The organism is Pseudomonas sp. H2_A10 (genome assembly GCF_054680085.1).
Map to the genome: position 1 here is coordinate 3548223 of NZ_CP162821.1, position 115343 is coordinate 3663565.

The following is a 115343-nucleotide window of genomic DNA, read 5'->3' on the forward strand; positions in this document are numbered from 1 at the left end:
GACAGCGGCGATGGTGCCGGTAGGTTGAGGCGCAGGGTGCCAGCCACCTGCTTGAGCTGCGGCAGCCATGAGTGCGGCGAGAGCGAAAACCAGTGGTTTCAGAGCCATTTGAGGTTTCATGGTGTTTCTCCTTGCTTCTAATTAGTGAGTTAAGTGTTGGTACGGTCCAGCCAGTGCTACCAAGCGATTACTTGATAGTGATACCCAGGGTGTTAGCCACTCGGTTCCCCACCCCGGCACTCTGGTTCACCTGAATCACTCCTCGGCTGCCTGTGAAGGCCTGGTCGCTGGTAACGACAAGGCGGCTGCCAGTGGTGGGGGTGAGCCCTGAGTCGGTCAACTGCGTCGTGTTCTGTTGCAACAGGACGCTGTCATCGATGCTTTGCGGGCCAGGGTTGATGCTGATCCGCACGGCGTTGATGGATTGGTTATTGGCCCCGGCCGACTGGTTGATGCCCAGTACACCGTTGCCGCTGGTAAAGGCGTGGCCCTGGATCGCCGCCTTGGCGTTCAGGGACGGGTCGACGCTGCCGTCCATACGCTGGATGTTCACGTTGGTGGCCTGGCCACCAACGGCAATGGCGCGACTGTTGGACGTTTGGTTCTGGTTGCCGGCGGCCTGGTTGATCGACAGAACACCGCCGTACTGTGTGCCGCTGTTGTTGATCACGGCGCTGTCGTCGGCGAATGCGGGGGCGCCGGCCAGCAAGGCGAGGATGAGCAGGGAGCGATTCATTACTTGCCCCCCATCATGCTGCCGATGTTATTCAGGGGCGCCATGCCGCGTTGGATCGAGTCGCTGATCTGCCCGCCCATATTGCTGCCGCTGCCATGACCGGCGGCTGAGCCGGCCCCCAGGGTCGACAGGCTGCTTTGGGTGGCATGCGGGCCGGTCAGGCTGCCGCTGGTCTGTATGGCGCGCACGATGCTCGAGCCGCTGCTGACACCGCCGATATCGCGGTCACTGAGTTCGCCGGTGGCGGCCATGATTTCTTGGCTGGGATTGGCGTTGGCGGTGGTGGGGTAGGGGTCCTTGCCAAAGGCGGCGCGGCCGTACATATGCGCCTGCACGTTGCGGCCGGTCACGATCACGCCGTCACCGGCAACGCTCGGCGCACTGATGCCGACGCTGAGTACACAGCTGATCAGCAGTACGTTCATCGAACCTTGAGTGAGTGTGGTCACGGCGGCATTCCTTATTGTTCGCGCTGACCCTAAACAGCGCTGTAAGGGACAGAGCAGAAGCCGTGCCGTTTTTTATTTATTGTTGTTATTCAAAGGCTTGTGATTTTTTGCGTAGCGCGTGATGTTGCGGCTGTTTCATGGCTGATACAGCTTGTCGTTCAGGCGCGCTTATACCGTCACACCCCAAACGATTCACCCGTCTGTATCAGCGCTGTAACACTGCACATGACAAAACGATGAATCCGCTCACGGCGTGCGGTTCAGGGCGGGGAGGTGTTTCAAAAATGGACACAACAGGCACGCGTAAACCCCGGCCTGCGGGCAAGGCTCAGCCTTTTGGGGTTTTACGCGGGATGGAGTTGAGTACGGGGTTGCCGTCCTGGTTCTGGGTCAGGTACACCGGCAGAACCTTGGGCAGGGAGGGGATGAGGTTGTTGACCTCATGGGTGTTGTAGATGCCGCCAATCCGAATGGCCCCGGTGGTGGCGTCCGCCAGCATCACCGGTTTGCTCAGGTAGCGGTTGATCAATGGCAACGCATCGGCCAGGGCCAGGTTGTCGAGGATCAGCTTGCCCTGGCGCCAGGCCAGCGCGCTGTCATTGGGGTTGATCGTTTTTACCCGTGGCGTGGCGTCGCCCAATTGATAGCTGGCCTGCATGCCGGGGGTCAGGGGCACACTGCCGTGTACGGGGTCGCTGGCAATTTGCACCGAGCCTTCTAGCAACGTCACCCGCACTTGGTCGCCATATTTCCAGACGTTGAATTGCGTGCCGGTGACCCGTACCTGGCCTTCGCCGGCACGCACGATAAACGGATGCGCGCTGTCATGACTGACGTTGAAAAAGGCTTCGCCTTTTTTCAGCGTGACGCGGCGTTGGTCCTTGTAATTGCTATAGACCAGCTGCGTGCCCAGGTTGAGTTCCACCTGGCTGCCATCACCCAACGTCACCTGGCGCAAACCGGTGGTCGCTTCGAAGCGTTGATAGGAACTCGGGAGCCAGCCCGCTTCCCAGCCGGTAAAGGCGGCCAACGGCAACGCAGCGAGGCAGATCGCCGCCGCTACGGCGTAAGTGCGCAGCCGGCTGCGGGGTTTGAACGGCACCACCACCGCCACAGGTGCAGTGCGTGGCAGGTGGTCGGCGACGTCCCAGATTTCCAGCATGGCCGCGTATTCAAAGGCGTGCAGCGGATGCGAGTCGTGCCATTGCTCAAAAGCCAAACGTTCATCGCGGGTGCAGTCACTCGCATGCAAGCGCATGCACCAATGCGCGGCGGCGTCGGTGATGGCGTCATATTCGGCTTCTAAAAGGGGCTTTTCGCTCATTGACTCATCCTGATTTCGCACATTCTAACCCCCACAGGACTACGACGAGAACAGCCGTCATGGCGATTGCACATCAATTGGAAGCTATTCTCGTTTGGACGCGCCTTGAAGTTTCAGCACATTCGCGCCATGGCATGCGAAAAATCTGCGGAAACCCCCGGTTGCCCTGAGCCACCAGCGCGCGGCTCAGGCTCACGGGTCCAGCGCGCGACCCGCTTGGCTAATCATGTAGGCCACCGAATCGGCATTGGCCAGGAGGGTGTCGATGCGCTTGTCGCTGTTGCTCATGAAGAGCGCGCGGGCATCCTCCAGGGTCTTGGCACCGGTGGTCGTCAGCACTGTTTTTTTCTGCGTTGAGGTTGAACTGTCGGAGCCGAAATCCTCCCATTCCTGAGTGAACGAGTCCCACGTTCTGAACAGCATGCTCGCCGGGGTAGAGAGCGACAACGCGCTTTTTCAAGCAGTTTTGATAGATGTCTATCGGGGGGGGGCGAAAAAACGGTCCAGCAGGTAGATTTTATGCTCTGCATCCTTGAGCAGGATGAACGCAATGGTGTCCTGTTGGGTTTCGCGAGCGGTGCCGCTGACAAAACGCATTGAGTCAGGCCCGACAGCGTGTGGTTGATCAACTCATCCAGCACTTCGTCCACCCGCCGCTCGACTGGTTGTACCTGCTCGGGCGTCAGTGCGATAACGCCGAAGAGTTCGCTGAAAAAGCGCCCCAGGCGACTGTCTGGCCCGCGCAGTGTCGCAAAGTTTTCAAGATTGCGTTTGGCGGTCACCGCATAGTACGTCGCGACATTGAGTGCTTCATTGATACATTGGGCTTTCCAACTCGACATCGCGGTAATTGCGCGCATGCCCACCGCCTCTACATTGATGGCGTCTCTTTCATCAAGCCACGTAGACACCTGACCCATATAGCGACTCAAGATTTTGCCGTAGCGCGGGTGATGCGTGTCGAGGTCCAGCGTCCATTGGCCCTGCGCATTGCGCAGCAGATAGGGGCCGTGCTGCTTACCTTTGCTCAGGCGCCAGTGCTCACCGGTTTTTTTTACCGCGTACACCTTGCCCGCCAAGGGCACAACGTTCTGGGCGCCGCTCTTGTCCCGGTAAATATGACTCAGCGTGCTGTGCTCCAGGTCGTTCAGGGCAACCTCGTGGTTTCGAAGATGTGCAGTTGCGTGCGTTCAGGCGCCGTCAGGTCCAGCTCAGCCAGCGTGATAGTGGCCGGCTGGCGCGGCTTGAGCCATTGCTCCAATGAAACCGGCATTTTGTCGGGCCGGGCTTGTGGAAAGGGTTGTTGCAGTTCGCGGCGCAGTGAAGCCAACTCGGCCCCGCGGTTTGGAGTCGAGCCAGCGGCGCTCGTCCCCAATCGAAGCAACACCGCGCGCAAGGCGGTAGATAACTGAAGCGGGCGTTGACAGGTGGCAGGTGAAGCATTGTTTAATCAGCGGTCTGGATGCTTGTTGTCTCTTCCAATTACAAAATCGGAGCTACAGATGTCTGCCCAGTCTTCCCTCATTGACCACGCAACGGCGCTTATTGGTTTCGACGAACTGGTGGGACTGCTGCACGCGGTGTTTGTAAAGCACGGAACATCCCCGGAGGCGGCGGCGATCCTGGCGCACAATTGCGCCAGCGCCGAGCGCGACGGCGCCCATAGCCACGGCATCTTCCGCATTCCTGGTTACCTCAGCACGCTGGCCAGCGGCTGGGTTGACGGCAACGCCACGCCGGTTGTCACGGATGTGGCATCGGGCTTCGTGCGGGTAGATGCATGCAACGGTTTTGCTCAACCGGCATTGGCGGCGGCGCGGGCACTGCTGATTGAAAAGGCACGCAGCGCCGGCATTGCGCTGCTGGCCATTCATAACTCCCATCACTTTGCCGCCCTGTGGCCCGACGTCGAACCCTTCGCCGAAGAAGGGCTGGTGGCGCTGAGCGTGGTCAATAGCATGACCTGCGTAGTGCCCCACGGCGCCGACCGCCCCTTGTTCGGCACCAACCCCATCGCCTTCGCCGCACCGCGCGCCGATGGCGCACCGATCGTATTTGACCTGGCCACCAGCGCCATTGCCCATGGCGACGTGCAGATCGCCGCGCGCAAGGGCGAGCGGTTGCCGCCGGGGATGGGCGTCGACAGCCTCGGCCAACCCACCACCGACCCGAAAGCCGTGTTGGAGGGCGGTGCGTTGCTGCCGTTCGGCGGCCACAAGGGTTCGGCGTTGTCGATGATGGTGGAGTTGCTGGCGGCGGCCCTGACCGGGGGCAACTTTTCCTTCGAGTTCAACTGGGCCGACCATCCGGGAGCGCGTACGCCCTGGACCGGGCAGTTGCTGATCGTGATCGACCCGAGCAAAACCGCCGGGCAAAGCTTCGCCGAGCGCAGCCAGGAGCTGGTGCGGCAGATGCATGCGGCGGGTTTACGGCGCTTGCCGGGGGATCGACGTCATCGCACGCGGGCGAAGTCGTTGGATGAGGGGATCACGGTGGAGGCGCAAGCGCTGGCGCAGTTACGCGACTGGGCGCTCTGAGCCCCCACCGCTGTCGATCAGTTGCGGCGGCCCAGCAACAAGCCGACCACCAGGCCGAAGCCTGCGGAAATCGCCACCGTCTGCCACGGATGACCGCCGATATAGGTTTCGGTGGCATCCACCACCGGCTTGCTGCGCTCGCGCACATTGGACACCGAGTCCAGGGCTTGCTTGAGTTTGATCGCCACCTGCTCGCGCAGGGTTTCGCCTTCTTCACCGACCAGGGAAGCACTGCTCTTGAGCAATTTGTCTGATTCTTCGATCAACGCCGTGAGTTCGCTGAAGGCTTGATCCTTGATTTGTTCTTCGACGGCTTGGGCAGCGGTTTTGCGGGCCATTGTGTGACTCCTTGCGGGTGAATGTGGCAGTGAACAATGGAGTATCGGGCGTGCGCAAAAGTTGCAGTTTTTTTGCGCAAACGTGGCCTTGAGCCAAATCCGAATCTGGAAATTTCGACCTACAGTGTAAGATGTCGCCTATTTGTGCAGCAGGTAATTCAACCATGAGCTTCAATCTCGCCAACAAGACCCTCGCCGAACGCGCCGAGCTGGAAGATGAAAAGTCGCGCCTCTACGACCTGTGGCAAACCAACCTGGGCAAGGCCAAGGGCGAAGCTGCCCGGTTGTTCGGTGAGCGCGCCAAGCGCAAGGGCAAGTGGGCCGAATGGGTTCGCGCTGAACTCGACGGCATGTCGCCGCCGGAGTTTTCCAACATGGTGCGCAGCGAAGTCAACAAACTGATGGCGGCGGCGAAGTAAAGCTCGCCACAATCGCCTCGCGCACTTTGAGCAACATCGGGTCCAACTGGGCCTGGGTGCGCCAACCCAGCTCGACCGGGTAACGCGGCAGCGCCAGCGGGCAAGCCAATACACGCAGGCCGGTCATGTGCGCGATGGCCAGCGCCGCGTGCCCGGGAATGGTCGCCACTGCCTGGCTGCCCGTGAGCAAAAAAGGCAGGGCGGCAAAATGGCTGGTCGAGGCGCACACCTGCCGGCTCAGCCCTTGGGCCGCCAAACCTTCGTCGGTAATCCCGATAAAACCGCCGGATGACACCAGTACATGCTCGCGGGCGACGAATTCTTGCAGGCTGATGCCGTGCTGATCCGGGGCCAGGCTGGCGGGGTCTACCAGGCAGCGGTAATCGCCTTCGGCCAGCACCTGTCGACTCAAGCGGCTCTGTGCAAAGCCCCCGGCGGTAATCGCCAGGTCCAGCGTGCGGTCGAGCAGGGCGCCCGCCACGATCTGGCTGTGGGTCTGGCGGAAAATCACCCGCAGTTTCGGCAAGCGCTGTGCGATTTCGAGCATCAGCCGGCGGCCATAGGCAATTTCAAAATCATCGGACAGCCCCACCACCACGGAGCGCCCCTGATAATCCGGGTGATCGGGGTTGACCATGGCCAGGCTCTGGCGGCAGCGCTCCAGCGCTTCACTGATCACCGGCTTCAACTGATTGGCCCGCAACGTCGGCGCCAGGCCTCGGCCGGTGCGCACGAACAACGGGTCGCCATACACCTGGCGCAAACGTCGCAAGCCCGCGCTGATGGCCGATTGGGTGACGCCCAGGCGCACTGCCGCGCGGCTGGCGCTGGACTCGTCATGCAGGGCTTCGAAGGTTTTCAGCAGGTTCAGGTCGACCTGGGCGATATTCATTGGGTTCATATCATTCAGTACTGAGGTGGGCTTTATTCATGATCCGGGCTGGCGCGAGAATGGGCAACCCCCTTACTCGGAGTGATCGTGATGCCTGTTTCTACTGTGGCGGCGTTGCAAATTGGCGCATTGCCGGGCGGCAAGGCTGAGACCTTGGCGCAAATCCTCGGCTATGAGGACGACATCAAGCGCAGTGGCGCGCAATTGGTGGTCATGCCTGAAGCGTTGCTCGGCGGCTATCCCAAAGGTGAAGCGTTCGGCACGCAGCTGGGCTACCGCCTGCCGGAAGGCCGTGAAGCCTTTGCCCGTTACTTCGCCAATGCCATCGACGTGCCGGGCACCGAGACCGAGGCGTTGGCCGGCCTGTCGGCGCGCACCGGGGCCAGCCTGGTGCTCGGTGTGATCGAGCGCAGTGGCAGCACCTTGTACTGCACTGTGTTGTATTTCGAGCCGGCGGGCGGCCTGGTCGCCAAACACCGCAAACTGATGCCTACCGGCACCGAGCGGCTGATCTGGGGCAAGGGCGACGGTTCCACCTTGCCGGTGATCGACGCGGCGGTGGGGCGTATCGGCGGCGCCGTGTGCTGGGAAAACATGATGCCGCTGCTGCGCACCGCCCTGTATGCCAAAGGCGTCGAGGTGTGGTGCGCACCTACCGTGGACGAGCGCGAAATGTGGCAAGTGAGCATGCGCCATGTGGCCCACGAGGGGCGCTGTTTTGTGGTGAGTGCCTGCCAGGTACAGGCCTCGCCCGAGGCGTTGGGTTTGGCGATTGCCAATTGGCCTTCAGACCGCCCATTGATCGCTGGCGGCAGCGTGATTGTCGGGCCCATGGGCGACATCCTCGCCGGGCCGCTGCTGGGGGAAGCGGGGTTGCTGACCGCGCGGATCAATACCGATGACCTGGTACGGGCCAGGTATGACTACGACGTGGTGGGCCACTATGCCCGGCCGGATGTGTTTGAGTTGGTGGTGGACGAGCGCGAGAAGCCCGGTGTGCGCTTCATCACTGACTGACCGCACGCGCTCTAAAGGCGCAGCATTCGCCGTAGTGTGAACAAGGTGCTCACCAGGTTGCAGTGTTCGGCAGGTCCAACGTGCCACGGTCGACAAAGCGCATCGTGCCGAACAGGCCGCCCGCCAGTTTGCCCCGCAGCACATAGGGCAGGTTGTTCAAGCTCTGGGTCTGGCTCAGGCCCAGGGTTTGGCGCAACACCGAAAACGCCGAAACGCTGACCGGTACCACCAGCACGGTCTCGGAAAAGCGCGGGATGCTTCCGGCCTGGTCGCTCACGCCCGCCGCCAACGGCCGGCCGTTGACCTCCAGGTCCAGAGCCACGCCGTTGTAGTCGATCGCCGTTTCATTCGGGTTCTGTATCCGCAGTTTCACCGCGAAGCGCACTTCCAGGTCCTGGCTTTGCAGCGGCTCGATGCCGACCACGTTGATGTTGACCGGGTCACGGTTGGGGAACAGCGCGCAGCTGCTCAAGGTCAGCAGCAACAGCGATAGAACCATGAGCGTGCGCATACACAAGGTGCTCCTATTTCGTGACGTCCGGGTCTTGCATGACTTTGAGGGTAGAGGACTCCGGATCAAATTCATCTTCCTCCAGCTCTATGAACGCCTCCGGCAGGAAAATGTTCAGCAAGATTGCACAGAACGCGCCCACGGTGATCGGCGACTCGAAGATGTTGTGCAGCGCCTTGGGCAATTCACGCAGCACTTCGGGCACGGCGGCAACGCCCAGGCCCATGCCAAGGGAAATCGCCACAATCAGCACATTGCGCCGGTGCAGCCCGGCTTCGGCGAGGATCTTGATGCCGGCCACGGCCACCGTGCCGAACATGATCAGCGTCGCGCCGCCCAGCACCGGCTTGGGCATCAGTTGCAGCACCGCGCCGATCATCGGGAACAGGCCCAGCAACACCAGGAGCCCGGCGATAAAGTACGCCACATAGCGGCTGGCCACGCCGGTCAACTGGATCACGCCGTTGTTCTGGGCGAAGGTCACCATCGGCAGGCTGTTGAACGTGGCGGCCATCGCCGAGTTGAGGCCGTCGGCCAGCAGCCCGGATTTGATGCGCTTGATGTACAACGGGCCCTTGACCGGCTGTTGGGAAATCATCGAGTTGGCGGTCAGATCACCGGCCGCTTCCAGGGTGAAATCAGGAAGATCACCGCCACCGGCACAAACGCCACCCAGTCGAACGAAAAACCGTACTTGAACGGCACCGGCACGCTGATCAGCGGTACCTGCGGCAATGCCGCCAGTTCCACGCGCCCCAACAGCCAGGCCACCACAAAGCCCAGGGTCAGGCCGATTACGATCGAACCCAGGCGCAGGAACGGGTTGTTGAAGCGGTTGAGCACCACGATGGTCAGCAGCACCAGGCCCGCCAGGCCCATGTTGCCGGCTGCGCCGAGGTCGCTGGCGCCAAAGCCGCCGGCCATGTCGGTGACCGCTACCTTGATCAGCGACAAACCCATCAGGGTAATGATGGTGCCGGTCACCACCGGGGTGATCAGTTTGCGCAGCTTGCCAATGAACTGGCTGAGCACCACTTCGATAAACGCCGCGAAAAAGCAGATGCCGAATATCGTCGAGAGGATCTCATCGGTACCGCCGCCCCGGGCCTTGACCATGAAGCCGGCGCTGAGGATCACGCTGATAAACGAAAAACTGGTGCCCTGCAGGCACAGCAATCCCGAGCCGATCGGGCCGAACTTGCGCGCCTGCACAAAGGTGCCGAGCCCCGACACGAACAGCGCCATGCTCACCAGGTACGGCACTTCGCTTTGCAGGCCAAGTACGCCGCCGACAATCAGGGTAGGCGTGATGATCCCGACGAAACTGGCCAGCACATGCTGCAACGCGGCAAAGATCGCCGCGCTGAAGTGCGGGCGGTCTTCAAGGCCGTAGATCAGCTCGGATTTATAGCGGGGGCGCGGGGCTTGAGCGTCAGACAAGGTGAGGGCTCGGGTCAGAAAAGGGAGGCGCAGGATGCCAGAAACCGCCTATCGTCAGAAGTGTAAAAAAATATTTATGAATGCCCTGCATAAAACCCCTGAGCCAGCCGATAGCTCTTACAGGCCCACCGATCAGCAATCACAGTGGTGACCAAGGTCTGAGCGGTGCGTTGACACCGATTGATCGTTTCGCGGCAGGGATGCACGCAAACATTACTTTTGAGAATTCTCTTATGTCACTTCGCCATCTGAATATTGCTCCGCGCGCTTCTCTCGGTTTCGCATTTATTGCGTTGTTAGTGGTGGTGCTGGGGGTGTTTGCGGTCAACCGCATGACGTTGATTCGCGAGGCGTCGATGGCGATGAGCGCCAACCAACTGCCCAGCGTGACGAACCTGGGCACGATGATGGAGAACGTGCTGCGCATGCGCATCCTGTCGTTTCGCGTACTGGTCAACCGCGAACCGGCCGGGTTGCAGGAGGCTGAAACCCGCATAGGCGTGCTGACTGACAAGGTGAAGACCGCCCAGGCCGCGTACTCCGCGCTGCCTGCCGGGCCGGAAGAAGCGGCGCTGTTCAAGGTCTTTGGCGTCACGCTGGAGAACTATTTGAAGGCTCAGAGTGAGATGCTCGCCCTGTCCAGGCAAGGCAAGGTCGATGAGATGCGTGCGCTGATCAACAGCCGCATCAAGGAAGGCACCGACCAGATGGGCGAGCAATTGAACAAGCTGATCGCCATCAACGCTGCCGGCGCCAAGGCAGCCGACGCCGATGCCGGCCATGGGTACGACGTCGCGATCACCGGCGTAATCATCGTATCGGTGGCTGCCGCGTTGCTCACCGTGTTGCTGGCCTGGTTGCTGACCCGCAGCATCGTCACGCCGTTGCGCAAAGCGGTGGCAGTGGCTGAAACTATCGCCGCCGGCAACCTCAGCAACGTCATTGAAGATGATGGCAAGGATGAGCCCGCGCGCTTGATCGGTGCCTTGGCCGCGATGCAGGCCAACCTGCGCCAGACCATCCGGCACATCGCCGGTTCGGCCACGCAACTGGCCTCTGCCGCCGAAGAGCTGAGCGCGGTCACCGAAGAAGCCTCCAAAGGCTTGCAGCAGCAGAACAATGAAATCGACCAGGCCGCCACGGCGGTCAACGAGATGACCGCGGCGGTGGAAGAAGTGGCGCGCAATGCGGTGTCCACCTCCGAGGCGTCGGGCCAATCGAACCTGGCGGCGCGCGAAGGCCGTGATCGGGTGGTGGAAACGGTCGGCGCGATCCAGACCATGACCCAGGATGTGCAAAATACCGCCGCGATGATCGAGGGCCTGGCCACGCAAGGTCGTGACATCGGCAAGGTGCTGGATGTGATCCGCGCGATTGCCGAGCAGACCAACCTGCTGGCCCTTAACGCCGCCATCGAAGCGGCCCGCGCCGGTGAGGCCGGACGCGGTTTCGCGGTGGTGGCGGACGAAGTACGCGCCCTGGCCCACCGTACCGCGCAGTCGACCCAGGAGATCGAAAAAATGGTCGCCGGCATTCAGAACGGCACCGGTGAAGCCGTGCAATCGATGCAGCAGAGCAACCAGCGCACCCAGAACACCCTGGAAATGGCCCGCGCCGCTGGCGTGGCGCTGGAGCAGATCACCCAGTCGATCAGCCTGATCAACGAACGCAACCTGGTGATCGCCAGCGCTTCGGAAGAACAGGCCCAGGTGTCTCGCGAAGTGGACCGCAACCTGGTCAACATCCGCGACCTGGCCACGCAGTCGGCGGCGGGCGCCAACCAGACCAGCGCGGCCAGCCATGAGCTGTCGCGCCTCGCGGTGGACTTGAATGCGATGGTGGCCAGGTTTGTGATCTGACCCTTTGCAATGCAGCCAAAGGTGGGAGGGGCAAACCCCTCCCACATTGTGGTGGTTCAGGTATTACGGTTTCCAGGCTGCGAGGTTCACCAGGTTTTTCGGTTTTTCGCCGGCTAACGCCGCCAGCAGATTATCCACCGCGCACCGGGCCATCGCCTCTCGGGTCTCATGGGTCGCCGAACCGATATGCGGCGTCGCCACCACGTTGTTCAAACGCAGCAACGGCGAGCCGTGATCCAGCGGTTCCTTCTCGAACACATCCAGCCCCGCTGCGCGAATTACGCGGTGTTGCAACGCCTCGACCAGCGCGGCTTCATCCACCACTTTGCCGCGCGAGATATTGATAAAGATCGTCTCCGGGCCCATCCGCGCGAATTCCTCGGCGCCAATCAGCTTCTCGGTTTCAGCGGTGAGCGGCAGGGTCAGGCAGACAAAATCGGCTTCTTCAAGCAATGCCTGCAAGCTGCGGTACTGCGCGCCAAAGCGTTGTTCTACCTGTGGCTTGGGCGAATGGCTGTGGTAGATCACCGGCATGCCGAAGCCAAAGTGCCCGCGCTGGGCCAGGGCTTCGCCGATGCGGCCCATGCCGATGATGCCCAGGGTCTTGCCATGCACATCGCTGCCGAAGTGCGCCGGGCCGATGTTCTTGTTCCATTGGCCGGCGCGCACCATGTCGGCCAGCTCGACCACGCGTCGAGCGGTGGCCAGGATCAGCGCAAAACCGGTGTCGGCGGTGGTTTCGGTGAGCACGTCCGGGGTATTGCTCAGCAGGATGCCGCGCCCGGTCAGGTAGTCGATGTCGTAGTTGTCGACGCCCACGGACACGCTGGCCACCGCTTCCAACTGCGGCGCCAGGTCAAGTAATTGCGCATCCAGGCGCAGGCTGGCGCCCAACAAACCATGGGCGCCGGGCAGGGCGTCGCGCAGTTTGGCCAGGCCGCCGGCATCGAGTGCCTCGATCAGCGTGACCTCGGCGTGTTCGTGCAGGCGGGCCATCAGCGGCGCGGAGAGCGTTTTGTACAACACCACAGACTTTTTCATGAGGTCTTTACCTTCAACTCCAGAGTGGGGGCCGGCGAGCGGTCGCTGGCGCCGGGCTTGAGGAACATCGTCAGCACCACCGACAGCATCAACGCGCCGCTCATCAGCAGGTACGAAGCGCCGGGTGAGCCGGTGCTGCTGTTGAGGTAACCCACCAGGTACGAGCCGCCGAACGAGCCGAGCGCGCCCATGCTGTTGATCAGCGCCATGGCGCCACCGGCGACGTTGGCCGGCAGGATTTCCGGCACGATGGCGAAGAACGGCCCATAAGGCGCGTACATGCACGCCCCGGCAATCACCAGCAGGGTGTAGGACCACCAGAAATGTTCTGCACCGAGCACGTAGGACGCGTAGAACGCAATCGAGGCGATCAGCAGCGGCGGCCACACAAAGCGTTTGCGCTTTTGCAGCTTGTCCGAACCCCAGCTCACCACCAGCATGCCGATCACGGCCGCCAGGTAAGGCAGCGCCGAGAGCCAGCCGGCTTCGACCATGTCCATCTTCAAGCCGACCTTGAGAATCGACGGCAGCCACAATACAAAGCCGTACACGCCGATGCTCCAGCAGAAAAATTGCAAGGCCAGGATGATCACCTTGGGCGAGCGGAACGCTTCGCCATAGTTCTTGACTGCCTTGATGCCTACCTGTTCGGCGGCGAGGGCGGTTTCCAGTGACTGTTTCTCGGCGTCGCTCAGCCATTTGGCGTCTTTTGGCCGCTCATCGGCCAGGCGCCACCAGATAAACGCCCACAACACCGCCGGCAAACCTTCGATGATAAACATCCAGCGCCAGCTGTAATGCTGCACCAGGTAGCCCGACACCACCGACATCCACAGCATGGTCACCGGGTTGCCGAGGATCAGGAAGGTGTTGGCGCGCGAACGTTCGGCACGGGTGAACCAGTGGCACAGGTACACCAGCATCGCCGGCATCACCGCCGCCTCGACCACCCCGAGCATGAAGCGAATGGCGATCAGCATGTAGGCGTTGGACACCACGCCGGTCAGGGTGGCCAGGCTGCCCCAGAGGATCAGGCTGACGAAAATCAGCTTTTTGACGCTGCGCTTTTGCGCGTAGATCGCCCCCGGCACCTGGAAGAAAAAGTAGCCGAGAAAGAACAGCGCGCCGAGCAACGAGGACATGCCCGGCGTGATCATCAGGTCTTCGGCCATCCCGGAGGCGGCGGCAAACCCGTAGTTGGCACGGTCCAGGTACGCCAGGCTGTAAGTGATAAACACGATGGGCATGATGTACCACCAGCGGCGGGTGGCGAGTTTCACGGTTTCCATAAGAGTGCTCCTGAGCTTGTTGTAGTTGTGGCAACAGGGAATCGGTTATGCGACGGATCGGGTGGTCAGTTCGGCGCGGGTCGGCAGGCCTTCCATATCGCCACGGCTTTGCACGGCGCGGCTGCCGATCCAATTGCCGCGCCGCACCGCCTCGGGGAAGCTTGAGTTTTCCAGCAGGGCGCTGATCATGCCCACGGCAAACCCATCGCCGGCGCCGACGGTGTCCACCACCTTGTCTACGCGCACGGCGGCGACGAAGCCCTGGTCGAGGTGAGTGCGGTAGTAGGCGCCGTCGGCGCCGAGCTTGATGGCCACGGCTTCGGCGCCCTGGTCAAGGTAGAACGCGGCGATGTCGGCCGGGTCGTCAAAACCCGTGAGCAAACGGCCTTCGCCCAGGCCCGGCAATACCCAGTCGGCCAGGCCGGCGAGGGCGTTGATTTCGCGGATCATCTGCTGCTCGTTGGCCCACAGCGAAGGGCGCAGGTTGGGGTCGAACGAGACGCTGCGCCCGGCCTTGCGCATCTGCGTCATCAGCTCGCGGGACAGCTCCTGGGTGGCGGCGGACAAGGCTGGCGGAATGCCGGTGGCGTGCAGGTGGCGCGCTTGCAGCAGTGCAGGGCTGATGGCCGCGACAGACAAATGGCTGGCGGCGGAGCCTTTGCGAAAGTACTCCACTTGCGGGTCGGCGCCGGCTTCTTCGCGGGACTTGAGCTGAAAACCCGTGGGGTGCAGCGGGTCGACGGCCACGTGGCGGCAATCCAGCCCTTCTTGCGTGAGCGTATCGACCACAAAGCGCCCCAGGGAATCATTGCCCACCCGGCTCAGCCAGGCGACCTTGAAACCCAGGCGCGACAAACCAATCGCAACGTTGCTGTCGGCGCCGGCAATGCGTTTATCAAACTGCGCCACGTGGGCCAGGTCGCCGGTCTGCTCGGCCACGAACATCGCCATGGTTTCGCCAAACGAAAGGATATCGATCTCAGACATGGGCATTCTCCCCATGGGGTTGGCCAAGGCGGGCGAGGGTGGCGACCTGTCGCGCGGTGACGTCGACCAGGTCGTCGCCTTGCAGTGGGAATTCCACCGCGCGGGTAATTCCTTGGGCCATGTGCTTGAGCAGTTGTTCCCACAGATGCAGGTCGGTGGCGCCGGGCGGCAGCGCCACCAGCTTGCCGTCCGGGCGGCGCGCCACGGCCTTGCAATGCAGGTAGTCGACATGCCGGCCCAACAGGCGCGCAGCGGTGATGGCGGACTGGTCCTGCCACTGCCAGTTGCCGATATCGAAGGTCATTTTTACCGGCAGGCCCAGGCGTTCGACTTCGCTGAAGAAACGCTGCATCGGTTCGATGCGCCCGCCGTGCAGGGTCTGGTCGTTTTCCACCAGCAACTGCACCGGGTGGCGGTTGAGCAACGCGTGCAGGCTGCCCAGGTCGTTGGTGTCGGTGAAGTAACCCAGGGAGACTTTCAGCCAGCGCGCGCCGAAGGCCCCGGCGCGATCCAGGGTGGCGGCGAGCTCGGCGTTCGGCTGGGCACGGCCGGCCACCCACAGCTCCAGCGGTGATGAGAACACGGCTTCCAGGCCCTGATCGGCCGCAGCCTGGGCCAGCTCAGTGGGTTGCTCGACGGTCAATAGCTCCTCACGCCATTCGATGCGCTGGGCACCGGCGCTGGCGAGCAACGGGACAAAACTCAACTGGCCTTGCTGGCGAACCAACTCGGCGCCGTAGCTGGAAAGGCTGATGGAGACGGGGTATTTGTGCATTGTTGTTTACCTCTGAAACCGGTTTCATTTTTGTGCAAAAAATTTAAATGGGCTGAGTCGAGCCGCGAATCATCAGCTCCGGTAAAAAATCCAGGGTGCGTGTCGGCGCAGTGTCGCCGCGCAAGCGCTTGAGCAGGCAGGCGAAGGCGCTGGCGCCAATCGCCTCGGTGGGCTGGGCGAGGGCGGTGATGCCGGTGCCCACCAGCGGGTACCAATCCAGGTCATCCAGGGCGATCAGGCCGACGTCGGCAAACAGCTCAACGCCCAAGGCTTTGAGCGCGCGGGTGCAGGCCAGGGCGGCGACGCCGTTGGCGCAGAACAACGCCTTGGCGCCGGGTTTTGCGAGAAAAGCCTGCAGATGAATAGGCAGCGCGTCATCCAGTTCCAACACCGCGCCGCTCAAGCCTTGGCGCGCGGCGATTTCAGCCTTGAAGCTGGCCAGGCGCTCCAGGCGTGAGCTGGTGCCATCGGTGGCTTCGCTCACCAGTAACACCTCGCGATAACCTTGTTGCTCAAGATGTTCCACCGCCATGCGCACCGCCGCCGGGTTGTCCAGCCCCACCAGGTCGCTGTGCAGCGGCTCGACCTTGCGGTCCACCAGCACCAGCGGCATTTCCCGTTGCAGTTCCAGCAATTGGTCGAGGTGGTGGCCGAGCGTGTTCACGATCAGCCCTTCGATGTTGTACGACCGCAGCGCGGCGAGGTGCTGGGACTCCTGCGCGTCATCGCGGTCGGTGTTGCACACCACCAGGCTGTAGCCGTGTTGGCGGCAGGCGGTTTCGACGCCGTGCATCACGGCAATGGAATAGGGGTTGCGGATGTCGGCCACGAGCATGCCGATCAGGCGGGTGCGCCCGCGTTTCAAACCACGGGCCATCTGGTTGGGGCGGTAGCCAAGTTCGCTGATGGCCTGTTCGATGCGCAGGGCGATGGCGTCAGAGAGCAATGCACGGTCATCCCCGATGAAGCGCGACACGCTGGCCTTGGATACGCCGGCGCGCTCGGCCACATCAAGCATCGTCACACGGCTGCGCTGGGCGGCAGAAAAAGTGGTCACGTTGGCAGGCCTTTCTTATTGGAAGTTGTGAAGCGTTGAAACCGGTTTCAGGAAACCGCAACAACCTGAAAACGTCAAGTGTATTTGCGTGAAAACGTGGAAATCGCCGGTGCCCTCGCCCGACGAACGGCAGCGTCACCTGTCAACTTTGACAGTATCGGTAGAGCGGCATTGGGTATTCACTCTGTTTTAACGCAGTTCGTAATAGTGACTCACCGACGCGGCGGGAAAATCATGGACACGACTTCAACGGGTAATGCGATTAACACTAACGACACACCGACGCTTCCGGCACTTGAAGTTGTCAACTTGCAGCCAGACGGATTGCTTCCCGTAAAATATTTGTTTTCGGACTTGGAGATTCAAATAACGACTCCTTGGTCGCAGCTGCCTCCTAGTGGTACGAGTGATTGGATTACGTTCGTTTGGGACGTTAAGGGAGCCGCCGGTGATGAATTTCTAACCGTGGAGTTGAAGGGGCCGATTACGGACGCTGATTTTCCTTACTCAATATTCATTTCTTCAGATTACTTTCAAACTAGCGCGACAGTTGAGATTTTTTATCGTATCAGAAACGAGTTTTCAGACAGCCAAGTGTACGAGACTTCATTTACCCGCACTATCATTATCGATAAAAATCCACCGGGTGCTGGTCAGGTCCTGAATCCCGCAAAGTTTCTGATTAATCCGATTACCGAGTCCGCCTTAAGCAACCAACTGTCGGTGGAAGTGGAAGTGCCGGGCGATTACCTAGATCGCAAGACGGGAGACACCGTGTTATGTTTTTTGAGAGGCAGTGACACGCCACCCACAGGACTGGACATTCACAGGCAAGCCTTTGCCCCCATCAGTGGGCCAATGATTGTGAATATTCCAGTAGCGGAGATTCGGAAGTTTGCCGGCTTCCCCATACTTTATTTATTTTATAAGTTACGGGACCGCGCCGGTAATACTTCTGGCAATTCGCTAGTTGGCTATGTACCAATTGATTTGACCGCGCCGCCAGCCAATTTGTCGATGCCTGAGGTGCCGGCGTATGACTCGGATCTGCTGGTTAATCGGGCAGATGCACGCGCTGTTGTTTCGGTCAGGGTGCGTCAGTATGACAACGCCATGCCTGATGACCAGTGTGTGGTTGAGTGGGACGGTAGCTTGCTTCCTGCCGTGCCTGTCAACACGTTGCCTCTCACGGTTCCCGTGCCGTGGAGTGTATTAATTGCCAAGGGCGCGAACCTGCGCCGGATCATTGACTTACCGGTGCGTTACTACATTCGCCGTGCAGGGGATACGGGCCAAGGCGTGCGTTCCCGACCTAAACAGGTGACGGTGGACATGACGATCGCAGGCCAGGAAAACCCGCTGGCGCCCGCATTGCTGAACAGTCAATTGGCCTTGGTTAACATACAGGGCCAGGTTTCCAACGTTCCCAATGTCCTGGATAGCCGCGATTCCGTTGGGCCGGTGAGAGCTTACTTCACGTTGTTCGATAAACCGGTTGAGGGTCAGAAAGTAAATCTTTTCTGGCCAGGCCAGGCGGCACCCGTTGCGACTTATACCGTGAAGCTCAATGATCAAGCAGGGGCGGTTGTTGAATTTGATAATCCGATTCCCTGGCCGGTGATCCAAGCCGCCGGCAGCAATTCGACAACGTTGGTGTATTACCAAACAGATAATGGCGTCAATCAACAGTCGTCGCCTGACCAAATAGTTGCGGTCAACCTTATTACGCCTGTTGTTTACTCAAAACCGAGTTTTCCTCAGTCGTTTCTACACTCAAGCAGATTTCTTAATTGTGATACTCAACCACCTATTTGGCAGGTGGTGAACGTGGTGGTCAATCCGGCGCCGAATGTATTGAAGCCAGGGGATCTGGTGGTGCTGACATGGCAGGGGTTTCGGAGATATCTAAATGAAGATGCCATTCTCTCGACGGCTCATACCATGAGTCATGTATGGCAAGCAGGTGAAACATCTCATACGTTCCAGATAACGGACTATGAAAACCTGATCAAGCCGTTACGTGATTATTCCGCAGGGTCGGCAAAATACTCTGTGGTGCGAAATGGTGTTGAGATAGGGTATTCAGATACCAAATATGTGCCAATTGACCGCAAGAATGGAGCAGGGGGCTTTTGTGGGCCATCGGGTACCGGGTCTGAATAAAAGTATTCCTCGGTGTATTGAACGTCCGGGCGGTAACCGGAGTTGTGTGTGTTATGCGTGTCGTATGTAAATGCGTTGACAAGTAGTTTGTATGAAAAAACCGAACTCTCTTTGAATGTATGTATTTGCTCGATGAGCAGAGCATGCCGGTGATAATGGAGAACATGAAATGATAGATAAAATTTCTACAAAGGCGGTAATTATTGGCGGCTCGCCTACCTTGGAAGTTATCGAGGTCCAAGATGTAATTGATACTGCCATAGGCCTTGTTTCAAGGGCGGCGGCGACTAGCAGCCTGAGGCTGTTATGCCCTTCCGGCGACTTTTCAGAGGACGGTGATTGGATCGAAATTTTCTCGCGAGACCCGGACAGTTCACTACCCGACGCCTGGACCAGAATATTTGGTCCCAAACAGTTTTTCGGTGCGACCGCAGGCGGCAATATTTCTGTAGTGATTGATGCACCGGCAGGCTCGGGCGGATTTCCGCATGGTAAAAGACGGCTCCGTCATCAATTGTTTGTTAACGACTTTGCGGACCCGAGCATTCCAGGCAGCGTGGACAGACCCTCTGACGTGGGGGAGTACTCGCCAGAAGTGAAGGTGGAGTTCGACCAATATACTGCCTATGAAAGCATCGGCAATAAGGTGCGGCCACCCGCACCGCAATACACGGGGTCATTGCCGGCGGGTGCTCCGGTTACGGCTGCTCACCTCGCCACGGCGGGCGGTCTGCCATTTAGCATTCCCGACAACGCTTATGCGATTGAAAGCGGGAAGTGGCATCCGGGCGATGTCATCCGCTTTTACTGGACCAAAGGCGATACGGCGCTGGACGCGGAAGAAGTTGGAGGGCTCGTTCCACCACGGCCGATGCTGCAAACCGGTAACGTCTTTACATTGCCTGCAAGTGCTATCACCCAAAGTGGTGAATACAAGCTTATTTATACAATCAGTGACCGGATGGACCGGCCCGGCTTGCCATCAGTGGCTTCCAGGCCTTTCACCGTAGCGTTGGCGCCGGCACCAGAGAATCTACAGCCGATCATTATTGACCAGGCCCCGGACCTTATTGATAACTTGCTCAATATTGCCGACCTTACCCCAGGCCCTACGGGAAGCCTTGCAGCCTACACAAACTTCGACCTGACCAAAGACCAATATCAGATCATATGGGGCGGGCAGCCAGCGAGCCAGTGGTTCCCTGTTACCCAGTTCCCCATCACGCTCAATCAAGCCCTCCTGACCCCACTGGCCCTGGCTGACTACGGGACGACAAAAGGGCCGAAACCGACCGCTGTGAAATATAACCTGCGCCGAGACGGTGAGGTTATCGACGGCCCGACCACAACGATCAATGTGGATTTCAGTGTCACAGGGCCGGACAACCCCGGAACACCCGGCAGCCCGAACACCAGACTGCTCCCTGTGAAGATTTTTGGTCAGGGGTCGACTGAGCTCAACACGCTGAGATTTCCGCACGCCGGCAACCCTGTCACTGCTGAGGTTGAGTTATGGGTCGGCGCTGACGTGCCGGCACCTGGCATGTGGATTCACCTGGTATGGAGCGACGGCAGTTTAGTGGCTCCTCCCTTTGAAATTACCACTCAAGCAGAAGGCGCAATCGTCAGGTGGGAATTCCCTTGGAGCTATGTAGCTGCGGCAGGGAACGGCATTAAAAATGTCCATTATTTCATTGCATCAACGCCTGTCCCAACGGCGGCCGATAACCGCAATCGTTCGCCGGATACACCGGTCGAGGTTATAGACGCCGTGACGTCTACGCTGGTAGCGCCTCGATATTTGGGGGTCCGGGGAACAGGGCTAACTGAACAATGGAACTGCGATTCGTTAAGGGTCCTTCCGTTGACGACGCCAAACACGTTTGTAGGACAGATCTTTGTGCCGGCGGATACGAGGATGGCCGAGGGTCAACAATTGAAGCTGGAGCTGCGGTTGTTCCGACCTCGTACCGGCACTCCGATTGACGACCGCAAGCAGACTTACAGCGTGACTGTCACAAGAGTCATCAAGGACAACGGTCATACCTTCAATATACCGTTCAGTTTTCTTAAAGAAGCTCGCCTCGGGCGCGCGGAGGCGGTTGTCACGGTGGCGTTGGACGACGGCACTACCGGGCGCGGTGAGGCCGCCGTCAACATACGTACGACGCTGTCGACGAGTTATTGCGACTTGTCTCCAGTTGTCGGTCCTTAGGGCTTGTTAGTCAGATAGCGGCAGGTTCCCCCTTTCTTTCGTGGGAGGGGGAACATTCTGATCATATTGCATTTGATAGATCACTCCGCTCACAGCGGTTTAACCGTGGGAGTGCAGATTTTTCCTACATAAAAGAAAGCGTTTAATTTTTATTCTGGCGCCGCAGAGGTAAGGCCCTATTCGCAGGTAGCGAGCCGAACCGATTTTGTTGGCCTCATATTAAGAGTGATTGACCATGTCGGCACTGAATACGTTCGAGCTCAAGCCATTGAGTGCGATGATGAAAATCCCCACCGTTACATTCTGTTTGTTTGCCGCGCTGCAGGGTCAGGCACAGGCGGTGCAGGTGGGTAACGGTGAGCAAAGAACCATTGATGACACTACGCAGTCAACGGATTGGCAATTGTCGGGCCAGTCGACGCTGAATATGAATCGCGCGACAGCAACAGACATTGGCCTGACAACCTCCACGTTAAACATGAACAGTGGCAGCGTGGCGAACAGTATTCGTGCTGAACGCGGTTCTACCGTCAATATCAACTCAGCACAGGTTTCTTCGAGCGACCCTATTCTGGGCGCCGTGCGTCTTGAAAGCAGTAACGCTTTTATCAACGACAGTACGATTACCAATAGTCGCGGCGTAGCCTTGCAGGCGTTTGGTGTGTTGGGTACGTCAAATGGTTCATCGGTTCAGGTCGCCAACAGTACGATCAGCGGAGCTATTGGCGGCGCGGAAGCCAGCAGCGGCAGCGAGTTGCACTTCGAACGGGGCACTGTGGTGCAGGGTACGGGAACCGGGGCATTCGGGCTCGCCCTGTCCGGGGGCACGGCGACAGCCAGCCAAAGCACCATTCTCGGCGCCGGTCATGGGGTATCGTTCACCCGCGGTCGTGCAGATACAACAGATGGCAAACTGGTTCTGGACAACTCCATGGTCGAGGGAGCTATTGGTTCGGCTATCTCCGTCAGGGGTACGCCAAACCGAGTTCCGGTGGTAGCCATCGATGTGTTGAATGGCTCCACATTGAAGGGCGGCAATGGCAATCTGCTGAGCGTTTCTGGCGGTGCCACGGCGACGATGAATGTGGATAACAGCCGGAATCTGGTCGGCAATGTGGTTGCCGACGCCACCAGCACTGTCCATTTGAGCCTGCAGAACAACGCCGAGCTGACAGGCCAATTGCAGAATGTCTCCAGCTTGAACGTGGGCGCCGCTTCCAACTGGAACATGACCGGTGACAGTCAGGTGGGTGCGCTTAACATGGCCGGTGGCACCGTGACCATGGGCGCGCCGAATGAGTTTTATCAACTGAACCTCTCGACACTGTCCGGCGACGGCACGTTCGTCATGGGCACCGACTTTGACCAAGGCAAGACGGACTTCATCAATGTGACCGGCCAAGCTACGGGCATCACAGCCTGGCGCTGTCGGTCAGTGGTGCCGAATTGGTCAAAACCCAGGTTGTGCACACCGGTGGCGGTGATGCGGCCTTTGCCCTCAAGGACGGTCCGGTTGACATGGGCGCCTATGCCTACAACCTGAAAAAGGAAGGCAATGACTGGTTCCTGGATACCCAAACCCGAGTCATGAGCCGCAGCGCCCGCGTGGTGACGGCATTGTTCAACACCCCGGTGACCATCATGACCGCGGAAGAGGGCTCGTTGCGCGCGCGGATGGGCGAATTGCGCTACTCCCCGAAGAGCACAGGCCTGTGGATCCGTGGTTTCGGCAGCAAATATGAGGTATCCCAGAGCTCAGGGACCGGCTACACGCAGAACTTGCAAGGTTTCTCCCTGGGTGCCGATATGCCGCTGGGCGATAGCCAATGGAAGGTAGGTGTATTTGGTGGTCACAGTAATTCCGACGTGAACCCGGTTCGCGGCTCCTCCGGTACGGTCAAGAGTTACTTCCTGGGTACTTATGCAACCTGGATGGATGAAGAAAGCGGTTTCTACTTTGATGCGGTTGCCAAAGCCAACCGGTTCCAGAATGAAGTCAAGGCAACCCTCAGTGATAACACCTCCACCAAGGGCAACTACAGCAATGTGGGCGGTGGTCTGTCGGCGGAGTTCGGCCGTCATATCACACTCGGGGAAAGTTCCTATATTGAACCTTACGGCCGACTGTCGACCATCGTGGTTCAGGGCGGAACATACAGCCTGAAAAATGGTTTGCAAGTGGAAGGTGAGCGTACCCGCTCAAGGACAGCCGAGGCCGGTGCGACCGTTGGGCATGAGTTCCAGCTCGACGACGGCACACTTATTAAACCTTACTTGCGTATGGCCGTGGTCCACGAGTTTGCCGACAACAACAAGGTCCTGATCAATAATCAGGCGTTTAACAATGATTTGTCGGGCTCGCGTACCAAGTATGGTGCCGGTGTGGCGGTGAAGTTTACGCAGGATCTGCAAATGCACGCCGACGTTGAAACCAGTACCAGTGACAAAATCAAGCAGAAAGCGGCAGTGAACGTTGGCCTGCGTTATGCCTTCTAAATAAACAAGTTGTACAAAAAGCTCTGATCGAAAGATCAGGGCTTTTTTTGTAGGCGCTGTTCAACAGTTTCCCTGCTTATAAGATGATGTTCGCCCGCTGCCGGCGAAAAAACATGCAGCTTTAACTGAACAGCCCGGCGGCTATATTGATCGAGAAACCCAGGATCGCCGTATTGAACAAAAAGCCAATCAGCGACTGCCCCAGCACTACCTTGCGCATACTGCGCGTGGCCACCCCCACATCGGCCGTTTGCACCGCCACGCCGATGGTGAACGAGAAGTACAGGAAGTCCCAATAGTTGGGGGTGCGCAACCCTTCGGCAAAACGCAGCGCAGGTTCGTCACCGTCCCAGGTGTAGAACAGGCGGGCATAGTGCACGCTGAAGATCACCCCGATCAGCAGCCAAGAACCGATTACCGTCAGTGCGGTGAAACCGTAGTGAAGCAGGCGTGCGGAGCGGTCGAGGTCTTTGATGCCTATCAGGTTGAGCGTGATGGCCGCCAGGCTGGCGATCGCCGCGATGCACACCATGAACAACACCAGGCCGGCGTTCTCATCCTCGATCTCGGCGATGCGCTTTACATCGTCGGCGCGCGAGCGGCTGGTGAGCCACAACATCAGCAGCAGGTAGGTCCAGACGCCGGCATTCCAGCCGATGAGGATTTTGCTGATCAGCGTATCGGCTGGGGCCAGGATACCCACGGCAAGGCCGAGCACGGCGGCGGTCGAAAGGCGAGGGTGGGTGCGGGCGAGCAAGGGCATGGTGGTTCACGACTGGGTAGTTCAGAGCACCATAGCTTATACGGTTGTACCCAATGATGAAGGTGACCGATAACGCGTGGCGAGGGCGCTTGCTCCCTCGCCACAACTGCATCGTGTTCCGCCGGGTCAGCCTGTCTTGTGACGCTTGCGCACCAGCTTCATCACCACCACAAAGAACACCGGCACAAACACCACCGCCAGTGTCGCGGTGATCATCCCGCCGATCACGCCGGTGCCGATCGCCTGCTGGCTGGCCGAGCTGGCCCCGGTGGCAATCGCCAACGGCACCACGCCGAGGATAAACGCCAGTGAGGTCATGATGATCGGCCGCAGGCGCAACCGCGCCGCTTTCAAGGTGGCGTCGATCAGGTCTTCGCCCTGGTCATACAGGTCCTTGGCGAACTCGATGATCAGGATCGCGTTCTTGGCCGACAGCCCGATGATGGTAATCAAGCCCACCTTGAAGAACACATCGTTGGGCATGCCGCGCAAGCTCACGGCCAACACCGCGCCAAGCACGCCCAGGGGTACCACCAGCAGCACCGAGGTCGGGATCGACCAGCTTTCATACAGCGCGGCCAGGCACAGGAACACAATCAGTAGCGACAGCCCCAGCAGCAACGGCGCCTGAGCACCCGACAAACGCTCCTGCAGCGACAGGCCGGTCCATTCCTGGCCCAGGCCGGCCGGCAGTTGGCCGACCAGGCGCTGAATCTCTTCCATCGCCTCACCGGTGCTGTGTCCGGGGGCGGCTTCACCACTGATGGCAATCGCCGGGTAACCGTTGTAACGGGTCAACTGCGCCGGGCCCTGGGTCCATTTGGCTTTGACGAACGCCGACAGCGGCACCATGTTGCCGGCCTTGTTGCGCACGTTGATCTTCATCAAGTCCGCCACCTGGCTGCGCTGATCGCCTTCGGCCTGCACCACCACGCGCTGCATGCGACCCTGGTTGGGGAAGTCATTGACATAGGCCGAGCCAACCGCCGAAGACAGCACGCTGCCCACGTCTGCGAACGACACACCCAGTGCGTTGGCTTGCTTGCGGTCCACTTCCAGCTGCACCTGCGGCGCTTCGGCCAGCGCGCTTTCGCGCACATTGGCCAGCACTGGGCTCTTCGCGGCGGCTGCTAGTAACTCGGTACGCGCCGCCATCAAGGCCGCATGGCCGACGCCGCCGCGATCCTGCAGGCGAAATTCAAACCCGCTGGAGGTGCCCAGGCCGTCCACCGGCGGCGGCAGCACCGCGTAGGCCATCGCGTCCTTGAGTTCGCTGAAGGCCATGTTGGCGCGCTCGGCAATGGCCGCCGCGGAATCGTCGCTGCCGCGTTGCGACCAGTCCTTGAGCGTGGTAAACGCCAGCGCGGCGTTTTGCCCCGAGCCGGAGAAACTGAAGCCCATGATCATGGTGGTATCGCCCACCCCCGGCTCACCCGCGTTGTGCGCTTCGATCTGCTCGGCGACCTGCACCGTGCGGTTCTTGCTCGCGCCCGGCGGCAACTGGATATCGGTGATGGTGTAGCCCTGGTCTTCCACCGGCAGGAACGAGGCGGGCAGGCGCGTGAACAACCAGCCCAGCCCTGCCAGCAGCACCAGATAGATCAGCAGGTAACGGCCGCTGCGTTTGAGCGCATAGGCCACCCAGCCTTCGTAACGGTTGGTCAGTTGCTCGAAGCGCTGGTTGAACCAGCCGAAGAAACCGCCCTTGGCATGGTGCTCGCCCTGGGCGATGGGCTTGAGCAAGGTGGCGCACAGGGCCGGCGTGAGGGTCAGGGCGAGGAACGCCGAGAACAGGATCGAGGTAGCCATCGACAGTGAGAACTGCTGGTAGATCACCCCCACCGAACCCGGCATGAACGCCATCGGCAAAAACACCGCCACCAGCACCAGGGTAATCCCGATGATGGCGCCGGTGATCTGGCCCATGGCTTTGCGCGTGGCGTCCTTGGGCGACAGGCCCTCGGTCGCCATGATGCGCTCGACGTTCTCTACCACCACAATCGCATCGTCCACCAGAATGCCGATGGCCAGCACCATGCCGAACATGGTCAGCACGTTGATCGAGAAGCCCAGCAACAGCAGGGTGGCGAAGGTGCCCATCAGCGCAATCGGCACCACCAGGGTGGGGATCAAGGTGTAGCGCACGTTCTGCAGGAACAGGAACATCACCGCAAACACCAGCGCCATGGCCTCAAGCAAGGTGTAGACCACCTTGGTGATCGAGACTTTGACGAACGGCGAGGTGTCGTACGGGATCTTGTATTCCACATTGGCCGGGAAATAGCGCGACAGCTCATCCATCTTCGCGCGCACCAGGGTCGCCGTGTTCAGCGCGTTGGCCCCCGGCGCCAGTTGTACGCTGACGGCGGTGGACGGCTTGCCGTTCAGGCGCGTGGAGAACTGGTATTCCTGGCTGCCGATTTCCACCCGCGCCACATCGCCGATACGCACCGTGGAGCCGTCCGGGTTGGCCTTGAGTACGATGTCGGCGAATTCCGCCGGCGTCGACAGTTGCCCCTTGACCAGGATCGCGGCGGTGATTTCCTGGGTCTGGGGGCCCGGCAAGTCACCGATGCTGCCCGCCGACACCTGGGCGTTTTGCGCACTGATCGCGGCGTTGACATCGGCCGGGGTCAGGTTGAAACCGATCAGTTTCTGCGGGTCGATCCAGATGCGCATGGCACGTTCGGCGCCATACAACTGGGCCTTGCCCACACCGTCCAGGCGCTTGAGTTCGTTCATCACGTTACGCGCCAGGTAATCGCTGAGCGCCACGTCGTCGAGCTTGCCGTCGTTGGAGGTGAGGGTCACCAGCAGCAGGAAACCGGCGGAGACTTTTTCCACCTGCAAGCCTTGCTGGGTCACGGCCTGGGGCAGGCGCGGCTCCACCGCTTTGAGGCGGTTTTGCACGTCCACCTGGGCCATTTCCGGGTTAGTGCCCGGCTGGAACGTCGCGGTGATGGTGGCCGAGCCGAGGCTGCTCTGGGATTCGAAATACAGCAAGTGATCGGCACCGTTGAGCTCCTGCTCGATCAGACTCACCACGCTTTCATCCAGGGTCTGCGCCGACGCGCCGGGGTACACCGCGTAAACTTCCACTTTCGGCGGCGCGACGTCGGGGTATTGCGCCACAGGCAACTGCGGAATGGCGAGGAAGCCGGCCAGCAGGATAAACAGGGCAACCACCCAGGCGAAGACCGGGCGGTCAATAAAGAACTGCGGCATGGCGGGTTATTCCTTTACGGGCTGGCCGGAGGCGGGGCTGTCGTCCACTTCGACTTTGTCACCGGGGCGCGCGTGTTGCAGGCCTTCGACGACGATGCGGTCACCGGCCTTGAGGCCATGGCTGACCACCCAGCGATCATTGATCACCGGGCCCAGTTCGACCGGTTGCAGGCTGACGGTCTGCTCGGCGTCCAGTAGCAGCACCATCGGGATGCCGGCGCTGTCACGCGTAATGGCACGTTGCGGCACGCTGAGGCCTTGCTTGTCGACCGCTTGCTCCAGGCGCACGCGCACGAAACTGCCGGGCAACAGGTCCAGGTCCGGGTTGGGGAACTCGCTGCGCAGGATGATCTGCCCGGTGCCGGGGTCGACGCTGATCTCGGCGAACAGCAATTTGCCCGGCAATGGATACAGGCTGCCATCGTCCTGGATCAAGGTGGCCTTGGCCTGATCCTGGCCCACCTGCTTCAAGCTGCCGGCACGGAAGGCGCGGCGCAGGTCATTCAGCTCGCGGGTGGACTGGGTGAGGTCGGCGTGGATCGGGTCCAGTTGCTGGATGATCGCCAACGGTGTGGCTTCGTTCTGTCCGACCAGCGCGCCTTCGGTCACCAGCGCGCGGCCGATGCGCCCGGAAATCGGCGCGGTGACCGTGGCGTAGCCCAGGTTCAACCTGGCGCGCTCGACGGCGGCTTTATTGGCGGCGACTTCGGCGTTGGTCTGGCGCAGGTTGGCGCGCGCGTTGTCGTAGTCCTGGCCGCTGATCGCGTTGCCTTCCACCAACTGGCTGTAGCGCTGCTCCTGCAGGCGCGCCTGGAATGCATTGGCCTGGGCCTTGCTCAGGTTGGCCAGCGCGCTGTCCAGGTCCGCCTTGAAGGGCGCCGGGTCAATGCGAAACAGCACGTCGCCCTGTTTCACATCGTGGCCTTCCTTGAACACCCGTTGCATCACCACCCCGGCCACCCGTGCGCGCACTTCGGCGATGCGCGGCGCGGCGATGCGCCCACTCAGTTCACTGGTGATGGACAGCGGTTTGGCTTGCAGGGTCTCGACCCGCACCTTGGCCAGGGGCACTTGCGGCGTTTGCTCGGTGGACGGGCCACACGCGCTCAGCGCCAGCGTGAGGGCCAACAGGCCAAACGGCGCCAACAGATTCTTCGACATGCTCTTATCCCAATAATGACTGGCGCATCCTAAGGGCACCTGCGCCGTGGTGCTGTGAAGCTGTGTAGCTCGTGTGTGAAGAAATGTAAGGCGGCACCTATCGTCCGCCCGGGACGTATATCCTTACAAAATCGCGTAAACACCAAAGACCCCCTGTGGGAGGGGGTTTATGCACTACTCATAACTGTATTTCATGGAACACCTTAATGCCCAACATCCTCCTGGTGGAAGACGACGCCGCACTCTCCGAGCTGATTGCCAGCTACCTGGAGCGCAATGGCTACCACGTCAGTGTGCTCAGTCGGGGTGACCAGGTACGTGAACGTGCCCGCCTCAACCCGCCGGACCTGGTGATCCTCGACCTGATGCTGCCGGGACTGGACGGCCTGCAAGTGTGCCGTCTGTTGCGCGACGATTCGGCCGGCCTGCCGATCCTGATGCTCACCGCCCGCGATGACAGCCACGACCAGGTGCTGGGCCTGGAGATGGGCGCCGACGACTACGTGACCAAACCCTGCGAGCCCCGTGTACTGCTTGCCCGCGTCCGTACCTTGCTGCGCCGCAGCAGTCTGTCCGAGCCGCAGGTGGCCAACGACCAGATCATCATGGGCAACCTGTGCATCGACCTGTCGGAACGCACCGTGACCTGGCGCGACCAGGCGGTGGAGCTGTCCAGCGGTGAATACAACCTGCTGGTGGTACTGGCGCGTCACGCCGGTGAAGTGCTCAGCCGCGACCAGATCCTGCAACGCTTGCGTGGCATCGAGTTCAACGGTACCGATCGCTCGGTGGACGTGGCCATCTCCAAGCTGCGCCGCAAGTTCGACGACCATGCGGGCGAGGCGCGCAAAATCAAGACCGTGTGGGGCAAGGGCTACCTGTTCAGCCGTTCCGAGTGGGAATGCTGAGCCATGTTTCGAGTGCTGCTGCGTCTCTACCTGATCACCATCGTCACCTACAGCGCGGCGATCTATCTGATTCCCAAGCTGGTGATCCAGCTGTTCGAACACCGTTACCTGAACTACAACGTCGAGCAGTCCCGCGGCCAGCAAACGCTCATCGTCAAGCAATACCTGCGGGCACCGGTGGAGCGTTGGTCCCAGGTCACCGAACAACTGGGCCGCGAGTTTGCGCCGCAAAAGGTGCAATTGCTGTTGCGCCAGGACGCCAGCTTCACCCCTGAAGAAGAACACCTGCTGGAGCAAGGCAAGCCCGTGGTGCGCCTGGGGGAGTGGGGCTGGATGGAGGAAATCAGCTCGCCGATCAACGACCAGTTCGTGGTCAAGCTGACGATACCGCCCGACCCGATGGACATGAACGTACTCTACTGGGCCATCAACGTGCTGATCGGCGCGGCGCTGCTGGCTTGCTTGCTGGTTTGGCTGCGCCCGCACTGGCGAGACCTGGAACGCTTGAAAAGCACCGCCGGGCAACTGGGCCGGGGCAACCTGGCGGAACGCACGCATATTCCCGCCAACTCCAGCATCGGCAGCCTGGCCTCGGTATTCGACACCATGGCCGACGACATCGAGCACCTGCTCAACCAACAGCGCGACTTGCTCAATGCGGTTTCCCACGAACTGCGCACCCCGCTGACACGCCTGGATTTTGGCCTGGCCCTGGCGCTGTCCGAAGACTTGCCCGAGGCCAGCCGCGAGCGCCTGCACGGTCTGGTGGCGCACATCCGTGAGCTGGATGAGCTGGTGCTGGAACTGCTGTCTTACAGCCGCCTGCAAAATCCGGCGCAACTGCCGGAACGGGTCGATGTGGTGCTCAGCGAGTTTATCGACAGCGTGCTGGGCAGCGTCGACGATGAACTGGAAAACCCCGAAATCGTCATTGATGTGGTGCTCGATTGCGCCGTGGAGCGCTTCAATCTCGACCCACGTCTCACCGCCCGCGCCTTGCAGAACCTGTTGCGCAACGCCACGCGTTACTGTGACGCGCGTATCCAGGTGGGGGTCAAGGTATGCCCGCAGGGCTGTGAGATCTGGGTGGATGACGATGGTATCGGCATTCGGCTGGACCAGCGCGAGCGTATCTTCGAACCGTTCTACCGTCTCGACCGCAGTCGCGACCGCAGCACCGGCGGGTTTGGCCTGGGCCTGGCCATCAGCCGCCGTGCCCTGCAAGCCCAGGGCGGGACCTTGACCGCGCTGGCGTCACCGCTGGGCGGTGCACGGTTCCGGGTGTGGTTGCCGACGGCAGCCGATTAGAAAACCGCTGCGCGAAGGCGCGCACTGTGCCCCCGTTTTGTCCGAAGAGAGATTGGCCATGACCGCTATGCACGCATCCGCTCAGGCCGGCACTTACGTCCAAAGCGGCTTTTCCCTACCAGACTCAAGCCTAGTGCTGCCATCGACTGACGTAAAAGGCATAAAGTCAGATCATATTGGTATAAGTCGTTATAAGAAAAATCGCTATCCTGCCGCCAGAATTTTATAAGGCCGCGGGTAGCGTTAATGGAAGTGGGTAATTTTGGTTTTGTGATCGCCGGCCTGATCGTAGGTTTTATCGTCGGCATGACCGGTGTCGGCGGGGGCTCGCTGATGACCCCGATTCTGCTGTGGTTCGGCATCAACCCGGCCACCGCCGTGGGCACCGACCTGTTGTACGCCGCGATCACCAAGTCCGGTGGCGTGCTGGTGCATAGCAAGAACAAGAACATCGACTGGACCATCACCGGCTGGCTGACCCTCGGCAGTGTGCCTGCGGTGCTGCTGACCCTGTGGTTCCTCGCCAGCCTGCATACCGACCCCAGCGCGATGAACGCGGTGATCAAGCAGGCCCTCGGCGTGGTGCTGCTGTTGACCGCCCTGGCGATCCTGTTCAAGAAAACCCTGTTGGCCTTTGCCCAGCGGCATGCGGGCGACAGCTACCATATGAACCCGCGCAACCTGAACGCGCTGACGGTGCTCACCGGCGCCATCCTCGGCACCATGGTCGCCCTGACCTCCATCGGCGCCGGCGCCCTCGGCACCGTGGCGCTGTTTATCCTCTATCCGTTCCTGGCCACGCGCCGCCTGGTGGGCACCGAAATCGCCCACGCCGTGCCCTTGACCCTGGTGGCGGGCCTTGGCCATGCGGGCATGGGCAATATGGACTGGCAACTGTTGGGCTTTCTGTTGATGGGCTCGCTGCCGGGCATCTACATCGGCAGCCACATGACCGGCAAAATCCCGGACGGCGTATTGCGCCCGTGCCTGGCGGTCATGTTGATGGCGGTCGGGTACAAACTCGCGTTTTGAGCCGTTCGCGGTCCAAACCTGAAATCCCAGCCTTGAAATACCGCCAATGTGGGAGGGAGCAAGCCCCACCTGTTCAGTCTTTGCCCGGGCCATTGCCGATCTGCCATACAAACGGCGGCTCGGTCCCATTGATCACCCAATCGCCGACAATGCGCGCCTTGTAGATCACCGGGTTGTGCGACGACACGGTACGCGCGTTGCGCCAATGCCGGTCGAGCGCCTTGCCCTGGCGGACATCCGACGCCCCCAGCGCATTGAACAACTGGCTGGTGGCGCGCTGGATCAAGTCCGACACCACCCCCTGCGCCGTCGCCGATTCAATCTCGGCCGCCACATTGGCTTCGCGCTCTGCGGCATCGTCGCCGCCAAACCGCGCCACGTAGGCCTGTTGGGCCGGTAGCGTCGCCCGCAACGCACTGGCCTCGGCGGCGTACACCAGCGCCGCCACTTCGCCCACCACCTGTTGCACCTGTGCATCCTGGCTTACATGCGGCGCATTGCCGTGGCTGTAGATGCGCTTGCGGCTGCGCACTTGATGGGCCACATCGCGCAACGCCGCGCGGCCGATGCCGGCCAGGCTGGCCAGCAGCACCAACTGGTAAAACGCGGTCTGGTATTTGAAGCGGGTGGCAAAATCGATCACGTTATCCGCCTCTACCACCGCATCGGTAAAGCGCGACGTGCCGCTGCCGGTGGTGCGCTGGCCAAACCCGTCCCAGTCGTCGCTGTGTACCACCCCAGGCTGACGCGCGCGGGTGGCGGCAATCACGTCGGCGCCGGTGTCGCTGCGTTGGGCGTACACGTCGATCCAATCGGCGAAAATGCTGCCGGTGCTGTAGAACTTTTCACCGTTGAGCTTCCACTGATCGCCGTCGGGGCTGACCTGAGTCACCACGTCGCCGATGGCCACGTTGCCGATTTCGGTCCAGGCGCAGCCGACGATGTCGCCCTCGACAAAGCGCTTGAACCACAGGTCACGCCCGGCGCTCGGCGGTGCATTCAGGCGGTCCTCGGCAAAAGCAAAATGCCCGCGCAGGGCCTGGGGCACGTTGGAGTCGGCCTCGGCCAGTTCGATCAGCAACTGGAACAGTTGCGGCAGGGACGCGCCGCCGCCGCCGTATTCCACCGGCACGCGCACCGCGCCGAAACCGGCTTGCTTGAGCCATTGGATCGGCTCATGGGGCAGGGTGCGGCTGAGTTCGCGCTGCACCGCGCCGTCGGCGATGCGCTGGAAGATCGGCCGGAAACGCGCGGCCAGCGTGGGGTAGTCGACGCCGATGGACAGCGGGTTGATGACGTGGTGTTCGGTCATGGGCAAGGCTCCGGGGGCAAGGGTGAATGTACAGGGGGGGTTGCACAGTCCGTGCCGGGTACCAGGGCCAATGTTTACAGGGGGTTCAACGCGCTTGCTGTTGCTGCAGCAACAGCGATTCGACAAACCGGCCCGATCCCTGACATTGACCTTTACCTGCGCCAGGGGCGGTTTTTTCGCCGCAGCGCCCATGGCACGGGCGTTTGCCCATGGCTGGCACGCTTGCTGCTCAAGTGCTGGGTACATCCCTGTACATGAGGTAGCGTTCGATGAGTCAGCAAGCCGTGAAATTTGCCTATTGGGTGCCCAACGTCAGCGGTGGGCTGGTGGTCAGCAAGATCGAGCAACGCACCCACTGGGGCATCGACTACAACCGCAAACTGGCGCAACTGGCCGAAGCCGCCGGCTTTGAATATGGCCTGACCCAGATCCGGTTCACCGCCGGCTACGGTGCCGACAACCAGCATGAGTCGGTGGCGTTCAGTCACGCGCTGCTGGCCGCGACCACCACGCTTAAAGTGATCGCCGCGATCCTGCCGGGCCCCTGGCAACCGGCGCTGGCGGCCAAGCAACTGGCGACCATCGACCAGCTCACCAACGGCCGCATCGCCGTGAATATCGTCAGCGGCTGGTTCAAGGGCGAATTCCAGGCCATCGGCGAACACTGGTTGGAACACGATGAGCGGTATCGCCGCTCCGAAGAATTCATCCGCGCCCTCAAAGGCATCTGGACCCAGGACGATTTCACCTTCAAGGGCGACTTCTACCGCTTCAACAACTACACCCTCAAGCCCAAACCCCTGGGCCGGCCGGAAGTGTTCCAGGGCGGCAGCTCACGGGCCGCGCGGGACATGGCGGCACGCGTTTCGGACTGGTACTTCACCAACGGCAACACGCCGGAGGGCATCAAGGCCCAGGTCGACGATATTCGCGCCAAGGCGGCGGCGAATAACCATTCGGTCAAAGTCGGCGTGAATGCCTTTGTGATCGCCCGCGACACCGAAGAAGAAGCCCGCGCCGTGCTGGCCGAGATCATCGACAAGGCCGACCCGGAAGCGGTCAACGCCTTTGGCGACGCGGCTAAACAGGCCGGCAAGGCTTCACCTGAAGGCGAGGGCAATTGGGCCAAATCGAGCTTTGAAGACCTGGTGCAGTACAACGACGGCTTCAAGACCAACCTGATCGGCACCCCGCAGCAGATCGCCGAACGCATCGTTGCGCTCAAGGCGGTGGGCGTGGACTTGGTGCTGGCGGGGTTCCTGCATTTTCAGGAAGAAGTGGAGTACTTCGGCAAGCGCGTGCTGCCGCTGGTGCGTGAGTTGGAGGCCAAGGCGGGGATCAGGCAAGTGGCCTGATCCATCGGTTGCCGCCCCGCAGCGCCTGGTTCAAATCATCGTGTGGGCAGGGAGGCCTGCCGCTGTCCCAAGTTATCGGGCCATTGACGCGCCCCGAGTAAAGTCGACAGCTGGTTATTTTCAGGCCCGCTGCCGGGGTCTATAAGGACTGTTCCCGCACGGGAACATACACGACGTACATGATCCAGGCCTGCAATGCCGGGCCTGGAGCAGTTCCGTTGATGGAGCAGTTCAGCGTCACATCCGTGAATGCACGTCTCTTTAATGGATTTAAGGAGACACGACATGACTGAGTTAACCACCTTCACCCTGCCTGAAGCCGTAACCGGCAGCCACGCCGATCACCAACTGGGCCGCAAGCTCATTGAGGCATGGCGCACTGACGGTATTTTCCAGGTCGGCACCCATGACGAACAGGACCAGAAGGTCCAGAGGGCCATGGCCGCCAGCAAGGCTTTTTTCAAGCAGCCCAGACAAGACAAGTCGCGCTGGGTCAGCGAACTGACCTATGCCGGGTATGTCGCCTCTGGCGAAGAGGTCACCGCCGGTGAGCAGGATCAATCGGAAATCTTCACCCTCTGCAAAGACCTGCCGCTGGATGATCAACGCGTCAAGGACGGCTGGCCGTGCCACGGTCCTGTGCCGTGGCCCAACGACGAGTACCGCGACAGCATGAAAGCGTTACTGGCGGAACTGGATGTGACCGGCGAGAAGTTGCTCAAGTTGGTGGCGCTGGGCCTGGAATTGGAGATAAACGCGTTAACAGCCCTGAGTCGGGATGGCTGGCATCATATGCGCGTGCTGCGCTTCCCTGCCAGCTCGGCACATACCCACCGTGGGATTGGCGCCCATACCGACTATGGCATGTTGGTCATTGCGACACAGGATGAGGTGGGTGGTTTATACATTCGCCCCCCGGTCGAAGGCGAGCAGCGCAAGCGCAACTGGCTGCCTGGCGAAAGTACCGCGGGGTTATTCGAAAATGACGAACCCTGGACATTCGTCAAACCGGTGCCACGCGTATTCACCGTATTTCCCGGTGATATTTTGCAGTTCATGACCCACGGTTATCTGCTATCGACGCCGCACAAGGTAACGCTCAACACCCGCGAACGCTTCGCCATGGCCTATTTTCACGAGCCCGCTTTCAACGCTTCGGCCCGGCCCTTGTTGGATCCGCTCAACGGTGAGCGCATTCATTACGGCACGCACTTTACCAATATGTTCATGCGCTGTTACCCGGAGCGGGTAACCACCGAGCGTATCAAGCGTCAGGACCGCCTGCGTCACCTAGAAAAAGGCTGACTCCACACGCTTGACGGTGCCCCGACCTGGTGATGCCGGGGCGGGGCGCCGGGCATGCGTCAGCCCCGTTGCAGGGTCAACACCTCAAACCCGTCTGCCGTCACCGCCACGGTATGTTCCCACTGCGCCGACAGGCTGTTGTCCTGGGTCACCACCGTCCAGCCGTCCTTGAGGCTGCGTGTTTTGGCGCCGCCCTGGTTGAGCATGGGCTCTACGGTAAACACCATGCCTTCGCGCAGTACGAGCCCGGTGCCGGGGCGGCCGAAGTGCAGGACCTGCGGCTCTTCATGCATCTGTTTGCCGATGCCATGGCCGCAGTATTCACGCACCACGCTGTAGCCGTTGGCCTGGGCGTGGCTCTGGATCGCATGGCCGATGTCGCCCAACCGCGCGCCGGGCTTGACCTGGCGGATACCGGCCCACATCGTTTCAAACGTCATCTCGACCAGGCGCCTGGCCTTGGGGGCGACATTGCCGACCATGTACATCTTGCTGGAGTCGGCGATGTAGCCGCCTTTTTCCAGGGTGATGTCGATGTTGATGATGTCGCCGTCCTTGAGGATGTCCTTGGCGCTGGGCATGCCGTGGCACACCACCTCGTTGATCGAAGTGTTGATGCAGAACGGGTAGTCATATTGCCCGAGGCTGGCCGGGCGGGCTTTCAACTCGTTGCGGATAAAGGCTTCGACAGCAGCGTCCAGCTCAAGGGTGGAACGGCCGGCGGCGACAAAACCGTCGAGCATCGTAAAGACCTGGGCCAGCAGGCGCCCGGATTCGCGCATGATTGCCAGTTGTGCGGGCGTCTTGATCATCAACTGCGCCCCCCGGATCAAGTCGGGTTTATCGAGCAACAGTTTGTTGATCAGTTCGTTGTAGGGCAGGTGGGGATTGAGTTCGGCGAGCAGGCCGATCTTGATCCAGAACTCGGCCTGGGCGTTGATGGAACGGTCCATCGCGGCGCTGACCAGGCGCAGTTGTTCGTGTAATTGGTCGGTGATCTTGACGATGCCCATGGGGTTCACTGTGATAATGGAATATACAAAGCGTATATGTTTCGTATGCTCTCCGTAAACCCCGCGCCGCTAAATGGCGGTTTGCCATTGACTTGCCGCGTCGCCGCCGGTTAATTTCGTGACATGACATTTCAAGCCTTCCGCAGCCAGCCGAGCATTATTACCGCCATTCCTTATTTGGCGGGATAGCGCTCGGCTGTACCCAAACCCGCCCTAGAGGCGGGTTTTGTTTTTCCGTCTCCAGGGCTCTGTACACAGCCAGGAGACACCGATGAGCGCCCAACCCCACGACACGGGACTGCTTGAACATTACGTAAAAAAGATCCTCGCCGCCCCGGTCTACGACCTGGCGGTGCGCACGCCGCTGCAAGCGGCACCGGCGTTGTCGGTGTTGCTTGGTAACAAGGTGCTGCTCAAGCGCGAAGACCTGCAACCGACGTTCTCCTTCAAGATCCGTGGCGCCTACAACAAGTTGATGCAACTCACCGCCGAGCAAAAGGCCCGGGGCGTGGTAACGGCGTCGGCGGGTAATCATGCGCAAGGCGTGGCGCTGGCGGCGCGAGAGTTGGGGATTCGCGCGCGCATCGTCATGCCGTGCAGCACGCCGGAACTCAAAGTGCTGGGCGTGCGCTCCCGAGGGGCCGACGCGGTGTTGCATGGTGAGAGCTTTCCGTTTGCCTTGGCCCATGCGCTGCAGTTGGCCGATACATCGGGCTGCACCTTCGTTTCGCCGTTCGACGACCCGGACGTCATCGCCGGCCAAGGCACCGTGGCCATGGAAATCCTGCGCCAGCAGCAAGGTGCGCTGGACGCGATCTTCGTGCCGGTGGGCGGGGGCGGCCTGATCGCCGGGATTGCGGCGTATGTCAAATACCTGCGCCCTGAAGTGCGCATCGTCGGCGTCGAATCCGAAGGCTCCAGTTGCCTGCTGGCTGCGCTGCGCGCCGGGGAGCGCGTGGTGTTGCCCGGTGTCGACGGTTTTGCCGATGGCACGGCGGTCGCGCAGATCGGCGCCCATGGCTTTGAGATCTGCCGGCACTGGGTGGATGAGGTCATCACCGTGAGCAACGACGAACTGTGCAGCGCCATCAAGCTGATCTACGACGATACCCGCTCTATCACCGAACCTTCCGGTGCACTGGCGGTGGCGGGCATCCGCAAATATGTGGCTGAACGCGGCGTGCGCGAACAGACCCTGGTGGCGGTTAATTCCGGGGCGAATATCAACTTCGATAGTTTGCGACATGTTGCTGAAAGAGTGGCGGCCCGCGCAGCTGTTTAACCGCAAGCGCTGGATTAAACGTTTAATCGACGCCGTTCGCCGATGTTTTAAACGGCGCTGTTAAGTTCAAATTTAGTGTCTATAAAACACTGGGTTGCTTATGAGGAAAAGTTACAACACAAGGCGGTTTTGCCGAGTACGCTTGGGTGTTGAAGGTGTCTTCCAAGGTCGGTAAGACGGCGCAGGCACGCGCCTGTCAGGCACATGAAAATCTGTTGGCAGTCTCAAAAAAGGAGAGGTTGACCATGCTTTCGGAACTGGAACTACGCAGCATTATTGAAGGAAGTTTCCTGCCCAAACGGTGCGAATGCACCAAAGCCGAAGATGCTTCGCTGACGATCAAAGTTTATGACGACCGCGACCGTGACCGGGTGGATTTGGAAGTCAAGGGTATCAACGCGGACAAACTCGACAGCAGTCGAGCCATTTGCAACCTGATTACCGGGTTGCGTGAAGACCTTAAACAAACGCACACGCCAGTCCTGCAACGAGCAGGAGGGCGCGCTTACTACTCGTGAGTTGACCGTGCGACCCGATGGGCCTGGCATATGCCGGGCCCAGTGTTTTGCACGAGCTCTCAATTCTGCAAGCTGCACGCCTCGGACAGTTTTCGATAACCCACATCTTCGATTTTCCCGGCCTTGTCCACGAACTTGATATCGGCATCGATGACCTTGCATTCGTCTGTCGGCGTTTCGTTCATGGCAATTACATGCTTGATATTCATCGGCATGCCGTACTGGTACGGCACCGGTTTCTGATCGTCGACCTGGGCCAGGCCGCAGGTTGCCGCCAGCGCCAGGGCGCCGGCGAGCATCAAAGTGCGCAATTTCATGGCAGTGCTCCGCAAGTGGGTTCGACTTCACTGTCGACTTGCGCGATTAACCATCGATTAATGATGGCGAGCCTGACAAAACCTTCATCAAACGCGGCGTTCAGCCCAACTGTCGGCGGTACGGCAAGTCCGGCCCGGTCTTGGTGCAGGTCAAGGCCGCGGCACGGATGGCGAAGCCCAGCATGGCGTCGATCTGCGCGCGCGTGAGCTGTTGCAGACCCTCTACCGAATCCAACCGTTGCTCGGTCAGCCAGGCAATCAACGCGGCCTGGAAGGTATCCCCGGCGCCCACCGTATCCGCCATCTGCACCTTGACCGCCGGTGCGGACCAGTTGCCATGCTGGCGGCTGAACACGCTGGCGCCATCGCCGCCACGGGTCAGGAACACCAATTGGCAACGGTGCTGCAGCCAGCCTTGCAGCACGCTTTCCGGCGCCTGGCCGGGGTAGAGCAGGTGCAAGTCTTCGTCGCTGACTTTGATCAGGTCGGCATGCTGGACCAGTTCCGCGACGCGGTCGCGCCACCGCTGGATGTCCGGTTGCGGGTTGAGCCGCACATTGGGGTCGAGGCTGATCAGGCGCTTGCCGCTTTCACGCTTGACCAGGTTGAGCAGCGTATCGCCGATCGGCTGCACCACCAGCGAGAACGAGCCGATATGCACACCGCGAACGTCATCGCCCAGCGTGGGCAGATGCGCCACTTGCAGTTGCCGGTCGGCGCAGCCTTCGCCGCGAAAGCTGTATTGCGGCGAACCATTGGCGCCCACGGCGACCATCGCCAGGGTGGTCGGCGCGACGAACTCCACCAGGAACTGCTCGCTCACCCCTTCGTCCTTGAGCACCTGCAACAGCCGACGCCCCAGGTAATCGTTGGAGATACCGGCGAAAAATCCGGCCTCGATGCCCAGGCGGCGCAGGCCCACCGCCACGTTGAACGGCGAGCCGCCGGCAATCGCCTTGTAATTGAGCTTGGATGCCAGCCCGCTGGCGTCCTCCTCGCTGAAGAAATCAAACAGCGCTTCACCACACACCAGATACATAGTCGTTCGCTCTTAAAGGGTTGCCACTAGCTGTTGATAACGTTCGTAAGCCTGTTGATAGGCGCTGACATTGGCCGCCACCGGCAGGGTGCGGCTGGTGGGGTCCACGCTCACGCATTTGTCGCACAGGCTGCTCAGGGGCTCGCCGGACTGGCTCCACGCCGCCTGGATCGCCGCGCCCAGGGCGGCGGCTTCGCTTTGTTCGGTGCAGATCACTTCGGTGTTCATGATATCGGCGACCATCTGCCGCCATACCGGGCTTTTCGAGCCGCCGCCGATCAGGCGGATGCGCAGGCTTTGCAGGCCGGTCTGGCGCAGCAGGTCGAGGCCGTAGCGCAGGCCGAACGTGGTGCCTTCGACCACGGCGCGGCACAGGTTGGCGCGGGTCAGGTTGGTCATGGTCAGGCCATGCAGGCTGCCGGTGGCGTGGGGCAGGGCGGGTACGCGCTCGCCGTTGAGAAACGGCAGCATGCTGACGCCGTCTGCGCCAATCGGCGCTTGCTCGACCAAAGCGTTGAAGGTGTTCAGGTCGAGTTCGAACAACTCGCGGATAACGCTGGTGGCATTGGTCAGGTTCATGGTGCAGATCAACGGCAACCAACCGCCGCTGGAGGAGCAGAACGTCGCCACCGACGCCTGGGGGCTCACGTTGGGTTGGTCGGCGAACGCGTAGACCGTGCCGGACGACCCCAGGCTCATGGTGATCACGCCCGGCGCGATATTGCCGGTGCCGATGGCGCCCATCATGTTGTCGCCGCCGCCGCTGGCGACCCTGGCGTTGGGGTTGATGCCCAGGCGTTCGGCGATGGCCGGTAGGATGGTACCCACGGCCTGATCGGCTTCGATCAGCTCGGGTAACGCCGCCTCCAGGCGACCGCTCGGGTCGATGTGCCGGAGCAACGCCACATCCCATTCACGGCTGCGCACATTGAAATAGCCGGTGCCCGACGCATCGCCGTATTCGGCGACAGCGCGGCCGGTCAGCCAATAGTTGAGGTAGTCGTGGGGCAGCAGCACATGGGCGATGCGCGCGAAGAGGTCCGGGTGCTGTTCGCGGGTCCACAGCAGTTTGGACACGGTGTAGCCCGGCGCGATGGCCACGCCGAGGCGCTCCAGGGAACCGCTTTCGCCGCCCAGGTGTTGCAGCAGCCGCTCGTTCTCGGGCGTGGTTTCGGTGTCGCACCACAGTTTGGCCGGGCGCAGCACCTGGCCCTGCTCATCAAGCAGAACCAGCCCGTGCTGCTGGCCGGAAACGCCGATGCCGAGAATATCCTGGCCATCCACGCCGGCCTGTTGCAGGGCGCGATGGGTGGCCTCGGTGAACGCGTCCAGCCACTCATGGGCATGCTGTTCACGCCGCCCATTGGCGCCGCTGATCAATGTATGCGCGGCGGCGCCCAGGCCAAGGACCTTGCCGCTGGAAGCATCGAGGACGATGGCCTTGGTGCCCTGGGTGCCGCAGTCGATGCCGAGGAACAGGTTTTGCTGGGTCATGATGATTTGCTCAGCAGAATTATTTTTAGGATTGGCAACCCGCCCCTCCCACATTTCTAAACCGGTTTCTTCAGGAGGTTTTGCAGGGTCGCTGTGACCCCGTTATCACGCAAGCTCACAAAACACCGCTCGAAAGCTGCCACAAACGCAGGCGAGTTGGGAATAGCCGTGCCGAAAATCTCTTCCACGCCCAACAGGCGTTTGCTGATCAACGCATCATCGCTCACCAGCCCCTGGCAGAACTCGGCACGCGGGTCGGGAATCGTGTAGGTCACGCCATTCTCATCCACACCCTTGAGGTACAACGCCCAGGCAGCCACCACCAACGCCGCGCGCTCAGTCTCACGCCCATCCGCAATCAAGCGGTTAATGGTCGGTACGGTGAATTTGGGAAACTTCGACGAGCCATCCGAACACACGCGCTCCAACTGGTCGGCAATCGCCTGGTTGGAGAAGCGCTCCACCAGCGTCTGCTTGTACGTCGTCAGGTCGATGCCGGGTACCGGCGCCAGGTTCGGCGTGACGTCCAGGTCCATGTAGGCACGCATATAGGCGACGAAGACCGGATCGTTCATGGTCTCGTGCACAAACCGGTAACCCTTGAGAAACCCCAGGTAGGTCAGCGCCAGATGGCTGCCGTTGAGCAACCCGATTTTCATCTCTTCGTAGGGCGTCACGTCGTCGGTGAATTGCACGCCGACCTTTTCCCAGGCCGGGCGGCCGTTGACGAATTTGTCTTCCAGCACCCACTGCACGAAGGGCTCGCACACCACCGGCCAGGCATCATCGATGCCGTGCTGGTCGTGCAGTTGCAGGCGGTGCGCGGTGCTGGTCATTGGCGTGATGCGGTCGACCATGGCATTCGGGAAACTCACGTTGGCCTTGATCCAATCATGCAGCCCGGCGTCGTGCAGGGCGGCGAACGCCAGCAGGGCCTTGCGCGTGACGGCGCCATTGTGCGGCAGGTTATCGCAGGACATCACGGTGAACGCCGGAGTGCCGGCGGCGCGGCGCCTGGTGAGGGCGGCGCAGATAAACCCGAACACGGTTTTCGGCGCGCCGGGGTGCGCCAGGTCGTGCTGGATCTGCGGCAGGTGGGCCATGAACTCGCCGTTACTGTCGTCGATGCAGTAGCCGCCTTCGGTGATGGTCAGCGAGACGATGCGAATCGCCGGGTCAGCCAGTTTATCGATCAGCGCCTGGGCGCCGTCCTCGGCCAGCAGCATGTCGCTGATCGCGCCGATCACACGCACTTCGGTGTCATCGGTGTCTCCCAGTTCATACAGGGTGAACAGGTAGTCCTGGCCGGCCAGGTCGTCGCGGGCCTTGCGGTCCTCGGCGCGCAGGCCGACGCCGCAGATGCTCCAATCCAGGCCTTCGCCGGTGTTCATCAAGGCATCGGTGTAATACGCCTGGTGCGCGCGGTGGAAACCACCGACGCCGATATGGGCGATGCCCTGGGAGGTGCTGGCAAGGGTGTAGGCCGGGATTTTTACCAGCGGCGCCAGTTGGGTCAGGTTCTGTGCAGTGAGCTTCATAACGTAGTACTCGCGAAATCAGGCGGCAGCGCGCAGTGGGCGGGCTACGGCCACGCCGTCGGTGTCGAACAGATGGCAGTGCGCCGGGTCCAGGTGCAGATGCAGCGTTTCGCCGTATTGGCTGGCCATGTCGCCACGGATACGCAGGGTCAACGGCTCGCCGTTGCGGGTGGTGACGTGGCAGAAGGTGTCGCTGCCCAGGCGTTCGCCGACGTCGGCGGTCACGGTCAGGGTGGTCTGGCCGGGCGTGGCGATTTCCAGGTGTTCCGGGCGAATGCCCAGGGTCACGGCGCTGCCCGCGCTCAAGGTCGGGCCACTGAGCGGCAGGTTGATCAAGGTACCGGCGTCCAGTTGCACGTCGCAGCTCTGTGACTCGACCCGTGTGACCTTGCCCTTGAGGAAACCCATTTTTGGCGTGCCGAGGAAGCCCGCGACAAACAGGTTGGCCGGCTGATGGTACAGCTCCAGTGGTGAGCCGACCTGTTCGATGCGGCCGCTGTTGAGCACCACGACTTTGTCGGCCAGGGTCATGGCTTCGACCTGGTCATGGGTGACGTAGATCATGGTCGCCTGCAGTTCCTTGTGCAGGCGCGCCAGTTCCAGGCGCATCTGCACGCGCAGGGCGGCGTCGAGGTTGGACAGTGGTTCGTCGAACAGGAAGATCTTCGGGTTGCGCACAATCGCCCGGCCGATCGCCACGCGCTGGCGCTGGCCGCCGGAGAGTTGCTTGGGCTTGCGCTCCAGCAACGGGCCCAGCTCCAGGATGCGCGCGGCTTCGCTGACTTTGCTGTCCACCAGCTTTTTATCGACCCCGGCCAGGTCCAGGGCAAACGACATGTTCTTGCGCACGCTCATGTGCGGGTACAGCGCGTAGGTCTGGAACACCATCGCCAGGTCGCGCTTGGCTGGGGTGACTTCGGTGATGTCGCGGCCATCGAGTTCGATCGTGCCGTCGCTGACTTCCTCCAGGCCGGCGATCAGGCGCAGCAGGGTGGATTTGCCGCAGCCCGACGGGCCGACAAACACCACGAACTCTTTGTCGTTCACCTCCAGGTCGATGCCCTTGATGATCGAGAAACCTTCGAAGCCTTTTTGCAGATTCTTGATTTTCAGGTTGGCCATGATGGGCCCTCCGCTAGGAATTTTTATTTAACGGCGCCGAAGGACAACCCGCGCACCAACTGTTTCTGGCTGATCCAGCCAAAGATCAGGATCGGCGCGCAGGCCAGGGTCGAGACGGCGGACAATTTGGCCCAGAACAAGCCTTCGGGGCTGGAGTAAGAGGCGATCAGCGCGGTGAGCGGCGCGGCGGCGGACGAGGTCAGGTTCAACGACCAGAACGCCTCGTTCCAGCACAGGATCAGCGACAGCAACACCGTGGAGGCCAGGCCGCCCTTGGCGATCGGCAGCAGCACGCGGACCATTTCCTGCCACAGGGTGGCGCCGTCCAGGCGCGCGGCTTCGAGGATGTCCTTGGGGATGTCCTTGAAGTAGGTGTAAACCATCCAGACCACGATCGGCAGGTTGATCAGCGTGTAGATGATGATCAGCGCAATGCGCGTATCCAGCAGGCCAAAGCTCTTGGCCAGCAGGTAGATCGGCATCAGCACGCCCACCGGCGGCAGCATCTTGGTGGACAGCATCCACAGCAGCGTGCCCTTGGTGCGCTGGGTTTCGTAGAACGCCATGGAGTAGGCGGCCGGCACCGAGATCAGCAGGCACAGCGCGGTGGCGCTGAACGAAATCAGCACCGAGTTCCACGCATAGGCAAAGTAGTTGCTGCGTTCGTTGATGTGCAGGTAGTTCTCCAGCGTCGGCGTGAAGATGAACTGCGGCGGCGTGGCGAACGCATCGATTTCGGTCTTGAAGCTGGTCAGCACCATCCAGAAGATCGGGAAGAAGATCAGGATCGCGATGGCCCAGGCCAGTGTGCCGAGCAACAGGCTCTGCAGGCGGCGGGATTGTTGAAGCGTCATGGCGCGGCCCTCAAGGCTTGTCAGTCAGGTTTTTGCCGATCATCCGCACCAGGATGATCGCCGCGATATTGGCGATGACCACGGCAATCAAGCCGCCGGCCGAGGCCATGCCCACGTCGAACTGCACCAGTGCCTGGTTGTAGATCAGGTAGGCGAGGTTGGTCGAGGCGTAGCCGGGGCCACCGTTGGTGGTGGTGAAGATTTCGGCGAACACCGAGAGCAAAAAGATCGTTTCGATCATCACCACCACGGCAATCGGGCGGGCCAGGTGGGGCAGGGTCAGGTGCCAGAAAATCGCTATGGCGCCGGCACCGTCCAGGCGCGCGGCTTCCTTTTGTTCCTGGTCCAGGGACTGCATGGCGGTCATCAGCAACAGGATCGCGAAGGGCAGCCACTGCCATGACACGATGATGATGATCGACAGCAACGGGTAGTGCGCCAGCCAGTCCACCGGCTCGGCGCCGAACAGCTTCCACACGGCGGCGAGAATCCCCGACACCGGGTGGAAGATCAGGTTCTTCCAGATCAGCGCGCCCACGGTGGGCATGATGAAGAACGGTGAAATCAACAACACCCGCACGATGCCGCGACCCAAAAACTCACTGGCCTCCAGCAGGGCACTGATCAACACGCCGAACACCACGCTGATCAGCAGCACGCTGCCCACCAGCAACAGGGTATTGGTGGCGCCGGGCAGGAAGCCCGAGTCGGTGATGAAATAGGTGAAGTTCTCCAGCCCCACGAATTGGTTTTCGCCGGGGTAGAGCAGGTTGTAGCGGATAAGCGAAAAGTACAGGGTCATGCCCAGCGGCACGATCATCCAGACCAGCAGCATGGCGACCGAGGGCGTGACAAGGAACCAGCCGGGGTTGGCCAGGCGGTTTTTGCGGGGCTTATTCATGATAATCAAGGCCAGTGCGGAGCAAGGATCGGAGTGGGGTCAATGTGGGAGGGGGGCAAGCCCCCTCCCACATTGAACTGCGGTGAGGCCCCGGTTATTTGGGGTAACCGGCCCGCTTCATTTCCCGCTCGGTGGTGGTCTGCGCCGCCGTCAATGCCGCATCGACCGTCTGCTGGCCGGTTAGCGCACCGGAGAAGAACTTGCCGACCTGGGTGCCGATCGCCTGGAATTCAGGAATGGTCACCAGCTGGATACCGATATACGGCACTGGCTCAAGCGTCGGTTTGGTCGGGTCGGCGACTTTCAGCGATTCCAGGGTCACCTTGGCGAACGGCGCGGCTTTCATGTAGTCGTCGCTGTAGGTCGAGGTGCGGGTGCCCGGCGGTACGTTGGCGATGCCGTCGGTCTTGGCGACCAGGGCGCCGTATTCCTTGGAAGTCGCCCAGGTGGTGAACACCTTGGCGGCGTCCTTGGCCTTGGAGCTGGTCGGGATCGCCAGGCTCCAGGAGTACAGCCATGAGGTGCCCTTGTCGGTTTTCTCGTGCGGTGCAAACGTAAAGCCGACGTGGTCCGCTACCTTGCTTTGGGTCTTGTCGGTGACGAAGGAGCCCGCCACGCTGGCATCCACCCAGATCGCGCATTTGCCGCTGTTGAACAGCGCCAGGTTTTCGTTGAAACCGTTGCTGGAAGCACCTGGCGGGCCGGATTTTTTCATGTTGTCGACGTAGAAGTTCAGCGCATCCTTCCACTCAGGGCCGTTGAATTGCGGCTGCCATTTCTCATCGAACCAGCGCGCTCCGTAGCCGTTGGCCAGGGTAGTGATCAGCGCCATGTTCTCGCCCCAACCGGCTTTGCCACGCAGGCACAGGCCGTATTGCTCTTTGGACTTGTCGGTGAGTTTGCCGGCGAATTCGCCGATCTGGCTCCAGGTCGGGTGCTCGGGCATGCTCAGCCCGGCGTTTTTGAACAGGTCGGTGCGGTAGTAAGTGATCGAGCTTTCGGCGTAGAACGGGAGGGCATACAGCGAACCCTTGACCGACAAACCATCACGTACCGAAGGGAACACATCATCGAGGTCGTAGGACGCCGGCAGGTCCTTCATTGGCTCCAGCCAGCCCTTGGCACCCCAGAGTGCGGCTTCGTACATGCCGATGGTCAACACATCGAACTGCCCGCCCTGGGTGGCGATGTCGGTGGTCAGGCGCTGGCGCAGCACGTTTTCTTCGAGCACCACCCAATTCAACTTGATCTCCGGGTGCTCGGCCTCGAAGGTTTTCGAGAGCTTTTGCATGCGGATCATGTCGCTGTTGTTGACGGTGGCAATGGTCAGTGTTTGCGCGCCAAAGCTGACGGCGCTGAGGGTCATGCAGGTAGTCATGCAGGTGGAGACAAGCAGTGCTTTTGCTGTGAACTTCATCGCGCACTCCATTTCTTCCGCGCCCAGGGGGCTACAGAAGGACAGTTATTGTTGTTGTGTCTTCCTACAGAGAGTCAGGAAGAGTGTGCGTTGATTACAGCCTTCTACAGACCGGGTGACAAATCCTTGGGAACACTTGGACTGATACTTTTTTGCACTCGGTCACTGGGGCGCTGGAAGCGTTAAGCCAGGTTCTGCTCAGTGAGCCGCTGTACCGCCAGGCGTCGGTAGTGCGAAGGCGTCATGCCTTTGAGCTGCTGGAAGCGTCGGTTGAAGTTGGAGATGTTATTGAAGCCCGACTCAAAGCACACGTCCGTCACGGCCTTATCGCCATCGGCGAGCAACTCGCAGGACTTGCTGATGCGCAGCCGATTGACGAACTCGATAAACGTGCGCCCGGTGGCCTGTTTGAACACCCGCGAAAAGTACGTCGGCTTCATGCCCAGGTGCTCGGCCACTTCTTCCAGCGAAAGCTCCCGCGCATAGTGGGCAAAAATGTAATCGACCGCGCGGTTGGTGCGGTCGATGCTGTGTTCATCGGCCAGTTGCGGCGTCGTCACGCCGGACAACAGTTGGTAATCCTCGCAGGCACTGAGCACCTCCAGCAGGATAAAAAAGTGCCCCAGGCGCGCCATGCCTTGGGCGTCCTCGATGCGTTGCATCAAGGTCATGGCCTGGGCGATGGTTTTTTTACAGCGAAATTCGATGCCGTATGGCGCGCGTTCAAGCAACGGCGCCAGGCTTTTGAGTTCGGTGAAGATCTGGCTGCCACCTTCGAGCAGTTCCTCGGTGAAGTTCACCAACATGTCGCGCTTGGGCACCACTTCGTCCTCCTCCACCTGGCTGATCCAGTTATGGGGCAGGTTGGGGCCGGTGAGAAACAGGCTTTCGGGGTAGAAGTTGCCGATGTAGTCGCCGATGAACACCTTGCCGGAACTGGCGACGATCAGGTGCAGTTCGTATTCCTTGTGGAAATGCCAGCGCACCAGGGGGCAGGGGAAGCCGTGCTGGCGATAGATGATGGACAGACCGTTGTGATCGTCCATCAGCTCGTAGGAAGGGTCGGTGATTCGCGTTGCTCGGGTCATGCTGCCGTCGCTTTATTGTTGGTTGCGCCCCGAATAATGCCCCCTTGCGGGCGGCCCTGCCAGCCTCGGTGTTCAGAGGGTGCGGTTTTTGGCTTCGATCCACTGTGACATGTACTGGGTACTTTTATGGGCATGGTGGCGCAGCATGCTGCCGGTGAAGTTGGTACGTCGATGGGCGGCAAGGTTGCGCCAGCAGTGCTCCAGGCACGCCAGCAGGGCCGGGCCGTGGGCCGACTGGTCGTAGCGTCGGGCAAGCAAGTGGCGCCCGTGTTCCTGGGCCTGGTTCCAGCGTTCGCGATCCTGGTACAAGGCCACCGCAGCCGCCGCCAGGGCAGGGGCACTCTGTTCGATTGCGCCCGGCCATGGCTGTGCATCGCCCATGGCTTCGGCGCCAATCGGTGTGGTGATGTTGGGCGTGCCACACAGCATCGCGTCCGCCAGCTTGCCCTTGATGCCGGCACCAAAGCGCAGGGGTGCGAGGCAGATACGGGCGGCCGTCATCACCTGCAGCGCGTCTTCGGCCCAATTCATCACGTGAAAACCCTGGGCCGGGTTGTGTAGGGCGGTGGCTTTGGGTGGGGTGTAGGCGCCATAGACATGCAACTGCGCGCCCGGCAGTTGCTGGCGAATCAGCGGCCACAGGCTGCTTTTCATCCATAGCACCGCATCCCAGTTGGGCGCATGGCGGAAATTACCGATACTGAGAAAGTGCGCGCGGTCTTCATAAGGCGCGAACGCCGTGGTCGGCGGCACCATCATCAAAGGGCACCAGTGGAGCAGGGCGGCCGGCACCTTGAACTGCTCAGTGAGCAGGCGGATTTCCACGTCGGAGATCATCAGGCTGATGTCGCAGCGGTAAATCGCGGCGATTTCGCGCTTGGCCAGGTCGGTCTCGGCCATCAACTGGAACTCTTGCTCCAGGGCGGGCGCGAACAGCGTGCCGAAGTCGTCGCTGCCCGGGTGTGCCTTGACGTGGTCCTTGAGGCGTTGATGGCGTGCGTCGCGCAGGCTTTGCAGGTCGCTGGTTTCCAGCACGCGCAGGGCATCGGGGCAGTGCTTTTCCACGCGCCAGCCGAATTGCTCTTCCATCATGAAGCGGTCGAACAACACAATATCCGGGGCGAGTTCACGGATAAAATCGTCGAAACTGCTGTTATTGAGTTCGATGGCGCATTCGGCGATACCCAGGCTGAGCAGGTCAGCCTTGTGCTCGCCGAGTGCGGCGGGGCTGCTGAAGGTAATGTCCCAGCCTTGCGTGAGAAAGGTCTCAAGGATTTGTATCATATGCCCGCCCGCCGCCGAGGAACGGGGTTCCGGCCAGACGTAACCAATGACCAGGACTTTGGTGGCGCGCGGCTTCATCAACAATGGCTTCCTTTAAGGAGAGGCGAAAAGCGCGCAATTAAACCACAACCGGCCGGCATGACAATTTGCGTCCGGCGGTAGGTAGCTCCCTTGGTTTGTGGTTAACTTCCGCCTCTCGAATTCGTTTAACCAAAACCCAGCATAAGGATTCCGTTCATGGCTCAAGTCACTCTTAAAGGCAACCCTGTCCAGGTTGAAGGCCAATTGCCGAAAGTCGGCGACAAAGCTGCAGACTTCACCCTGACCGCCGGCGATCTGTCCAACGCCACCCTGGCCACTTTCGCCGGCAAGCGCAAAGTGCTGAACATCTTCCCAAGCGTCGACACCCCAACCTGCGCGACTTCGGTGCGCAAGTTCAACGCCCAGGCCAACGATGTGGAAAACACCGTGGTGCTGTGCATCTCCACCGACCTGCCATTCGCTCAGGCGCGTTTCTGCGGCTCCGAAGGCCTGGAAAACGTGAAGAACCTGTCGGACTTCCGTGATTCGGATTTCGCCGTTGATTACGGTGTGGCGATCGCCGACGGCGCGCTCAAAGGCCTGACTGCTCGTGCCGTTGTAGTGCTGGACGAAAACGACAACGTGCTGCACAGCGAGTTGGTCAAGGAAATCGCCGAAGAGCCGAACTACGCAGCGGCCCTGGCTGTTCTGAAGTAACTGTTTCGGCGCATTACTGTCGTTTTGCAGTAACACGCGTGATACATGATTGCGGCCTGGCCTAGTCCAGGCCGTTTTCATTTACAGCTCAAATGCTTAGCGAAATAGCCGGTGGACTAAGCCGCCGCGGTTAAAAGTTGTAAGCCCAAGGTAAATAGCCGGTAAAGGCGCTTTTCTTAATGCGCTCCAGTGCTTATCTTTCAGCCTCCCCAAGTAGAAGCTTTCGCGCCCAATGGTTGATCACTCCATGCAATCCTCCCCCCGCAACTCCCGTCGCTGGCTGTTCGGCCTGCTTGTGCTGCTGGTTATCGCCGGCCTGTGCTGGAAATTCTGGCCAAGCGGCGCGGCCCACAAAGACGCACCGGCCGGCCATGCCAGCAAGACCGGCATGGCGCGCCCAGGGTTTGGCGGCTCGACCGGCCCGGTGCCCGTGCGCGTAGCCCCTGCGGTACTCGGCGAGTTTGCGGTGTACTACAAGGCGTTGGGGACGGTCACGGCACTGAACACCATCAATGTGCGCAGCCGGGTGGGCGGCGAGCTGGTGAAGATCGCCTTTGAAGAAGGGCAGATGGTCAAGGCCGGCGACCTGTTGGCGGAGATCGACCCGCGCAGCTACCAGAACGCTTTGCTCCAGGCCCAGGGCACCTTGTTGCAGAACCAGGCCCAGTTGAAAAACGCCCAGGTCGACGTCGAGCGCTATCGCGGCCTCTATGCCCAGGACAGCATCGCCAAGCAAACCCTGGACACCGCCGAAGCACTGGTTTTGCAATACCAGGGCACGGTCAAGACCAACCAGGGCGCCGTGGACGACGCCAAGCTCAACCTTGAATTCACCAGGATCCGCGCGCCCATCAGCGGCCGCGTAGGCCTGCGTCAGGTCGACGTGGGCAACCTGGTGGCGGCCAACGACACCACCTTCCTTGCCGTTATCACCCAGACCCAACCCATCAGCGTGGCCTTTACCCTGCCGGAAAACACCCTGGACACCGTGCTTGCCCGTTATCGGGCCGGCAACAAGTTGCCCGTCGAAGCCTGGGACCGTGGCGACGTGAAGAAACAGGCGGTTGGCGTATTGCAAAGCCTCGACAACCAGATCGACGTCACCACCGGCACCCTGAAATTCAAGGCGCGCTTCGATAACAAGGATCAGGCGCTGTTCCCCAACCAGTTCGTCAACGTGCATCTGCTGGCCGACACCCTGCACAATGTGGTGCTGGTGCCGTCCGCCGCGATCCAGTTCGGCAACGCCGGCACCTTTGTCTACAAACTCGACGGTGACAAGAAGGTCAAGGTCCAGCCCCTGGTCGTCGGCGACACCGATGGCGACAACACCGTGATCAAGGAAGGCCTGGTCGCCGGCGACCGCGTCGTACTCGAAGGTACCGACCGCCTCAAAGACGGCAGTGAAATCGAAGTGGTCAACGACAGCAGCGAAGTCCCGACTACCCCGACTGAACACTTGCAAGGCAAGCCCGCCGCTAAAGGGGAGACCGGCGCCAGCGCCGGCAAGGCGCAAAAGGTCGGTTCATGAACCTGTCGCGGCTGTTTATTCTTCGTCCGGTCGCCACCACGCTGAGCATGCTGGCCATCGTGCTGGCCGGGATCATCGCGTACCGCCTGTTGCCGGTGTCGGCCTTGCCCCAGGTGGATTACCCGACCATCCGGGTGATGACCCTGTACCCCGGCGCCAGCCCCGACGTAATGACCAGCGCGGTCACCGCACCTCTTGAGCGCCAGTTCGGGCAAATGCCCGGCCTCACCCAGATGGCGTCCACCAGCTCCGGCGGGGCGTCGGTGTTGACCCTGCGGTTCAACCTCGACATCAACATGGATGTCGCCGAGCAACAGGTGCAGGCCGCGATCAACGCCGCCACCAACCTGTTGCCCAAGGATTTGCCGGCGCCGCCGGTGTACAACAAGGTCAACCCCGCGGATACCCCGGTGCTGACCCTGGCCATCACCTCCAAGACCATGCTGCTGCCCAAGCTCAATGACTTGGTGGACACGCGCATGGCGCAAAAAATTGCCCAGATCAGCGGGGTCGGCATGGTCAGCATCGCCGGTGGCCAGCGCCAGGCCGTGCGTATCAAGGTCAACCCCGAGGCCCTGGCGGCCAACGGCTTGAACCTGTCGGATGTGCGCACCCTGATCGCCGCCTCCAACGTCAACCAGCCCAAGGGCAACTTCGACGGCCCCACCCGGGTGTCGATGCTCGATGCCAACGACCAGTTGGTCTCGCCCCAGCAATATGCCGAACTGATCCTCGCCTACAACAACGGCGCGCCTTTGCGCCTCAAGGATGTCGCGCAAATCGTCGACGGCGCCGAAAACGAACGCCTTGCCGCCTGGGCCAACGAAAACCAGGCCGTGCTGCTCAATATCCAGCGCCAGCCGGGCGCCAACGTGATCGAGGTGGTGGACCGCATCAAGGCGCTGCTGCCGAGCATCACCGACAACCTGCCGGCCGGCCTCGATGTCACCGTGCTGACCGACCGCACCCAGACCATCCGCGCCTCGGTGAAAGACGTGCAGCACGAATTGCTGATCGCCATTGCCCTGGTGGTGATGGTCACTTTCCTGTTCCTGCGCCGGGTCAGCGCCACGATCATTCCGTCGATTGCCGTGCCGCTGTCGCTGGTGGGCACCTTTGGCGTGATGTACCTGGCCGGGTTTTCCATCAACAACCTGACGTTGATGGCCTTGACCATCGCCACCGGCTTCGTGGTGGACGATGCCATCGTGATGCTGGAGAACATCTCCCGCTATATCGAAGAAGGCGAGACGCCGCTGGCCGCTGCCCTCAAGGGCGCCAAGCAGATCGGCTTTACCCTGGTTTCCCTGACCCTGTCGCTGATCGCGGTATTGATCCCGCTGCTGTTCATGGCTGATGTGGTGGGGCGTCTGTTCCGCGAGTTCGCCATCACCCTGGCGGTGGCGATCCTGATTTCCCTGGTGGTATCCCTGACGCTGACGCCGATGATGTGCGCGCGGTTGCTCAAGCGTGAACCCAAGGAAGAACAACAAAGCCGTTTTTACAAGGCCAGCGGCGCCTGGATCGACTGGATGATCGAAGCCTATGGGCGCAAGTTGCAGTGGGTGCTCAAGCATCAGCCGCTGACCCTGCTGGTGGCCATCGCCACCCTGGGCCTTACGGTGGTGTTGTACCTGGTGGTGCCCAAGGGGTTTTTTCCGGTGCAGGACACCGGGGTGATCCAGGGCATTTCCGAAGCGCCGCAGTCGATTTCGTTTGCCGCCATGAGCCAGCGCCAGCAGGAACTGGCCAAAATCATCCTGGCCGACCCGGCGGTGGAGAGCCTGTCGTCCTACATCGGCGTGGACGGCGACAACGCCACCCTCAACAGTGGCCGCTTGCTGATCAACCTCAAGCCCCACGGCCAGCGCGACTTGAGCGCGGCCCAGGTGATTACCCGCTTGCAGCCGCAAATCGACAGGCTGGTGGGTATCCGCCTGTTCATGCAGCCGGTGCAGGACCTGACCATCGAAGACCGCGTGAGCCGCACCCAGTACCAGTTCAGCATGTCGTCACCGGACGCCGAGCTGCTGGCGCTGTGGAGCGAAAAACTGGTGCACACCCTGAGCCAGGTGCCGGAGCTTACCGACGTCGCCAGCGACTTGCAGGACAAGGGCCTGCAGGTGTACCTGGTGATCGACCGCGATGCGGCCTCGCGCCTGGGCGTCAGCGTGTCGACCATCACCGATGCGCTGTACGACGCGTTCGGCCAGCGCCAGATCTCGACGATCTACACCCAGGCCAGCCAATACCGCGTGGTGTTGCAGGCCCAGTCCGGCGAAACCCTTGGGCCCCAGGCCCTGAACCAGATCCATGTGAAAACCACCGATGGCGGCCAGGTGCGCCTGTCGAGTCTGGCCCGTGTCGAGCAACGCCAGGCGCAGTTGGCCGTCGCGCATATCGGCCAGTTCCCGGCGGTGATGATGTCGTTCAACCTGGCCCCCGGCGTGGCGCTGGGCAAAGGCGTGGAACTGATCAACCAGGCGCAGAAAGACATCGGCATGCCGCTGGGCGTGCAGACCCAGTTCCAGGGCGCGGCCCAAGCGTTCGAAGCCTCGCTGTCGAGTACCTTGCTGTTGATCCTGGCGGCGGTGGTCACCATGTATATCGTGCTGGGTGTGCTGTACGAGAGCTATATCCACCCGATCACCATTCTGTCGACATTGCCGTCGGCGGCGGTGGGCGCCCTGCTGGCGTTGCTGCTCAGCGGCAATGACCTGGGCATGATCGCGATCATCGGCATCATCCTGCTGATCGGTATCGTGAAAAAGAACGCGATCATGATGATCGACTTCGCCCTGGACGCCGAACGCAACCAGGGCCTCGACCCGCAGACCGCGATCTACCAGGCGGCGTTGCTGCGTTTCCGGCCGATCCTCATGACCACCCTGGCGGCCTTGTTCGGCGCGGTGCCGTTGATGCTGGCCACCGGCTCCGGCGCGGAATTGCGTCAGCCCCTGGGCCTGGTAATGGTCGGTGGCCTGCTGGTGAGCCAGGTGTTGACCCTGTTCACCACCCCGGTGATCTACCTGTACTTCGATCGCCTTGGCCGCCGCTGGCGCAAAGAGCCGCAACGCCTGGAGCCGCTTGAGTCATGAACCTGTCCGGACCTTTCATTCGCCGGCCGGTCGCCACGCTGCTGTTGAGTCTGGCGATCATGTTGCTGGGCGGGGTCAGCTTCAACCTGCTGCCGGTGTCGCCATTGCCGCAGATCGACTTCCCGGTGATCGTGGTCTCGGCGAATTTACCGGGAGCGAGCCCTGAGGTAATGGCCTCGACGGTGGCCACGCCGCTGGAGCGTTCCTTCGGCTCGATTGCCGGCATCACCACCATGAGCAGTTCGTCGAGCCAGGGCTCCACCCGAGTGATCCTGGCGTTCGACGCCGACCGTGATATCAACGGCGCGGCGCGGGAAGTACAAGCGGCCATCAACGCTTCGCGCAGCCTGTTGCCCAGCGGCATGCGCAGCATGCCCACCTACAAGAAGATCAACCCGTCCCAGGCGCCGATCATGGTGCTGTCGCTGACCTCGGACGTGTTGCCAAAGGGCCAGCTCTACGACCTGGCCTCCACCATCCTTTCGCAAAGCCTGTCCCAGGTGCCTGGTGTCGGCGAGGTGCAGATCGGCGGCAGCTCGCTGCCGGCGGTGCGTATCGAGCTGCAACCCAAGGCCCTCGACCAGTACGGCGTGGCCCTGGACGATGTGCGCAACACCATCGCCAATGCCAACCAGCGCCGGCCCAAGGGCTCGCTGGAAGACGGCGAGCGCAACTGGCAGATTCAGGCCAACGACCAGCTGGAAAAAGCCAAGGACTACGAGCCGTTGCTGATTCGCTACCAGAATGGCGCGGCCCTGCGCCTGTCGGATGTGGCGAAGATCAGCGATGGTGTCGAAGACCGCTACAACAGCGGTTTTTTCAACAACGATTCGGCGGTCCTGTTGGTGATCAACCGCCAGTCCGGCGCCAACATCATCGAGACCGTCCGGCAGATCAAGGCCCAGCTGCCGGCGTTGCAGGCGGTGTTGCCGTCCAGCGTCAAGCTGAGCCTGGCCATGGACCGTTCGCCCGTGATCACCGCGACCTTGCATGAAGCCGAGATGACGCTGTTGATCGCGGTAGGGTTGGTGGTCCTGGTGGTCTACCTGTTCCTCGGCAACTTTCGCGCCTCGTTGATTCCCACCCTGGCGGTGCCAGTGTCACTGGTGGGCACGTTTGCCGTGATGTACCTGTACGGGTTTTCGTTGAACAACTTCTCGCTGATGGCGCTGATCCTGGCCACCGGCCTGGTGGTGGATGATGCCATTGTGGTGCTGGAGAACATTTCCCGGCACATCGACGAGGGCGTGCCGCCGATGAAGGCCGCGTACCTGGGGGCGCAGGAAGTCGGCTTCACCTTGTTGTCGATGAACGTGTCGCTGGTGGCGGTGTTCCTGTCCATCCTGTTCATGGGCGGCATCGTCACCAGCCTGTTCCGCGAATTTTCCATCACCTTGTCGGCCGCGATCATTGTGTCGTTGATCGTCTCGCTGACCTTGACCCCGATGCTCTGCGCCCGTTGGCTCAAGCCCCATGTCAAAGGGCGCATGACCGGTTTGCAGCGCTGGAGCCAGAAGATCAACGACCGCATGGTCGCGGGCTACGCCACCAGCCTGGACTGGGTACTGCGCCATAAGCGCCTGACCTTGCTCAGCCTGTTGCTGACCATCGGCATGAACGTGGCGTTGTACGTGGTGGTGCCCAAGACCTTTATGCCCCAGCAGGACACCGGCCAGTTGATCGGCTTTGTGCGCGGTGACGATGGCCTGTCGTTCAGCGTGATGCAGCCGAAGATGGAGACGTTTCGCAAGGCTGTGCTCAAGGACCCCGCGGTGCTCAGCGTGGCCGGTTTTATCGGCGGCAACAACGGCACCAACAATGCGGTGATGCTGGTACGCCTCAAACCCATCAGTGAACGCAAGGTCTCGGCCCAGGCGGTGATCGAGCGGCTGCGCAAGGACGTGCCACTGGTGCCGGGCGGGCGCCTGTTCCTGATGGCCGACCAGGACCTGCAATTTGGTGGCGGCCGAGACCAGACCAGCGCGCAATATTCCTACATCCTGCAAAGCGGTGACTTGGCCGCGCTGCGCCTGTGGTACCCCAAGGTGGTGGCTGCCCTGCGCGAGCTGCCGGAACTCACCGCCATCGACGCCCGCGAAGGTCACGGTGCGGCCCAGGTGACCTTGATTGTCGACCGCGACCAGGCCAAGCGCCTGGGCATCGACATGGACATGGTCACGGCGGTGCTCAACAACGCCTACAGCCAGCGGCAGATTTCGACGATCTACGACAGCCTCAATCAGTACCAAGTGGTGATGGAGGTCAACCCCAGGTACGCCCAGGACCCGATCACCCTCAACCAGATGCAGGTCATCACCGCCGATGGCGCGCGGGTGCCGTTGTCGACCATTGCCCACTATGAGAACAGCCTGGCCGATGACCGGGTCAGCCATGAAGGCCAGTTCGCCTCGGAAAACATCGCCTTCGACATGGCGCCGGGCGTAACCGTAGAGCAGGGCACCGCCGCCATCGAGCGGGCAATTGCCAAGGTCGGCTTGCCCGAAGACGTGATCGCCAAGATGGCCGGCACCGCCGATGCCTTCGCCGCCACGCAGAAAGGCCAGCCGTTCATGATCCTCGGCGCGCTGGTGGCGGTGTATCTGGTGTTGGGCATTCTGTATGAGAGCTACATTCACCCGCTGACGATCCTTTCGACCCTGCCTTCGGCCGGTGTCGGCGCCATGCTTGCCATCTACCTGACCGGCGGCGAGTTCAGCCTGATCTCCCTGCTGGGCCTGTTCCTGTTGATCGGCGTGGTAAAGAAGAACGCGATCCTGATGATCGACCTGGCCTTGCAACTGGAACGCAATGACGGCCTCGGCCCCTTGGAGTCGATTCGCAGCGCGTGCCTGCTGCGGTTGCGACCGATCCTGATGACCACCTTGGCGGCCATCCTCGGCGCCTTGCCCTTGCTGCTCGGCGCTGGCGACGGCGCGGAAATGCGTCGCCCCCTCGGCCTGACTATCATTGGTGGCCTGGTGTTCAGCCAGGTCCTGACGCTTTACACCACCCCGGTGGTTTACCTTTATCTCGACCGCGCGCGCCATCGCTTCAACGCCTGGCGCGGTGTGCGTACCGACGCTGCCCTGGACACTGCGCTATGACCGATTCAACCTTTGCTCGATTGGCCATGTCTCGTGGTTCTCGCATGGCGAGCCTGCTGTTCTGCGGCGTGTTACTCAGCGCCTGCGCTGTCGGCCCCGACTACAAGCGCCCCGACGTTGTCGAACCGGCGCAATTCAAGGAGGCCCAGGGGTGGCGCCAGGCCACGCCGAGTGATTCCCTGGCCCGTGGCGCCTGGTGGGAGTTGTACGGTGACCGTCAGCTCAATGACCTGGTGGTGCGCCTGAACAACGCCAACCAAACCGTGGCCCAGGCCGAAGCGCGTTTTCGCCAGGCCCAGGCATTGGTGCGCAGCTCGCGCGGGGCGTTCTACCCCACCGTCGACCTGAGCGCCGGAAAAACCCGCGCCAGCCAGGGCACCGGCAGCAGCAGCGCCAGCTTGAGCAGTTCCAGCAGCGGCATCCGTGACACCCTCAACGCGCAGTTGGGTGTGAGCTGGGAGGCCGATATCTGGGGTAAATTGCGCCGCGGCCTGGAAGCCAACGAGGCCAGCGCCGAAGCCAGCTCGGCGGACCTCGCGGCCATGCGCCTGAGCCAGCAGTCGGAGCTGGTGCAAAGCTACCTGCAATTGCGGGTGATGGACGAGCAGACCCGTCTGTTGCAAGCCACGCTGGACACTTATCAGCGCTCCCTGCAAATGACCGAAAACCAGTACCGTGCCGGTGTCTCCGGCAAGGACGCGGTAGCCCAGGCGCAAACCCAGCTCAAGACCACCCAGGCCAGCCTGATCGACCTGATCTGGCAGCGCGCCCAACTCGAAAACGCCATCGCCGTGCTGATCGGCGAGGCGCCGGCCAACTTCAACCTGGCCGTCAGCAAGGACATTCCGGCGTTGCCGCAGATCCCGGTGAGCCTGCCGTCGCAACTGCTGGAGCGCCGCCCGGACATCGCCTCGGCCGAGCGCTCGGTGATCGCCGCCAACGCCAATATTGGCGTGGCCAAGGCTGCGTATTACCCGGACCTGAGCCTGAGTCTGGCCGGGGGTTATTCCAGCAGCACCTATGCCGATTGGATCAGCCTGCCGAATCGGTTCTGGTCGGTAGGGCCGAAACTGGCGATGACCCTGTTCGACGGCGGCCAGCGGTCGGCGGAGGTCGACCGCACCGTTGCCAGCTATGACGAGACAGTGGCCAAGTATCGCCAGACCGTGCTGGATGGCTTTCGCGAAGTGGAAAACTACATGGTGCAGCTCAAGGTGCTGGAAGACGAGGCGGTGGTCAGCAACCAAGCGCTGGAAGCGGCGCGTGAATCGCTGCGCTTGACCCAGAACCAGTACAAGGCCGGGTTGATCGCCTACCTGGATGTGGTGACCGTGCAGGCGACCGCGCTGAGTAATGAACGCACCGTATTGACCTTGCTGCAGTCGCGGTTGGTGGCCAGCGTGCAACTGATCGCCGCATTGGGCGGCGGCTGGGACGGGCAAACCCAGGTCAGCGCCAAAGAAGATTAGCGGGGGCGGACAGCGACTCCCTTGACCCTGTCCAGCCGCCTGCACGCGGCTTTTGAAGCCAGCGGATTGACGTCAAAGACACCGGTGATGGCCCTCTGATAATTAATCAACTGTCGAAGAATTATTCTCGCTACAATCCGCGGCTTTTCCACTTGGCACGGGTGTTTTCAAGCCCGTTGCCCGCGAGAATCCCATGCTTATCGGCAGCTATTCAACCTCCCTCGTCGTGATCTCCCTGTTCGTCGCGATCCTGGCGTCCTATACCGCGCTGGACCTCGCCGGGCGCATCGCGACCGCCACGGGCCGTGCCGTTTACCTGTGGATGGCCGGCGGCGCGTTGGCGATGGGGGTTGGCGTGTGGTCCATGCATTTCATCGGCATGTTGGCGCTGCGCCTGCCGTTTGCCCTGGGCTTTGACATGGGGATAACCGCGCTGTCGTTGTTGATCGCGGTGATCTCCTGCGGCTTTGCACTCTGGCTGGTCAGCCAGCCACGCTTGCCGGCCTGGCAGTTGGCACTTGGCGCCTTGATCATGGGCACCGGCATCGCCAGCATGCACTACACCGGCATGGCCGCGATGCGCATGACGCCGGGCATCGACTACGACCCCACCTTGTTTGGCGCCTCGTTGCTAATCGCGGTGGTGGCGTCGGGTGCCGCGTTGTTGATCGCGTTCAACCTGCGCCGCAACACGCCCTATGTGCGCCTGGCGCGCGGCGGGGCGGCGGTGGTGATGGGGTTTGCCATCGTCGGCATGCATTACACCGGTATGGCGGCGGCACGCTTTGCCGATGAAAGCTATTGCGCCGCCGCGCTGGATGGCTTGACCGGCAAGGGCCTGGATAACCTGGTGCTGGTGACGACCCTGGCGGTGCTCGCCATTGCCTTGTTGACATCGCTGCTCGACGCACGCCTGGAGGCCCGCACCGCAGTGCTCGCCGACTCCCTGAGCCAAGCCAACCAGGAACTGACCCACTTGGCGCTGCACGACATGCTCACCGGCCTGCCCAACCGCACCTTGCTCGCCGACCGAATTCAACAGGCCATACAGGCGGTCAAGGAGCAGGGCGGTTGCTTTGCGCTGATGTTCATCGACCTGGACGGCTTCAAACCGGTCAACGATGCCTTTGGTCACCATTTGGGCGACCAGTTGCTGCGCGAAGTCGGCCTGCGCCTGCGCGAAGACCTGCGCAGCCACGATACACTGGCCCGTATCGGCGGTGATGAGTTTGTGCTGCTGGTGCAACTCACGCAGCCGGACGATGCCCTGGGTCTTGCCGAGCGTCAGGTGGTGTTGATCAACCGGGTGTTCCAGGTGGCTGAGCATGAGTTGAAAATCTCCGCGAGCGTCGGCATCGCGATGTTCCCGGGCAACGGTAATAGCCCGCAGGAACTGCTGATGAACGCCGACGCCGCGATGTACCACGCCAAGGGCATGGGCAAAAACGGCTACAGCTTCTTCGATGTCTCGATGAACACTAACGCGCGCAAGCAATTGCAGTTGTTGCAGGACCTGCGCACGGCGGTTGAGCAGCAACAGTTTCGCCTGTACTACCAACCCAAGTTCGACGCAGTCAGCGGTCTCCCGGTGGGGGCCGAAGCGTTGCTGCGTTGGGAGCACCCGCTGCAAGGCCTGTTGTTGCCAGCGGTATTTATCGAGCTGGCGGAAAAGACCGGTTTGATCATTCCCATCGGTGAATGGGTGCTCAATGAAGCCTGTCGCCAAATGAGCCTGTGGTACGCCCAGGGCTATGAAAACTGGCGCATCGCCGTGAACTTGTCGGCGCTGCAGTTTTGTCACGCCGAGCTGGTCAACAGCGTGGCCACGGCCTTGGGTCGCCACCGGTTACCGGCCAACAACCTGACGCTGGAGATCACCGAGACCACCGCCATGAGCGATGCCGATGCAAGCATGATGGTGTTGCAACAGCTCTCGGACATGGGCGTCGACCTGTCCATCGATGATTTCGGCACCGGTTATTCCAGCCTGATGTACCTCAAGCGCCTGCCGGCCAATGAACTGAAGATCGACCGTGGTTTTGTGCGTGACCTGGAGCACGACAGCGACGACGCGGCAATCGTCTCGGCCATCGTCGCCCTCGGCCAGGCCCTTGGGCTACGCATTGTTGCCGAGGGGGTGGAAACCGATATGCAGCAGCGTTTCCTTACGCGCCTGGGGTGTAACTCGCTGCAAGGTTACCTGTTGGGCCACCCGTTGCCGACCGAAGGCTTCATGGCGGATATTCGGCGCGCCGAAGCGACGCAGGAGCCTGACAAACGCGATACATGACGGGTATTCTTGGATCCGATCCTATACACATCAGGTTGAATCAGGAGATCGCACGCATGGACAAAGTCGTCATCATCACCGGGGGCAGTCGGGGGATTGGCGCCGAGACGGCGTTACTGGCCGCTCGCCAAGGCTATCGCATCTGTATCAACTTCCAATCGGACGAAGACGCCGCCCATCGTGTGCTCGAACAGGTTCGTGCGCTTGGCGCCCAGGCGATTGCCGTGCGCGCCGATGTGAGCATCGAGGATGAAGTGATTGCGTTGTTCCATCGTGTCGACGCCGAATTGGGCCGCGTCACGGCACTGGTCAACAATGCCGGCACCGTGGGCCACAAATCGCGGGTCGATGAGATGTCTGAATTCCGCATCCTTAAAATCATGAAGACCAACGTGCTGGGGCCGATCCTGTGTGCCAAGCACGCGGTACTGCGCATGTCGCCCAGGCATGGCGGGCAGGGCGGTAGCATTGTCAACGTGTCTTCGGTGGCGGCGCGCCTCGGTTCGCCGGGTGAATACGTCGACTATGCGGCCTCCAAGGGCGCACTCGATACCTTCACCATTGGTTTGGCCAAGGAAGTCGCGGGCGAGGGCATTCGCGTGAATGCGGTGCGCCCCGGCTATATCTTTACCGACTTCCATGCCCTGAGCGGTGACCCCGACCGCGTCAGCAAACTGGAGTCCGGTATCCCCATGGCCCGTGGCGGGCGACCGGATGAAGTGGCGGAGGCGATTATCTGGTTGTTGTCGGACAAGGCTTCTTATGCCACCGGTACTTTTCTGGACCTGGGCGGCGGCCGTTGAGTCGATAGCCAACGCTGTGCAAGGGCATGCCGCCTGGCTTTTGCCCTGCACCGGTGGCCATTAGAACGAACGCACAATCCGTCCCAGCGTCTCCATCGCCTTCTCCGACGCCTCGGTCCATGGGCTGCCATAGTTCAAACGAATGCAATTGCGAAAGCGCCGGGTCGCCGAAAAGATCGGGCCCGGCGCAATGCTGATGCCTTGGGCCAGGGCCATCTGGAATAACTTCAGCGAGTCGGTCTGTTCCGGCAATTCCAACCATAGGAAATAGCCGCCGGCCGGTTGGCTGACGCGGGTCTGCGCCGGGAAGTACCGGGCGATGGCGGCGAGCATGGCGCTTTGTTGTTCTTCCAGAGCATAGCGCAGTTTGCGCAAGTGCCGGTCATAGCCGCCATGTTGCAGGTAGTCGGCGATCGCGGCCTGGGCCGGCATCGAGGGGCATAACGAGGTCATCAACTTCAGGCGCTCGACCTTTTGCGCGTAACGCCCGGCCGCCACCCAGCCGACGCGATAACCCGGCGCGAGGCTCTTGGCAAACGAGCCGCAGTGCATCACCAGGCCCTCGGTATCAAAGGCCTTGGCCGGCTTGGGTGCCTGTTGCCCGTAATACAGCTCGGCGTACACATCGTCCTCGATCAGCGGTACCTGATGGCTGCGCAGCAGTTCCACCAATGCCTGTTTCTTGGCTTCCGGCAAGGTGGCGCCCATGGGGTTCTGGAAACTGGTCATGGTCCAGCAGGCCTTGATCGGGTAGCGTTCCAGGGTTTGTGCCAAGGCGTTAAGGTCGATGCCGTCGCGCGGGTGCACGGGGATCTCCACCGCCTTGAGCTTCAAGCGTTCCAGTACTTGCAGGCAGGCGTAGAACGCCGGGGCTTCGATGGCCACCAGGTCGCCGGGTTCGGTGACGGCTTGCAGGCACAGGTTCAGCGCTTCCAGGGCACCGTTGGTGATCAGCAGTTCTTCCATCGGCAGCATCAGGCCACCGACCATATAGCGCAGGGCAATTTGCCGACGCAGCTGCGGGTTGCCGGGCGACATGTCGGTGACCACCAGCCGTGGGTCCATTTCACGGCTCGCGCTGGCCAGGGAGCGGGCCAGGCGTGGCAGCGGGAACAGCATAGGGCTGGGAAACGCCGAGCCGAACGGCACGGTGTTGGGGTCTTTGATCGAGTCGAGTACCGAGAACACCAACTCGCTCACATCCACCTCGGTGGACTCATGCACCTGCTCGCTCACCACCGGCTCGGAAAACGGGCTTGGCGCATGGGTGTTGACGAAGTAGCCGGAACGCGGCCGCGCACGGATCAGGCCTCGGCGCTCCAGCAGGTAATACGCCTGGAACACCGTGGACGGGCTGACGCCGTAGGTCTGGCTGGCATAACGCACCGACGGCACGCGCTGGCCGGGCCCGAGGACGCCGGAGCGGATCAGTTCTGCGATGTCGTCGGCGAATTTTTCGTAGCGTTTCATGAGTGGCCTTGAACAGATTTTTCAGTCGGTACACAGGGTAAAGTGTGGGAGTGGGCTTGCTCCCGATAGGGTGTAACCGTCAGCAGAATCGGTGCTGACCCACCGCTATCGGGAGCAAGCCCCCTCCCATATGAGTCTGCCTTTCTCCAGATAAATTTCAGCGGTTCAGCGGTGCGACAAACCGGCTTTCGGCTGCCGTATGGATCCACGGTTCATCCACATCCGTCACCTTGAACCGCAGAGTCTGCGAACTGCTCGCCGGTGTATCCGCCAGCAACGCCACCGACACCGGCACATCCACAATTTCCCCCGGCGCCAGGCTGATCCGGGTGTTGCCTTGCAGTTGGAACCCCTCGGCCTCCACCAGCGCCAAGCGGTAGTCCTGGCGTTGTTGGGTCTTGTTGATGACCTTGAGGCTGTAGATGTTCTCGATCAGGCCCTGGGCGTTCTCCCGGAACAGACCCCGGTCCTTGGTCACGTCCAGCGACACCATCGGCCGCTCCACCAACGCCACGACCAGCGCGGCAATCATCATCAGCAGCACGGCACTGTAGCCGATCAGGCGCGGTCGCAGCAGCTGGGTCTTGCCCCCTTGCAACTGATGCTCGCTGGTATAGCTCACCAGGCCGCGGGCGTAGCCCATTTTGTCCATGATCGAATCACAGGCATCGATGCACGCCGCGCAACCGATGCATTCCATTTGCAGGCCGTCGCGGATGTCGATGCCGGTGGGGCACACCTGTACGCACAATTGGCAGTCGATGCAATCACCCAGGCCGACCTCGGACGGCATCACTTCACGTTTGCGCGGGCCACGGCGCTCGCCTCGGGCGCTGTCGTAGGAGATGGTGAGGGTGTCTTTATCGAACATCACGCTCTGGAACCGCGCATACGGGCACATGTGCATGCACACCGCTTCACGCAGCCAGCCGGCATTGATGTAGGTGGCCGCGGTAAAAAACAGCACCCAAAACAAGCTGACGCCGCCCAACTGCCAGGTCAGCAATTCGCCCGCCAGCGGGCGAATCGGTGTGAAGTAGCCGACGAACGTCAGCCCGGTCAGCACGCTGATGCCCAGCCATAAGATGTGTTTGGCCGAGCGCCGCGCCAGCTTGTTCAGGCTCCAGGGCGCGGCGTGCAGTTTGATGCGTTGGTTGCGTTCGCCTTCGGTGACTTTCTCGCACCACATGAACAGCCAGGTGAACGAGCTTTGCGGGCAGGTGTAGCCGCACCAGACACGGCCGGCAAACACCGTGATCGCAAACAGGCCGAACGCGCAGATGATCAGCAGCGCCGACAGCAGGATGAAATCCTGGGGCCAGAACGTGGCCCCAAAAATGTGGAATTTACTCTCGACCAAGTCCCACAGCACGGCCTGGCGTCCCCCCCAGTTCAGCCACACGGTGCCGAAAAACGCCAGGAACAGCAGGCCCGCACCCGCCACGCGCAAGGTGCGGAACAGGCCGGTGAAGCTGCGGGTATGGATCAAGTTGTCGCCGGGTTTGGCCTTCACCTTCTTTGGGTGCAGGGGCTCAAAGGTTTCCACGGTTGGGATTCGTTCGCTCATGGTCGTTCGCTCATCAGCCTCCATCAGGCCAATCAACTATGAGCGCCGGTCTGTTTGCAGAACAGACTCAGGTATGGCGATTAAAAGCGGATCAGATGCGCCGGTGGGCACCCTCTGTGACAACTTGCTGCACCCCAGGCCGCCTGCGGTACAGCAATAGTGAACATAGGCTGATACAGGTCAGCTAAATCGCCGAACCAGGCTCGGTGGCTTTCTTATGCCGGCGCCCATCGGTGGCACCGGCCACTGTCAGGGCATCGGCTTGCTGCTCAGTGATGTAAACCTTGTCACCGTTCACGTCGACATAGGACATGGCCTTGGCGATGTCCGTATTCACCGTCACCGCGGTCGCTGGCAGGCGCTGTTCCTGGCCGTCGTCGTTGACCGTGAAATAGCACGTTTGATTTTCGATACGTACGGGCATGGTGATCTCCTTTTCATGGGGTGGTGATGCTTAGGCCCCCGCCCAGGGCCGGGTGTTCCAGGCAACTGACTGGCGGTCGCGGTTGTCCATGCTTTACCAACAATGACAAAGGACGATGCTGATGGACGCTTGGTGGCATGAAGTGTGGCTGACGCTGCAGGCCGAATTTGCCGACCTTGGCGACGCCCGGCAGCTCACGCAAATCACCGTACGCTTGCTGATCGCCGCCTTGCTGGGTGGCATTCTTGGCTTTGAACGCGAGCACAAGGGCAAGGCCGCCGGCGTGCGCACCCATATGCTGGTGGCAATGGGCGCCGCATTGTTTGTGATGGTGCCGCAGATGTCGGGCAACCAGGCGGATGCCATGAGCCGAGTCGTGCAGGGGGTGATTGCCGGGATCGGCTTTCTGGGCGCCGGCACCATTCTTAAAGGCAAGGAAGATGAAGAAGGTCAACACGTAAAGGGGCTGACCACTGCCGCCGGCTTATGGATGACCGCCGCCATTGGTGTGGCGGCGGGGTTGGGCCGTGAATCGACGGCGGTGCTCAGCACCTTGTTGGCGCTTGCGGTGTTCAGCGTGATGCCGATGATCGTCAAGCGGCTGGACAAGGACTGACGATCACTGGCGGCATGGTCGCCGGCGGCTCTTGCACCGGTGGCGGCGGGTTTTCCGGAGGTTCTTTCTCGGGGATCGGCTCGGGTTCGGTGGGCGGCAGTGTCGGGTTATCGATATTCGGGTCAGGCGTCTCAGCCGGGATCGGGATATTCATCGGTGTGGCCTCCTTTGTGCTTTGCTCTAGCGGTGGACAACCACGGGGCAGGTTTGATTCCCGCTCAGTGGCGGCACATTCACCTGAACTTTTGACTGGCGCTCGCGCTCGGACCTATAGCGGCCCGTTCAGGGAAAACGCGGCCGGTTGAACAATTCGGATCAAGCAAAGAGCGTCCATAGGGCGTAAGGGGAAGATGCTCGATGACTGCTGAAACACAGGTTCCAGACGACGCCTTGTTACCGCTGTCCCAGGCGCTGTTGCTGCCCAGGATCGCAATCGAAAGCACCATGCCGGTGATCGACGGCGGCGAATTTGCCGTCAAGGCCGTGGTTGGCCAACGGGTCAACGTCACCAGCAAGGTGTTCGCCGACGGCCACGACAAGCTCGCCGTACTGGTCCGCTGGCGTGCGCTCAAGGACGAGAGCTGGCACAGCGTGGTGATGACTGACGTGGGTAACAATGGCTGGGAGGGCGCGTTTACCGTCACCGCTGTTGGGCCGCACGAGTATTGCATCGAAGCCTGGATCGATACCTTCGCCAGCTTTTGCTATGAACTGCGCAAAAAGCATGAGGCCGGCGTGCCGGTCAGCCTGGAGTTGCAGGAAGGCCGCAGCCTGGTATTGCAGGCCGCCGAGCGCAGTGACAATGAACTGCGCGACCGCCTGATGTTGCTGCACCATGAACTCTCCGGCCTGCTGGAAACCGAGCAGGTCGCGCTGTTCCTGCACGAAGACAGTGCACACCTGATGACCCAGGCCGACCACCGCGCTTACTTGAGTGTCAGCACCCTGTACCCGGTGGATGTGGAGCGCGAACGCGCGCAATTCGCCAGCTGGTACGAGCTGTTTCCGCGCTCGATCACCGACGATCCCGCGCGCCACGGCACCTTCAACGATGTGCATGCGCGCCTGCCGATGATCCACGACATGGGCTTTGACGTGCTGTACTTCCCGCCGATCCACCCCATCGGCCGCAGCCATCGCAAGGGCAAGAACAACGCGCTGACCGCAGGCCCCGACGATCCCGGCAGCCCTTACGCGATTGGCAGCGAGGAGGGCGGCCACGAGGCCATCCACCCGCAACTGGGCAGCCGCGAAGACTTCCGTCGACTGGTCAAAGCCGCCGCCGAGCATGGCCTGGAAATCGCCCTGGACTTCGCCATCCAGTGCTCCCAGGACCATCCATGGCTCAAGCAGCACCCGGGCTGGTTCAACTGGCGTCCGGACGGCACGATCAAATACGCGGAAAACCCACCCAAGAAGTATCAGGACATCGTCAACGTCGATTTCTACGCGGCCGATGCCATTCCGGGCTTATGGACAGAACTGCGCGACATCGTGGTGGGCTGGGTGGAAGAGGGCGTGAAGACCTTTCGCGTCGACAACCCTCACACCAAGCCGCTGCCGTTCTGGCAATGGTTGATCAGCGACGTGCGCGCCAAGCACCCGGAGGTGATCTTCCTCGCCGAGGCCTTCACCACCCCGGCGATGATGGCGCGTCTGGGCAAGGTCGGTTATTCCCAGAGCTACACCTATTTCACCTGGCGCAACACCAAGGCTGAGTTGAGCGAGTATTTCACCCAGTTGAACCAGTCGCCGTGGCGTGAGTGCTACCGCCCGAACTTCTTCGTCAATACACCGGATATCAACCCCGGCTTCCTGCACGAGTCCGGGCGCGCGGGCTTTTTGATCCGCGCCGCGCTGGCCACCCTGGGCTCGGGCCTGTGGGGCATGTATTCAGGGTTCGAATTGTGCGAAGCCGCGCCGGTACCGGGCAAAGAGGAATACCTGGACTCGGAGAAATACGAGATCCGCCCACGGGACTTCACCGCGCCGGGCAACATCATTGCCGAAATCGCCCAGCTCAACCGCATCCGCCGGCAGAACCCGGCATTGCACACGCACCTGGGGCTCAAGCTGTACAACGCGTGGAACGACAACATCCTGTACTTCGGCAAGCGCAGCGAGGACGGCAGCAACTTCATCCTGGTGGCGGTCAACCTGGACCCGTTCAATGCCCAGGAGGCGCATTTTGAATTGCCGCTGTGGGAGATGGGCCTGCCGGACGATGCCCACACCCAGGGCGAGGACCTGATGAACGGCCATCGCTGGACGTGGTATGGCAAGACCCAGTGGACGCGGCTGGAGCCGCAAATGCCGTTTGGGGTTTGGCGCATCACTGCTTCCTGAGTCTTGCGCACATCACATGTGGGAGGGAGCAAGCCCCTTCCCACATTGACTGCATTCTGCCTGCTGAATTTCAGGAGTTTCCAATGGCGAAGAAACCCAAGGCTGCCACCTTTATCAAAGACCCGCTCTGGTACAAGGACGCGGTGATCTACCAGGTTCACGTCAAATCCTATTTCGACTCCAACAACGACGGCATCGGCGACTTTCCCGGCCTGATCGCCAAGCTCGACTACATCGCCGACCTGGGCGTGAACACCATCTGGCTGCTGCCGTTCTACCCCTCGCCCCGTCGCGATGACGGCTACGACATTGCCGAATATCGCGGCGTGCACAGCGACTACGGGACCCTCGCCGATGCCAAGCGCTTTATTGCCGAAGCCCACAAACGCGGGCTGCGGGTGATCACCGAGCTGGTGATCAACCACACGTCCGACCAGCACCCCTGGTTCCAGCGCGCGCGCAAGGCCAAGCCCGGCTCGGCCGCGCGGGACTTCTACGTGTGGTCCGATGACGACCAGAAATACGACGGCACCCGCATCATCTTCCTCGATACCGAAAAGTCCAACTGGACCTGGGACCCGGTCGCCGGCCAGTACTTCTGGCACCGTTTCTATTCCCACCAGCCCGACCTCAATTTCGATAACCCGCAAGTCATGAAGGCCGTGCTGTCGGTGATGCGCTACTGGTTGGACATGGGTATTGACGGCCTGCGCCTGGACGCCATTCCGTACCTGATCGAGCGCGACGGCACCAACAACGAAAACCTGGCCGAAACCCACGACGTGCTCAAGCAGATCCGTGCCGAGATCGACGCCAATTACCCGGACCGCATGCTGCTCGCCGAAGCCAACCAGTGGCCCGAAGACACACAGCTGTATTTCGGCGATCGCAAGGGCGACGACGGCGACGAATGCCACATGGCCTTCCACTTCCCGCTGATGCCGCGCATGTACATGGCGCTGGCCCAGGAAGATCGCTTCCCGATCACCGATATCCTGCGGCAAACGCCGGAGATCCCCGCTAACTGTCAATGGGCGATTTTCCTGCGCAACCACGATGAACTGACCCTGGAAATGGTCACCGACAAAGAGCGCGATTACCTGTGGAATTACTACGCCGCCGACCGCCGCGCGCGGATCAACCTGGGGATTCGCCGGCGCCTGGCGCCCTTGCTGGAGCGCGACCGCCGCCGCGTGGAGTTGCTCAACAGCCTGCTGCTGTCGATGCCGGGCACGCCGACCCTGTATTACGGCGATGAAATCGGCATGGGCGACAATATCTACCTGGGCGACCGTGATGGCGTGCGCACGCCCATGCAGTGGTCCATCGACCGCAACGGCGGGTTCTCCCGCGCCGACCCGGCCAGCCTGGTGCTGCCGCCGATCATGGACCCGCTCTACGGCTACCTGTCGGTCAACGTCGAGACCCAGACCCAAGACCCACATTCGCTGCTCAACTGGAACCGACGCATGCTGGCGGTGCGCAAGCAATCCAAGGCATTCGGCCGTGGCAGCTTGAAAATGCTCTCGCCGACCAACCGCCGCATCCTGGCGTATACCCGCGAGTACACCGGCGAGGATGGGCACACCGAGATCATCCTGTGCGTGGCCAACGTGTCCCGCAGTGCCCAGGCGGCTGAGTTGGACCTGTCGGCGTTCGCCGGCATGGTGCCGGTGGAGATGCTCGGCGGTAACGCCTTCCCACCGATCGGCCAACTGAATTTCCTGCTGACCCTGGCGCCGTACGGCTTCTACTGGTTTGTACTGGCGGCGGAAAACCGTATGCCCAGCTGGCATGTGGAGCCGGCGCAAAGCATTCCCGATTTCACCACTCTGGTATTGAAAAAACGCATGGAAGAACTGCTTGAAGAACCTGGCCGCACCACCCTTGAGCAAACGTCGTTGCCGGCCTGGCTGCCCAAGCGGCGTTGGTTTGCCGGCAAGGACGTGGCCATCGACAGCGTCCGCATTGTCTACGGCGTACGGTTTGGCGACCCGCAGCATCCGGTGTTGCTCAGCGAGCTGGAGGTGAGCGCCGCCGGGCAGGTCAGTCGTTACCAGTTGCCGTTCGGTTTCCTGGCTGAAGACCAGTTCACCAGCGCCTTGCCCCAACAACTGGCCCTGGCCCGCGTGCGGCGTACGCGCCAGGTAGGGCTGGTGACCGACGCCTTCAGCCTGGAGCACTTTGTGCGCGCGGTGATCCAGGGCCTGCAAGCCGGCACGGTGTTGAATTCCAGCGACGGCGACCTGCGCTTTGAGGCCACGCCCCACTTGGCCGCGCTGCCACTGAGCGACGAAACGCCGGTGCGCTATTTGTCGGCCGAGCAGTCCAACAGCTCGGTGGTGGTGGGGGAGTGCCTGGTACTCAAGTTGATCCGCAAGGTCAGTGCCGGCGTACACCCGGAGCTGGAGATGAGCGCCTACCTGACCGCCGCCGATTACCCGAATATCTCGCCGCTGATGGGCGCCGTGATCCGTCGCGATGCCAATGGCGAAGACAACCTGCTGATGATCGCCCAGGGCTACCTGAGCAACCAGGGCGACGCCTGGAGCTGGACCCAGAACAACCTCGAACGCGCGATTCGCGACGAACTGGCCGAGGCCATTTCCGAGCAGGAACAGCACTACAACGCGCTGGGCGAACTGGCGGACTTTGCCGGCCTGCTCGGCCGGCGCCTGGGCGAGATGCACCTGGTGCTCGGGGCGAAAACCGCCAACAAGGACTTCCAGCCTGAGGTCACGACCGCCAAGGACACCCAAGCCTGGAGCAAGGATGTCGGTGCCCAGATCGACCGCGCCCTGCATCTGCTCAAGCTGCAGCAAAACCAATTGAACCCGGCGGATCAGGCGTTGGTCACTGATTTGTTGGCGCACAAAAAAGCCATCCGCGAGCACGTCCAGGCGTTGGCCAAGGCCACCTTGGGCGGGCTGCGTATTCGCGTCCACGGTGATTTGCATCTGGGCCAGGTGTTGGTGGTGAAGGGTGATGCTTACCTGATCGACTTCGAAGGCGAGCCGGCCAGGCCGCTGCATGAGCGTCGCGGCAAGCACAGCCCGTACAAAGACGTGAGCGGTGTACTGCGCTCGTTCGATTACGCGGCGGCCATGGCCCTCAATGAGCAGGGCGCGGATCACTCCGAACAGGCCGACCAGGCACGCAAGCGCGTGACTGATCGCTACCTGAAAGAAGCACGCCTGGCATTTATCCAGGCTTATCAGGCGGCTACGTCTACACTGGCGCATGACTGGCAGGATGCCAAAGGCCAGGACGCCGCGCTGACGTTGTTTGGCCTGGAGAAGGCCGCGTACGAAGTGGCCTACGAGGCGGAAAATCGCCCGACCTGGTTGCCGGTGCCGTTACAGGGCCTGCATAACCTGTTGAGCGAGTTGTTACCTAAATCCAAGCATGCACGCGGTGGGGAGACGTCATGAGTTTTACATATAAAGAACCGCTGCAGCCCAAGCTGACGGCAATGCCGGCGTCCAGGGACGTCGATGCGCTGGTGCGCGCCGAGCACCATGACCCGTTCTCTATTCTCGGGCCACACGATGATGAGCAGGGCGGGCAATTTATCCGCGCGTTCCTGCCGGAGGCCCTGAGCGTTCACGTACTGGCGCGCGACAGTGGTGAGCCGATCGGCAGCCTGGATGCCACCCAGGTGCCGGGTTTGTTTGTCGGGCACTTCAACCATCGCCAGGCGTACCTGCTGAAGATCCAGTGGGCCGGTGGCGAGCAGATCACCGAAGACCCGTACAGTTTCAGTCAGTTGCTGCTGGGCGAGATGGACCTGTACCTGTTTGCCGAAGGCAACCATCGCGACCTCAGCAGTTGCCTGGGCGCCCAGGTGGCTAACGTCGATGGTGTGGACGGGGTGCGTTTTGCCGTGTGGGCACCGAATGCGCGGCGCGTGTCGGTGGTGGGCGACTTCAATATCTGGGACGGTCGCCGCCACCCGATGCGCCTGCGCCATCCCTCCGGCGTGTGGGAAATCTTTATCCCGCGCCTGCAACCGGGTGCGGCTTACAAATACGAGATCCTCGGCGCCAACGGCATCCTGCCGCTCAAGGCCGACCCCATGGCGCTGGCCACCCAGCTGCCGCCGGACACCGCGTCGAAAGTCGCGCCGCCTTTGCGGGTGGACTGGCAAGACCACGAATGGATGCAGTCACGCGGCGAAAAACAGAAGTCCACGGCGCCGCTGTCGATCTATGAATTGCACGTCGGTTCCTGGCAGTGCGAGCTGGATGAGGCCGGTGAAGTGGCCCGGCAATATGGCTGGCGCGAGCTGGCCGAACGGCTTGTTCCCTATGTGCAGCAACTGGGCTTCACCCATATCGAACTGATGCCGATCATGGAGCACCCGTTTGGCGGCTCGTGGGGCTATCAAGCGTTGTCGCAGTTTGCCCCGAGCGCGCGTTTTGGCTCGCCGGAAGATTTCGCGTATTTCGTCAACGCGCTGCACCAGGCCGATATCGGCGTGATCCTCGACTGGGTGCCGGCGCATTTCCCTACCGATACCCACGGCCTGGCGCAGTTCGACGGCACCGCGCTGTACGAATACGCCAACCCGCTGGAAGGCTTTCACCAGGACTGGGACACGCTGATCTACAACCTGGGCCGCACCGAGGTGCACGGCTTTATGCTGGCTTCGGCGTTGCACTGGCTCAAGCACTTCCACGTCGACGGCCTGCGCGTTGATGCGGTGGCCTCGATGCTGTATCGCGACTATTCGCGCAAGGCCGGCGAATGGGTGCCCAACCGTCATGGCGGGCGCGAGAATCTGGAAGCCATCGATTTTCTGCGGCACTTGAACGACGTCGTGGCGCTGGAGGCCCCCGGTGCGCTGGTGATCGCCGAGGAGTCCACGGCCTGGCCCGGCGTGAGCCAGCCCACCCAACAGGGCGGCCTGGGGTTCAATTACAAATGGAACATGGGCTGGATGCACGACTCCCTGCATTACATCCAGCAAGACCCGGTGTACCGCGCCCATCACCATAACGAGCTGAGCTTCGGCCTGGTCTATGCCTGGTCCGAGCGCTTTATCCTGCCGATCTCCCACGATGAAGTGGTGCACGGCAAGCACTCGCTGATCGACAAGATGCCGGGCGACCGCTGGCAGAAGTTTGCCAACCTGCGTGCCTACCTGGCGTTCATGTGGATGCACCCCGGCAAGAAGCTGCTGTTCATGGGCTGCGAGTTCGGCCAGTGGCGTGAGTGGAACCACGACCAGCAACTGGATTGGTACCTGTTGCAGTACCAGGAACACCAGGGCGTGCAAAAACTGGTGGGTGACTTGAACCGCCTGTACCGCGAGGAGCCTGCGTTGCACGAACAGGACGATGCGCCCCAGGGCTTCCAGTGGCTGATCGGCGATGACGCGATCAACAGCGTCTATGCCTGGCTGCGCTGGAGCAAGGACGGCAAGCCGGTACTGGTGGTGGCCAACTTCACCCCGGTGCCGCGCGAAGCCTACGCCGTGGGTGTGCCGTTTGCCGGGCGCTGGAGCGAGGTGATCAACAGTGATGCGGACACCTATGCCGGCTCCAATTTCGGCAACGGTGGCGAAGTGTTCACCCAGGACGAGCCGCGCCATGGTCAGCCGGTGTCGTTGTCGCTGAACTTGCCGCCGCTGGGGGTATTGATTCTGCGGCCTGAAGCGCGTTGAAGGCTCTGCTGTGAGGGATTCGGTTGTCCGCGGTGCTGGCAGGGTGCCACAATGGCACCTTTGTCGCGGCAGTCGAATCAGGCGAATTTCATGAATGGCCTTGGGCGTGAGCAGGACCAGGATTGCTTTATAGAAGAGCAGGTGCGCACCGACCGTCTGCACCAACTGTTTCGGCAGTCATTTGCGGCCATTTTCGGCAGTTATCTGGCGGCAGCGATGCTCTGCTGGCTGTGCTGGGATCGCTTCGACCACACCGTCATGCTGGGCTGGTTGGTGCTGCTGACGGCCTCGTCGATGCTGCGGATCAAGATGTTCATGGACTGGTTTCGCTGCCCCAACAGCGAACGCACGCCGGACCGCTGGGAGCGCCGCTACTGGATCACCCTGACGCTCTCGGCCAGTATCTGGGGCGCCGGCGCGTTTGCGGTGATGCCCGCCGATGACCGTTTGTCCCAAGTGCTGGTGATGCTGTTCACCGTGGGCATGTCGGTGAGCGCGGTCTCGTGCTATTCGGCCTATCGCAACATGACGCTGTTGTCGATTGCGCTGGTGCTGCTGCCCTGTACGGTGTGGCTGCTGTTCCAGCCGTCCTCGATGCAGGTGGGGGTAGCGATCGCGGTGTTGGTGTTCAGCACGTTTGTGGTCAGCGCTACACGCAAACTCTCCGATGCCCTGGAAAAAGCCTTTCGCCTGACCCGGCAAATGGAGCGTGCCCACAATATTTCCACGCGTGCGGCCCAAACCGACGAGCTGACCGGCTTGATGAATCGCCGCGCGTTTTTCGAACATGCGCACCTGTTGTACGCACAGTGCCGCCATCACCAGCAACCCTTGTGTGCGTTGATGATGGACATGGACCATTTCAAGCAGATCAACGATACCTACGGGCACCAGGCCGGTGACCAGGTGCTGCGCCAGATTGGCGGGGTGATCAGCGCATCGTTCCGCAAGGCCGATGTGTACGGCCGCCTGGGGGGCGAAGAGTTTGCCGTGCTGTTGCCCAACACCACCTTGGAAACCGCGCGGGAGATTGCCGAACAACTGGTCAAGGCCATCTCCGGCCTGGCCTGCGACCCGGTGCATGGGCTCAGCGCCAGTTTGGGAGTGGCCTTCGCCAATGCGTTGGATCAAGACCTGCACGGCTTGATGAATACGGCGGACAAGGCGCTGTACCGGGCCAAGGCCCAAGGCCGCAACCAAGTGGCACTGGCGGAGTAGGGCGCCGTTCAGTCCTTGCAGATGGCCTTGGTCAACACCCGCGAGACCTGCTCGGCGGAGTACGGTTTGGCGAGAAACTCGAACCCTTCGTAGCCGCTGTCGGCCAGCTCTTCGCTGTAGCCCGAGGTGAGCACCACGGGCAGGTCGGCACGGCGCCGGCGCAGCAGTTTGGCCATGGCCACGCCGGTGATGCCGGGCATTACCACATCCGAGAAGACCACATCGAACGCCATGGCATCCTGGCCCGCGAGGGTCAGCGCCTGCTCGCCATCGGTGGCCCAGGTGGTCTGGTAGCCCAGGTCTTGCAGAATCTGGGTGGCAAACCGCCCGACTTCGAGGTTGTCCTCCACGATCAACACGCGGCACTGGGCGGTATTGTGGGCGGGCGCCGGGGGTTCCTGCGGGATGGCATGCCGCGATGCCAGCGCTTCTACCTGCGGCAGGTACAACGTGAACACGCTGCCTTCGCCGAGGGTGCTGGCCACGTCGATATTGCCGCCGGACTGCTTGGCAAAGCCGAACACCTGGGACAGGCCCAGCCCGGTACCTTTGCCCACGGCCTTGGTGGTAAAGAACGGCTCGAATATGCGCTCGATGGTTTGCGGCGCAATGCCTTGGCCGGTATCGGCCAGCGAGACGGCGATATACGGCTGGCCGGCCCCCGCATCGCCACGGATGCTCGGCAGCGGCTGCCCGCCGACGACCCGCAACGTCAGCGTGCCCTGGCCGCCCATGGCATCGCGGGCATTGAGGGCCATGTTGATCAGCGCGGTTTCAAATTGGCTGGAATCGACCCGTGCGAAGCAGGCATGCGAGGGCAGCTCGACCTGTACGTGAATGCGCGCCCCGGTGACGCTTTCGAGCATCTCGCCGATATTCCGCACCTGCTGGCCCACGTCGAAGACTTCCGGGTTGAGCGGTTGGCGGCGGGCAAAGGCGAGCAGTTGGCTGGTCAATTTACTGGCCCGCTCCACCGTGTCGGACACCGCACTCATGTAGCGTTGGCGCCGATCTTCGGGCAGGCCCGGCTGGCGCAAAAAGTCCACCGATGAGCGAATGATTGTCAGCAGGTTGTTGAAGTCATGGGCCACGCCACCGGTCAATTGACCGATGGCTTCAAGTTTCTGCGACTGGCGCAACGCGGCTTCGGCCTGGGCCAACGCAACGGTGCGCTCTTGCACGCGCTGTTCCAGGGTCCTGTTCAGTTCGGCAAAGGCGGCCAGGCCTTGGCGCACGTCGGCGTCAGCGCGCACCCGCTCGATATGCGCCCAGGAACGCTCGGTGACCTCGCGCAGCAAGGCCAGGTCGTAAGGTGACCAGGTCCGAGGTGAGTGGTTGTGTACAGCCATCAAGGCGGTCAGGCGGCCGTTTTTGATCAGCGGCATGCAGAGGGTGGCGCTGACGCCCAGGGCCCGGAAGCTGGCAGATTCCGCGGCAGGCAATTCGCGCAGGTTGTCCTGGATCACCAGCGGTTCGCCGGCCTTCAGGCTGGTCACGGCGCGTTCCCCGAACGCTGCCAGGCTGTAGCGCCCAACGATGTTCGGCGAACCTGGGGCAGCCCAATTGTCGCGGATGGTGAAGCCGTCCTCGTCGGCGTCCATGTCGGCGTAGGCGCAGTTGCTCACGCGCAGGTGTTCGGCCAGCAGACGGGTGGTGCTGGCCATGATGGCTTCGGCATCGGCGGCATTGACCACGGCGTGACCGATGGCATCGAGCACCGCCAGGCGCCGGGTGAGGAATACGGTGGCGGTGGTTTCGGTCACCGTATCAAGCATGCCCACCACGGCGCCCTGTGGGTCGCGGATCGGGCTGTAGCAGAAGGTGAAGTAAGCCTGCTCCTGCGCCTGGCCGCGTTCGATCACCAGCGGGAAATTCTCGATATACGTGGCGTGGCCTTGGAAGGCAGCGTCGCAAATGGGGCTGATCTCAGCCCATGCCTCGCTCCACACTTCGCTGAAGGTGCGCCCGAGTGCGTAGGGTTTGTTACCGAGGATTGGCGTAAAGGCGTCGTTGTACAGCGTGATCAACTGCGGCCCCCAGACAATCGCCTGGGGAAAGCTCGAAGCGAAACACAGTGCCACGGTGGTTTTGAGCACATCCGGCCACTGCTCCAGCGGCCCCAGGGGCGTACCGGCCCAATCATGCTGACGCACGCGTTCAGCCATTTCGCTGCTGCTTTGCAGCCAATTCATCATTGGGAGAACACCTTTAACCAGAATCCACAGCGCGCTTGAATGCCCGGCGCAAAGCTACAGACCCGTGCCGACGCTGTCAGTTCAGCGCGAATATCCGCGAGCGGGCGGCTGGCTGCTCTATGCGTTTGAGCAGGCCGGGCCGCCCGCCGGGTGTTGGCCCAGCCCGTTATTGCGTGCCGAACAGACCGGTCCAGTAGATGCCCGCATCGCTCTTGGGGTCCATCGCATACGCGGCGCCCAGTTCACGAAATTGCGGGTTCATCAGGTTGGCGCAGTGACCGGGGCTGGCGAGCCAGCCATCGACGACTTTGCGTGGGGTATCCAGGCCGGCGGCAATATTTTCGCCGATGTTCTTCGCGATGTACCCGGCCAGTTCGGCGCGGTCGCCAGGGGTGCGGCCGTCGTGGTCCAGGTGGTCGAAGAAGTTGCCGTTGGCCATGTTTCGGGTATGGCTGTTGGCGGCGCTGGCCAGGGTGTCGTTCCACGACAGCGGCGTGGTGGCGCTGAATGCCTGGGCGCCGCATTGGCGGGGTTGGACGCGGGCGGTGTTGATCAGGTCCAGCAGTTTCCTGCCTTCGGTTTGCCAGTCGCCCAGGCCGCTCGATAGCAGCGGGCGGGCCAGCACGATGCGCCAGTCCTGGCCGCTGTTGCTCACGCCGATGTCGACGAATTGCGGGTCCAGCACCACCCGGCAGAAGCTTTCGCGCACGGCCTTCATGGCGGCCTGGGCATCCTTGGGGCCGGAGAGGCTGATGGCCTGCACATTCACCATCGGGTAAGCGGCGCGGGCCAGGGCCTGCTGCAAATCGCCGACGTTGTTGGCCGGGAGCACCAGCCGCGTGTCGCTGGCCAACGGTGGCAGTTCCTGGGAACCCTGGTCACCGCAGCGCTGCACCTGGCTGCGGTATTGGTTGATCTGTTGTACCAACTGACTTTCTTCATTCGCCATCGCGCTGGCGCAGAACACCGTACTGGCGGCCAGCGTCGTGAGGCCCATCATCAATGACAGAACGCGCATGGACGTTACCCTTGAGCTTGAAAGTGCCCATGATGCGCGATGTAACCCGGTCTGGCGCAACGCCTTTTTTGTTTTTTTGCCTCAACGGGTGTTCTGCACGCCGTTCGCCGCACAGGTGTGGCCCCATGCCATCGCCATGGCGACCAGGATCAAGCCGACGGCCACGGCGAAGGTGGCGTGCAAGCCATGCGTCACCGCCTGCGGCGCGGCGTGGGTGACGTTGGGGGTGACCCAGGCGAACACCGCGCCCAGGGCCGAGGTGCCGACAATCAGGCCCAGATTGCGCGACAGGTTGAGCAAACCGGAGATTGTCCCCCGGCGTGCGGCCTCCACATCGCTCATGACGCCTGTGTTATTGGCGGCCTGGAACAGGCTGTAACCCGTGGTCAGGATCATCAGCGCGGCCAGGTAGGCAATCAACCCCGAAGTCAACGACAGCAGCAGCGCGCCACACAGCAGAATGCCCAGCCCGGCGCGTGTCATGCGCTGGCTGCCGAGGCGGTCGGTGAGGCGGCCGGCGGGTACGCCGGTGAGCGCCGCGACGCACGGCCCGACGGCCAGCGCCAGGCCCATCCACTCAGGGCCCAGGCCCAGGCCGCGGGACAGGTAAAACGGCCCGACCACAAAGGTGGCCATGATCACGGCGGCGATCAACGTGCTCATTGCCAGGCCTGTGCGCAGCGCTGCATCGTTGAGCGGCGCCCAGAGGCTCAACCGCGCGGCTGACTGCGTGCCGTGCCGATCCGGCGGCAGGCAGCGCCACGCCAGCGCCACCGCCAGCAGCCCCAGGGGCATGCCCGCCAGGAATAACGCGCGCCAGCTCCACAGGCTGAGCAGCATCCCACCCACGCTGGGCCCCATGGCGGTGCCCACGGCCGACACGGTGCCGAGCAAGCCCATCGCCCGGCCGGTGCGCTCTTTGGTGACGGTATCGCCGACCATGCCCAGGGCCATCGCCATCATGCTCGCCGCGCCCAGCCCTTGCAGGACCCGCGCGGCGATCAACGCATTCAGCGACGGCGCCACGGCGCATACGCCGCAGGCGAAAGTAAACAACAGCAACCCGCCCAGCAGCAGGCGGCGGCGCCCGAGGCGATCACCCAGGCGGCCGGCATTGACGATGACGGCCGTGATCGCCAGCAGGTAGGCCAACACCACCCACTGCACCGCGTGAAACGACGCATCGAACGCCAGCGCCAGGCTGGGAAGGCCGACATTGGCGATGCTGGTGCCGAGGGACGCCAGCAACATGGACAACGACAGGCTGACGAGACCGCCGCGTGGGGAGGAGGGCATGGGAGATTCCTTGAGTGACTGCAACTGTCACAACTCTACGGCGTGGCCTAACATGGCGGAAGGCGCATGGTTTGCACTCAATACCTGCATATGACGCCTGCCAAGGAGCGCTGATGCCCGATCTGAATCTGCTGATCACCCTGGATGTGCTGCTCGCCGAAGGCAGCGTTGCCGGCGCAGCCAAGCGCCTGGGCCTGAGTGCCTCGGCCATGAGCCGTGCGCTGGCGCGTCTGCGCGACACCACCGGCGACCCGCTGCTGGTGCGTGCCGGTCGTGGCCTGGTGCCAACCCCGCGAGCGCTGGAGTTGCGCGAACAGGTCAGCCGTCTGGTGCAGGACGCACACGCCGTGTTGCGCCCGACGTTGAGCCTGGATATGCATCAGGTAGAGCGCACCTTCACCCTGCGCACCAGTGAAGAGTTCGTCGAGCACGTGGGCCCGGCGTTGCTCGCGCGTATCGCCCAAGAGGCGCCTGGGGTGCGCCTGCGCTTCGTCAACAAGACCGACAAGGACAGCGCCTTGCTGCGCGATGGCCGGGTGGATCTGGAAACGGGTGTGGTCGACCCCGCCGCCAGCCCCGAAGTGTTGACCCAGGCGCTGTTTCGCGACCGCTTGATCGGCGTGGTGCGCAAGGGCCATCCCCTTAGCCGGGGCGCCATCAGCGCACAGCGTTTTGCCGAGGGCCGGCACGTCTACGTCTCGCGTCGCGGGCAGGACCGTGGTCAGATCGACGCTGCGCTCGAGCGCTTGGGCTTCACGCGACAGATCACCAGCATCGTTGCCGGCTTCTCCACGGCCATGGCCCTGGCACGCGACAGCGACTTGATCGCCAGCGTGCCCGAGCGCTACACCGCCCACCGCCACGACCTGTTCTGCTTTGCACTGCCGGTCAGCTTGCCGACCTTCACCGTGGCGATGCTCTGGCACCCACGGCTGGACGCGGACCTCGCCCATCGTTGGCTGCGTGGCTGCTTGCGTGAGGTGTGTGGGCAATAACCCCTGCGCAACAGGTACAATCGCCGCCGCCTTGACGCGAAACCCAGGAATTTGCATGTTCAGCCTTACCCGCTACACCACGCCGTGCCCCGAGACCATCAATGGCCAGATCCTGCAACTGGTGGTGGACAACCTCACCGACATCAGTAGCGTGGCGCTGCCGCCGAGCAACCTGCTCTACAACATCTACCAGTATGCGATTGGCTTTGAAGTGCACCTGTACCTGGAGGCGCTGAAGGGCGACAAGGGCATTGCAGTGGAACTGATCGTCGCCACCGATGCGCAGGATGCCGAGCGGGTTCTCGGCTTTTTGTTGTGCTTGCCGGTCAAGGATGATCCCCAGGCGTGCGGCATTGCCTTTATGGCGGTGCAGGCCGGTTGCCGCCGACAGGGCGTGGCGCGGGGCATGATGCAGGACGTGCTCGCGCGCTACCCCCATGCCGAACTGGCCTGTGCGGTGGAAAAGGTCGCGGCCTTCGAAGCCATGGGTTTTCAAGTACGCGCTGCGCGCGGCACCCAAGTGCTGATGAACACCCGCGACTACGCCACCGATGGCTTGATGGGCGTGCTGGATGTCGCGCCGATCTACAGCTCGCTGGAGGTGCGCCAGATCCACACCTACCTGCTGCAGAAACACGGCAAGCGCGCCATGGTGGACGCTGAGAAACAGCGGGATCGGCACCTGGATCAGTTGACGCGTAAAGCCCGGTTGTTCGTGCAGTCTCGCGGTTGAGCGCGTCTGGTCAACGCGCTCAAGCCCCGTCGCGTTTTACTCAGCGATTGAAACGTTCTACCAGCGCATATTGAGTGGCGGCGGTGTTGGTCAGCTCTTTGCTCAACCCGGTGGATTGATGGGCTTGCAGCGAGGTCTGGTCGGCCAACTCGGCGATGGTGGTGATGTTGCGGCTGATCTCCTCGGCGACGGCACTTTGTTCTTCGGTGGCGGCGGCGATCTGGGTGGTCATCTCCGTAATGTGCGACACCGCTTCGCTGATGCCCACCAACGCCTGATCCGCTTCCAGCACCCAGGCCACGCCTTCCTGGGCCTGGCGTTGGCCGTTTTCCATGCTGAGCACGGCATTGTTGGAAGACGCTTGCAATTGGGTGATCAGGGCGTGGATCTGCGTCGTGGACTGCGAGGTGCGCTGTGCCAGTTGGCGCACTTCATCGGCCACCACGGCAAAGCCACGGCCTTGTTCGCCCGCGCGGGCGGCTTCGATGGCGGCGTTGAGCGCCAGCAGGTTGGTCTGATCGGCGATGCCTTTGATCACGTCCACCACGCTGCCGATTTCATCGCTGTCGCGGGCCAGTTGCGCCACGGTGGCGCCCGTCTCGCCGACCACGGTAGACAATCGCTCGATGGCCTCGCGGGTATCGCGCGCCACTTCGCGGCCGCGGCCGGTCAGCACATTGGCTTGCTGGGTGGCGTCGGCGGTACGTTGCACATGGCTCGCGACTTCCTGGGTGGTGGCCGCCATCTGGTTGACCGCCGCCGAGACCTGTTCGGTTTCGACGCGCTGACGGTCAAGGCCCCTGGAACTGGCGGTCGCCAATTGATCGGATTGCCCGGCCAGCGCGCTGAGTTGTTCGGCACTGTCCTGTAGGCGCGTGAGGCAGGTTTTCAGGCGTGCATGCTGGCTGAGGAATGCTGTTTCCAACCGCGCTTGAGGGCCGCGTGCGTCGCTGTACATCTGGGCGATCAAGGCATCCGACGTCGAGGGTTCGACCCCCTCCAACAAACGCAAGGTGCTGCCTTGGCGCCAGCGTGCGCAGAGCATGCCCACCGGTACCGCGACGGCCACCGCCACGGCGATGGCGGCCGGTGCGCTGAGGAACAGCCCGCCGAGGGCGCCGGCAACACCGGTGACGGCATAGGGCGCGCAGCCTAAAAGCGCCGGCAGCCAGGCATCCTGCAGCGAAACGCCGGATTTGCCTTGGCCCAGGCGTCGATACAGCGCCTGGGCGCGACGGATTTCGTCGGCGCTGGGCTTGACCCGCACCGACTCGAAACCCACCACCCGGCTGCCTTCGAAGATCGGCGTAACGTACGCGTTGACCCAGTAATGGTCGCCGTTTTTCGAGCGGTTCTTGACGATCCCCATCCACGGCAGGCCTTTTTTCAGCGCACTCCACATGTGCGCAAAGACGGCCGGGGGTACGTCGGGGTGACGCACGATGTTCTGCGGGGCGCCGATCAGGTCGGCTCGTTCAAAGCCACTGATCTCGACAAAAGCATCGTTACAGTAGGTGATGCCACCCTGCGTATCGGTGGCAGAGATAAGTTTTTGCGATGGTGCGAGTGAAATTTCGCGTTGTGTTACCGGCTGGTTATTGCGCATTCCGACTACTCCCTGGTTGCACCCAGTGCATCGGCACTAACCGGCAGAAGATTAATGCACATGGGCTATTTCGCCCGCCATTGGTCAAAAGCCTGAAATCAGTCGACGAAAAACCTCATAATGGCCGCCATTTTTGTTTAGCCCGTATTCTGGTGTGCCCCCATGGAAATCAAGGTCAACTTTCTCGACAACCTCCGGCTTGAAGCCAAGTTCGATGACTTCACGGTGATTGCCGACCAACCCATTCGCTACAAGGGCGATGGTTCGGCGCCGGGGCCATTCGACTATTTCCTCGCTTCGTCGGCGTTGTGCGCGGCGTACTTTGTGAAGTTGTACTGCCAGACCCGCAATATCCCCACCGACAATATTCGCCTGTCGCAGAACAATATCGTCGACCCGGAAAACCGCTATAACCAGATCTTCAAAATCCAGGTGGAGTTGCCGGCGGATATTTCCGATAAGGACCGCCAGGGCATCCTGCGCTCCATCGACCGTTGCACCGTGAAGAAAGTGGTGCAGGCCGGGCCGGAGTTTGTGATCGAGGAAGTGGAAAACCTCGACGCCGATGCCCAGGCCTTGTTGATGCCCGGCAGTACCTCGCAAGGGGGCACGTACATTGCCGGCAAGGACCTGCCGCTGGAGCAGACCATCGCCAATATGTCGGGGATCCTCGCCGGCCTGGGGATGAAGATCGAGATCGCCTCGTGGCGCAATATCGTGCCTAACGTGTGGTCGCTGCATATTCGCGATGCGCACTCGCCGATGTGCTTCACCAACGGCAAGGGCGCGACCAAAGAGGGCGCCTTGGCGTCGGCGCTGGGCGAGTTTATCGAGCGGCTCAATTGCAACTTCTTCTATAACGACCAGTTCTGGGGTGAGGAACTGGCCAACGCGCCGTTCGTTCACTATCCGGATGAGCGCTGGTTCCAACCGGGACCCAACGACGAATTGCCCAGCGAAATCCTCGACGCCTACTGCCGCAAGGTCTACGACCGCGAAGGCGAGTTGCGCGGCTCGCACCTGTTCGACACCAACTCGGGCAACGAAGCGCGTGGCATTGTTTCGCTGCCGTTCGTGCGCCAGTCGGATGGCGAGGTGGTGTACTTCCCGTCCAACCTGATCGAAAACCTCTACCTGAGCAACGGTATGAGCGCGGGCAACACCTTGGCCGAAGCCCAGGTGCAATGCCTGTCGGAGATCTTCGAGCGGGCGGTCAAGCGCGAAATCATCGAAGGCGAATTTGCCCTGCCGGACGTGCCGGCCGAGGTGCTGGCCAAGTACCCAGGCATTGTGGCGGGCATTGAGGGCTTGCAGGCCCAGGGCTTCCCGGTACTGGTCAAGGACGCGTCGCTGGGCGGTGAATTCCCGGTGATGTGCGTGACCTTGATGAACCCGCGCACCGGCGGCGTGTTTGCCTCGTTCGGCGCTCACCCAAGCCTGGAAGTGGCGCTGGAGCGCAGCCTTACCGAACTGCTGCAAGGCCGCAGTTTCGAAGGCTTGAACGACTTGCCGCAGCCGACCTTCGAAGCCCAGGCCGTGACTGAGCCGAACAACTTCGTCGAACACTTCATCGATTCCAGCGGCGTGGTGTCGTGGCGTTTTTTCAGCGCGCAGTCGGAATATGAATTTGTCGAATGGGACTTCTCGGGCGAGGGCGAAGACTCCAACGCCCAAGAGGCCGCGACCTTGTTCGGCATTCTCGAAGGCATGGGCAAAGAAACCTATATGGCGGTGTACGAACACCTCGGCGCCACCGCCTGCCGCATCCTGGTACCGGATTACTCGGAAATCTACCCGGTGGACGATCTGATCTGGGACAACACCAACCAAGCGCTGTTCTTCCGCGCCGATATCCTCAACCTGCACAGCCTTGACGAGGATGAGCTGCAAGCGTTGGTCGAGCGCCTGATCGAAAGCGAGCTGGACGACTACACCGACATCACCACGCTGATCGGCATCGAGTTCGACGACAACACGGCGTGGGGCCAACTGACCATCCTGGAGTTGAAGCTGCTGATTTTCCTGGCCTTGAAGCAGTATGAAGAAGCCAAGGAATGCGTAGAGATGTTCCTGCAGTACAACGACAATACCGCCGAACGTGGGCTGTTCTATCAGGCGATGAACGCGGTGCTGGAGATAGAACTGGACGACGACCTGGAACGGGCGGATTACGCGGTCAACTTGCGCCGCATGTTCGGCGATGAGCGCATGGACGCAGTGATGGGGTCGGTGGACGGCAGCGTGCGGTTCTACGGCTTGACGCCGACCAGCATCAAGCTGGAAGGGCTGGACCGGCATCTGCGTTTGATCGAGAGCTACAAAAAGCTGCACAGCGCGCGGGCTCGCGTCACCTCGGCAGGCTGATGTAGGCGTTTCAACAATGTGGGAGGGCGCAAACCCCTCCCACATGGGTTCTTGGTTGCTCGCGGGGCTAGCTGAGCAGGCTGTTCAGTTGAGTCCGGGTCGCGTCGCTGGCGCTTTGCAGCGGTGCCCGCAACTCGCTGCCGATCAAGCCCTGTAACGCCAGGGCGGCCTTCACGGGGGCCGGGTTGGGTTCAATGAACAAGGTGTTGATCAGCGGCAACAATGCGAAGAACGTGGCCCGCGCTTCGACCCATTGGTTATCCCGTACTTGCTGGCACAGCGCCACGAACTCTTCGGTGCGCACATGGGCCGACGCCGCAATCGCCCCCGTGGCACCCAGGCACAGGGCGTTGAAGATCTGCACATCCTCGCCGCACAACACGTCCACTTCACCACTGGCCAACAGCGCCAGGGTATTACCCAGGTTGCCGCCACAGTCCTTGATCGCCACGATGCGCTCATGGGCGACGATGCTCAGCAAGGTGGCCTGCTCAAAGGTCGCGCCGGTGCGGTAGGGAATATCGTAGAGAATGATCGGCACGCTGGACGCATCCGCCACGGTGCGAAAGAACGCCGCAAGGCCGACCTGGGACGGGCGGATGTAACTTGGCGCCGGCACCAGCAAGCCCGCCACCGGGCGCTTGAGGATTTCGCTCTGAAACCCCAACAACTCAATCTGATTATTGCCTGCCAGGCCCATCACCACACGGTGCGCGGGCGCCACTTGCAACACCGCATCCAGCACCGCCAGTTGTTCCTCTCGGCTGAGTGCGGCAGCTTCGCCGGTGGTGGTGCACACCATGATCCCGGCCACGTGCTTTTCCAGCAGATGGCTGACCAGCCGGCGCAGGCCGATGAAGTCGATGGCGCCGTGATTGAACGGTGTGACTACGGGAACCCAGATACCTTGAAACGATGACATGCATTTTCTCCTGAGGATGGACCAGTCAAGTCACCGTCAGAAGGGCAGGGGCAATTGTGCAAGGGGGGAGGGAGTCCGCGCTCAATGTCCTGTCAGCTCATCTGACGGGACAGCGCGCCCCGGTCACATGAGCGACTGTTTCTTCGATTTGAGGGCGTGCGCCACGCAACCTTGCGCCTTGGCAACCGAGCCAATGACGTAAAGGTTAACCCACGTGGTTGCGGACATAAGCTGACACACCCTGAAGAAGGGCTCCATCTTCAGGGGATGTCAGCAAATGTGTCAAGTATGACCTGCTGAATGCCCAGCCACGGCGGCTTCGATGGCGGCAATGTCGATTTTTGTCATGGTCATCATCGCTTCAAACGCACGCCGAGCTATTTGCGGATCGGTGTGTGCCACCGCATCCGTCAACACGCGAGGCGTGATTTGCCACGACAACCCCCACTTGTCCTTGCACCAGCCGCAAGCGCTGGGCTGGCCGCCGTTGTCGATAATGGCGTTCCAGTATCGATCCGTTTCGGCCTGATCATCGGTGGCGATCTGGAACGAGAACGCCTCGCTATGGGTAAACATCGGGCCGCCGTTCAAGCCGATGCAAGGGATGCCCAGTACGGTGAATTCGACGGTCAGTACGTCGCCTCGTTTGCCGGACGGGAAATCACTCGGCGCCCGGCGTACGGCGTTCACCGCGCTGTCGGGGAAGGTCTTGGCGTAAAAGTTGGCAGCCTCCTCGGCGGTGCCGTTGTACCAGAGGCAGAGGGTGTTTTTAGCAGTCATGTTGGCTCTCCACGGAGTGAGTGGTCCCAGGAGTCTAGTTTTTTTCAGGTCCTTCGTGGCATCAAGTGGCGTGAGGCGGCTGGACAATGCGCGCGTTGGCTCTGCAAGCGACTTCGCGTTGAAACCACAGGCATAACCCCGCGTAAATGCCGGGCGTCCATTTGAGCAAACACGGCTAGGCGCGGGTCGATGCAATCGCCCAAGCTAGTGCCTGGCGTATATCCAGGAGCCTTTATCCAGTGTCTGACTTGCCGAGCAATGCCGCCTACAGCAAACGTTTCGATGCGGTACTCGCCTTTATCGAAGCGAACCTTGAAGGCGACCTGTGCGTGAAGACGTTGAGCCGTGTGGCGAATTTTTCGACGTTTCACTTTCACCGGCAATTCACCGCGTTCGTGGGCGTGCCGGTTTCACGTTATGTGCAACTGATGCGACTACGGCGCGCGGCGCACGGCTTGTCTTCCAGGGCTGATTATTCGGTGCTGGACGCCGCCGTTGGGGCGGGCTTCGAAAGCCCCGAAGCGTTTTCCAGAGCATTCAGGCGGGCGTTCGGTATGGCGCCGAGCGCCTTTCGAAAACGACCGGATTGGCACGTGTGGAACGCGGTATTCGCCATCCCTCATTTTTCCAGGAGCGTTGTCATGCAGGTAAGAATTGTAGAGTTTCAAGCCGTCAGGGTTGCCGTCCTCGAGCACTGCGGTGCGCCAGCGCGGGTGAGTGAAAGCGTGGGTCAATTTATCCAGTGGCGCCTGCACAGTGGACAGTCGCCGGTGGCATCCAGTCGCAGTTTTGGTATTGCGTTCGGTAACCCTGATACGACCCCGGCCGATGAGTTCCGGTTTGCGATCTGCGGCGAAGTGCGCGAGGCGGTAAGCGCGAATGAGTTTGGCGTGACTGAGCGCGTTATCCCCGGCGGGCGTTGCGTCGTGGTGCGGCATACGGGCTCGCCGGATCACATCGCAGAATCGATTTATCCGATCTATCGCGATTGGCTACCCGGCAGTGGCGAGGAGCTTCGCGACCACCCGCTGTTCTTCGATTACCTGAGTGTTTTCCCCGAGACACCGCAGGATCAGTGGCAGACCGATATTTACGTGCCGTTGCAATCGCTTTGAGCTTGTAAATGACACAATGTGTCATTAGTATGCGCCTTGTGTCTTTCCGGGCTGGTCGGATAAGGCATTGACCCCTGGTAGCCGTGCGGCCTGCGCTCATTTTAAAGGTGAAGAATTGAACGTCCATTTTCTGGTGCATGAGTCTTACGAAGCCCCCGGTGCATTTGAAGGCTGGGTAACCGCTCGCGGTTATCAAGCGACGTATTCGCGCGTCTACCTGAATGAAGCGCTGCCGGCCGATGCGGGCTCATTCGACCTGTTGGTGGTGCTGGGTGGCCCACAAGACCCGGCGACTACGCCCGCACAATGCGCGCATTTCGACGCCGCGGCCGAGTGTCAGCTCATTCACACCGCCATTTTGTCGCGACGCGCTGTGGTTGGGGTTTGCCTGGGGTCGCAATTGATAGGCGAGGCATTGGGGGCCGCTTTCGACCACAGCCCCGAGAAGGAAATCGGCAAATTTGCGATTTCCCTGACCGCTGAGGGGTTGGCTAATCCAAAGTTTTCGCACTTTGGAAGCACCTTGGACGTCGGCCATTGGCACAACGACATGCCAGGGCTTACCCCGGATGCCAAAGTCATTGCCCACAGCGAGGGTTGCCCGCGTCAGATCGTCGAATACACGCCTTTGGTGTATGGCTTTCAATGCCATATGGAACTCACCAGAGACGTCGTGGAATTGTTGATCCAGGCCTCTGAAGCGCAATTGCGAACGCTCACCGACCACCGCTTTGTTCAGCAGCCCGCCGAGTTGCGAGATAACGATTACGCTGAAATGAACCAGAAGCTGTTTGTGTTTTTGGACAAGCTGGTCGCCGATTACCAGGCAGGATGAAACCAGGGGTAGGCCGCGCAGTCTCGCCGGTGTTCGACATCGTTGAGCGGCAACGCGCGAACCTAACGCGAGGGCAACGGCGCTGCGCCTTTTTCCTCCGAGCCCACGTCATGCAGGGAAATTCTCGACGTCTCCGGCAACGCCAACCCGCCGGCCAGCGCCAGCAACGCCACCGCGATCAGATAAAACGCCGGTGACAGGTTGCTGCCCGTGGTGCTGATCAACCAGGTCGCCATCAGCGGCGCGGTGCCGCCGAAGATCGTATAGGCCATGTTGTAGGTGATCGCCGAGGCGGTATATCGCGTACGGGTGGGGAAAGTTTCCGACAGCAACGCCGCCGTGACCACCCCACATAACACCGCACCCACCGCCAGCAACATCACGCCGACGACCGACGCCGCGAACGAACCGGAACTGGCCATCAAGAACGAGGGGTACACCACCACCATCAACAATACACACGCTGTCATCACCGTGACCCGACGCCCCACTCGGTCCGAATACAGCCCGGCCAGCGGGCAAATGGCCGCTGCGAAAATCAGGGCAATCAGCGACACCAGCAACGCAACCGCCCGACTCAGCCCGCCCGCCACTTGCAGGTACGTCGCGAAGTAGGTGGTGAACATATAAAACGACAGCGCCGTCAGCGATACAAAAGCGCCCAGGCAGCAGATCGCCGCAGCATGGTGACGCAGGGTGTCCTTGAGCGGCGAATGGGCGACCGCGTGTTCCTGTTTCACGGCCTGGAAGGCGGGCGTCTCATCCAGTTTCCAACGCAGGTAAAGCCCCACCAGACCCAACGGTGCGGCGATCAGGAACGGCAGGCGCCAGCCCCAACTGCCCATCGCTTCGCCAGACAATGACGCTTCAAGGGCATACGCCACCACTGCTGCGGCGGCGAAGGCCGAGAACGTCGACACCGGCACGAAGCTGCCGTACCAGGCGCGTTTGTCGCTGGGCGCGTGCTCCATCAGATAGGCACAGGCCCCGGCGTATTCGCCCCCGGCCGAGAAGCCCTGAGCGCAGCGGATCAGCGACAACAGAATCGGCGCCGTGACACCGATGGCAGCGTAGGTGGGGAGCAGGCCGATCAAGGTTGTGGCGCCGGCCATCAGCAGGATCGTCATGGCCAGGGTGCGCTTGCGGCCAATGCGGTCGCCGAGCATGCCGAAAAAAATCCCGCCCAGGGGTCGAAAGGCGAAGGCCACGGCAAATACCGCGAAGGTCTTGAGCAGCGCCGCGCTGGCATCGCCGCTGGGGAAGAACTGCTGGGCGATGGTGGTGGCGAGGAAACCGTAGACGGCGAAGTCAAACCATTCGACGAAGTTACCGATGCCGGCGGCGATGATCACCTTTCGCAAGGTTTGGGGGCTGACCTGTTCGGTGGAAGGGCTCGTCATGGGGGAACGCCTCGGGATGCGCCAATAGAGCGCTGATTATCCGAGGCGGCGCTCAGGTGGCGACGTTCAAAAGAGGCCTCTGCATAGTCAGCAGCGACCTGATGGGCTCGATCCAGGCAAGACCTGCGCCTTGACGGGCGGGCGGGGCGACGTGCGATAAGTCAGCAGCACGATGGCCGTCACCACAATGACACCCCCCAGCATCTGCCCGACGCTGAGCAGTTGGTCGAGCACGATCCAGCCCATCAGCAGCGTCGCCAGCGGCTCAATGTTCATGACCGGCGCGTTTCGCGGCATATCCAGGCGAGGTACCGACATGAACAACACGATAAAGGCGGTGCCATACAGCACCACCAACGTGGCCAGCGCCAGCCAGCCGGTCGCGGTTGCCGGCGTGTCGAGGCCGCCGGGCAGGGCGCCACTCAGGCCCGCAAAGTTGACGCTGGCGAACACGATGAAGATCGTCAGCAGGCTGCGCACGGAACCGCGTACCTGGGACAACTTGTGGTCGGTGATCCACAGCGCGCAGGCAAATACCCAGGCGGCGCAGAAGGCCAGGGCGACGCCGACCAGCCATTGCGGGCCATTGCCGGCCTCGCTCGACAGGCGCCCGGGCACGTCCAGTACAAACACCAGCCCCACCAGGATCAACCCCATCAGCAACGCAGTGCGAGCAGTGGGGCGCGGGCCACCCAATGCCCAGGTAAGCAGTGCCAGCAACATCGGAAACACGTTGGCTACCAGCAACGCCAGCGCGACCGGTATACGGGCTACGGCGGAATACAGGCACAGGCTTTGAGTGGCGATGAGCAGGCCCAACAGCACTTGCCAACGCCAGGCACCCGGCGGCAGGCGCAGACTTTGGCGTTGCCACAGCACCCACCCGGCCAGCACCAACAACGTGCCGCCGGAGCGCAGCAAAATCGCCAGCAGCACACCGGCGCCATCGTCAAAGGCAACGCGCGCAGCGACATGATTGCCGGCGAAGGCGCAGCCCATGCAGAGCAGAATCAATACCGCGATAGGTCGGGAGAAGAGAGCGGGGGCAGGGGGTGTCATGATTAGAACTCGGGCAATGGCGCCATTGTCGAGAATGGCTATTTATTGTTAGGTTGTCGTACGACTTGAGGGGCTTTTTTAGCGCGTTTGGAGGGCAGGGGCAAGGAGGAATTTTAGAGTGCGGCCTTAATGCTGGGCATTTTCGGCTTTTTTTGCTGGGTTTTATGCGTGGTTTGTTTGGCGGGGATAGATAAGGCTGAGCCAGTTCTGTCCTAGAGGTCGTACGACTTCAAGAACTGGCTCTTACCGCGTGGCTAGACCTCCTTGAACCTCGCCATCTGGATTCCGGGTGCGCCCTGGGCAATGCAGATGACCGAGATCTGTGGTCGATTCCCGTCTCTGAGGAGGTAACGATCATTCACCGTAGGCCCGGTCAGGGGAAGGCAGTTTGGAACATCCCAAAGAAGCGTGCCTGCACTTACGTAAGGCCCGCCGTTGGCAACGACTGTGTTGGTCGCTGAGCTATACACTTGCGTCATAGTGGTATCCATCCCTTTTGCGTTATTAAGAAGCGGGGCCCAGTGCCGAACCCACCGTTGCAGGCTATGACGGGCGGTCGAATGTCGGTAAGTATCGTTACCGTAACGCTACTTGGGATAAGGGCCCGGGGAGAACGCATTGATGGACGTATCAAAGTGAATGCCAGCCTGATTCTGTGCATCGAACGGTACTTGCAGGTATCGACTGAGTTGGAACGTTGAGCTCACGCCAACCGAGGCGTAGGAATACGATGAGTAAGCGAATAGAGGGGTGAATACGCTGGTCGGCAACACACTGCCGCTACTGATATCGCTGCCTACCAACGCCCATACAACCGCTGTTGGCTGTGAAATATAGCGAGTCTGAAAGCGGTTCAGCGTGAAGAGGTTGAGCGCTGACGGCGTGTCGGGTTTGCCGGATGCGCTGTCGTAAATATAGAGCGCCAACCCCGTGATCAACGCCTGCGAGTCGGGGGGAGCATCGTAGTAGATACCGATACTGCCGTCCTTGCCTTTGCCGTTTCCATTAATTTGCACGCCGTTGAAGACATAGCTGTTGCCATAGGCGACGGGGCTTGTCATGCCCATATTAATCACCTCGACAGAGGCGACGGTGCCATTGGCTATATAAAGGTTGGCGTCCTGTTCAATCACCAGGTTCATCGAGTCGCCGATGGGGGGCGGTAAAGTGATCGCAATGACGGTGTTATTCGCCTCGGAGGCCGGGTTGGGCACGGCGATGACAATCGATTGATTATTGGCATTCAAAAACCTCCTCGCATCGGTATCCAGGTAGAGGGTGAGCTGTAATGTCCCCGCCTGGCTAATGAGGGCAAACAAGCCTGCTGCAACGCCTGCGCATAACCGAAGCCACGGCTTGTATCGAGCCACGGGACACCTCTACAGGAATAAAAAACCCGTTTGCGCTGAAACGCAAACGGGCGATACCCAGTCATTAATCCCGATCAGCCGCCCGAGTTAATAATGGTGCCAATGGTCGACCCTGAGCTGACCGGAGACACCGACGGCGTCCCGGCCAGGTTGGTAATGGTGTAAGTGCTCGCCAACACTTGCAGATCGTATTCGATGGTACTGGCGGAAAAAGAGAAGGTGCAGCCCGGCGCCGAGACTACGGCCTGTACGTTACCCGACTGCAGGTTTTGCTGTGCGGCTACCAGCAGGATGTTTTCCAGTGGTTTCATCACGATCGAGCCCTGAGGGTTCAACGTGAAGGCACAGAACGGCAGGTATTGGGTGCCCGAGGGAGTGGTCACGAGGCCCGCAAGGCCCACCGTCAGGGGCGGGGTACCCGAAGGGCGATTATTGAACAGCCCCAGGCTGTCGGCGGGCACGCTGGCGACGCCGCCAGAAACGAAGGTGCCGTCCTGATTGAAGGTTTGCGCACTGCCAAGTGGCAACGCGGTGGAGATCGACTGCATTTGAATCGTCGTATCGGCCGCGATGTTACCTTGGGTGGTGACGTACAGCTTGTACATAGGCTGGTAGTCGATATCGACTAACCCGAACATAGTGCCGAACGGTACAGCGAACCACGTCGGTACACCCGTGGTGAGTTGGTTAGGACCTACTGCGCCCTTATAGGCCAACAGGTTGTAACCCTGGGTCTGCAACTCCTTGAGTACGGCCTTTTGATCGGCTGAGTTGAAGTCAAACTCTATCGTGAACGTCGTCATTTTTTCACCGTTAATCCCTAACGCATTAAAGTTTGTCAGCCGCTTGATCCGCGCGACTGTTTAGTTGAATCACCGGACTGTTTTGCGCATCCCGGTGATTCAATTCGCAGGTTAGGGAGAGGTGTCAGCAAGGGTAAGTATCGTTACCGTAACAATGCGTCGCCGTTAAGTGGCCACGGCGCGCCCTGGTGTTACACCGCCGTCTACCGCAAGAAAACCCTGGAGGGCATGACAGATTGACGACGCCAGTTCCTGTTGATGGGCGATCGCGGTGTAGGCCGCGCGATTGAATTGTTCCGACCAGGCCACATAGCCGGTTGTCACGTCGATCAAACGCACGGACGTTCTAACGCGCTCTGAATCAACATGAACGCTGCCTTCCAGGCGGTGACCAATGCCCTCATGCGCAAACGCGGCAATGGTTTTATCGGGCGCGTAAAGGGTGCGAGTGCCTGCATAATCGACGATTATTTTTCGTCCCAGGTTTTTGTATAAGTGGTGGGTCAATTCTTCGTGCAGCCCTTCGGTAAAACAGAGCCAGCCTGCGTTTGAAGAAAGACATTTGAAGGGGCAGATACAAAACACACTGGCGGTTTGAGCGCCGTCGAGATTGATCGAGCAGCGCTGGAAAGTCGGCATGTAACACCCCAGGGGAATCACTATTCTCAACTTCGCGTCTGCACCGTAAGTGGCATAGTAATTCTTCAATTTCGCCCTTAAGCGGCCCACTTGAACGCGAACCACCGGGTCGTCCCCCGTGCTGTACGAAACCGGGTTTCGGTCAAATACACCGATGCCAATGGCGTATTCACTGGTATCCCGCACGGACTCCCGAATCGCCTGTTCAACCAGGTAAGTCAGCAAGCGACTCATACGTGGGGAGTGCTTGAATATATCACTGGATAACAATATGTCTCTGGCGGACCTGATATCACATGGTTCAACAAGGTCGCGACCCAAATACGTGAGACGTGTATCAGTCATAGCAAAATTTCCTCTGCGTCCGTTCATAGAAAAAGTGCTTGCATGCTAAATGACTGAGTTCGATACGCTCCTGCGCAGCCTGGTATTTGCCAATTAGCATGGTTCACAACGGCTGCCCATTGCGCTCGAATCAAAACGTTTTTGTGAATGTCTATCGCCGTCAAACTGCTTTCAACTTGCTCCGGTAGTCTAGTCCCTAATCGACCGCTGCCTAAGTATCTTTACCGTAGCGCGCTCCAGGTTCGCCGCCGGCTACTCACGGGCGAAGCTGTCGAGGTTCAGCGGGGCTGTGCAGCCCCGCGCGGGACACGCCCGCTCACCCCAACAGCCCATTGGCCCTGGATTTTTCGCTCAGCGAAAGTTGGGTAGATACCTATGCCTATCGGTCAGAACGTGTACTTGGCCGTCAGCATCATGTTGCGTGGGTTGCCGTAGGCGTCGCCGCCGTAGTCCGCGGAGTTGGCGATGGTGGAGTAGTAGCGGCGGTCGAAAATGTTGTTGGCGTTGAGTTGCAGGTCTATGTGTTCGTTGACCTTGTAGCCGGCCATCAGGTCGGTGACGGCGTAGGCGCCCTGTTGCAGGCGGTAGCTGCTGCCATTCGCCAGTGCGATGTCGTTGTACATGCGGCTCTGCCAGGAGATGTTGCCGCCCACGCGGAATTTTTCCAGCGGGCCCTGAAGGTTGTAGCGGGTGGTCAGTTTGAACAGGTGCTCCGGTGTGTCGGTGTCGAACTGCTGGTTAACCTTTTGCGGGTTGGCGTCATCTTTGATGGTATGGGTTCGCGCGTAGGTGTAGCCACCGCCGACCTGCCAGTTGTCGGTCAGCGCGCCTTGCAGTTCGAAGTCGATACCCTGGCTGCGGATCTCGCCGGAGGCTTCGTAGCACTCGGTCTGTGGGCAGTTTTGCACGGTCACTTTGGTGGCGCGGTTTTGCTGGTCGACACGGAACAGCGCCACGCTCGCATTCAGCGCGCCACCGAGGTATTCGCCTTTGATGCCGACCTCGTAGTTCTTGCCGACAATCGGCTTGACCGGCGTACCGGCGGTGTCCTTGGCACTCTGCGGGGTAAAGATATCGCTGTAGCTGACGTACACCGAATGTTGGTCGTCCAGCTCGTAGATCAGGCCCGCGTAGCGCGTGAGGTTGCGGGTGACCTTGTAGTCGCTGGCGTTGCTGCCATGGGCGTCGTAGTCATACCAGTCCAGGCGCCCGCCGAGGATCAGCTTCAGCGGGTCGGCCAGGCTCAGGCGCGTGGTGAGGTAGAAACCGTCCTGGGTGGTGATTTCACGGGTGTCGGTGGTATGGAGAAAGTCCGGTTTGCCGGCTGTCAGCGGCCAGTAGCTGTCATACGGGCTGTAGTCATGGGTGGTCATGTCGTAGATGCGCCGGCTGGCGCCCACCACCAGTTCATGGGTGCGCCCGAACGCCTGGAACGGGCCGCTGGCAAAGGCATCGACGCCGGCCTGGTTTTCATCGTAGGCAGCCTGGTAGACCGTGCGCGCCAGCGTCTTGTCGGCGGCCCAGCGCAATTGGTAAGAGCCGGAGAACAGCGCATTCTGTTCGGCGTAGTTGGCGTTGATTTGCAGCTTCCAGTCATTGGCCAGTTGCTGGCGCAGTTCGGCGAAGACGGTGTTGATTTCCTGGTCTTTGTTCTCCCAATCGGTGCCTGGGTTGTAGGCGCGCGGCAGGTCCAAATGATGGCCGTCCCGACCGATCATGGAGGCGCCCCAGAAATAGTTGGTTTTGTCCTTTTGGTTCGAATAGCCGAGGGTCAGGGTGGTGTCCTCGCTCAAGTCGGCCTCGGTGACGGCGTAGAACAGGCCGTGATACTCCTCGGCGTGATCGATAAAGCTGTTGGCGTCGCGGTACGAGGTGACAACCCGGCCACGCCAGGTGCCGCTGTCATTGAGCGGGCTGGAGGCGTCGAGTTCGCCACGGTAGTCGTCCCAGCTGCCGGCGGCCCCGGTTAGGGTGACTTTCTGTTCATCCAGCGGGCGTTTGCGGATCAGGTTGATGGCCGCCGAAGGGTTGCCCGCGCCGGTCACCAAGCCGGTTGCGCCGCGCACGACTTCGACGCGATCGAACATCGCCAGGTTCGGCTGGGCGCCGACCGATGCGCCTTTGTAACCGCTGGGGATGCCGTCATACATGAGGTTGTCGATGTCGAAACCGCGTGCGGTATAGGACTGGCGGCCAGGACCATTGGAATAGTTAAATTTTTCACGCCCATTCGGCAGGCTTTTTGCCACTACCTGCCGAAATTGGCCGCTTCAATCGCGCTGTGGAATCGCCACCCGACTCGTCGCTTTCACCTCGCGCAACGCCAGGCTCGACTGGATCGACGCAATCCCCAACTGGCGCCTCAGCACGCTCTCGACAAACTCGCTGTAGCTGTCCAGGTCCTCGGCCAGCACTTGCAACAGGTAATCCGCATCGCCGGTGATTTTGTGGCACGACAGCACCTGGGGCAGGTCCCGGACCACGGCTTCAAAGGCATCCGGCGCGTGATCGGTGTGGATGGCAAAGCGCACATGCACAAACGCCATGATGTCCAGCCCGAGCATCTTGCGGTCCAGGTTGGCCTGGTAGTCCTTGATCACGCCTTCTTCCTCCAGGCGTTTGCGCCGACGCCAGCAGGGCGTGAGGCTCAGGGCCAGGCGCTCGCTCAGTTGGGCGTTGGAAATACTCGCATCCTCCTGCAACAGGGCGAGGATGGCGAGATCGGTGTCGTCAAGAGCGACCTGTTTGGTTTTATTTTTCATAAATGGCTGTCATAAGGGTAAAAACACCCGATAAAACTACCAGCGCCGGAAGTAAAAGCAAAGAAAGCCCCGCATCCCCAGAACAAAATGGAGCCTGTCTTTTACTGGCGGATGTACACACATGCTGACTGTTTTTAGCGATGCCCACCGTTTGCACCATGGCACCGAATTGAAAGATGGCGTGCTCAAGCCTTCGTTCGAACAACCGAGCCGCGCCGACACTGTTCGTGACCGCGTGCGGCATGTGGGGTTGGGCGACATCATCGTGCCGCGCACGTTTGACCGCGCCTGTTACGTCAATGCCCACAGCGAACGCTATGTGGCGTTCCTTGAAACCGCGTGGGCCGAGTGGACGGCCATCGGCCGCAGCCATGACGCGCTGCCGCTGGTATGGCCGGTACGCGACCTGGCCAACCAACACGTGCCGGATTTCATCGACGGCAAATTGGGCTTCTTTGCCATGGATGCCGGTTCACCGATCACCGCCACCACCTGGAATGCGGTCAAGACCAGCGCAGACATCGCGCTCACCGGCCTGGCCCTGATCGACGAAGGCCACCACAGCGCCTTCGCCCTGTGCCGCCCGCCCGGCCACCATGCGGCGCGCGAATACATGGGTGGTTATTGCTACCTCAACAACGCCGCGATTGCCGCGCAACAGGCCATTACCCAGGGCGCCCGGCGCGTCGCGGTACTGGATGTGGATTTCCACCACGGCAACGGCACGCAGAACATTTTCTACGACCGCCCGGACGTGCTGTTCATCTCCCTGCATGGCGACCCGTCGGTGTCCTACCCCTATTTTTCTGGCGCACGCGCTGAGCGCGGCAGCGGAGCCGGGGAGGGTTTCAACCTGAATTATCCGCTACCCAAAAACACCGCCTGGGGCCACTACCAAACCGCCCTGGCCGATGCGTGCCGGCAATTAATCGCCTTTGCCCCTGAAGTGCTGGTGATCTCCCTGGGCGTGGACACCTTCAAGGACGACCCCATCAGCCACTTCCTGCTCGACAGCGAGGACTTCATCGGCATGGGCCAGATCATCGCCGGTGTGGGTGTGCCGACGCTGTTTGTAATGGAAGGCGGCTACATGGTCGATGAGATCGGCATCAACGCCGTCAACGTGCTGCACGGTTTCGAAAGTAAAACCGCCGGATAACAACAAACGCTCCACCGCCTTTTTTCTGCCAAAACTCAAAAACATAACAAGAGGTTTTGTGATGAAAACAACCACGCCCGGGCTTTGCGAAAAGCCTGCGTTGCAACGCACCCTGAGCAACCGCCATATCCAACTGATGGCCATGGGCGGTGCGATCGGCACCGGCCTGTTCATGGGCTCCGGCAAGATCATCGCGCTGTCGGGTACTTCGATCATCCTGATCTACATGATCATCGGGCTGTTCGTGTACTTCGTGATGCGCGCCATGGGTGAGCTGCTGCTCTCCAACCTGAATTTCAAGAGTTTCGCCGACTTTGCCGGCGCCTACCTGGGGCCGCGTGCGGCGTTCTTCCTCGGCTGGTCGTATTGGCTGAGCTGGAGTGTGGCAGTGGTGGGGGATGCGGTGGTGGTGGGCGGGTTTTTCCAGTACTGGTTTCCCGACGTGCCGGCCTGGATGCCCGCCATGGGCATGTTGCTGACGCTGTTCGCATTGAACGTGCTGACGGTCCGGTTGTTCGGTGAGGTGGAATTCTGGTTCGCGATCATCAAGATCGTGGCCGTGGTAACTCTGATCAGCGTGAGTGCAGTGCTGATCGCCAGCTCGTTTGTTTCGCCCACCGGTGTCACCGCGTCCCTGGCTCACTTGCTGGACAAACAGGCAGCGTTCCCCAACGGCCTGTTCGGGTTTTTCGCCGGGTTCCAGATGGCGATATTCTCGTTCGCCGGCACCGAGCTGATCGGCACCGCCGCCGCCGAAACCCGTGCGCCCGAGAAGACCTTGCCCAAGGCGATCAACTCGATCCCGTTGCGCATCATTCTGTTCTACGTGCTGGCCTTGGCGTGCATCATCGCGGTGACGTCGTGGCAGCAGGTGTCGCCGAGCAAAAGCCCGTTCGTGGAGTTGTTTCTGGTGGCAGGGTTCCCGACCGCGGCGGGCATCGTCAATTTCGTGGTGCTGACCTCGGCGGCATCGTCGGCCAACAGCGGGGTGTTTTCCGCCAGCCGCATGCTGTTCGGCCTGGCCGACTTGGGGGATGCACCGGGGATTTTCCGGCGCCTGTCGCGCAGCAGCGTGCCGTTTATCAGCCTGGCGTTTACCACCCTGTTGATGGTGCTCGGCCTGGTGTTGCTGTTCGTGGTGCCGGAGGTGATGACCGCCTTCACTATCGTGTCGACGGTGTCGGCGATCCTGGTGATTTTTACCTGGTCGACCATCCTGGCGTCCTACATCGCTTACCGCAAAAAACGCCCGGACCTGCATGCCAGCTCCGTCTACAAAATGCCCGGCGGTGTGCCGATGGCCTGGTTCAGCCTGGCATTCCTCGCCTTTGTGCTGTGCCTGCTGGCGTTGCGCCCGGATACGCGCCTGGCGCTGTGCGTGATGCCGGTGTGGTTTGCCTGGCTGGCGATTGCCTTCCAGTTTTCACGGTTCAAGGCTGTCGGCGTGGCCAACCCCGGTCACCGGTGATGGGCGTCAGTGACTGGCGTGGCGAAGGGCGCGGGCGTTTGCTGATCAGAACGCCATGCGCAAGCCGAGGGTGCCTTGGCGGCCATTGTCGGCTTGGCTGTCGAGGTTGCGCCTGTACCCGGCTTCGCCATAAATGCTCAGGTGTTCAGCGACCTTCAATGTGGCACCGACACTCACATCGAGGGTGCTGGCCTGCTGTTCTGTATCAATAGCGGTGTGCCCCTCAAACGTGGCGGTGTTTTGCCCGGCGCGGCTGTGCCACACATTCGCCCGCGCGTACGGCTGAAACGGCAGGCTACGCCATTGATAGTCGCCACGCAGGCGTACGCCAAGGCGTGTCGTGAGCGTGGTGTCGGCCTCGTACGACACGCGCGAAATGCCGTCGTTCTGGCTGTCGAGGCGGGTTTTGCCGACGATCACTTGTGCCTGAGGCTCCACCACCCACTGGCGGGTCACCGGCAACGGCCAGCCAATTTCAGCGGACGCCGTGAGGTTATGACCGCGGGTTTTCATCTTCACCCCACGGTTCGACTCGTTGTTGCCGTTGAAGCGCGTCCCCATCAACACCAGGTCGAGGTAAGCCTGGTTGGCGCCGATCAACGTCCAATAAACCCCCAGGCTGTCGCCGCGCAAGGTGGTCTTGCCGGCGTCCTTGTCCTGCCAGCCACCGTTGAAGCCTTTGACATTGCCTTTGAGCGTGCTGTGGCCAACGAAGAACCCGCTGCGTTGCACATGACCGTTTGCAGTGGTGCCGGCATACAGATCACTGCCCACTTGGAAGCCGAACAGCGAACGGTCGAGCGTCGGGCTGACCGTGCCGGCAAAGCTCTGGCGCGCGCTGCTGCCATAGACCCGCCCCCAACCGGCCTGGAATGCACCACTTTGCCGTTGTTGGCTCTGGTCGCCCATGCGTTCGTGGAAGGTGCCGAGCATGCCACGCACCATCTGCTCGGTGGCGGGGAACAGGGCGGCGTAAATCGACACTTCCGGCCGGTAAAACGGCGTCGGCGCGCCCCCCGTGCTGGCCGGCAGCGGCGGGGTGCCTGGCGCGGGGACGACTTGCGGGGCCGCCGGCAGGGTCGAACGCAGGTAGAAGTTATCGGCGGTGCCGGGCGTTACGCCGCCCTGGAACAGATGATATTCATACGCACCGGCCGACAAGGGTGCCGCAAGGCTGAAGGCCGTGGCGCTGCTGGTGGCACCGTTGAGCGCCTGCACCACCTGGATGCCATCCTGCAACGTGGCGGCGCCGGCGCCGCCTGCGTTGATCACATTCAGGCGGGTGGTGCCGTCGAGGCTGCCCTGGCTCACCACCAATCTATCGCTGGGCGAGCCGTCGCCGTCGAGCCGGCTGTTGAGCGCGAGCCGCCCGCCATTGCCGGTGTAATTTCCGTTGATCGTCAGGGTATCGCCAGTGCCCGCATTGGCGGCAGCCATGTTGATAAGGCCACTGTTGTTGACGTTAACCCGCTGGCCGGGTGTAAACGCTTCGATTACGCCGGTAGCGGCCTGCAGCTCACTCGTACTGTCGAGGTTCAGCGTACCGGTGCCGGACGCGCTATCGCCCAGCTTGAGCGTGCCGCCCAGAGACAGTTGCGCGCCGTTGCGCATGTCAATGGTTTCCCAGTTGGGCAACACGGCCGGGTCGCCGGCTTGGGTGTTGTCCAGGGTCAGCGTGTCATTGCCCAGGCCGCCGTCAACCCACTGTGCCGCAGCCAGTTGGGCACGCGTCAGGTTGTGCAACGACGCGGTGTCGTCACCCGGCCCTGCCATCACCGGGGCGTGGAGGTTGCCACCCGTCCAGGTGAACCGGTCATTGCCGAAGCTGAGCAACACTTGGCCCTTGACCTCACCCCCGGAGACGGTCACACGGTCGTCGCCGCCGCTGACGCTGATATTGCCGCCAATAACGCTGGTGCCCGACACCTCGATGGTGTCTTTGCCGAACCCGGTCACCAGGTTGCCGACAATGGTGCCTGCGCTCATCTTGAACACGTTGTCATCGAGCTTCATATCAACCCGCCCGATGGTGCCCCCGGTCATAGTCCCATGGTCACCGTCTTCAAAAGCCCCGGTGATGGTGCCGCCGCTGATCTCAAATTCGTCCAGGCCGTCTCCCTGGGCGAGTGAGGCGATGGTGCCGTCAGTCATGACAAAACGGTCCTGGCCCGAACCCTGGACCATCGCGCCGGCCTGGCCGCCGCTCACCTCTATCACGTCTTTGCCGTCGCCCTGATGCACCTCCCCCGTGATGCTGCCCAGGTCCAGCCGAAAGAAATTGTTGCCGTGGCCCTGGTCGAGGTTGCCATCGATGCCCGCATTCGGGCCGTTCACGTTGACCCTGTCGTTGCCGTCGCCATAGCTCACGTTGCCGGCGATCCGACCCGTCGCGGTGAGCGTCAAGGTGTTGTTGCCGCCGGTATCGGTAAAGCCCGGCGCCGTGGCGCTGTCGCAGTTGGATATGTCATCGCCGGCGGTGTTGTTGACGCTGCACGCCCCCCGCGAGGCTAATGGCCACGTCGCCAATGCAAGCGTCAACGCAATACCCAGGTACAACGAAAGTGTCCGTGTGCGCATGATCCGTCCTCAATCGAGGTGAATAGTGCCCCAGCGCCTGCAAAGGCAGGTGCGGGCCAGACCATGACAACGTCACGCGCGATACGGAACAGGGACTGCGGGTTACCTTTCGAAAACACCGGCCAATGCAAGGGGTTGGCATGGCTTTCTCGACTGCACCTTACCTGTGCAGCACTTTTTGCACCTTAGCCACACATCAAGCAGCGGGCTACTGTCAGAACTTACAGGTCTAGACGAGTGGCGGGCTGACGGGAGCCGCTCGGGGAACTCCCGCCTACCGTCTACAAAAACACGATCTCATAGGGCTCGCGCATGCGCTCAAGCAGCACCTGCGCCAATATCGGCGGCAGGCCGATCTCGGGGTCGCCCATCAGTTGGCTGGCGTAGGCGTGGGCGGCGTGGAGCTTGCGTGCCACGGCCCAGCTGTTCAAGCGCACTTTGCGTGCACGGTGCCAGGGGATCGCCGCGCTTTCGCGGGCGGGCCAATGCCAGGCCCGGATCGGTAATTCATAGAGCTGCGCGCCCACCTGGCTGCACGCCTGGGCACTGGCGCGGCCAACGGCATCGTGGTCGGCGTTGCCGTCATCGCGCCAGGTGGTAAACACCACGTCGCCCGGTTGCAGGTAACGCGCGATAAACGGGCTCAGTTGCGCTTCGCGGGCCGCCAGGGCGTTGTCACAAAAACCGCCACGTATCCACTTCAAGCTGTGCAACGGCATGCCCAGGCGGCGCAGCGCTTCGGCGCTTTCCTGGGGGCGCACCACGCTCAAACGGCTGACCGGCCACACCTGGGAACCAGGGTGGCTGGCGCTGCCATCGGTGATGGAGATCAACTTCAAGGGGTGTTCCAGGGTGCTGAGCAATTGCAGCAGACCGCCGCAGGCCAGCACTTCATCACCGGGGTGAGGCGCGATGACCACCACGCGTGCGCCGGCGGGCACCAGCGAGGCAGTGGCGATCGGCGGGATTTGCGCCAGTTGCGGCGCGCTGTTCCAGATTTGTGCGGGGCCGCGACGGCCTTCGCTTAAGTAGGCAGGCTTCATGGTGTTACATCCTTGTCGATTGATGCCGGGTCGTGCCCCGTTGACGGGACGACACTCTTTTATTCACCACAGACTCCGCCGTGGTGGGCGCATGGCCATTCAGTCCTGAATGACCAGCAAGGCGTCATCAGCATAGTCAAGTATCCAGGGCTTGACCTTCAGCACACTGGTTTTTTTCAGGGCGCCTGCATCAAGCTCTTCAAATAATCACCAAAGCCACCCTGGGCACGGGACTCCAGGCGTGCGCTGGTGGTCACTTGGGGGGCATGGCTCCAGGCGATGGAGGCACCGCAGCGTTCCAGATCGCGCACCAGTTGAGCATCTTCATGGCACGCCAAGGGTTCGAAGCCACCCGCACGTATATACGCATCCGCGCTCACCCCCAGGTTGGCGCCGTGGATGTGCCGATGCCCGTCGCGTGCCTGGTAGTTCTGGTGATAGCGGATCTGCGCGGCGGGGTCGAAATCTTCATCCCAGGCTTGTACCGTCACCGTGCCGCAGACCGCGTCGGCCTCAAGCGCGAGTTGTGCCACCAGCCAGTCCGGCGCGACCCGGCTGTCGGCGTCGGTGCAGGAAATCCAGCGCGCACCTCGGTCCAGCAAATACTGCGCACCGATGCCGCGTACCTGGCCGACATTGCGTGCTTGTACTTCCAGCCTGTGTACCGGGTACGCCTGGGCAATGACCGCACTGGCGTCGCTGCAACTGTCGAGCACTACCAGGATCTGTACCGTTTCGCCCAGCAAGCCTGGATGGCGCGCCGCGATCATCGCGGCGTCCAGGCACTCGGCCAACAATGCTTCTTCGTTGTGTACCGGGATCAGAATGCCGATCATCGCAGGCCCTCAAGGCTGGCGACCGAAGTACCGTCGCGGCACCACAGGTCGAGGAGAAAGTCGTGTTCGTGATGGCTGGCGACTCGTGACATGCCCAGCCGTTGCTCAAGCAGGGCATGTACCTGCTCGGCAGTCTGCGGGCACCCCTCGATAGGTGGGCGCCAATGGCAGGCGAGCAATTGGCCGTCGTCGCTTAAAGAGGCGAGGGCGCGTTCTATCACGCGGCACAGGTCGTCGGCATCGAGGTAGTAACACAACTCGCTGAGCACGATCAGCTCAAATTGCCCCGCAGGCCACTGCTCGGGCAAGCGAGCCTGCCGCACCTGCGCGTGGGGCACACCCAGCAGGCGGTTGCGCGCCAGGTTGACTGCCGCCGTGGCGGTGTCGCAACACAACAGTTGGTCGCAACGCGCGGCCAGTTCAACGCTCAGTTCGCCATTGGCGCAACCCGGCTCGAAGATCGCGGCGTAGCGCGGGCGCGTCAGCATCGCCAGGGTCAGGGCACGCTTGCGGCGCTCATACCAGCGTTGGCGGAATGCCCAGGGGTCATCGTTTTCGGCAAACAGCCGGTCGAAATATGGGGTGGCCACACTCATACGAATACCACTTCAAAGGGTTGCAGCAAACGCTCCACCACATAAGGCGCCAGCACCGGCGCAAGGCCGATCTGCGGGTCACCTTCTAACTGGCTGGCGAAGGCATGGATAGCGTGGCGCTTACGGGCCACGGCTTCGCAGGTCAGGGGGATTTTGCGTGCGCGGTGCCAGGGCACCAGGCGGTCTTCGGGGGTCGCCCAGTGCCAGGTCCACACCGGCAGCTCGTACAGCGTGGCGCCCACTGCCTGGGCGGCCGCGGCACTGGCCCGCCCCACGGCTTCGTGGTCGCAATGGCCGTCTTCGCGCCACGTGGTGAACACCACATCGGTGGGTTTTAGGTAGCGCTGGATAAACCTCATCAACTCGTCTTCGCGTGCGGCGACGTTGCTGTCGGCAAAGCCTGCGCGCAGCCACTTCAAACTGTGCAAGGGCAGCCCCAGGCGGTGCAGCGCCTGCGCCGACTCCTGCGGTCGCACCACGCTCAGGCGCTCCGCCGGCCAACGTCGGGAGCCTGGGTGGCTGGCGCTGCCGTCGGTCACCGAAATCAGTTGGATGGGCCTCCCCAGTGCGGCCAGCCCCTGCAACAGGCCACCGCAGCCGAGCACCTCATCGTCTGGATGGGGGGCGATGATCACCGCGCGATGGCCCTCGGGCACCAACTGTTCGACGCTGATCAGCGCAAGCTCGGCCATGCGCGGCGAGGTTTGCCAACGATGCAGCGGCGTACCTTGGCCGACAATCGGGTTGGGTTTCATAGCTGCCACCTCCCTGAGGGCGCGCCGGCTACCTGCTCACCGAGGCCGGCAAGATCACGTTCGGCATGGCTTTGGCGCATGTACACCGGCAAGTCCGCCATCAACTGGGCAAAGTGCGGGTCCTTGCAATACGGCCCGGCACCGAGCGCGCGGCCGACATGGTGAATCACTTGCTCCACGCTGTCTTCGATGCACGCCCGCGCTTGCTGAGCCAGTTGCCGGGCATCGGCGATGGGCGCACGGTCGATGCGCGCAGCGCTTGCGCGCAACACGCACGCGGCGCTGTGCAGTGCCCTGTCGACGGCGCCCAGATGCGCAAGCGCGTGGGGTTCAGGGCGTTGGCTGCAATGCGCGCGCAATGCCTCTGCAAGCTGTTGCGCCGCGCCGTACCAGCACGCGGCGACGCCGATCCCGCCGTGCCAGAAACCAGGGCGGGCGAGGTAATCGCCTGGTCCACCTACAGCAAGGCCTGCGGCCTCATCGAAGACAATCTCGACACTGCCCGTCGCCGCCATGCCCACCGCGCACCAGCCTTCATCCGTCACCGTAACGCCTGGCTGTTGCATCGCAACCGCCACCAATTGCTGACGGTCCGTTTCATCCCAGGCGGTCAATAACCCATGGCTCACCACCGCCGCACCGGAACACCAGGCTTTGCGCCCCAGTACCCGCAAATGCTCACCCTCACGGTACACCCGCACCTTGGCCGTTGGCGGCTCGGCGGCCCACATTCCCCACGTAGTGCCTGGCGGGGGAGGGGGCTGTCGAGTTCGGCCATGATCGCCAGCGCGTCGGTATGGCCTTCGAACAACTTGCACAGGCGCACATCATGCGCGGCCACCTCGGCCAGGCGTCTGAAACGCTCCAACGTCTGGCCACTGCCGGGCAATGGCAACCGATCCAGGCCCTCTGCCTGAAGGGCCTCCAGCGCCCGGCCGAGGGCTTGCGTGTCCGAGTAGCCCTGGTATTTAAGGCATCTGTGCACGCCTGTCTCACACCTCGTCTTCGCGCTGCAGCTCAAACAGCAACAGCGAGCGCCCGGTCACGGCATATTCGTGATCGAATTCAAAACGTTCCTGGCCGCGCACGGCCGGGTCATTGGTGTCGAGCATGCAGCTCCAGCTTTCACCTTCGGGCACCGGCGGCAGGCGGAAGTTGACCATGTCGTGGTGCGCATTCACCACCAGCAACAAGGTGGCATCGGCGCCGGCACGGCGGATCCCGGTTTCCTGGGCGCGGCCATCCATCAGCATGCCCAGGCAGCGGCCCTGGCTGTCCTGCCATTGTTCGGTGGTCATTTCGCTGCCATCGGGCGCAAGCCAGGTCACGTCCTTCACACCGATGTCTTCGTTGTAGTCACCCACCAGGAAGCGCCCGCGACGCAAGATCGGATATGCCAGGCGCAGTTTGATCAAGCGCTTCACAAACTTGAGCAACGACTTGCCGTCATCGTCCAGGTCCCAGTTGACCCAGCCGATCTCGCTGTCCTGGCAATAGGCGTTGTTGTTGCCGTGCTGGGTACGGGCGAACTCATCACCGGCGACGATCATCGGGGTGCCCTGGGCCAGCAGCAGCGTGGCGAAGAAATTGCGCATCTGGCGCAGGCGCAGCGCGTTGATGTGCGGGTCGTCGGTGGGGCCTTCGACGCCATGGTTCCAGGACAGGTTGTTGTTGCTGCCGTCCTGGTTGTTTTCGTCGTTGTCCTCGTTGTGCTTGTCGTTGTACGACACCAGGTCGTGCAGGGTGAAACCGTCGTGGGCGGTGATGAAATTCACCGAACTGTACGGACGCCGCCCTCGATGGTTGAACATCTCGCCCGAGGCGGTCATGCGCCCGGCGAAGTCCGCCAGTTGGCCGTCGTCGCCTTTCCAGAACGCGCGCACGGTGTCGCGGAAGCGGTCGTTCCATTCCGCCCAGCCCGGCGGGAAGTTGCCCACCTGATAGCCGCCGGGGCCGCAGTCCCAAGGCTCGGCAATGAGTTTGAGCTGGCGCAGTATCGGGTCCTGGCGGCAGGCGACGAGGAAGCTATGGCGCTCGTCGAAGCCGTCGCGGTAGCGGCCGAGGATGGTCGCCAAGTCGAAGCGAAAGCCGTCCACATGCATCTCGGTGGCCCAGTAGCGCAGTGAGTCTGTCACCATCTGCAGCACGCAGGGGTGGCTCAGGTCCAGGGTGTTGCCGGTGCCTGAATCGTTGATGTAGAAGCGCTTGTCGTCGGGCATCAAGCGATAGTACGAGGCGTTGTCGATACCGCGCATGGACAGGGTCGGGCCACGTTCGTTGCCTTCAGCGGTGTGGTTGTAGACCACGTCGAGGATCAGTTCGAGCTTCTGCTCATGCAGGTGCGCGACCATTTCCTTGAACTCGGCGATCTTGCCGCTGGCCAGGTAGCGTGGGTCGGGGGCGAAAAACGCGATGCTGTTGTAGCCCCAATAGTTCGTCATGCCTTTTTCCAGCAGGTGCTGGTCGTTGACGAAAGCGTGGACCGGCAACAGTTCCACCGATGAAATACCCAACTGGCGGATGTGCTTGAGCACGTCGTCTTCCATCAGAGCCGGCGCAGGTGCCCCGCACCGATTCGCCCACCGAAGGGTGGCGCATGCTGATGCCGCGCAGGTGGGTTTCGTAAATGATCGTGCGGTCCCATGGCACCCGCACCGGCTGGTCGTTGCCCCAGGTGTGCGCCGGGTCGATGACCTTGCACTTGGGCACGAAGGGCGCGCTGTCGCGTTCGTCGAAGCTGAGGTCGTCGTCGGGATGGCCGATGGTGTAGCCGAACAGCGCCTGCGACCATTTCAACTCACCCACCAATTGCTTGGCGTAGGGGTCGATCAGCAGTTTGTTGTGGTTGAAACGATGCCCGTTGGCCGGGTCATACGGACCGTACACGCGGTAGCCGTAAATCAGCCCTGGGTGGGCGTCGGGCAAGTAACCGTGGAAGATCTCGTCGGTGTATTCGGGCAGTTCGATGCGCTCCAGTTCAACTTCACCGGTGTCGTCGAACAGGCACAGTTCGACCTTGGTGGCATTGGCCGAGAACAGTGCAAAGTTGACGCCCAGGCCGTCCCAGGTGGCGCCAAGGGGGAAGGGCAAACCTTCACGAATCCGCGACGGCTCGCTGCCCGGCGTCGATGGGGTTTTATGGGGTTTGCTCATTGAGTGTTGCTCCTGCAAGGGTCTTTTTCCGGGCCGAACACGGCCGTGCTGACCAGGGGTCAGTTGAGAAATCTGAAACGTGGGGTCACCTCCTGCCGACTGCGTCGGGAGGAGGGTTATGGCGCTATAAGGGTCAGGGTTTGGGCTTTTTCGGCGCAGCCGGTTTTTTCGCTGGCGGCGGGGCCGGTTTGCTGGCCGCCGCCGGTTTGGCTTTCGCTGCGGCGGGCTTGGGCGCCGTCTTCGGTTTGGCGGCCGGTTTTGGCTTGCTCGGTGTCAGCGCTTCGGATTCGGCCAACTTGCGCGCCATCTCCCAGTGGCGCGCGTCCTGGCCATGGGGTTTGCCTTCAGACTCCCAGATCTGATGCGCCAGTTCGCGTATGCGTTTGTCTTCGGTACTCATCGCAATGCTCCTCACAGAAAATTTTCAGCTTTCTTGATCATCAGGATTGATAAAGACATTGACCGGGAAATCCCCCAGGGCAGTGCTGATCAACAGCTCCTTGTCTGGTGTGACTGCACCTGTATGAAAAAGTCCCTTCCAGTTTTGAGTTGGCGCGGCGAACGGTAATTTCAGCCGGGTATCGCCCCAAACCTGCGCATTGATCTGTGGACGCACACCATTTTCCAGCAGTGAATGGGGCCAGCGCGGCACCACCACCAGCAGGCGTTTGCCCTGATGTTCGCGGCAGAATGCGATCACCCGTTCGGCGTGTTGCCCAACCACCTCCAGCGGCGTGTAGTGGCCCTGGCGAAACAGCAGCGGATGGGCCTTGCGCAAGGCCAGTACCTGGGCGATCAACGCCTGTTTGATACGCCCGTCACGCCAGTTGAACAACAGTTCGCCGATATCCGGTGGGGTATTCAGGGCGTGTTGCCGCGCCTTGAAATCCACCGGGCGACGGTTGTCCGGGTCCACCAGGCTGAAGTCCCAGAACTCGGCGCCCTGGTACAGGTCCGGCACCCCCGGCACCGTGATGCGAAGCAAGGATTGCGCCAGCCCATTGAGCGCGCCCGCCGGGGCAATCGCCTGGGCCGCCGCGCCGATCGCGGTGCGCAAGGGGCGGCCTGCGTCACTGAGCAACAGGCGCGACAGGAACGCTTCGACACCGTGCTCGTAGGCCTCGTTGGGGGCGCTCCAACTGCTGTGCAACTTGGCTTCGCGCAGGGCCTTTTGTTGCCATTGCCACAGGCGCTGCTGGTAACCCGCAACGTCATCGGTGAGGTCCAGCGGCCAACTGCCCAGCAACACCTGGTACAGGATCAACTCATCGCCCGCCGACGGGCTGGCCGCGTCGCTGCGCAAAGGCTGTGCAAGGGCGCGCCATTGCTCGACCTGTTCGGCGTACCAGGCGGCGCACTCACTGAGTACCGCCAGGCGCGCGCGGGTGTCTTCGCCGCGTTTATGGTCGTGGGTGGCGGTGGCGAGCAAGTTGTCCGGGAAGGCGTGCAAGCGCTGCTGGTTGACCGCGTGGAACTCGGCCAACGGCGCGCTGAACCGCTCGGTGCAAAAGCCCACGTCGTTACGCGACAGCAGCACCGCAGAGCGGTAGAACGCGGTGTCTTCCACGGCCTTTGCCGCCGCCGGCGACGTCAGTTGCTGGAAGCGCACGCAGGCATGCTTGAGGATCTTGCGCTCACGGCCCACCGGGCGCTCACGCCAGGGCTGGCCGCCGAGCCATTTTTCCAGGTGGTCGAGCACCGGCCAGTCGCCTTCGCTCAAGGTGCCGCGCGCGCCTTCCAGGGCTTGCTGGAAAACCTGGTCGTCGGCGGCGCTCCGGCCACGGGCGCTGATATAGGTGCGGTACACCGGGAAGTGCACGATCAGTTCCTGCAACGCGCGGCGAATCGCACCCAGGGTCAGGTCGCGGGTCATCACGTCATCGCGGGCCACTTGCAGCAGGGCCTGGGCCACGCTTTCAAAGTCGCCGCCCAGGGAGCCGTTGAGGATCTGCTGGCGCGCCAGCCAGGCTTCTTCGATAAACGCCGAGGGCCGCTCGCTGTGGCGCGTCCACACGTCGGCCAGGGGTTCGAAGCCGTCCGGGTGGTGCTGCAACAGCGACAGTTGGTTCATGAATTCGTAGCCGGTGGTGCCGTCCACGCACCAGTCTTCGCGCAGGGTTTCACCGTCGCCAAGAATCTTCTCGACGAAAATCGGCAAGTGCCGCCCAGGCGCCAGTGCATCCACCCGGCGCCGCAGCTTGCGGCAGTAACCGCGCGGGTCGGCCAGGCCGTCGATATGGTCGATGCGCAGGCCATCCACCAGGCCTTCGCTGATCAGCTCGAAGATCTTGCCGTGGGTGGCCTCGAATACCTGCGCGCGTTCAACGCGCAGGCCGCCCAGTTCATTGACGTCGAAGAAGCGGCGCCAGTTGATATCGTCCGCCGCCGTGCGCCAACTGGCCAGGCGGTAGCTTTGCTGTTCGAGCAGATGATGCAGGCGCTCGAAGCCTTCCTGTTCGCGCCCGTCGAAGCGCGCCAACCGTTGTTGGATGGCCGGCAGTACGTCGCTGGCGTGCTCGGCCAAGGCCTGCTTGAGCACGGCCGCCTGCGCATACGCATCGTTTTGATAGGCCAGGGCGGCGAATTGCTCAGCCAGCGGTTTGAGCGGTTCATCGCTGCCCAGAATCAGCGCGTAATCGCGTGGGCAGATCGGGAAGCGGTGTTCGTAGTGCTGCGCATAAAACGCTCCGTGTTCGGCATCGAACTGCAGCGTCAGCGTGCCGGCCTGCAAGGCTTCGCCATAATCGCTGCCCAGAAACGGCATCAGCAGTTGGCCCTTGAGCAAGGGGTCGGGCGAGTGCCACTGGATATCGAAAAATTCGCTGTAGGGGCTCAAGCGGCCCCACTCGAGCAGGTCCAGCCACCACGGGTTATCGGCACCGCCAACGGCCATGTGGTTGGAGACAATGTCGAGGATCAAGCCCATGTCGTGTTCGCGTAACGCGGCGACCAGACGGCGCAACGCCGCTTCACCGCCCAACTCGTGGTTGACCCGCGTGGGGTCGACCACATCGTAGCCGTGCATGGAGCCGGCGCGCGCACTGAGCAGCGGCGACGCATACAGGTGGCTGATGCCCAACCGGGCAAAATACGGCACCAGCGGTACCGCGTCGTCGAGGGTAAACCCCTTATGAAATTGCAGGCGCTGGGTTGCGCGCAGTTCGAGTGTGTTCATCGGTCACGCTCATAGGCCTGGTTGCGTGCGACGGCCAGCAGTTCGAGGCGGCGCGCGGCACCGGCATTGTCGAGCAGGCTCGAGGCTTCACCCGCCAGGCGCCGGCGCCAGTTGGGGTGGGTGTCAGTGGTGCCGGGCAGGTTGGCTTGTTCTTCCACGCCCAGCGCATCCTCCAGCGGCAGCAGCACCAGCGGCGCGCGGGTGTGGCCGAGGTAGCGCACGCTGGCGTCGATCATGTGGTCGGTTTCGTTGCGGACCTCTTCCACGAAATTCTGCGGGTCCTGGCTCAAGGCCTGGCGCAGCGCCTGGCGTTCGCGCAGGCGGTGTTCGCTCCATTGCTCCACGGTGGGCGCATCGATCAGGCCGAGCTGGATGTTCCAGTCGATATCGCGGCTGTGCCACCAGCCGTTGAGCGTGGGCAGATCGTGGGTGCTGGTGGTGGCCAGGGCGTTGTCCGGCCAGTCGAGGATAGGTTTGAACCGGCCGTCGTGGTCTTGTTCGAACAGCAGCACGCGCATGCCCAGAATCGAGCGGCCGATGAGTTTTTCGCGCAGGCCATCGGGTACCGTGCCCAGGTCTTCACCGAGCACGATGGCCTGGTGGCGATGGGATTCCAGCGCCAGCAGCCGCAGCATGTCGTCCACCGGGTAATACAGGTAGGCACCTTCGCGTGGCGAGGCGTCCATGGGGATCACCCACAGGCGTTGCAGGCCCATCACGTGGTCGATGCGCAAGCCGCCGGCATGGGCGAAGTTGGCGCGCAGCATCTCGATAAACGCGCGAAAGCCATTGCGCTTGAGGCCTTCGGGGGAGAACGCGGAAATGCCCCAGCCCTGACCGGCGCGGTTGAGGATGTCGGGTGGCGCGCCCACGGTCAGGTCGGCCAGCAGCTCATCCTGGCGGCTCCAGGCCTGGCTGCCGCCGCCGTCGGCCCCCACGGCGAGGTCGGCGATCAAACCGACGCCCATGCCGCTGCCTTTGGCCGCTTGCTGGGCGCGTTCCAGGCAGCGGGCGATCAGCCATTGGGTGAACGCGAAGTAACCGATTTCGTCACGGTTTTCCTCGGCGAACTTCGCCAGCGCCGGGCTTTGCGGGGTGCGCCACGCCTCGGGCCAGTGGCGCCAGTCGAGGTCTTCGCCTGCGGCTGCACGGGCCGCTTGCACGGCTTCGAAGCGACAGTGGTTTTCCAGGGCTTCACCGCCGGCCTGGCGGAAGCTCAGGAAGTCGGCATGTTGCGGGTGCTGGCCGTGGCGGAAGTCTTCATACAGTGCCCGCAACAGGCGTTGCTTGGCATTGGCGGCGGCGGCCCAGTCGATCAGGCTGCCCTGTTCCAGCGTGTGCAACGCCTCCACCAGGCCGATGGCCTCGATGGCGTTGCGCACTTCGCGTTCGCCAAGGATGCACGCCGGCGAGGCATACAGGCTGTTGAGAAACAAGCGGCTCGATGGCGAGTAGGGGCTGTAGCGCGAGGTGTCGGCGCTGAACATCGCGTGCATCGGGCTGATCGCCAGGGCATCGGCACCGCGTTCGGCGGCTGCGCGCACCAGGTGTTCCAGGGCCAGGGTATCGCCGAAGCCACCATCGCCCAGGCGACGCAGTGAATACAGCTGCGCGCTCAGGCCCCAGGCACGCGCGGGTTGGCTGTCGACCGCTTCGGCCACGCTGTAGCAGTGGCTGGGCGCAACCGCCAGGGTGAAGGTCTGATCGTTGACATGCACCTGGTGATAACCCAGGGCGATCACGCCGGGCAGCACCGCGTTGCTGTCGAGCCTCAGCTCCAGGGTTTCACCGTTTTCCAGGCTGACGCGGCACAGGGTGTCGGGTTCGAAATAGTGCGCCAGGTCAAGGCCGTGGCCGCTGTCCACGGTCAGTAAAGGTGGCAGCTGTTTGGCCTGTTGAGCCTGTTCCAGTTCATGCAGGCTCGCGTCGATCTCGGCATCGGTATCGGCCGGGTGGCCGAGGCCTTTGAGGACGGCGCGCAGGGCGTCGGGTTGCACACGTTGCGGGCGGCCGTTGGCGTCGATCCAATCGACGGCCAGGCCCGCGCGGCTGGCGAGAGTTTCCAGTTTCGCTTCGCTCAAGGGTGTTCTCCAACAGGGGAAAGGCTGACGCGTGCGCTGTACGGCGGCAGTTGCGCGCCTTGGTCGGCAGGCGTCGCAAAAATGATCGGCTGCGTTGTGGTGTGAGCCACCGCCGCTGCACTCAGGTTGATGTCGATTTGCAG

Annotated in this window: 90 protein-coding genes and 5 pseudogenes (2 of these 95 cut by a window edge); 34 read left to right on the forward strand and 61 right to left on the reverse strand. The window is 61.6% G+C overall.

The window, feature by feature from the left end; translation table 11 throughout:
• The 7 genes from AB4O23_RS16560 to AB4O23_RS16590 form a co-directional block, all read right to left on the reverse strand.
• Positions 1–120: the beginning of a hypothetical protein gene (locus AB4O23_RS16560; protein WP_065878893.1), read on the reverse strand. It extends 624 nt beyond the left edge of the window; the window shows 120 of its 744 coding nt (coding positions 1–120); the start codon lies at positions 118–120; its stop codon lies beyond the left edge, outside the window.
• Between the two features lie 67 nt (positions 121–187).
• On the reverse strand, positions 188–736 hold the full coding sequence (locus tag AB4O23_RS16565; protein ID WP_017528525.1) for a hypothetical protein: 549 nt from the start codon (positions 734–736) through the stop codon (positions 188–190).
• The gene (locus tag AB4O23_RS16570; RefSeq protein WP_026067309.1) at positions 736–1185 is read right to left on the reverse strand and encodes a hypothetical protein; all 450 of its coding nucleotides are present in this window, start codon (positions 1183–1185) and stop codon (positions 736–738) included. Before AB4O23_RS16570 ends, AB4O23_RS16565 begins: the two co-directional genes overlap by 1 nt.
• Before the next feature lie 328 nt (positions 1186–1513).
• Entirely contained in the window at positions 1514–2509 is a 996-nt protein-coding gene (locus AB4O23_RS16575; protein ID WP_017528523.1) for a FecR family protein, read from the reverse strand.
• Positions 2510–2701: 192 nt separating this feature from the next.
• The gene (locus tag AB4O23_RS16580) at positions 2702–2848 is read right to left on the reverse strand and encodes a hypothetical protein (protein WP_460084739.1); all 147 of its coding nucleotides are present in this window, start codon (positions 2846–2848) and stop codon (positions 2702–2704) included.
• Positions 2842–3576 carry a hypothetical protein gene (locus tag AB4O23_RS16585; protein ID WP_460084736.1) on the reverse strand — a complete coding sequence of 245 codons (735 nt, stop codon included), beginning with the start codon at positions 3574–3576 and terminating at the stop codon, positions 2842–2844. Before AB4O23_RS16585 ends, AB4O23_RS16580 begins: the two co-directional genes overlap by 7 nt.
• 80 nt (positions 3577–3656) lie before the next feature.
• A complete protein-coding gene (locus AB4O23_RS16590) occupies positions 3657–3839 on the reverse strand; it encodes a hypothetical protein (protein ID WP_065878896.1) in 183 nt (60 codons plus the stop codon).
• A gap of 172 nt (positions 3840–4011) precedes the next feature.
• On the opposite strand from AB4O23_RS16590, the gene AB4O23_RS16595 reads away from it, so the two are divergent.
• Positions 4012–5046, forward strand: a complete 1035-nt coding sequence (locus AB4O23_RS16595) for an Ldh family oxidoreductase (RefSeq protein ID WP_460060015.1) — start codon at positions 4012–4014, stop codon at positions 5044–5046.
• Positions 5047–5063: 17 nt separating this feature from the next.
• On the opposite strand, the gene AB4O23_RS16600 is transcribed toward AB4O23_RS16595, so the two are convergent.
• The gene (locus tag AB4O23_RS16600; RefSeq protein WP_017528517.1) at positions 5064–5384 is read right to left on the reverse strand and encodes an ElaB/YgaM/YqjD family protein; all 321 of its coding nucleotides are present in this window, start codon (positions 5382–5384) and stop codon (positions 5064–5066) included.
• Positions 5385–5548: 164 nt separating this feature from the next.
• On the opposite strand from AB4O23_RS16600, the gene AB4O23_RS16605 reads away from it, so the two are divergent.
• A complete protein-coding gene (locus AB4O23_RS16605; protein WP_003190904.1) occupies positions 5549–5803 on the forward strand; it encodes a hypothetical protein in 255 nt (84 codons plus the stop codon).
• Here AB4O23_RS16605 and AB4O23_RS16610 read toward each other — a convergent pair.
• The gene (locus AB4O23_RS16610; protein ID WP_116078548.1) at positions 5775–6695 is read right to left on the reverse strand and encodes a LysR family transcriptional regulator; all 921 of its coding nucleotides are present in this window, start codon (positions 6693–6695) and stop codon (positions 5775–5777) included. The genes AB4O23_RS16605 and AB4O23_RS16610 overlap by 29 nt on opposite strands.
• 90 nt (positions 6696–6785) lie before the next feature.
• On the opposite strand from AB4O23_RS16610, the gene AB4O23_RS16615 reads away from it, so the two are divergent.
• The gene (locus AB4O23_RS16615; protein ID WP_065878903.1) at positions 6786–7712 is read left to right on the forward strand and encodes a carbon-nitrogen hydrolase family protein; all 927 of its coding nucleotides are present in this window, start codon (positions 6786–6788) and stop codon (positions 7710–7712) included.
• Between the two features lie 49 nt (positions 7713–7761).
• Here the strand turns inward: AB4O23_RS16615 and AB4O23_RS16620 are convergent, their stop codons facing one another.
• The gene (locus AB4O23_RS16620) at positions 7762–8223 is read right to left on the reverse strand and encodes an LEA/WHy family protein (RefSeq protein WP_017528514.1); all 462 of its coding nucleotides are present in this window, start codon (positions 8221–8223) and stop codon (positions 7762–7764) included.
• Positions 8224–8236: 13 nt separating this feature from the next.
• Positions 8237–9663 (reverse strand): annotated as a pseudogene (locus AB4O23_RS16625) (nucleobase:cation symporter-2 family protein).
• A gap of 233 nt (positions 9664–9896) precedes the next feature.
• Here AB4O23_RS16625 and AB4O23_RS16630 point away from each other — a divergent pair.
• Positions 9897–11522 carry a methyl-accepting chemotaxis protein gene (locus AB4O23_RS16630; RefSeq protein WP_065878908.1) on the forward strand — a complete coding sequence of 542 codons (1626 nt, stop codon included), beginning with the start codon at positions 9897–9899 and terminating at the stop codon, positions 11520–11522.
• Between the two features lie 63 nt (positions 11523–11585).
• On the opposite strand, the gene AB4O23_RS16635 is transcribed toward AB4O23_RS16630, so the two are convergent.
• From AB4O23_RS16635 to AB4O23_RS16655, 5 genes are read right to left on the reverse strand one after another with little or no spacing between them, the layout of a single operon-like run.
• Positions 11586–12563 carry a 2-hydroxyacid dehydrogenase gene (locus AB4O23_RS16635; RefSeq protein WP_065878911.1) on the reverse strand — a complete coding sequence of 326 codons (978 nt, stop codon included), beginning with the start codon at positions 12561–12563 and terminating at the stop codon, positions 11586–11588.
• Entirely contained in the window at positions 12560–13852 is a 1293-nt protein-coding gene (locus tag AB4O23_RS16640; protein ID WP_460089167.1) for an MFS transporter, read from the reverse strand. The genes AB4O23_RS16635 and AB4O23_RS16640 overlap by 4 nt, the downstream gene beginning before the upstream one ends.
• Before the next feature lie 45 nt (positions 13853–13897).
• A complete protein-coding gene (locus AB4O23_RS16645; protein WP_065878913.1) occupies positions 13898–14839 on the reverse strand; it encodes a sugar kinase in 942 nt (313 codons plus the stop codon).
• Entirely contained in the window at positions 14832–15614 is a 783-nt protein-coding gene (locus AB4O23_RS16650; RefSeq protein ID WP_217855087.1) for a sugar phosphate isomerase/epimerase family protein, read from the reverse strand. Before AB4O23_RS16650 ends, AB4O23_RS16645 begins: the two co-directional genes overlap by 8 nt.
• A gap of 43 nt (positions 15615–15657) precedes the next feature.
• The gene (locus tag AB4O23_RS16655) at positions 15658–16671 is read right to left on the reverse strand and encodes a LacI family DNA-binding transcriptional regulator (RefSeq protein ID WP_068936601.1); all 1014 of its coding nucleotides are present in this window, start codon (positions 16669–16671) and stop codon (positions 15658–15660) included.
• A gap of 234 nt (positions 16672–16905) precedes the next feature.
• On the opposite strand from AB4O23_RS16655, the gene AB4O23_RS16660 reads away from it, so the two are divergent.
• The 4 genes from AB4O23_RS16660 to AB4O23_RS16675 all read left to right on the forward strand — a co-directional run bounded on the left by AB4O23_RS16660 (position 16906) and on the right by AB4O23_RS16675 (position 23545).
• Positions 16906–18834 (forward strand): hypothetical protein, encoded by a 1929-nt coding sequence (locus tag AB4O23_RS16660; RefSeq protein ID WP_217855085.1) that lies wholly within the window; start codon positions 16906–16908, stop codon positions 18832–18834.
• A gap of 169 nt (positions 18835–19003) precedes the next feature.
• Positions 19004–21049, forward strand: a complete 2046-nt coding sequence (locus AB4O23_RS16665) for a hypothetical protein (protein ID WP_460060023.1) — start codon at positions 19004–19006, stop codon at positions 21047–21049.
• A 235-nt stretch (positions 21050–21284) separates the two neighbouring features.
• Entirely contained in the window at positions 21285–22592 is a 1308-nt protein-coding gene (locus AB4O23_RS16670) for a pertactin-like passenger domain-containing protein (protein WP_460150201.1), read from the forward strand.
• Positions 22514–23545 (forward strand): autotransporter outer membrane beta-barrel domain-containing protein, encoded by a 1032-nt coding sequence (locus AB4O23_RS16675; protein ID WP_460150534.1) that lies wholly within the window; start codon positions 22514–22516, stop codon positions 23543–23545. Before AB4O23_RS16670 ends, AB4O23_RS16675 begins: the two co-directional genes overlap by 79 nt.
• A 121-nt stretch (positions 23546–23666) precedes the next feature.
• Here AB4O23_RS16675 and AB4O23_RS16680 read toward each other — a convergent pair whose 3' ends face one another.
• The 3 genes from AB4O23_RS16680 to AB4O23_RS16690 all read right to left on the reverse strand — a co-directional run bounded on the left by AB4O23_RS16680 (position 23667) and on the right by AB4O23_RS16690 (position 28694).
• Entirely contained in the window at positions 23667–24308 is a 642-nt protein-coding gene (locus AB4O23_RS16680; RefSeq protein ID WP_065878924.1) for a DUF1345 domain-containing protein, read from the reverse strand.
• Positions 24309–24434: 126 nt separating this feature from the next.
• The gene (locus AB4O23_RS16685) at positions 24435–27533 is read right to left on the reverse strand and encodes an efflux RND transporter permease subunit (RefSeq protein ID WP_017528502.1); all 3099 of its coding nucleotides are present in this window, start codon (positions 27531–27533) and stop codon (positions 24435–24437) included.
• 6 nt (positions 27534–27539) lie between these two features.
• Entirely contained in the window at positions 27540–28694 is a 1155-nt protein-coding gene (locus tag AB4O23_RS16690) for an efflux RND transporter periplasmic adaptor subunit (protein ID WP_017528501.1), read from the reverse strand.
• 206 nt (positions 28695–28900) lie between these two features.
• On the opposite strand from AB4O23_RS16690, the gene AB4O23_RS16695 reads away from it, so the two are divergent.
• From AB4O23_RS16695 to AB4O23_RS16705, 3 genes are all read left to right on the forward strand, one after another.
• Positions 28901–29602 carry a response regulator gene (locus tag AB4O23_RS16695; RefSeq protein ID WP_017528500.1) on the forward strand — a complete coding sequence of 234 codons (702 nt, stop codon included), beginning with the start codon at positions 28901–28903 and terminating at the stop codon, positions 29600–29602.
• A 3-nt stretch (positions 29603–29605) separates the two neighbouring features.
• Positions 29606–30910, forward strand: coding sequence for an ATP-binding protein (locus AB4O23_RS16700; protein ID WP_460060028.1), 1305 nt, complete (start codon positions 29606–29608; stop codon positions 30908–30910).
• A gap of 246 nt (positions 30911–31156) precedes the next feature.
• Complete coding sequence (locus AB4O23_RS16705; RefSeq protein ID WP_017528498.1) at positions 31157–31942, forward strand: sulfite exporter TauE/SafE family protein; 786 nt, start codon at positions 31157–31159, stop codon at positions 31940–31942.
• A gap of 73 nt (positions 31943–32015) precedes the next feature.
• Here AB4O23_RS16705 and AB4O23_RS16710 read toward each other — a convergent pair whose 3' ends face one another.
• On the reverse strand, positions 32016–33254 hold the full coding sequence (locus tag AB4O23_RS16710) for an acyl-CoA dehydrogenase family protein (protein ID WP_017528497.1): 1239 nt from the start codon (positions 33252–33254) through the stop codon (positions 32016–32018).
• 269 nt (positions 33255–33523) lie between these two features.
• Here AB4O23_RS16710 and sfnG point away from each other — a divergent pair, with 269 nt between their 5' ends.
• Together sfnG and AB4O23_RS16720 are read left to right on the forward strand one after the other, a co-directional pair.
• Positions 33524–34609: a dimethylsulfone monooxygenase SfnG gene (gene sfnG / locus AB4O23_RS16715; protein WP_017528496.1), complete on the forward strand. Its 1086-nt coding sequence runs from the start codon at positions 33524–33526 to the stop codon at positions 34607–34609.
• A 285-nt stretch (positions 34610–34894) separates the two neighbouring features.
• Positions 34895–35914: a 2-oxoglutarate and iron-dependent oxygenase domain-containing protein gene (locus AB4O23_RS16720; protein WP_017528495.1), complete on the forward strand. Its 1020-nt coding sequence runs from the start codon at positions 34895–34897 to the stop codon at positions 35912–35914.
• A 59-nt stretch (positions 35915–35973) separates the two neighbouring features.
• Here the strand turns inward: AB4O23_RS16720 and map are convergent, their stop codons facing one another.
• Together map and AB4O23_RS16730 are read right to left on the reverse strand one after the other, a co-directional pair.
• Positions 35974–36726, reverse strand: coding sequence for a type I methionyl aminopeptidase (map, locus tag AB4O23_RS16725; RefSeq protein ID WP_068936593.1), 753 nt, complete (start codon positions 36724–36726; stop codon positions 35974–35976).
• An 87-nt stretch (positions 36727–36813) separates the two neighbouring features.
• Positions 36814–36927 (reverse strand): annotated as a pseudogene (locus AB4O23_RS16730) (TA system antitoxin ParD family protein); the annotation flags it as partial.
• A 271-nt stretch (positions 36928–37198) separates the two neighbouring features.
• Here AB4O23_RS16730 and ilvA point away from each other — a divergent pair.
• Both ilvA and AB4O23_RS16740 read left to right on the forward strand, forming a co-directional pair.
• Entirely contained in the window at positions 37199–38209 is a 1011-nt protein-coding gene (ilvA, locus tag AB4O23_RS16735) for a threonine ammonia-lyase, biosynthetic (RefSeq protein ID WP_017528493.1), read from the forward strand.
• Positions 38210–38454: 245 nt separating this feature from the next.
• Entirely contained in the window at positions 38455–38727 is a 273-nt protein-coding gene (locus tag AB4O23_RS16740) for a DUF1652 domain-containing protein (protein WP_026067307.1), read from the forward strand.
• Positions 38728–38786: 59 nt separating this feature from the next.
• Here the strand turns inward: AB4O23_RS16740 and AB4O23_RS16745 are convergent, their stop codons facing one another.
• The 10 genes from AB4O23_RS16745 to AB4O23_RS16790 form a co-directional block, all read right to left on the reverse strand.
• Complete coding sequence (locus tag AB4O23_RS16745; RefSeq protein ID WP_460069477.1) at positions 38787–39044, reverse strand: DUF2790 domain-containing protein; 258 nt, start codon at positions 39042–39044, stop codon at positions 38787–38789.
• Between the two features lie 100 nt (positions 39045–39144).
• On the reverse strand, positions 39145–40083 hold the full coding sequence (locus AB4O23_RS16750; RefSeq protein ID WP_065878928.1) for a carbohydrate kinase family protein: 939 nt from the start codon (positions 40081–40083) through the stop codon (positions 39145–39147).
• Between the two features lie 12 nt (positions 40084–40095).
• On the reverse strand, positions 40096–41577 hold the full coding sequence (gene xylB, locus AB4O23_RS16755) for a xylulokinase (RefSeq protein WP_017528489.1): 1482 nt from the start codon (positions 41575–41577) through the stop codon (positions 40096–40098).
• 56 nt (positions 41578–41633) lie between these two features.
• Positions 41634–43115, reverse strand: coding sequence for a mannitol dehydrogenase family protein (locus tag AB4O23_RS16760; protein WP_017528488.1), 1482 nt, complete (start codon positions 43113–43115; stop codon positions 41634–41636).
• Between the two features lie 18 nt (positions 43116–43133).
• Entirely contained in the window at positions 43134–44237 is a 1104-nt protein-coding gene (locus AB4O23_RS16765) for an ABC transporter ATP-binding protein (RefSeq protein ID WP_068936589.1), read from the reverse strand.
• 23 nt (positions 44238–44260) lie between these two features.
• Complete coding sequence (locus AB4O23_RS16770; protein ID WP_017528486.1) at positions 44261–45091, reverse strand: carbohydrate ABC transporter permease; 831 nt, start codon at positions 45089–45091, stop codon at positions 44261–44263.
• Between the two features lie 10 nt (positions 45092–45101).
• Positions 45102–45992 carry a carbohydrate ABC transporter permease gene (locus AB4O23_RS16775; protein ID WP_065878930.1) on the reverse strand — a complete coding sequence of 297 codons (891 nt, stop codon included), beginning with the start codon at positions 45990–45992 and terminating at the stop codon, positions 45102–45104.
• 94 nt (positions 45993–46086) lie between these two features.
• Positions 46087–47370: an ABC transporter substrate-binding protein gene (locus AB4O23_RS16780; protein WP_370737729.1), complete on the reverse strand. Its 1284-nt coding sequence runs from the start codon at positions 47368–47370 to the stop codon at positions 46087–46089.
• Positions 47371–47591: 221 nt separating this feature from the next.
• A complete protein-coding gene (locus AB4O23_RS16785) occupies positions 47592–48497 on the reverse strand; it encodes an AraC family transcriptional regulator (protein WP_017528483.1) in 906 nt (301 codons plus the stop codon).
• A gap of 72 nt (positions 48498–48569) precedes the next feature.
• Positions 48570–49859, reverse strand: a complete 1290-nt coding sequence (locus AB4O23_RS16790; RefSeq protein WP_065878932.1) for a glycosyltransferase — start codon at positions 49857–49859, stop codon at positions 48570–48572.
• A gap of 159 nt (positions 49860–50018) precedes the next feature.
• Here AB4O23_RS16790 and tpx point away from each other — a divergent pair, with 159 nt between their 5' ends.
• From tpx to AB4O23_RS16825, 7 genes are all read left to right on the forward strand, one after another.
• A complete protein-coding gene (gene tpx / locus AB4O23_RS16795) occupies positions 50019–50519 on the forward strand; it encodes a thiol peroxidase (RefSeq protein WP_065878933.1) in 501 nt (166 codons plus the stop codon).
• A 232-nt stretch (positions 50520–50751) separates the two neighbouring features.
• On the forward strand, positions 50752–52050 hold the full coding sequence (locus AB4O23_RS16800; protein ID WP_065878934.1) for an MdtA/MuxA family multidrug efflux RND transporter periplasmic adaptor subunit: 1299 nt from the start codon (positions 50752–50754) through the stop codon (positions 52048–52050).
• Entirely contained in the window at positions 52047–55148 is a 3102-nt protein-coding gene (locus AB4O23_RS16805; RefSeq protein ID WP_116078567.1) for an MdtB/MuxB family multidrug efflux RND transporter permease subunit, read from the forward strand. The genes AB4O23_RS16800 and AB4O23_RS16805 overlap by 4 nt, the downstream gene beginning before the upstream one ends.
• A complete protein-coding gene (locus tag AB4O23_RS16810) occupies positions 55145–58252 on the forward strand; it encodes an efflux RND transporter permease subunit (protein ID WP_017528478.1) in 3108 nt (1035 codons plus the stop codon). The genes AB4O23_RS16805 and AB4O23_RS16810 overlap by 4 nt, the downstream gene beginning before the upstream one ends.
• Entirely contained in the window at positions 58249–59721 is a 1473-nt protein-coding gene (locus tag AB4O23_RS16815; protein ID WP_017528477.1) for an efflux transporter outer membrane subunit, read from the forward strand. The genes AB4O23_RS16810 and AB4O23_RS16815 overlap by 4 nt, the downstream gene beginning before the upstream one ends.
• Positions 59722–59914: 193 nt before the next feature.
• Positions 59915–62011 (forward strand): putative bifunctional diguanylate cyclase/phosphodiesterase, encoded by a 2097-nt coding sequence (locus AB4O23_RS16820; protein ID WP_460150203.1) that lies wholly within the window; start codon positions 59915–59917, stop codon positions 62009–62011.
• 56 nt (positions 62012–62067) lie between these two features.
• Positions 62068–62814: an SDR family oxidoreductase gene (locus tag AB4O23_RS16825; RefSeq protein WP_017528475.1), complete on the forward strand. Its 747-nt coding sequence runs from the start codon at positions 62068–62070 to the stop codon at positions 62812–62814.
• A 60-nt stretch (positions 62815–62874) separates the two neighbouring features.
• Here the strand turns inward: AB4O23_RS16825 and mapR are convergent, their stop codons facing one another.
• From mapR to AB4O23_RS16840, 3 genes are all read right to left on the reverse strand, one after another.
• On the reverse strand, positions 62875–64284 hold the full coding sequence (gene mapR / locus AB4O23_RS16830) for a GntR family transcriptional regulator MpaR (protein WP_017528474.1): 1410 nt from the start codon (positions 64282–64284) through the stop codon (positions 62875–62877).
• A 157-nt stretch (positions 64285–64441) separates the two neighbouring features.
• Positions 64442–65851: a cytochrome c oxidase accessory protein CcoG gene (ccoG, locus tag AB4O23_RS16835; RefSeq protein WP_460084716.1), complete on the reverse strand. Its 1410-nt coding sequence runs from the start codon at positions 65849–65851 to the stop codon at positions 64442–64444.
• Between the two features lie 184 nt (positions 65852–66035).
• Positions 66036–66275: a DUF3203 family protein gene (locus AB4O23_RS16840; protein ID WP_017528473.1), complete on the reverse strand. Its 240-nt coding sequence runs from the start codon at positions 66273–66275 to the stop codon at positions 66036–66038.
• Positions 66276–66396: 121 nt separating this feature from the next.
• Between AB4O23_RS16840 and AB4O23_RS16845 the strand changes: the two genes are divergently transcribed.
• The gene (locus tag AB4O23_RS16845) at positions 66397–66891 is read left to right on the forward strand and encodes an MgtC/SapB family protein (protein WP_017528472.1); all 495 of its coding nucleotides are present in this window, start codon (positions 66397–66399) and stop codon (positions 66889–66891) included.
• Here the strand turns inward: AB4O23_RS16845 and AB4O23_RS16850 are convergent.
• On the reverse strand, positions 66869–67045 hold the full coding sequence (locus AB4O23_RS16850; protein ID WP_189654382.1) for a hypothetical protein: 177 nt from the start codon (positions 67043–67045) through the stop codon (positions 66869–66871). The two genes, AB4O23_RS16845 and AB4O23_RS16850, sit on opposite strands and share 23 nt — an antisense overlap.
• A gap of 203 nt (positions 67046–67248) precedes the next feature.
• Here AB4O23_RS16850 and AB4O23_RS16855 point away from each other — a divergent pair, with 203 nt between their 5' ends.
• The 4 genes from AB4O23_RS16855 (at position 67249) to AB4O23_RS16870 (ending at position 76120) form a co-directional block, all read left to right on the forward strand.
• Positions 67249–69237 carry an alpha-1,4-glucan--maltose-1-phosphate maltosyltransferase gene (locus AB4O23_RS16855; RefSeq protein WP_068936583.1) on the forward strand — a complete coding sequence of 663 codons (1989 nt, stop codon included), beginning with the start codon at positions 67249–67251 and terminating at the stop codon, positions 69235–69237.
• Positions 69238–69320: 83 nt separating this feature from the next.
• Complete coding sequence (treS, locus tag AB4O23_RS16860) at positions 69321–72668, forward strand: maltose alpha-D-glucosyltransferase (protein ID WP_137220128.1); 3348 nt, start codon at positions 69321–69323, stop codon at positions 72666–72668.
• A complete protein-coding gene (glgB, locus tag AB4O23_RS16865) occupies positions 72665–74902 on the forward strand; it encodes a 1,4-alpha-glucan branching protein GlgB (RefSeq protein WP_017528469.1) in 2238 nt (745 codons plus the stop codon). Before treS ends, glgB begins: the two co-directional genes overlap by 4 nt.
• A 51-nt stretch (positions 74903–74953) precedes the next feature.
• Entirely contained in the window at positions 74954–76120 is a 1167-nt protein-coding gene (locus tag AB4O23_RS16870) for a GGDEF domain-containing protein (protein WP_017528468.1), read from the forward strand.
• A gap of 8 nt (positions 76121–76128) precedes the next feature.
• On the opposite strand, the gene AB4O23_RS16875 is transcribed toward AB4O23_RS16870, so the two are convergent.
• The 3 genes from AB4O23_RS16875 to AB4O23_RS16885 all read right to left on the reverse strand — a co-directional run bounded on the left by AB4O23_RS16875 (position 76129) and on the right by AB4O23_RS16885 (position 80629).
• Positions 76129–78315: a GAF domain-containing protein gene (locus AB4O23_RS16875; protein ID WP_068936579.1), complete on the reverse strand. Its 2187-nt coding sequence runs from the start codon at positions 78313–78315 to the stop codon at positions 76129–76131.
• 166 nt (positions 78316–78481) lie between these two features.
• Positions 78482–79333, reverse strand: coding sequence for a CAP domain-containing protein (locus tag AB4O23_RS16880; protein ID WP_017528466.1), 852 nt, complete (start codon positions 79331–79333; stop codon positions 78482–78484).
• 81 nt (positions 79334–79414) lie between these two features.
• Positions 79415–80629 (reverse strand): MFS transporter, encoded by a 1215-nt coding sequence (locus AB4O23_RS16885; protein WP_217855068.1) that lies wholly within the window; start codon positions 80627–80629, stop codon positions 79415–79417.
• Positions 80630–80742: 113 nt separating this feature from the next.
• Here AB4O23_RS16885 and AB4O23_RS16890 point away from each other — a divergent pair, with 113 nt between their 5' ends.
• Positions 80743–81624, forward strand: a complete 882-nt coding sequence (locus tag AB4O23_RS16890; protein WP_017528465.1) for a LysR family transcriptional regulator — start codon at positions 80743–80745, stop codon at positions 81622–81624.
• A 55-nt stretch (positions 81625–81679) separates the two neighbouring features.
• Complete coding sequence (locus AB4O23_RS16895; protein ID WP_017528464.1) at positions 81680–82357, forward strand: GNAT family N-acetyltransferase; 678 nt, start codon at positions 81680–81682, stop codon at positions 82355–82357.
• A gap of 40 nt (positions 82358–82397) precedes the next feature.
• Here the strand turns inward: AB4O23_RS16895 and AB4O23_RS16900 are convergent, their stop codons facing one another.
• Positions 82398–83432, reverse strand: coding sequence for a methyl-accepting chemotaxis protein (locus AB4O23_RS16900; protein WP_411736591.1), 1035 nt, complete (start codon positions 83430–83432; stop codon positions 82398–82400).
• A gap of 258 nt (positions 83433–83690) precedes the next feature.
• A pseudogene (locus AB4O23_RS16905) lies at positions 83691–83963 on the reverse strand (PAS domain-containing protein); the annotation flags it as partial.
• Between the two features lie 162 nt (positions 83964–84125).
• Between AB4O23_RS16905 and AB4O23_RS16910 the strand changes: the two are divergent.
• Positions 84126–86327 (forward strand): OsmC domain/YcaO domain-containing protein, encoded by a 2202-nt coding sequence (locus AB4O23_RS16910; RefSeq protein ID WP_460060054.1) that lies wholly within the window; start codon positions 84126–84128, stop codon positions 86325–86327.
• A gap of 67 nt (positions 86328–86394) precedes the next feature.
• Here AB4O23_RS16910 and dapA read toward each other — a convergent pair whose 3' ends face one another.
• Together dapA and AB4O23_RS16920 are read right to left on the reverse strand one after the other, a co-directional pair.
• Positions 86395–87249, reverse strand: a complete 855-nt coding sequence (dapA, locus tag AB4O23_RS16915; RefSeq protein WP_460150205.1) for a 4-hydroxy-tetrahydrodipicolinate synthase — start codon at positions 87247–87249, stop codon at positions 86395–86397.
• Between the two features lie 282 nt (positions 87250–87531).
• Complete coding sequence (locus AB4O23_RS16920) at positions 87532–88029, reverse strand: VOC family protein (protein ID WP_017528459.1); 498 nt, start codon at positions 88027–88029, stop codon at positions 87532–87534.
• A 239-nt stretch (positions 88030–88268) separates the two neighbouring features.
• Here AB4O23_RS16920 and AB4O23_RS16925 point away from each other — a divergent pair, with 239 nt between their 5' ends.
• Positions 88269–89144, forward strand: coding sequence for an AraC family transcriptional regulator (locus AB4O23_RS16925; RefSeq protein WP_017528458.1), 876 nt, complete (start codon positions 88269–88271; stop codon positions 89142–89144).
• 115 nt (positions 89145–89259) lie between these two features.
• Positions 89260–89979 carry a type 1 glutamine amidotransferase gene (locus tag AB4O23_RS16930; RefSeq protein ID WP_017528457.1) on the forward strand — a complete coding sequence of 240 codons (720 nt, stop codon included), beginning with the start codon at positions 89260–89262 and terminating at the stop codon, positions 89977–89979.
• Between the two features lie 62 nt (positions 89980–90041).
• On the opposite strand, the gene AB4O23_RS16935 is transcribed toward AB4O23_RS16930, so the two are convergent.
• The 7 genes from AB4O23_RS16935 to AB4O23_RS16965 form a co-directional block, all read right to left on the reverse strand.
• Complete coding sequence (locus AB4O23_RS16935) at positions 90042–91379, reverse strand: MFS transporter (protein WP_065878964.1); 1338 nt, start codon at positions 91377–91379, stop codon at positions 90042–90044.
• Positions 91380–91466: 87 nt separating this feature from the next.
• Entirely contained in the window at positions 91467–92438 is a 972-nt protein-coding gene (locus AB4O23_RS16940; RefSeq protein ID WP_032883464.1) for an EamA family transporter, read from the reverse strand.
• A 587-nt stretch (positions 92439–93025) separates the two neighbouring features.
• Positions 93026–93808, reverse strand: a complete 783-nt coding sequence (locus AB4O23_RS16945; RefSeq protein ID WP_223495731.1) for a hypothetical protein — start codon at positions 93806–93808, stop codon at positions 93026–93028.
• 74 nt (positions 93809–93882) lie between these two features.
• Positions 93883–94611, reverse strand: a complete 729-nt coding sequence (locus tag AB4O23_RS16950) for a hypothetical protein (protein ID WP_017528451.1) — start codon at positions 94609–94611, stop codon at positions 93883–93885.
• A 165-nt stretch (positions 94612–94776) separates the two neighbouring features.
• On the reverse strand, positions 94777–95484 hold the full coding sequence (locus tag AB4O23_RS16955) for a hypothetical protein (RefSeq protein ID WP_223271464.1): 708 nt from the start codon (positions 95482–95484) through the stop codon (positions 94777–94779).
• Between the two features lie 497 nt (positions 95485–95981).
• Positions 95982–97844 carry a TonB-dependent siderophore receptor gene (locus AB4O23_RS16960; RefSeq protein ID WP_460106091.1) on the reverse strand — a complete coding sequence of 621 codons (1863 nt, stop codon included), beginning with the start codon at positions 97842–97844 and terminating at the stop codon, positions 95982–95984.
• A 21-nt stretch (positions 97845–97865) separates the two neighbouring features.
• A complete protein-coding gene (locus tag AB4O23_RS16965) occupies positions 97866–98357 on the reverse strand; it encodes an Lrp/AsnC family transcriptional regulator (protein WP_017528448.1) in 492 nt (163 codons plus the stop codon).
• Between the two features lie 121 nt (positions 98358–98478).
• Here AB4O23_RS16965 and AB4O23_RS16970 point away from each other — a divergent pair, with 121 nt between their 5' ends.
• Positions 98479–99516, forward strand: a complete 1038-nt coding sequence (locus AB4O23_RS16970; RefSeq protein ID WP_460060062.1) for a histone deacetylase family protein — start codon at positions 98479–98481, stop codon at positions 99514–99516.
• Between the two features lie 61 nt (positions 99517–99577).
• On the forward strand, positions 99578–100984 hold the full coding sequence (locus tag AB4O23_RS16975; RefSeq protein WP_460084707.1) for an amino acid permease: 1407 nt from the start codon (positions 99578–99580) through the stop codon (positions 100982–100984).
• A gap of 45 nt (positions 100985–101029) precedes the next feature.
• Here AB4O23_RS16975 and AB4O23_RS16980 read toward each other — a convergent pair whose 3' ends face one another.
• The 11 genes and pseudogenes from AB4O23_RS16980 to treZ form a co-directional block, all read right to left on the reverse strand.
• Entirely contained in the window at positions 101030–103561 is a 2532-nt protein-coding gene (locus AB4O23_RS16980) for an autotransporter family protein (protein WP_368949576.1), read from the reverse strand.
• A 281-nt stretch (positions 103562–103842) separates the two neighbouring features.
• Positions 103843–104604, reverse strand: a complete 762-nt coding sequence (locus AB4O23_RS16985) for a PIG-L deacetylase family protein (RefSeq protein WP_460084700.1) — start codon at positions 104602–104604, stop codon at positions 103843–103845.
• Between the two features lie 176 nt (positions 104605–104780).
• Complete coding sequence (locus tag AB4O23_RS16990; protein WP_068931958.1) at positions 104781–105440, reverse strand: glycosyltransferase family 2 protein; 660 nt, start codon at positions 105438–105440, stop codon at positions 104781–104783.
• On the reverse strand, positions 105437–106036 hold the full coding sequence (locus AB4O23_RS16995; RefSeq protein WP_068931957.1) for an SAM-dependent methyltransferase: 600 nt from the start codon (positions 106034–106036) through the stop codon (positions 105437–105439). The genes AB4O23_RS16990 and AB4O23_RS16995 overlap by 4 nt, the downstream gene beginning before the upstream one ends.
• On the reverse strand, positions 106033–106791 hold the full coding sequence (locus AB4O23_RS17000; RefSeq protein ID WP_017528441.1) for a PIG-L deacetylase family protein: 759 nt from the start codon (positions 106789–106791) through the stop codon (positions 106033–106035). Before AB4O23_RS17000 ends, AB4O23_RS16995 begins: the two co-directional genes overlap by 4 nt.
• A pseudogene (locus AB4O23_RS17005) lies at positions 106788–107812 on the reverse strand (acyl-CoA dehydrogenase). The gene AB4O23_RS17000 and the pseudogene AB4O23_RS17005 overlap by 4 nt, the downstream one beginning before the upstream one ends.
• Positions 107784–109944, reverse strand: a pseudogene (glgX, locus tag AB4O23_RS17010) (glycogen debranching protein GlgX). Before glgX ends, AB4O23_RS17005 begins: the two co-directional pseudogenes overlap by 29 nt.
• Before the next feature lie 133 nt (positions 109945–110077).
• The gene (locus AB4O23_RS17015; protein WP_017528438.1) at positions 110078–110344 is read right to left on the reverse strand and encodes a DUF2934 domain-containing protein; all 267 of its coding nucleotides are present in this window, start codon (positions 110342–110344) and stop codon (positions 110078–110080) included.
• A 24-nt stretch (positions 110345–110368) separates the two neighbouring features.
• Complete coding sequence (locus tag AB4O23_RS17020; RefSeq protein ID WP_065878986.1) at positions 110369–113119, reverse strand: malto-oligosyltrehalose synthase; 2751 nt, start codon at positions 113117–113119, stop codon at positions 110369–110371.
• Complete coding sequence (gene malQ, locus AB4O23_RS17025; RefSeq protein ID WP_460060066.1) at positions 113116–115200, reverse strand: 4-alpha-glucanotransferase; 2085 nt, start codon at positions 115198–115200, stop codon at positions 113116–113118. Before malQ ends, AB4O23_RS17020 begins: the two co-directional genes overlap by 4 nt.
• A protein-coding gene (treZ, locus tag AB4O23_RS17030; protein WP_137220121.1) for a malto-oligosyltrehalose trehalohydrolase crosses the window boundary here: on the reverse strand, positions 115197–115343 show its 3' portion. Its footprint extends 1599 nt past the window's final position; only the last 147 of its 1746 coding nucleotides appear in the window; its start codon lies off the right edge, out of view; it ends in the stop codon at positions 115197–115199. The genes malQ and treZ overlap by 4 nt, the downstream gene beginning before the upstream one ends.

Bases quoted from the DNA above. Each gene is read 5' to 3' on its own strand.
- AB4O23_RS16565 (WP_017528525.1), bottom strand. From the start codon at position 736: ATGAATCGCTCCCTGCTCATCCTCGCCTTGCTGGCCGGCGCCCCCGCA.
- AB4O23_RS16575 (WP_017528523.1), bottom strand. From the start codon at position 2,509: ATGAGCGAAAAGCCCCTTTTAGAAGCCGAATATGACGCCATCACCGAC.
- AB4O23_RS16595 (WP_460060015.1), top strand. From the start codon at position 4,012: ATGTCTGCCCAGTCTTCCCTCATTGACCACGCAACGGCGCTTATTGGT.
- AB4O23_RS16600 (WP_017528517.1), bottom strand. From the start codon at position 5,384: ATGGCCCGCAAAACCGCTGCCCAAGCCGTCGAAGAACAAATCAAGGAT.
- AB4O23_RS16605 (WP_003190904.1), top strand. From the start codon at position 5,549: ATGAGCTTCAATCTCGCCAACAAGACCCTCGCCGAACGCGCCGAGCTG.
- AB4O23_RS16610 (WP_116078548.1), bottom strand. From the start codon at position 6,695: ATGAATATCGCCCAGGTCGACCTGAACCTGCTGAAAACCTTCGAAGCC.
- AB4O23_RS16615 (WP_065878903.1), top strand. From the start codon at position 6,786: ATGCCTGTTTCTACTGTGGCGGCGTTGCAAATTGGCGCATTGCCGGGC.
- AB4O23_RS16620 (WP_017528514.1), bottom strand. From the start codon at position 8,223: ATGCGCACGCTCATGGTTCTATCGCTGTTGCTGCTGACCTTGAGCAGC.
- AB4O23_RS16630 (WP_065878908.1), top strand. From the start codon at position 9,897: ATGTCACTTCGCCATCTGAATATTGCTCCGCGCGCTTCTCTCGGTTTC.
- AB4O23_RS16635 (WP_065878911.1), bottom strand. From the start codon at position 12,563: ATGAAAAAGTCTGTGGTGTTGTACAAAACGCTCTCCGCGCCGCTGATG.
- AB4O23_RS16640 (WP_460089167.1), bottom strand. From the start codon at position 13,852: ATGGAAACCGTGAAACTCGCCACCCGCCGCTGGTGGTACATCATGCCC.
- AB4O23_RS16645 (WP_065878913.1), bottom strand. From the start codon at position 14,839: ATGTCTGAGATCGATATCCTTTCGTTTGGCGAAACCATGGCGATGTTC.
- AB4O23_RS16650 (WP_217855087.1), bottom strand. From the start codon at position 15,614: ATGCACAAATACCCCGTCTCCATCAGCCTTTCCAGCTACGGCGCCGAG.
- AB4O23_RS16660 (WP_217855085.1), top strand. From the start codon at position 16,906: ATGGACACGACTTCAACGGGTAATGCGATTAACACTAACGACACACCG.
- AB4O23_RS16665 (WP_460060023.1), top strand. From the start codon at position 19,004: ATGATAGATAAAATTTCTACAAAGGCGGTAATTATTGGCGGCTCGCCT.
- AB4O23_RS16670 (WP_460150201.1), top strand. From the start codon at position 21,285: ATGTCGGCACTGAATACGTTCGAGCTCAAGCCATTGAGTGCGATGATG.
- AB4O23_RS16680 (WP_065878924.1), bottom strand. From the start codon at position 24,308: ATGCCCTTGCTCGCCCGCACCCACCCTCGCCTTTCGACCGCCGCCGTG.
- AB4O23_RS16685 (WP_017528502.1), bottom strand. From the start codon at position 27,533: ATGCCGCAGTTCTTTATTGACCGCCCGGTCTTCGCCTGGGTGGTTGCC.
- AB4O23_RS16690 (WP_017528501.1), bottom strand. From the start codon at position 28,694: ATGTCGAAGAATCTGTTGGCGCCGTTTGGCCTGTTGGCCCTCACGCTG.
- AB4O23_RS16695 (WP_017528500.1), top strand. From the start codon at position 28,901: ATGCCCAACATCCTCCTGGTGGAAGACGACGCCGCACTCTCCGAGCTG.
- AB4O23_RS16700 (WP_460060028.1), top strand. From the start codon at position 29,606: ATGTTTCGAGTGCTGCTGCGTCTCTACCTGATCACCATCGTCACCTAC.
- AB4O23_RS16705 (WP_017528498.1), top strand. From the start codon at position 31,157: ATGGAAGTGGGTAATTTTGGTTTTGTGATCGCCGGCCTGATCGTAGGT.
- AB4O23_RS16710 (WP_017528497.1), bottom strand. From the start codon at position 33,254: ATGACCGAACACCACGTCATCAACCCGCTGTCCATCGGCGTCGACTAC.
- sfnG (WP_017528496.1), top strand. From the start codon at position 33,524: ATGAGTCAGCAAGCCGTGAAATTTGCCTATTGGGTGCCCAACGTCAGC.
- AB4O23_RS16720 (WP_017528495.1), top strand. From the start codon at position 34,895: ATGACTGAGTTAACCACCTTCACCCTGCCTGAAGCCGTAACCGGCAGC.
- map (WP_068936593.1), bottom strand. From the start codon at position 36,726: ATGATCAAGACGCCCGCACAACTGGCAATCATGCGCGAATCCGGGCGC.
- ilvA (WP_017528493.1), top strand. From the start codon at position 37,199: ATGAGCGCCCAACCCCACGACACGGGACTGCTTGAACATTACGTAAAA.
- AB4O23_RS16740 (WP_026067307.1), top strand. From the start codon at position 38,455: ATGCTTTCGGAACTGGAACTACGCAGCATTATTGAAGGAAGTTTCCTG.
- AB4O23_RS16745 (WP_460069477.1), bottom strand. From the start codon at position 39,044: ATGAAATTGCGCACTTTGATGCTCGCCGGCGCCCTGGCGCTGGCGGCA.
- AB4O23_RS16750 (WP_065878928.1), bottom strand. From the start codon at position 40,083: ATGTATCTGGTGTGTGGTGAAGCGCTGTTTGATTTCTTCAGCGAGGAG.
- xylB (WP_017528489.1), bottom strand. From the start codon at position 41,577: ATGACCCAGCAAAACCTGTTCCTCGGCATCGACTGCGGCACCCAGGGC.
- AB4O23_RS16760 (WP_017528488.1), bottom strand. From the start codon at position 43,115: ATGAAGCTCACTGCACAGAACCTGACCCAACTGGCGCCGCTGGTAAAA.
- AB4O23_RS16765 (WP_068936589.1), bottom strand. From the start codon at position 44,237: ATGGCCAACCTGAAAATCAAGAATCTGCAAAAAGGCTTCGAAGGTTTC.
- AB4O23_RS16770 (WP_017528486.1), bottom strand. From the start codon at position 45,091: ATGACGCTTCAACAATCCCGCCGCCTGCAGAGCCTGTTGCTCGGCACA.
- AB4O23_RS16775 (WP_065878930.1), bottom strand. From the start codon at position 45,992: ATGAATAAGCCCCGCAAAAACCGCCTGGCCAACCCCGGCTGGTTCCTT.
- AB4O23_RS16780 (WP_370737729.1), bottom strand. From the start codon at position 47,370: ATGACTACCTGCATGACCCTCAGCGCCGTCAGCTTTGGCGCGCAAACA.
- AB4O23_RS16785 (WP_017528483.1), bottom strand. From the start codon at position 48,497: ATGACCCGAGCAACGCGAATCACCGACCCTTCCTACGAGCTGATGGAC.
- AB4O23_RS16790 (WP_065878932.1), bottom strand. From the start codon at position 49,859: ATGAAGCCGCGCGCCACCAAAGTCCTGGTCATTGGTTACGTCTGGCCG.
- tpx (WP_065878933.1), top strand. From the start codon at position 50,019: ATGGCTCAAGTCACTCTTAAAGGCAACCCTGTCCAGGTTGAAGGCCAA.
- AB4O23_RS16800 (WP_065878934.1), top strand. From the start codon at position 50,752: ATGGTTGATCACTCCATGCAATCCTCCCCCCGCAACTCCCGTCGCTGG.
- AB4O23_RS16805 (WP_116078567.1), top strand. From the start codon at position 52,047: ATGAACCTGTCGCGGCTGTTTATTCTTCGTCCGGTCGCCACCACGCTG.
- AB4O23_RS16810 (WP_017528478.1), top strand. From the start codon at position 55,145: ATGAACCTGTCCGGACCTTTCATTCGCCGGCCGGTCGCCACGCTGCTG.
- AB4O23_RS16815 (WP_017528477.1), top strand. From the start codon at position 58,249: ATGACCGATTCAACCTTTGCTCGATTGGCCATGTCTCGTGGTTCTCGC.
- AB4O23_RS16820 (WP_460150203.1), top strand. From the start codon at position 59,915: ATGCTTATCGGCAGCTATTCAACCTCCCTCGTCGTGATCTCCCTGTTC.
- AB4O23_RS16825 (WP_017528475.1), top strand. From the start codon at position 62,068: ATGGACAAAGTCGTCATCATCACCGGGGGCAGTCGGGGGATTGGCGCC.
- mapR (WP_017528474.1), bottom strand. From the start codon at position 64,284: ATGAAACGCTACGAAAAATTCGCCGACGACATCGCAGAACTGATCCGC.
- ccoG (WP_460084716.1), bottom strand. From the start codon at position 65,851: ATGAGCGAACGAATCCCAACCGTGGAAACCTTTGAGCCCCTGCACCCA.
- AB4O23_RS16840 (WP_017528473.1), bottom strand. From the start codon at position 66,275: ATGCCCGTACGTATCGAAAATCAAACGTGCTATTTCACGGTCAACGAC.
- AB4O23_RS16845 (WP_017528472.1), top strand. From the start codon at position 66,397: ATGGACGCTTGGTGGCATGAAGTGTGGCTGACGCTGCAGGCCGAATTT.
- AB4O23_RS16850 (WP_189654382.1), bottom strand. From the start codon at position 67,045: ATGAATATCCCGATCCCGGCTGAGACGCCTGACCCGAATATCGATAAC.
- AB4O23_RS16855 (WP_068936583.1), top strand. From the start codon at position 67,249: ATGACTGCTGAAACACAGGTTCCAGACGACGCCTTGTTACCGCTGTCC.
- treS (WP_137220128.1), top strand. From the start codon at position 69,321: ATGGCGAAGAAACCCAAGGCTGCCACCTTTATCAAAGACCCGCTCTGG.
- glgB (WP_017528469.1), top strand. From the start codon at position 72,665: ATGAGTTTTACATATAAAGAACCGCTGCAGCCCAAGCTGACGGCAATG.
- AB4O23_RS16870 (WP_017528468.1), top strand. From the start codon at position 74,954: ATGGCACCTTTGTCGCGGCAGTCGAATCAGGCGAATTTCATGAATGGC.
- AB4O23_RS16875 (WP_068936579.1), bottom strand. From the start codon at position 78,315: ATGATGAATTGGCTGCAAAGCAGCAGCGAAATGGCTGAACGCGTGCGT.
- AB4O23_RS16880 (WP_017528466.1), bottom strand. From the start codon at position 79,333: ATGCGCGTTCTGTCATTGATGATGGGCCTCACGACGCTGGCCGCCAGT.
- AB4O23_RS16885 (WP_217855068.1), bottom strand. From the start codon at position 80,629: ATGCCCTCCTCCCCACGCGGCGGTCTCGTCAGCCTGTCGTTGTCCATG.
- AB4O23_RS16890 (WP_017528465.1), top strand. From the start codon at position 80,743: ATGCCCGATCTGAATCTGCTGATCACCCTGGATGTGCTGCTCGCCGAA.
- AB4O23_RS16895 (WP_017528464.1), top strand. From the start codon at position 81,680: ATGTTCAGCCTTACCCGCTACACCACGCCGTGCCCCGAGACCATCAAT.
- AB4O23_RS16910 (WP_460060054.1), top strand. From the start codon at position 84,126: ATGGAAATCAAGGTCAACTTTCTCGACAACCTCCGGCTTGAAGCCAAG.
- dapA (WP_460150205.1), bottom strand. From the start codon at position 87,249: ATGTCATCGTTTCAAGGTATCTGGGTTCCCGTAGTCACACCGTTCAAT.
- AB4O23_RS16920 (WP_017528459.1), bottom strand. From the start codon at position 88,029: ATGACTGCTAAAAACACCCTCTGCCTCTGGTACAACGGCACCGCCGAG.
- AB4O23_RS16935 (WP_065878964.1), bottom strand. From the start codon at position 91,379: ATGACGAGCCCTTCCACCGAACAGGTCAGCCCCCAAACCTTGCGAAAG.
- AB4O23_RS16940 (WP_032883464.1), bottom strand. From the start codon at position 92,438: ATGACACCCCCTGCCCCCGCTCTCTTCTCCCGACCTATCGCGGTATTG.
- AB4O23_RS16950 (WP_017528451.1), bottom strand. From the start codon at position 94,611: ATGACGACGTTCACGATAGAGTTTGACTTCAACTCAGCCGATCAAAAG.
- AB4O23_RS16955 (WP_223271464.1), bottom strand. From the start codon at position 95,484: ATGAGTCGCTTGCTGACTTACCTGGTTGAACAGGCGATTCGGGAGTCC.
- AB4O23_RS16965 (WP_017528448.1), bottom strand. From the start codon at position 98,357: ATGAAAAATAAAACCAAACAGGTCGCTCTTGACGACACCGATCTCGCC.
- AB4O23_RS16970 (WP_460060062.1), top strand. From the start codon at position 98,479: ATGCTGACTGTTTTTAGCGATGCCCACCGTTTGCACCATGGCACCGAA.
- AB4O23_RS16975 (WP_460084707.1), top strand. From the start codon at position 99,578: ATGAAAACAACCACGCCCGGGCTTTGCGAAAAGCCTGCGTTGCAACGC.
- AB4O23_RS16980 (WP_368949576.1), bottom strand. From the start codon at position 103,561: ATGCGCACACGGACACTTTCGTTGTACCTGGGTATTGCGTTGACGCTT.
- AB4O23_RS16985 (WP_460084700.1), bottom strand. From the start codon at position 104,604: ATGAAGCCTGCCTACTTAAGCGAAGGCCGTCGCGGCCCCGCACAAATC.
- AB4O23_RS16990 (WP_068931958.1), bottom strand. From the start codon at position 105,440: ATGATCGGCATTCTGATCCCGGTACACAACGAAGAAGCATTGTTGGCC.
- AB4O23_RS16995 (WP_068931957.1), bottom strand. From the start codon at position 106,036: ATGAGTGTGGCCACCCCATATTTCGACCGGCTGTTTGCCGAAAACGAT.
- AB4O23_RS17000 (WP_017528441.1), bottom strand. From the start codon at position 106,791: ATGAAACCCAACCCGATTGTCGGCCAAGGTACGCCGCTGCATCGTTGG.
- AB4O23_RS17015 (WP_017528438.1), bottom strand. From the start codon at position 110,344: ATGAGTACCGAAGACAAACGCATACGCGAACTGGCGCATCAGATCTGG.
- AB4O23_RS17020 (WP_065878986.1), bottom strand. From the start codon at position 113,119: ATGAACACACTCGAACTGCGCGCAACCCAGCGCCTGCAATTTCATAAG.